This window comes from Streptomyces sp. R35 (genome assembly GCF_041053035.1).
Classification (GTDB): Bacteria; Actinomycetota; Actinomycetes; order Streptomycetales; family Streptomycetaceae; genus Streptomyces; species Streptomyces lutosisoli.
In genome coordinates this window covers 1589371-1703112 of sequence record NZ_CP163440.1, presented here as the reverse complement: position 1 = coordinate 1703112, position 113742 = coordinate 1589371, and the positions used below count along the sequence as shown (strand labels likewise).

101 protein-coding genes and 3 pseudogenes (2 of these 104 cut by a window edge) are annotated in these 113742 nt (G+C 70.7%); 67 read left to right on the top strand and 37 right to left on the bottom strand.

Features of this window, described 5'->3' with window-relative positions; genetic code table 11:
* Nucleotides 1–197, top strand: the final stretch of a protein-coding gene (gene def / locus AB5J50_RS08080; RefSeq protein WP_369256282.1) for a peptide deformylase. The gene continues 343 nt to the left of window position 1, outside the view; 197 of the gene's 540 nt are visible here — the last part of the coding sequence; its start codon lies beyond the left edge, outside the window; it ends in the stop codon at nt 195–197.
* Nucleotides 198–340: 143 nt separating this feature from the next.
* On the opposite strand, the gene AB5J50_RS08075 is transcribed toward def, so the two are convergent.
* Complete coding sequence (locus AB5J50_RS08075; protein ID WP_369256280.1) at nt 341–985, bottom strand: TetR family transcriptional regulator; 645 nt, start codon at nt 983–985, stop codon at nt 341–343.
* Nucleotides 986–1154: 169 nt separating this feature from the next.
* Between AB5J50_RS08075 and AB5J50_RS08070 the strand changes: the two genes are divergently transcribed.
* Complete coding sequence (locus tag AB5J50_RS08070; RefSeq protein ID WP_327426982.1) at nt 1155–2384, top strand: acyl-CoA dehydrogenase family protein; 1230 nt, start codon at nt 1155–1157, stop codon at nt 2382–2384.
* Between the two features lie 73 nt (nt 2385–2457).
* Here AB5J50_RS08070 and AB5J50_RS08065 read toward each other — a convergent pair whose 3' ends face one another.
* Genes AB5J50_RS08065 through AB5J50_RS08055 form a run of 3 tightly spaced genes read right to left on the bottom strand, consistent with a single transcriptional unit; the run spans nt 2458 to nt 5292 of the window.
* Nucleotides 2458–2979: a cupin domain-containing protein gene (locus tag AB5J50_RS08065; RefSeq protein ID WP_369256278.1), complete on the bottom strand. Its 522-nt coding sequence runs from the start codon at nt 2977–2979 to the stop codon at nt 2458–2460.
* A 7-nt stretch (nt 2980–2986) separates the two neighbouring features.
* Nucleotides 2987–4201 (bottom strand): cytochrome P450, encoded by a 1215-nt coding sequence (locus AB5J50_RS08060; RefSeq protein ID WP_369256276.1) that lies wholly within the window; start codon nt 4199–4201, stop codon nt 2987–2989.
* Nucleotides 4198–5292, bottom strand: a complete 1095-nt coding sequence (locus AB5J50_RS08055; RefSeq protein ID WP_369256274.1) for a type III polyketide synthase — start codon at nt 5290–5292, stop codon at nt 4198–4200. The genes AB5J50_RS08060 and AB5J50_RS08055 overlap by 4 nt, the downstream gene beginning before the upstream one ends.
* Nucleotides 5293–5474: 182 nt before the next feature.
* On the opposite strand from AB5J50_RS08055, the gene AB5J50_RS08050 reads away from it, so the two are divergent.
* Nucleotides 5475–6149: a transcriptional regulator gene (locus AB5J50_RS08050; protein ID WP_369256272.1), complete on the top strand. Its 675-nt coding sequence runs from the start codon at nt 5475–5477 to the stop codon at nt 6147–6149.
* Between the two features lie 5 nt (nt 6150–6154).
* Here the strand turns inward: AB5J50_RS08050 and AB5J50_RS08045 are convergent, their stop codons facing one another.
* From AB5J50_RS08045 to AB5J50_RS08025, 5 genes are all read right to left on the bottom strand, one after another.
* A complete protein-coding gene (locus tag AB5J50_RS08045; RefSeq protein WP_327426977.1) occupies nt 6155–6394 on the bottom strand; it encodes a DUF6213 family protein in 240 nt (79 codons plus the stop codon).
* A gap of 25 nt (nt 6395–6419) precedes the next feature.
* On the bottom strand, nt 6420–7814 hold the full coding sequence (locus AB5J50_RS08040) for an NADP-dependent succinic semialdehyde dehydrogenase (protein WP_369256270.1): 1395 nt from the start codon (nt 7812–7814) through the stop codon (nt 6420–6422).
* Nucleotides 7815–7890: 76 nt separating this feature from the next.
* The gene (locus tag AB5J50_RS08035) at nt 7891–8355 is read right to left on the bottom strand and encodes an NUDIX domain-containing protein (RefSeq protein WP_369256268.1); all 465 of its coding nucleotides are present in this window, start codon (nt 8353–8355) and stop codon (nt 7891–7893) included.
* On the bottom strand, nt 8352–9890 hold the full coding sequence (locus AB5J50_RS08030; protein WP_369256266.1) for an ATP-dependent DNA ligase: 1539 nt from the start codon (nt 9888–9890) through the stop codon (nt 8352–8354). The genes AB5J50_RS08035 and AB5J50_RS08030 overlap by 4 nt, the downstream gene beginning before the upstream one ends.
* A gap of 74 nt (nt 9891–9964) precedes the next feature.
* The gene (locus AB5J50_RS08025) at nt 9965–10909 is read right to left on the bottom strand and encodes an NAD(P)/FAD-dependent oxidoreductase (RefSeq protein ID WP_369256264.1); all 945 of its coding nucleotides are present in this window, start codon (nt 10907–10909) and stop codon (nt 9965–9967) included.
* Between the two features lie 77 nt (nt 10910–10986).
* On the opposite strand from AB5J50_RS08025, the gene AB5J50_RS08020 reads away from it, so the two are divergent.
* The 6 genes from AB5J50_RS08020 (at nt 10987) to AB5J50_RS07995 (ending at nt 16363) form a co-directional block, all read left to right on the top strand.
* Nucleotides 10987–11619 (top strand): helix-turn-helix domain-containing protein, encoded by a 633-nt coding sequence (locus tag AB5J50_RS08020; protein ID WP_369256262.1) that lies wholly within the window; start codon nt 10987–10989, stop codon nt 11617–11619.
* 93 nt (nt 11620–11712) lie between these two features.
* Nucleotides 11713–12690, top strand: coding sequence for an NADPH:quinone oxidoreductase family protein (locus AB5J50_RS08015; protein WP_327426971.1), 978 nt, complete (start codon nt 11713–11715; stop codon nt 12688–12690).
* On the top strand, nt 12687–13868 hold the full coding sequence (locus AB5J50_RS08010; protein ID WP_369256259.1) for an acyl-CoA dehydrogenase family protein: 1182 nt from the start codon (nt 12687–12689) through the stop codon (nt 13866–13868). The genes AB5J50_RS08015 and AB5J50_RS08010 overlap by 4 nt, the downstream gene beginning before the upstream one ends.
* On the top strand, nt 13865–14950 hold the full coding sequence (locus tag AB5J50_RS08005) for an acyl-CoA dehydrogenase family protein (RefSeq protein WP_369256257.1): 1086 nt from the start codon (nt 13865–13867) through the stop codon (nt 14948–14950). Before AB5J50_RS08010 ends, AB5J50_RS08005 begins: the two co-directional genes overlap by 4 nt.
* A gap of 230 nt (nt 14951–15180) precedes the next feature.
* On the top strand, nt 15181–16044 hold the full coding sequence (locus AB5J50_RS08000; protein ID WP_369256255.1) for a phosphatidylinositol-specific phospholipase C/glycerophosphodiester phosphodiesterase family protein: 864 nt from the start codon (nt 15181–15183) through the stop codon (nt 16042–16044).
* A 124-nt stretch (nt 16045–16168) separates the two neighbouring features.
* Nucleotides 16169–16363, top strand: a complete 195-nt coding sequence (locus tag AB5J50_RS07995; RefSeq protein ID WP_327426967.1) for a hypothetical protein — start codon at nt 16169–16171, stop codon at nt 16361–16363.
* Between the two features lie 9 nt (nt 16364–16372).
* Here AB5J50_RS07995 and AB5J50_RS07990 read toward each other — a convergent pair whose 3' ends face one another.
* The 3 genes from AB5J50_RS07990 to AB5J50_RS07980 all read right to left on the bottom strand — a co-directional run bounded on the left by AB5J50_RS07990 (nt 16373) and on the right by AB5J50_RS07980 (nt 19345).
* Nucleotides 16373–17608 carry a phosphodiester glycosidase family protein gene (locus AB5J50_RS07990; protein ID WP_369256253.1) on the bottom strand — a complete coding sequence of 412 codons (1236 nt, stop codon included), beginning with the start codon at nt 17606–17608 and terminating at the stop codon, nt 16373–16375.
* Nucleotides 17609–17683: 75 nt separating this feature from the next.
* Nucleotides 17684–18040: a DUF779 domain-containing protein gene (locus tag AB5J50_RS07985; protein ID WP_369256251.1), complete on the bottom strand. Its 357-nt coding sequence runs from the start codon at nt 18038–18040 to the stop codon at nt 17684–17686.
* A gap of 198 nt (nt 18041–18238) precedes the next feature.
* Nucleotides 18239–19345 (bottom strand): serine hydrolase domain-containing protein, encoded by a 1107-nt coding sequence (locus AB5J50_RS07980; RefSeq protein ID WP_369256249.1) that lies wholly within the window; start codon nt 19343–19345, stop codon nt 18239–18241.
* Between AB5J50_RS07980 and AB5J50_RS07975 the strand changes: the two genes are divergently transcribed.
* Nucleotides 19324–21336 carry an FAD-dependent monooxygenase gene (locus tag AB5J50_RS07975; RefSeq protein WP_369256247.1) on the top strand — a complete coding sequence of 671 codons (2013 nt, stop codon included), beginning with the start codon at nt 19324–19326 and terminating at the stop codon, nt 21334–21336. The genes AB5J50_RS07980 and AB5J50_RS07975 overlap by 22 nt on opposite strands.
* Nucleotides 21337–21362: 26 nt before the next feature.
* On the opposite strand, the gene AB5J50_RS07970 is transcribed toward AB5J50_RS07975, so the two are convergent.
* Together AB5J50_RS07970 and AB5J50_RS07965 are read right to left on the bottom strand one after the other, a co-directional pair.
* A complete protein-coding gene (locus AB5J50_RS07970) occupies nt 21363–23036 on the bottom strand; it encodes a dolichyl-phosphate-mannose--protein mannosyltransferase (RefSeq protein WP_369265332.1) in 1674 nt (557 codons plus the stop codon).
* Between the two features lie 445 nt (nt 23037–23481).
* Nucleotides 23482–23667: pseudogene (locus AB5J50_RS07965) on the bottom strand (IS701 family transposase); the annotation flags it as partial.
* Nucleotides 23668–24330: 663 nt separating this feature from the next.
* Between AB5J50_RS07965 and AB5J50_RS07960 the strand changes: the two are divergent.
* The 21 genes from AB5J50_RS07960 to AB5J50_RS07860 all read left to right on the top strand — a co-directional run bounded on the left by AB5J50_RS07960 (nt 24331) and on the right by AB5J50_RS07860 (nt 51834).
* On the top strand, nt 24331–25809 hold the full coding sequence (locus tag AB5J50_RS07960) for a sugar transferase (protein ID WP_369256245.1): 1479 nt from the start codon (nt 24331–24333) through the stop codon (nt 25807–25809).
* Nucleotides 25810–25891: 82 nt separating this feature from the next.
* On the top strand, nt 25892–27208 hold the full coding sequence (locus AB5J50_RS07955) for a nucleotide sugar dehydrogenase (protein ID WP_369256243.1): 1317 nt from the start codon (nt 25892–25894) through the stop codon (nt 27206–27208).
* Nucleotides 27198–28466 carry a glycosyltransferase family 4 protein gene (locus tag AB5J50_RS07950; protein ID WP_369256241.1) on the top strand — a complete coding sequence of 423 codons (1269 nt, stop codon included), beginning with the start codon at nt 27198–27200 and terminating at the stop codon, nt 28464–28466. Before AB5J50_RS07955 ends, AB5J50_RS07950 begins: the two co-directional genes overlap by 11 nt.
* Entirely contained in the window at nt 28463–29833 is a 1371-nt protein-coding gene (locus AB5J50_RS07945; RefSeq protein ID WP_369256239.1) for a Wzz/FepE/Etk N-terminal domain-containing protein, read from the top strand. Before AB5J50_RS07950 ends, AB5J50_RS07945 begins: the two co-directional genes overlap by 4 nt.
* Nucleotides 29830–31350, top strand: a complete 1521-nt coding sequence (locus AB5J50_RS07940) for a Wzz/FepE/Etk N-terminal domain-containing protein (protein WP_369256237.1) — start codon at nt 29830–29832, stop codon at nt 31348–31350. Before AB5J50_RS07945 ends, AB5J50_RS07940 begins: the two co-directional genes overlap by 4 nt.
* A 3-nt stretch (nt 31351–31353) precedes the next feature.
* Nucleotides 31354–33288, top strand: coding sequence for an asparagine synthase (glutamine-hydrolyzing) (asnB, locus tag AB5J50_RS07935; protein WP_369256235.1), 1935 nt, complete (start codon nt 31354–31356; stop codon nt 33286–33288).
* Between the two features lie 16 nt (nt 33289–33304).
* Entirely contained in the window at nt 33305–35485 is a 2181-nt protein-coding gene (locus AB5J50_RS07930; protein ID WP_369256233.1) for a bi-domain-containing oxidoreductase, read from the top strand.
* Nucleotides 35482–37425: an alginate lyase family protein gene (locus AB5J50_RS07925; protein WP_369256231.1), complete on the top strand. Its 1944-nt coding sequence runs from the start codon at nt 35482–35484 to the stop codon at nt 37423–37425. Before AB5J50_RS07930 ends, AB5J50_RS07925 begins: the two co-directional genes overlap by 4 nt.
* Before the next feature lie 8 nt (nt 37426–37433).
* On the top strand, nt 37434–38978 hold the full coding sequence (locus AB5J50_RS07920) for a right-handed parallel beta-helix repeat-containing protein (RefSeq protein WP_369256229.1): 1545 nt from the start codon (nt 37434–37436) through the stop codon (nt 38976–38978).
* Nucleotide 38979: 1 nt separating this feature from the next.
* Nucleotides 38980–40248 (top strand): O-antigen ligase domain-containing protein, encoded by a 1269-nt coding sequence (locus tag AB5J50_RS07915; protein WP_369256227.1) that lies wholly within the window; start codon nt 38980–38982, stop codon nt 40246–40248.
* Nucleotides 40249–40250: 2 nt separating this feature from the next.
* A complete protein-coding gene (locus tag AB5J50_RS07910; protein ID WP_369256225.1) occupies nt 40251–41495 on the top strand; it encodes a glycosyltransferase in 1245 nt (414 codons plus the stop codon).
* A complete protein-coding gene (locus tag AB5J50_RS07905; protein ID WP_369256223.1) occupies nt 41492–42727 on the top strand; it encodes a class I SAM-dependent methyltransferase in 1236 nt (411 codons plus the stop codon). The genes AB5J50_RS07910 and AB5J50_RS07905 overlap by 4 nt, the downstream gene beginning before the upstream one ends.
* Nucleotides 42724–43533: a glucose-1-phosphate cytidylyltransferase gene (locus AB5J50_RS07900; RefSeq protein ID WP_369256221.1), complete on the top strand. Its 810-nt coding sequence runs from the start codon at nt 42724–42726 to the stop codon at nt 43531–43533. The genes AB5J50_RS07905 and AB5J50_RS07900 overlap by 4 nt, the downstream gene beginning before the upstream one ends.
* Entirely contained in the window at nt 43530–44177 is a 648-nt protein-coding gene (locus tag AB5J50_RS07895; RefSeq protein WP_369256219.1) for a PIG-L deacetylase family protein, read from the top strand. Before AB5J50_RS07900 ends, AB5J50_RS07895 begins: the two co-directional genes overlap by 4 nt.
* A gap of 3 nt (nt 44178–44180) precedes the next feature.
* Nucleotides 44181–45206 carry an NAD-dependent epimerase/dehydratase family protein gene (locus AB5J50_RS07890; protein WP_369256217.1) on the top strand — a complete coding sequence of 342 codons (1026 nt, stop codon included), beginning with the start codon at nt 44181–44183 and terminating at the stop codon, nt 45204–45206.
* The gene (locus AB5J50_RS07885) at nt 45203–46477 is read left to right on the top strand and encodes a DUF4910 domain-containing protein (protein ID WP_369256215.1); all 1275 of its coding nucleotides are present in this window, start codon (nt 45203–45205) and stop codon (nt 46475–46477) included. The genes AB5J50_RS07890 and AB5J50_RS07885 overlap by 4 nt, the downstream gene beginning before the upstream one ends.
* A gap of 5 nt (nt 46478–46482) precedes the next feature.
* Nucleotides 46483–47781 carry a hypothetical protein gene (locus tag AB5J50_RS07880; protein ID WP_369265331.1) on the top strand — a complete coding sequence of 433 codons (1299 nt, stop codon included), beginning with the start codon at nt 46483–46485 and terminating at the stop codon, nt 47779–47781.
* On the top strand, nt 47778–48725 hold the full coding sequence (locus AB5J50_RS07875; protein ID WP_369256213.1) for a glycosyltransferase family 2 protein: 948 nt from the start codon (nt 47778–47780) through the stop codon (nt 48723–48725). Before AB5J50_RS07880 ends, AB5J50_RS07875 begins: the two co-directional genes overlap by 4 nt.
* Nucleotides 48722–49954: a polysaccharide pyruvyl transferase family protein gene (locus AB5J50_RS07870; protein ID WP_369256211.1), complete on the top strand. Its 1233-nt coding sequence runs from the start codon at nt 48722–48724 to the stop codon at nt 49952–49954. Before AB5J50_RS07875 ends, AB5J50_RS07870 begins: the two co-directional genes overlap by 4 nt.
* Complete coding sequence (gene rfbC / locus AB5J50_RS07865; RefSeq protein ID WP_369256209.1) at nt 49951–50502, top strand: dTDP-4-dehydrorhamnose 3,5-epimerase; 552 nt, start codon at nt 49951–49953, stop codon at nt 50500–50502. Before AB5J50_RS07870 ends, rfbC begins: the two co-directional genes overlap by 4 nt.
* A gap of 6 nt (nt 50503–50508) precedes the next feature.
* Complete coding sequence (locus AB5J50_RS07860; protein WP_369256207.1) at nt 50509–51834, top strand: glutamate-1-semialdehyde 2,1-aminomutase; 1326 nt, start codon at nt 50509–50511, stop codon at nt 51832–51834.
* Nucleotides 51835–51841: 7 nt separating this feature from the next.
* On the opposite strand, the gene AB5J50_RS07855 is transcribed toward AB5J50_RS07860, so the two are convergent.
* Nucleotides 51842–52552, bottom strand: coding sequence for a phosphatase PAP2 family protein (locus AB5J50_RS07855; RefSeq protein ID WP_369256205.1), 711 nt, complete (start codon nt 52550–52552; stop codon nt 51842–51844).
* Nucleotides 52553–54030: 1478 nt separating this feature from the next.
* Here AB5J50_RS07855 and AB5J50_RS07850 point away from each other — a divergent pair.
* The 16 genes from AB5J50_RS07850 (at nt 54031) to hypE (ending at nt 69755) form a co-directional block, all read left to right on the top strand.
* The gene (locus tag AB5J50_RS07850; protein ID WP_327426938.1) at nt 54031–54345 is read left to right on the top strand and encodes a DUF6400 family protein; all 315 of its coding nucleotides are present in this window, start codon (nt 54031–54033) and stop codon (nt 54343–54345) included.
* Complete coding sequence (locus tag AB5J50_RS07845; RefSeq protein WP_369256203.1) at nt 54332–54589, top strand: hypothetical protein; 258 nt, start codon at nt 54332–54334, stop codon at nt 54587–54589. The genes AB5J50_RS07850 and AB5J50_RS07845 overlap by 14 nt, the downstream gene beginning before the upstream one ends.
* Before the next feature lie 193 nt (nt 54590–54782).
* On the top strand, nt 54783–56564 hold the full coding sequence (locus tag AB5J50_RS07840) for an enoyl-CoA hydratase-related protein (RefSeq protein ID WP_369265330.1): 1782 nt from the start codon (nt 54783–54785) through the stop codon (nt 56562–56564).
* Nucleotides 56565–56627: 63 nt separating this feature from the next.
* Entirely contained in the window at nt 56628–57716 is a 1089-nt protein-coding gene (locus AB5J50_RS07835; protein WP_369256201.1) for a hydrogenase expression protein HypE, read from the top strand.
* An 85-nt stretch (nt 57717–57801) separates the two neighbouring features.
* On the top strand, nt 57802–59586 hold the full coding sequence (locus AB5J50_RS07830) for a nickel-dependent hydrogenase large subunit (protein WP_369256199.1): 1785 nt from the start codon (nt 57802–57804) through the stop codon (nt 59584–59586).
* Nucleotides 59583–60122 carry a hypothetical protein gene (locus AB5J50_RS07825; RefSeq protein WP_369256197.1) on the top strand — a complete coding sequence of 180 codons (540 nt, stop codon included), beginning with the start codon at nt 59583–59585 and terminating at the stop codon, nt 60120–60122. The genes AB5J50_RS07830 and AB5J50_RS07825 overlap by 4 nt, the downstream gene beginning before the upstream one ends.
* Nucleotides 60119–60775, top strand: a complete 657-nt coding sequence (locus tag AB5J50_RS07820) for a DUF5947 family protein (protein WP_369256195.1) — start codon at nt 60119–60121, stop codon at nt 60773–60775. Before AB5J50_RS07825 ends, AB5J50_RS07820 begins: the two co-directional genes overlap by 4 nt.
* On the top strand, nt 60772–61455 hold the full coding sequence (locus AB5J50_RS07815) for a DUF6084 family protein (RefSeq protein WP_369256193.1): 684 nt from the start codon (nt 60772–60774) through the stop codon (nt 61453–61455). Before AB5J50_RS07820 ends, AB5J50_RS07815 begins: the two co-directional genes overlap by 4 nt.
* The gene (locus tag AB5J50_RS07810) at nt 61452–62882 is read left to right on the top strand and encodes a hypothetical protein (protein WP_369256191.1); all 1431 of its coding nucleotides are present in this window, start codon (nt 61452–61454) and stop codon (nt 62880–62882) included. The genes AB5J50_RS07815 and AB5J50_RS07810 overlap by 4 nt, the downstream gene beginning before the upstream one ends.
* A complete protein-coding gene (locus AB5J50_RS07805) occupies nt 62879–63424 on the top strand; it encodes a hydrogenase maturation protease (protein ID WP_369256189.1) in 546 nt (181 codons plus the stop codon). The genes AB5J50_RS07810 and AB5J50_RS07805 overlap by 4 nt, the downstream gene beginning before the upstream one ends.
* Before the next feature lie 259 nt (nt 63425–63683).
* A complete protein-coding gene (gene hypA, locus AB5J50_RS07800; RefSeq protein ID WP_369256187.1) occupies nt 63684–64082 on the top strand; it encodes a hydrogenase maturation nickel metallochaperone HypA in 399 nt (132 codons plus the stop codon).
* Nucleotides 64083–64085: 3 nt separating this feature from the next.
* On the top strand, nt 64086–64841 hold the full coding sequence (hypB, locus tag AB5J50_RS07795) for a hydrogenase nickel incorporation protein HypB (protein ID WP_369256185.1): 756 nt from the start codon (nt 64086–64088) through the stop codon (nt 64839–64841).
* On the top strand, nt 64838–67222 hold the full coding sequence (gene hypF, locus AB5J50_RS07790) for a carbamoyltransferase HypF (RefSeq protein ID WP_369256183.1): 2385 nt from the start codon (nt 64838–64840) through the stop codon (nt 67220–67222). The genes hypB and hypF overlap by 4 nt, the downstream gene beginning before the upstream one ends.
* Nucleotides 67223–67253: 31 nt before the next feature.
* Nucleotides 67254–67556: a HypC/HybG/HupF family hydrogenase formation chaperone gene (locus AB5J50_RS07785; protein ID WP_369256181.1), complete on the top strand. Its 303-nt coding sequence runs from the start codon at nt 67254–67256 to the stop codon at nt 67554–67556.
* A complete protein-coding gene (gene hypD / locus AB5J50_RS07780) occupies nt 67556–68683 on the top strand; it encodes a hydrogenase formation protein HypD (RefSeq protein ID WP_369256179.1) in 1128 nt (375 codons plus the stop codon). The genes AB5J50_RS07785 and hypD overlap by 1 nt, the downstream gene beginning before the upstream one ends.
* Nucleotides 68676–69755: a hydrogenase expression/formation protein HypE gene (gene hypE / locus AB5J50_RS07775; RefSeq protein WP_369256177.1), complete on the top strand. Its 1080-nt coding sequence runs from the start codon at nt 68676–68678 to the stop codon at nt 69753–69755. Before hypD ends, hypE begins: the two co-directional genes overlap by 8 nt.
* Before the next feature lie 231 nt (nt 69756–69986).
* Here hypE and AB5J50_RS07770 read toward each other — a convergent pair whose 3' ends face one another.
* Genes AB5J50_RS07770 through AB5J50_RS07750 form a run of 5 tightly spaced genes read right to left on the bottom strand, consistent with a single transcriptional unit; the run spans nt 69987 to nt 74541 of the window.
* The gene (locus AB5J50_RS07770; protein ID WP_369256175.1) at nt 69987–71840 is read right to left on the bottom strand and encodes an ABC transporter ATP-binding protein; all 1854 of its coding nucleotides are present in this window, start codon (nt 71838–71840) and stop codon (nt 69987–69989) included.
* Complete coding sequence (locus tag AB5J50_RS07765) at nt 71837–72274, bottom strand: lasso peptide biosynthesis B2 protein (protein ID WP_369256173.1); 438 nt, start codon at nt 72272–72274, stop codon at nt 71837–71839. The genes AB5J50_RS07770 and AB5J50_RS07765 overlap by 4 nt, the downstream gene beginning before the upstream one ends.
* Nucleotides 72271–72525 carry a lasso peptide biosynthesis PqqD family chaperone gene (locus AB5J50_RS07760; protein WP_369256171.1) on the bottom strand — a complete coding sequence of 85 codons (255 nt, stop codon included), beginning with the start codon at nt 72523–72525 and terminating at the stop codon, nt 72271–72273. Before AB5J50_RS07760 ends, AB5J50_RS07765 begins: the two co-directional genes overlap by 4 nt.
* A gap of 35 nt (nt 72526–72560) precedes the next feature.
* Nucleotides 72561–74405, bottom strand: a complete 1845-nt coding sequence (locus AB5J50_RS07755; RefSeq protein WP_369256169.1) for a lasso peptide isopeptide bond-forming cyclase — start codon at nt 74403–74405, stop codon at nt 72561–72563.
* Nucleotides 74406–74430: 25 nt separating this feature from the next.
* Complete coding sequence (locus AB5J50_RS07750; protein WP_107407388.1) at nt 74431–74541, bottom strand: keywimysin-related RiPP; 111 nt, start codon at nt 74539–74541, stop codon at nt 74431–74433.
* A 384-nt stretch (nt 74542–74925) separates the two neighbouring features.
* Between AB5J50_RS07750 and AB5J50_RS07745 the strand changes: the two are divergent.
* The 3 genes and pseudogenes from AB5J50_RS07745 to AB5J50_RS07735 all read left to right on the top strand — a co-directional run.
* Nucleotides 74926–75009: pseudogene (locus AB5J50_RS07745) on the top strand (IS5/IS1182 family transposase); the annotation flags it as partial.
* Nucleotides 75010–75395: 386 nt separating this feature from the next.
* Nucleotides 75396–76046, top strand: coding sequence for a hypothetical protein (locus AB5J50_RS07740; protein ID WP_369256167.1), 651 nt, complete (start codon nt 75396–75398; stop codon nt 76044–76046).
* A gap of 25 nt (nt 76047–76071) precedes the next feature.
* On the top strand, nt 76072–77019 hold the full coding sequence (locus AB5J50_RS07735) for an FAD-dependent oxidoreductase (RefSeq protein WP_369256165.1): 948 nt from the start codon (nt 76072–76074) through the stop codon (nt 77017–77019).
* Nucleotides 77020–77044: 25 nt separating this feature from the next.
* Here the strand turns inward: AB5J50_RS07735 and AB5J50_RS07730 are convergent, their stop codons facing one another.
* Nucleotides 77045–78073: an alpha/beta hydrolase gene (locus AB5J50_RS07730; RefSeq protein WP_369256163.1), complete on the bottom strand. Its 1029-nt coding sequence runs from the start codon at nt 78071–78073 to the stop codon at nt 77045–77047.
* 66 nt (nt 78074–78139) lie between these two features.
* Here AB5J50_RS07730 and AB5J50_RS07725 point away from each other — a divergent pair, with 66 nt between their 5' ends.
* Entirely contained in the window at nt 78140–78694 is a 555-nt protein-coding gene (locus AB5J50_RS07725; RefSeq protein WP_369256161.1) for a MarR family winged helix-turn-helix transcriptional regulator, read from the top strand.
* A gap of 108 nt (nt 78695–78802) precedes the next feature.
* Here the strand turns inward: AB5J50_RS07725 and AB5J50_RS07720 are convergent, their stop codons facing one another.
* Complete coding sequence (locus AB5J50_RS07720) at nt 78803–79759, bottom strand: helix-turn-helix transcriptional regulator (protein ID WP_369256159.1); 957 nt, start codon at nt 79757–79759, stop codon at nt 78803–78805.
* 95 nt (nt 79760–79854) lie between these two features.
* On the opposite strand from AB5J50_RS07720, the gene AB5J50_RS07715 reads away from it, so the two are divergent.
* The 3 genes and pseudogenes from AB5J50_RS07715 to AB5J50_RS07705 form a co-directional block, all read left to right on the top strand.
* Nucleotides 79855–80844 (top strand): zinc-binding dehydrogenase, encoded by a 990-nt coding sequence (locus AB5J50_RS07715; protein WP_369256157.1) that lies wholly within the window; start codon nt 79855–79857, stop codon nt 80842–80844.
* The gene (locus AB5J50_RS07710) at nt 80841–81965 is read left to right on the top strand and encodes a winged helix DNA-binding domain-containing protein (protein ID WP_369256155.1); all 1125 of its coding nucleotides are present in this window, start codon (nt 80841–80843) and stop codon (nt 81963–81965) included. The genes AB5J50_RS07715 and AB5J50_RS07710 overlap by 4 nt, the downstream gene beginning before the upstream one ends.
* Before the next feature lie 32 nt (nt 81966–81997).
* Nucleotides 81998–82282 (top strand): annotated as a pseudogene (locus tag AB5J50_RS07705) (MBL fold metallo-hydrolase); the annotation flags it as partial.
* A 638-nt stretch (nt 82283–82920) separates the two neighbouring features.
* On the opposite strand, the gene AB5J50_RS07700 reads toward AB5J50_RS07705, so the two are convergent.
* The 7 genes from AB5J50_RS07700 to xylB form a co-directional block, all read right to left on the bottom strand.
* Nucleotides 82921–84444 (bottom strand): aldehyde dehydrogenase family protein, encoded by a 1524-nt coding sequence (locus AB5J50_RS07700; RefSeq protein WP_369256153.1) that lies wholly within the window; start codon nt 84442–84444, stop codon nt 82921–82923.
* Nucleotides 84445–84725: 281 nt separating this feature from the next.
* Nucleotides 84726–86051 (bottom strand): GAF domain-containing protein, encoded by a 1326-nt coding sequence (locus AB5J50_RS07695; protein ID WP_369256151.1) that lies wholly within the window; start codon nt 86049–86051, stop codon nt 84726–84728.
* Nucleotides 86052–86206: 155 nt separating this feature from the next.
* Entirely contained in the window at nt 86207–86806 is a 600-nt protein-coding gene (locus tag AB5J50_RS07690) for an N-acetylmuramoyl-L-alanine amidase (RefSeq protein WP_369256149.1), read from the bottom strand.
* 57 nt (nt 86807–86863) lie between these two features.
* Nucleotides 86864–87877 carry an acetamidase/formamidase family protein gene (locus AB5J50_RS07685; RefSeq protein ID WP_327426888.1) on the bottom strand — a complete coding sequence of 338 codons (1014 nt, stop codon included), beginning with the start codon at nt 87875–87877 and terminating at the stop codon, nt 86864–86866.
* Entirely contained in the window at nt 87874–89358 is a 1485-nt protein-coding gene (locus AB5J50_RS07680; RefSeq protein WP_369256147.1) for an APC family permease, read from the bottom strand. Before AB5J50_RS07680 ends, AB5J50_RS07685 begins: the two co-directional genes overlap by 4 nt.
* A gap of 310 nt (nt 89359–89668) precedes the next feature.
* A complete protein-coding gene (locus AB5J50_RS07675; RefSeq protein ID WP_369256145.1) occupies nt 89669–90877 on the bottom strand; it encodes an ROK family protein in 1209 nt (402 codons plus the stop codon).
* 89 nt (nt 90878–90966) lie between these two features.
* A complete protein-coding gene (xylB, locus tag AB5J50_RS07670; protein ID WP_369256143.1) occupies nt 90967–92412 on the bottom strand; it encodes a xylulokinase in 1446 nt (481 codons plus the stop codon).
* Between the two features lie 187 nt (nt 92413–92599).
* On the opposite strand from xylB, the gene xylA reads away from it, so the two are divergent.
* Together xylA and AB5J50_RS07660 are read left to right on the top strand one after the other, a co-directional pair.
* Nucleotides 92600–93766, top strand: coding sequence for a xylose isomerase (xylA, locus tag AB5J50_RS07665; RefSeq protein WP_369256141.1), 1167 nt, complete (start codon nt 92600–92602; stop codon nt 93764–93766).
* Nucleotides 93767–94219: 453 nt separating this feature from the next.
* Nucleotides 94220–94834, top strand: coding sequence for a hypothetical protein (locus tag AB5J50_RS07660; protein WP_369256139.1), 615 nt, complete (start codon nt 94220–94222; stop codon nt 94832–94834).
* Between the two features lie 68 nt (nt 94835–94902).
* Here the strand turns inward: AB5J50_RS07660 and AB5J50_RS07655 are convergent, their stop codons facing one another.
* The 3 genes from AB5J50_RS07655 to AB5J50_RS07645 all read right to left on the bottom strand — a co-directional run bounded on the left by AB5J50_RS07655 (nt 94903) and on the right by AB5J50_RS07645 (nt 100464).
* A complete protein-coding gene (locus AB5J50_RS07655) occupies nt 94903–96246 on the bottom strand; it encodes an esterase-like activity of phytase family protein (RefSeq protein WP_369256137.1) in 1344 nt (447 codons plus the stop codon).
* A gap of 88 nt (nt 96247–96334) precedes the next feature.
* Complete coding sequence (locus AB5J50_RS07650; RefSeq protein ID WP_369256135.1) at nt 96335–97615, bottom strand: SWF or SNF family helicase; 1281 nt, start codon at nt 97613–97615, stop codon at nt 96335–96337.
* Entirely contained in the window at nt 97612–100464 is a 2853-nt protein-coding gene (locus AB5J50_RS07645; protein ID WP_369256133.1) for an SNF2-related protein, read from the bottom strand. The genes AB5J50_RS07650 and AB5J50_RS07645 overlap by 4 nt, the downstream gene beginning before the upstream one ends.
* A 243-nt stretch (nt 100465–100707) precedes the next feature.
* Here AB5J50_RS07645 and AB5J50_RS07640 point away from each other — a divergent pair, with 243 nt between their 5' ends.
* The gene (locus AB5J50_RS07640) at nt 100708–101763 is read left to right on the top strand and encodes a fatty acid desaturase (protein ID WP_369256131.1); all 1056 of its coding nucleotides are present in this window, start codon (nt 100708–100710) and stop codon (nt 101761–101763) included.
* 105 nt (nt 101764–101868) lie between these two features.
* Complete coding sequence (locus AB5J50_RS07635; RefSeq protein ID WP_151473737.1) at nt 101869–102051, top strand: hypothetical protein; 183 nt, start codon at nt 101869–101871, stop codon at nt 102049–102051.
* Between the two features lie 206 nt (nt 102052–102257).
* Here AB5J50_RS07635 and AB5J50_RS07630 read toward each other — a convergent pair whose 3' ends face one another.
* Nucleotides 102258–103097, bottom strand: a complete 840-nt coding sequence (locus AB5J50_RS07630; protein WP_369256129.1) for a hypothetical protein — start codon at nt 103095–103097, stop codon at nt 102258–102260.
* A 135-nt stretch (nt 103098–103232) separates the two neighbouring features.
* Nucleotides 103233–103538, bottom strand: coding sequence for a hypothetical protein (locus AB5J50_RS07625; protein WP_369256127.1), 306 nt, complete (start codon nt 103536–103538; stop codon nt 103233–103235).
* Nucleotides 103539–103636: 98 nt separating this feature from the next.
* Between AB5J50_RS07625 and AB5J50_RS07620 the strand changes: the two genes are divergently transcribed.
* Complete coding sequence (locus AB5J50_RS07620; RefSeq protein WP_369256125.1) at nt 103637–104527, top strand: oxygenase MpaB family protein; 891 nt, start codon at nt 103637–103639, stop codon at nt 104525–104527.
* Here the strand turns inward: AB5J50_RS07620 and AB5J50_RS07615 are convergent.
* Nucleotides 104504–105037: a PadR family transcriptional regulator gene (locus tag AB5J50_RS07615; protein WP_369256123.1), complete on the bottom strand. Its 534-nt coding sequence runs from the start codon at nt 105035–105037 to the stop codon at nt 104504–104506. The two genes, AB5J50_RS07620 and AB5J50_RS07615, sit on opposite strands and share 24 nt — an antisense overlap.
* A gap of 108 nt (nt 105038–105145) precedes the next feature.
* Between AB5J50_RS07615 and AB5J50_RS07610 the strand changes: the two genes are divergently transcribed.
* Nucleotides 105146–105904, top strand: coding sequence for an alpha/beta fold hydrolase (locus tag AB5J50_RS07610; RefSeq protein ID WP_369256121.1), 759 nt, complete (start codon nt 105146–105148; stop codon nt 105902–105904).
* Nucleotides 105905–105908: 4 nt separating this feature from the next.
* Here the strand turns inward: AB5J50_RS07610 and AB5J50_RS07605 are convergent, their stop codons facing one another.
* Nucleotides 105909–106508 carry a class I SAM-dependent methyltransferase gene (locus AB5J50_RS07605; protein WP_369256119.1) on the bottom strand — a complete coding sequence of 200 codons (600 nt, stop codon included), beginning with the start codon at nt 106506–106508 and terminating at the stop codon, nt 105909–105911.
* A 152-nt stretch (nt 106509–106660) separates the two neighbouring features.
* On the opposite strand from AB5J50_RS07605, the gene AB5J50_RS07600 reads away from it, so the two are divergent.
* The 5 genes from AB5J50_RS07600 to AB5J50_RS07580 all read left to right on the top strand — a co-directional run bounded on the left by AB5J50_RS07600 (nt 106661) and on the right by AB5J50_RS07580 (nt 111751).
* The gene (locus tag AB5J50_RS07600; protein WP_327426873.1) at nt 106661–107434 is read left to right on the top strand and encodes an MHYT domain-containing protein; all 774 of its coding nucleotides are present in this window, start codon (nt 106661–106663) and stop codon (nt 107432–107434) included.
* A 63-nt stretch (nt 107435–107497) separates the two neighbouring features.
* Nucleotides 107498–110038, top strand: coding sequence for a nitrate- and nitrite sensing domain-containing protein (locus AB5J50_RS07595; protein ID WP_369256117.1), 2541 nt, complete (start codon nt 107498–107500; stop codon nt 110036–110038).
* Nucleotides 110035–110472 carry a roadblock/LC7 domain-containing protein gene (locus AB5J50_RS07590; protein ID WP_327426871.1) on the top strand — a complete coding sequence of 146 codons (438 nt, stop codon included), beginning with the start codon at nt 110035–110037 and terminating at the stop codon, nt 110470–110472. Before AB5J50_RS07595 ends, AB5J50_RS07590 begins: the two co-directional genes overlap by 4 nt.
* Nucleotides 110473–110491: 19 nt before the next feature.
* Nucleotides 110492–110905 (top strand): DUF742 domain-containing protein, encoded by a 414-nt coding sequence (locus tag AB5J50_RS07585; protein WP_369256114.1) that lies wholly within the window; start codon nt 110492–110494, stop codon nt 110903–110905.
* 240 nt (nt 110906–111145) lie between these two features.
* Nucleotides 111146–111751 (top strand): ATP/GTP-binding protein, encoded by a 606-nt coding sequence (locus AB5J50_RS07580; protein ID WP_327426869.1) that lies wholly within the window; start codon nt 111146–111148, stop codon nt 111749–111751.
* Nucleotides 111752–111827: 76 nt separating this feature from the next.
* Here the strand turns inward: AB5J50_RS07580 and AB5J50_RS07575 are convergent, their stop codons facing one another.
* On the bottom strand, nt 111828–112256 hold the full coding sequence (locus tag AB5J50_RS07575) for a PPOX class F420-dependent oxidoreductase (protein WP_369256112.1): 429 nt from the start codon (nt 112254–112256) through the stop codon (nt 111828–111830).
* Nucleotides 112257–112351: 95 nt separating this feature from the next.
* Between AB5J50_RS07575 and AB5J50_RS07570 the strand changes: the two genes are divergently transcribed.
* Both AB5J50_RS07570 and AB5J50_RS07565 read left to right on the top strand, forming a co-directional pair.
* Nucleotides 112352–112765 (top strand): roadblock/LC7 domain-containing protein, encoded by a 414-nt coding sequence (locus AB5J50_RS07570; protein ID WP_327426868.1) that lies wholly within the window; start codon nt 112352–112354, stop codon nt 112763–112765.
* Nucleotides 112766–112892: 127 nt separating this feature from the next.
* Nucleotides 112893–113742, top strand: partial view of a DUF6397 family protein gene (locus AB5J50_RS07565; RefSeq protein WP_369256110.1) — the 5' portion only. It continues 170 nt past the right edge of the window; 850 of the gene's 1020 nt are visible here — the first part of the coding sequence; the start codon lies at nt 112893–112895; its stop codon lies beyond the right edge, outside the window.

The following is a 113742-nucleotide window of genomic DNA, read 5'->3' as shown; positions in this document are numbered from 1 at the left end:
AGCGGTACGACCACGCGGTCGTCGAGGGCTTTACGGTGACCGGTGAACCGGTGCGCGTGCATGGCACCGGCTGGTTCGCGCGGTGCCTTCAGCACGAGTGCGACCACCTCGACGGCGGGGTGTACGTGGACAGGGTTTCCGGGTGGCGCAGGCGCCGGGTGATGAGACAGGTGGCTCGGGCGTCTTGGGGCAGCTGAGGCGGTGCGTCGGCTGCGGGCCGTGTGTGGCTGGTCGCGCAGTTCCCCGCGCCCCTAAAGACCGGGCGCTCAGGTCAGCGCCCCTTCAGGGGCGCGGGGAACTGCGCGACCAGCCACGAACAACCCGCAGTGGACCTACAACCTCAGAACCCCGGACCGCCGACCTTGTCACCCGCCGCAGCGAGCCGACCCCACAAAAGGTCAGCCAAACTACGTACCAACTCGGCCCGCGAACACGGCCGTTCCCCCAGCCACCAGTCCCCGGCGGCATGCATCATGCCGACGATCCCGTGCCCCCACACCCGCGCGAGCTGCTGGCTGCCGGGCCCGAGATCGACCCGCTCCTCGATGACCTCGGCCAGTTCCTCGCCCATGCGGCGCAGCAACGGCGCGGAGTGCTTGCCCACGTCGAAGCCCGGGTCGCCCGGCTGCGCACCCTCCGTGGGGTGCATCAGGAAACGGTAGACCTGAGGGTGCGCCTCGATGGCCGCGAGATAGGTGTCGAGCGTGGCCTCCACCCGCTCCCGGCGCTCGGCCGGAGCGTCCAGCGCGGCCCGCAGCGCCCCCAGCAGCGCATCGGTGTGCCGCTTGGCGAGCGCGGCGTAGAGTCCGCCCTTGTCGCCGAAGTGGCGGTAGAGGATCGGCTTGGTGATGCCCGCCTCGGCGGCGATGGCGTTCATCGAGGCCCCGGGGCCGTCGCGGAGCACTACCCGGTCGGCGGCTTCCAGCAGCTCGCGCCGGCGGCGGTCGGCGGACCTCTGCTGGTCGGTCCGCTGTGTGGTGTTCATGTGCTCTCCCCACCCGTGGTGATTCGGTGACGCCTGCGCAAACTAACACTCATCGGCGTATGGCTATCGAACGGGCTACCGAGCGCGGTTCGGGAGTTGACTTTTCCTACTGGTCAGTAACACACTCCAGTTACCGCAAGTAACAGTTTAGTGCAGCGCTGGAGGGGACATGGCCGAGTTCACCATGGAGCTCAACGACGAACAGAAGGAGGTCCGGGACTGGCTGCACGGCTTCGCCGCCGACGTCATCCGCCCCGCGGCCGCCGAATGGGACGAGCGCGAAGAGACTCCCTGGCCGGTCATCCAGGAGGCCGCGAAGGTCGGCATCTACTCCCTGGACTTCTACGCCCAGCAGTACTTCGACCCCACCGGCCTCGGCATACCGATGGCCATGGAGGAGCTGTTCTGGGGCGACGCGGGCATTGCCCTCTCCATCGTCGGCACCGGCCTCGCCGCCGTGGGCGTCCTCGCCAACGGCACCGAGGAGCAGATCGGCACCTGGATCCCCCAGATGTACGGCGACGCGAACGACGTCAAGGTCGCGGCCTTCTGCTCCTCCGAGCCCGACGCCGGCTCCGACGTCGCTTCCATGCGCACGCGCGCCGTCTATGACGAGGCCAAGGACGAGTGGGTCCTCAACGGCACCAAGACCTGGGCGACCAACGGCGGCATCGCCAACGTCCACGTCGTGGTCGCGGTCGTCGATGCCGAGCTGGGCTCCAAGGGCCACGCCTCCTTCATCGTCCCGCCGAACACGCCGGGCCTCTCCCAGGGCCAGAAGTTCAAGAAGCACGGCATCCGCGCCTCGCACACCGCCGAGGTCGTCCTGGAGAACGTGCGCATCCCCGGCTCCTGTCTCCTCGGCGGCAAGGAGAAGCTCGACGAGCGCCTCGCCCGTGCGCGGGAGCGGGCCAAGGCGGGTGGCGGTGAGCGGGTGAAGAACGCGGCGATGGCCACGTTCGAAGCTTCGCGGCCGGCTGTCGGGGCGATGGCGGTGGGTACCGCCCGGGCCGCGTACGAGGTTGCCCTCGACTACGCGAAGACGCGTGAGCAGTTCGGGCGGCCGATCATCGACAACCAGGGGGTTGCCTTCCAGCTCGCCGATATGCGGACGTCCATCGATGCGGCTCGGCTGCTTGTGTGGCGTGCGTCCTGGATGGCGATCAGCGGTAAGCAGTTCACGGCGGCTGAGGGGTCGATGTCGAAGCTGTTCGCGAGCGAGACGGCGAAGAAGGTGACCGGGCAGGCGATTCAGATCCTCGGTGGCAATGGCTACACGCGGGAGTACCCGGTGGAGCGGATGCACCGTGACGCGGCGATCTACACGATCTTCGAGGGGACGAGTGAGATTCAGCGGCTGGTGATTGCGCGCACCTTGTCCGGGATGCCGATTCGCTAGAGGTGCGATGCGGGCTGCGGGCCGGTTGTGGCTGAGCGCGCAGTTCCCCGCGCCCCTGAAGGGGCGCTCTCGCTCAGCGGTGTTTCAAAGGTGTGAGTTGCTCGATGTCGTACCTTGCCCGCAGCTCCTCGATTGCCGCGACGTCTGGGGGGCCGCCCGTCCCCAGGATTTCCAGCAGCTCCTCGAAGTAGCGCTCGTGGTCCGGGGGCGGGGATGCCTGGAAGAACATCTTGGCCGGGGTCTCCGTGGGGTTGGAGAAGGCGTGGGGGCAGCCCGGGGGTACGACGATGACCGTTCCCGGTGTGGCCCGGACCACGCGGGTGCCCGAACTGGACTCCCACTTCTGCCAGTTGTCGGGGGTCCGTACCCGCGGCTCGAAGGCGAGCACGTCCAGCTCGCCTTCGAGCACGTAGAACAACTCCTCGCTGCGCGTGTGCACATGGGCGCCGACGTCGAAGCCGGGCGGTACCAGCACCTCGAAGGTGGAGGCGGTGCGCGAGTGCGAGCCGGTCACCTTGAACGTCACGTGCTGGGCGGGTGTCTGGACCACGCGGCCCTGACCCGGGGGCACGAGCAGCCCTTCGGTTGCCGTCATCGGCCGCTCACCACGTCACGGGCAGGGCCTCGGGGCCACGGATCAACGCGCCCTTCCTGAAGGGGACTTGATCCGGCGGCACGGCCAGCCGCAGTCCCGGCATCCGGTCGAGCAGCGCGTCGACCATGAGCTCGGACTCCAGCCTGGCCAGCATCCCGCCCGGGCAGTAGTGCGGGCCGAAGCCGAACGCCACATGCGGATTGGGGCTGCGGGAGAAATCGATGGTCTCCGGGTCCGGGAAGACGTCCGGGTCGCGGTTCGCGGCCATGTACGACACGTAGATCGCGTCGCCCGCCCGGATCCGTACGCCCTTGATCTCCACGTCCTCCATCGCGATCCGCGACAGCCCGACCGCGCTGCGGTGCGGGATGTAGCGGATCAGCTCGTCGATGGCCTGGGGACGGATCTCTGGCTCGGCCCGCAGCCGTTCGGCCAGGTCGGGGCGGGTCATCAGGATGTAGAACAGCTGCCCGCTGTTGTTGGTGACCGCCTCGCCGCCGATCTGGAGGAGGACGGCGAGCCCGACTGCCTCCTCCAGCGTGATCTCGTCCTGGCCCACGGCGGCGCCCAGCAGCGAGGTGACGTCCTCGCCGGTGCTGCCGCGCCGGTCGTCGATGAGCTTCGTGAAGTACGCGCCCATCTCTTCCTTGGCCTTCTCGCTGACCTCGGCGCCGTGCGAGGAGGACAGGATCAGCTGCGTCCAGGTGTGCATGCTCTGCCGGTCGACGGCCGGGACGCCCATCAACTCGCAGATGACCGCGATGGGGAAGGGGCTGAGGACCGCCTCGGTGAGGTCCGCGGGCGGGCCGTCCTGGAGCATCTCGTCGACCAGCTCGTCGAGCATGTGCCGGGATTTCTCGCGCACCCGCTCCACACCGCGTGCCGTGAACGCGGCGGCCACCGAGCGGCGCAGCCGGGTGTGGTCGGGCGGGTCGAGGAACCCCACCGCGCCGCGGGCCGGGATGAAGTGCGGGGCGAGCCGGGTGACCGGCCGGTCCATGACCGCCTCACGGCTGAACCGGGGGTCGTTGGTCACCATGCGGACGTCGTCGTACCGCGTCACCAGCCACGCCCAGCCCTCGCCGTTGGGCAGCTGGATCCGGGTGACCGGGCCCTCACGCATCAGCCGGGTGAGGACCGGGTCGAAGTCCACGCCCGTCAGATCGAGGGCGGGCCAGTGGCGGACGGGAGGCAGTGCCTCGGTGATCGTGTCCTCGGTCATGTCCGGCTCGCCTTCCCCTCGTTCGAGTCGTGCCAGCGGCCCAGGGCCATCTCCGCGGTGATGCCGGGGCCGAAGCCCGCGAGCAGTCCGCGTGCGGAGTGCTCGGCGCCGCCCTCGTCGAACAGCCGGCGCAGCGCGTCCAGGACGACGGCGCTGGCGATGTTGCCGTACTCGGTGAGGGTGGCCCGGCTGAACCGGAAGGCGTCCGGCGGGACTTCGAGGAACTTGCTGAGGTCGTCCAGGATCCGGGGACCGCCCGCGTGGATGATGTAGAAGTCCAGGTCGGAGGCGTCCCAGCCGTGCTGACGCGCAAGGGCGTGCAGCGCGGGAGCGAGCGGTTCCATCGTCCCCGGCACCCGCTTGTCCAGCAGGAAGTGGAAGCCGGTGGCCCGGACGTCGTACATGATCCAGTCTTCGGTCTTGGGGACCAGGTACGAGCCGTTGCGCTCCAGGTGGATGCCGGTGCCGCCCTTGCCGCGGACGACGGCCGCGGCGATGCCGTCCCCGAACAGGCCGTTGCACAGGAGCGAGCCGACGCCGAGGTCGGTCGGCTGGTAGCAGAGCGAGCAGAACTCGCAGGCCACGATGAGCGCGTTGGCGTCGGGGTAGGCCGTGCAGAAGTCGTGTGCCCGGTTGATCGCGGCGCCGCCGGCCGCACAGCCCAGCTGGGCTATGGGTATCTGGCGGGTGTCGCTGTTGAAGTCCATCGAGTTGATCAGCCAGGCGGTGAGCGAGGGCATCATGAACCCGGTGCACGACACGTAGATGATCATGTCGATGTCGGTGGTGAGCAGCTCGGCGTCGTCCAGCGCTCGCTGCACGACCGCGGGAATGCGGGCCTTCGCCTCGCTCTCGTAGACCTTGTTGCGTTCCTCGAAGCCCGGGTGTTTCAGCGTCTCCGCGATGGGCTGGACGATGTGCCGTGTCTGCACGCCGGTGTTCTCGATCAGCCGGAGTGCCAACGGCAGCTGGGGGTGGTCTTCGTGACGGGAGCGCGCCAGTTCCAGCGTCTCCTCCATCGTGATCACGTATTCCGGAACCGAGACCGAGGGTCTGCACAAAGTCGCCATGGAGCGCGCCTTCTTTCGCATTCCGGGGAACTCTCGTCCCCCGGCGGAAGGGTGGTTCACCCACGATGCGAACGGGTGGTTCATCCACGATCACCCGGAAGCGTGGGGATATCGCGTCGGGTTACTCCATTCCGGCGAATTTCGGGACAGCGTGGGACCCTCGGGGAAAGGGCCCCGGGACAGCCGAACCGAAGGAGTACGGGATGACGCGGACAGCCAGGGAACTGCTGGTCAGCACTGTCGGGAAGCTCGCCCCCGACCCGCACGCCAACCGGCTGCTGCCCCTGATCGCGCGGGGCGCGGCGCAGCGCTCCACGCTCGCCGCGCTCGCCCTGGAGCAACGTCATGTGATCGCCGCGGACCGCCGGGCGTTCCTGCATCTGGCGGAACGGTCGGCGGCCGAGGCCGAGAGCGCCGCCTTCTTCGCCATGCTCGCGGAGGGTGAGGCCATGGCCCAGGACAGGCTCGGCGTGTACGCCGCCGCGGTCGGGGCCGACGACGCGGGGGCGGCGGCCTACGAGCCGCTCGCGGACTGCCAGACGTATCCCGCGTACGTCGCCTGGCTCGCCCTGAACGGCTCACCGGTGGACGTGATCCTCGCGCTCAGCGCCAACTTCGCGGCGTGGGGCGGCTACTGCGCCACGATCGCCCAGGCCCTGCGCCGCCACTACGGCCTCGACGACGAGGCCTGCGGTTTCTTCGACTTCTTCGCCGAGCCCGCGCCCGAGCTGGAACAACGGGCCCTGGACGGCATCCAGGCCGGGCTCGACGCCGGACGGGTGGACGAGGACGAGGTGTACGGATACGGCCGCCTGCTTCAGGGCTACGAGGCGAAGTTCTGGCACGCCCTGTGGGAGCTGGACCAGCGCGTCCTGTAGGGGCGCTAGCCGGAGGCCGGCCCGCTGCTGTGCGCGATGCACGCCACGTCGATGCGATCGGCGAGCTTGGCGAGCTCGATCGTGAGCGCGGCGACCGTGTCCTCGTCGAGCCCCTCCTGCCCGGCCTCCACCAGATGCAGCCACCGGCCGCCCACCGTGCGCAGCAGCTTGCTGACGTCGGCGGCCGCCACCTGCAACGTACCGCGGTCGTCGACGATCAGAGGCAGGGTCACTTCGCGGTTCACAGAGGGGATCGTAGCTGCGGAACGCTCACGCTCCGTGCCATACGGTGGTGATGTTGCAGAACTCGCGGATTCCGTGCTCCGACAGCTCACGCCCGTAGCCGGACCGCTTGAACCCGCCGAACGGGAACGCCGGGTGGGACGCCGTCATCCCGTTGACGTACACGCCACCCGCCTCCAGATCACGGACGAACCGGTCCACGTCGGTCCCGTCGCGCGTCCAGACGTTCGAACTCAGCCCGAACGGAGTGTCGTTGGCCATGGCCACCGCCTCGTCCAGATCGGCCGCGCGGTAGAGCGTGGCGACGGGCCCGAAGGCCTCCTCGTGGTGGATGCGCATCTCGGGGGTGATGTCGGCGAGGATGGTCGGCGCGTAGAACCAGCCGTGGTCCTTGAAACCCTCGGGGCGCTCGCCGCCGCACAGGACGGTCGCGCCGCTCTCCACCGCGTCGTCGACCAGTTCCTCCAGGTCGCTGCGGCCCTGCTCGGTGGAGAGCGGGCCGACGTCCGTGTCCTCGTCCAGCGGATCGCCCACCTTCAGGGCCTTCATGCCCGCCGTGAACCGCTCCGCGAAGGCATCGAACACGTCGGTGTGCACGATGAACCGCTTGGCGGCGATGCACGACTGCCCGTTGTTCTGCACGCGTGCCGTCACGGCGACCTTCGCGGCCCGGTCGAGGTCCGCCGACGGCATGACGACGAACGGGTCGCTGCCGCCCAGCTCCAGGACCGTCTTCTTGACTTCGTCCCCCGCGACCGAGGCGACGGCCCGGCCCGCGGGTTCACTCCCGGTGAGGGTTGCCGCCTTGACGCGCGGGTCGCGCAGGACGGCCTCGACGGCACCGGAGCCGATGAGCAGCGTCTGGAAGCAGCCCTCGGGGAAGCCCGCCCGGCGGAACAGTTCCTCCAGGTAGAGGGCGGTCTGCGGCACGTTCGAGGCGTGCTTGAGCAGTCCCACGTTGCCCGCCATCAGCGCGGGCGCGGCGAACCGGATCACCTGCCAGAGCGGGAAGTTCCACGGCATGACCGCCAGCACCGGACCCAGCGGCCGGTAGCGCACCAGGACGCGGGAGGCGCCGGAGTCCTTGATGTCGGACTCGGCGGGCTCCTCGTCGGCGAGAAGTCCCTGGGCGTGGTCGGCGTACCAGCGCATCGCCTTCGCGCACTTGGCGGCCTCCGCGCGCGCCTGCTTCACCGGCTTGCCCATCTCCAGGGTCATCACCCGGCCGATGTCCTGCTGCTCCTCGTCGAGCAGGTCGGCGGCCCGGTGGAGCAGCCGCGCCCGCTCGGCGAAGGACGTGGTGCGATGGGTGCGGAACGCGGCCTCGGCGGCCGCGAGCCTGCGCTCGATCTCCTCGGCGCCCAGGGCGTCGTACGTCTTGAGCGTCTCGCCGTTCGCCGGATTCACCGTCGCGATGGGCATGGCCGACCTCCTGAAGAGCGGGCTGTTCCTCGACCCTCCCGCGCGGCGCACGACAGCGCAACGTGGCAGGCGCCGGTCAGCCCAACTGCTCCGCGAGCCGGTCGAGGAACTCCGCCTGGGCCTTCACGATCAGCGCCCGGCCCCGGTCCAGGTCGCACCACTCCACCCGGTCCAGCTCGGGGAACGCCTGCCGCTGCCCCGACTTCGGCGGCCACTCCATCTCGAAGGTGCCGGGGACCACGGCCGCCGGGTCGAGGTCCGCCCCGATCGCCCAGACCGTGACGACCTTGCCGTTGGTCTGGGTGACCTCGCCCAACGGGATGGCCTCGCCGTCGGGCGGCGGCAGCCCCAGCTCCTCCTGGAATTCGCGGCGCGCCGCGTCCCAGGCGGTCTCGTCGGGCTCGTACTCGCCCTTGGGCACCGTCCAGGCCCCAGCGGTCCGGCGGGCGAAGAAGGGGCCGCCCATATGGCCGAGCAACACCTCCAGACCGTGGTCGGTGTGCCGGAACAACAGCAGTCCGGCGCTGCGCTTCCCGCTCACGGAGTCACCTCCGGGTGTGCGGCGAGCAGTGTCGCGACCGTGTCGGCCTCGGCCGGGGTCTTGTCCTCGCGATAGCGCAGCACACGGGCGAAGCGGAGGGTGACGCCGGCCGGGTAGCGGGTGGACCTCTGCAGACCGTCGTACGCGATCTCGACGACGAGTTCCGGTCGTACGGTCACCACGTGGCCGTTGTCCTCGACGGCCAGCTCCTGGAACCGCTCGGTCTGCCAGGTCAGCATCACGTCGGTCATGCCCTTGAACGTTTTGCCGAGCATCGCGAAGGACCCGTCCTCGTTCCGGGCACCGAGGTGCAGGTTGGACAGCTTGCCGGTGCGCCGTCCGTGGCCCCACTCCGCCGCGAGGACCACCAGGTCGAGGGTGTGCACGGGCTTGACCTTCAGCCAGGAGGCGCCGCGCCGGCCCGCGCTGTAGGGGGCGTCGAGGGCCTTGACCACGACGCCTTCGTGGCCGCGTGCCAGGGTGTCGGCGAGGAACCGCTGCGCCGCGGGGATGTCCTGGGGCCCGTCGACGAGCGCGCGCCGCACCCGCATCGGCTCGGGCACCAGCCGGGCCAGCTCCGCGTGCCGCTCGGTGAACGGCAGATCCAACAGGTCCTGGCCGTCGACGGACAGCGCGTCGAAGAAGACGGGGGAGACGGGCACGGTCTTCGCGGCCGCCGCCACGTCCGCGCGCGAGCCGACGCGTCCGGCCGTCTCCTGGAAGGAACGGGGCCGCCCGTCCTCGTCCAGCGCGATCACCTCACCGTCCAGAATGAATCGCTCACCGTTCAACTCCAGCCCCGCAGCAGTGAGTTCGGGCAGGCGGTCGGTGATGTCGTCGAGGGTGCGGGTGTAGACGCGTACGTCGTCGCCGTCGCGGTGAAGCTGTACGCGGATGCCGTCGAGCTTCTCCTCGACGGCACATGCGCCCAGCTTCTCGACGGCTTCCGGCACGGACCCCGCCGTGTGCGCCAGCATCGGCAGCACCGGGCGGCCGACGGTGAGCCGGAAGCCGTCGAGTGCCTCCGGGCCGTGGGACAGCAGTGCCCGCGCCACCGTCTGCAGCGAACCGGCGAGCATCACCGCCCGTCGTACATCCGCGCCGGGCGCGCCGGTGGCCTCGGCCAGCCCCTCCACGGCGACCGCGTCCAGCGCACCCTGCCGGACCTCACCGCTGATCAGCCCGAACAGGAAGCGCTGCTCGTCCTCGGTGGACGCACCCATCAACTCCCCGACCAGCCGTGCCCGTTCGGCCTGCGAGCCGGTGCCGGTGACCGCGCCCAGCTCGGTCAGACGGGCGTCCACCTGCCGCACCGTGAGCGAGGGCTCGGACGCGGGCGGGACCGGCTTGCTGAGAATCTTCCAGCCGATGCCGAGCCGCCCCTGCGGCAGGCGGCCCGCCAGATACGGGATGACGATCGGGACGTCGTCCGCCTCCGCGTCCCGGAACAGCTCCGCGAGCAGAGCGATCTTCCGGGACCGCGCCGAGGTGGCGGCGACCTCCTGGGACACACGCGCCAGCCGGGTCAGCAGCATGCAGCCATGGTGCAACGGAGACGGCGGGTCCACACCCGTACGCCGGCGCTTTCGTTCCGCCCCCGGCGAGGGTCTCAGCTCTGACCGCGTGCGACGGCCGCGTCGAGGTCCGCGAAGAGCAGCTCCCCGTTGAGCGTGGCCGCCGCGCGGTAGCCGCCGCTCGCCGCGTTCACGACCTGCTCCGCAAAACCCATCGCGTTGCCCGCCGCCCAGACACCGGGCACGGTCGTCAGCCCCGTGGCGTCGACCACCGGATACGCGCCGAACGGCGTCTCCAGCAGTTCGGCGCCCAGCCGCTCCAGCAGACCCGTCCGCGGAACCGCGCGGGGCGCGACGAACAGCACCGAGCGGTCGTGCGTCGTGCCGTCCGCGAGACGCACCCCGGTGAGCCGGTCGCCGTCGACCACCAGCCCGGCGACCTCGCTGGGCACCACGACGACTCCGGCCGCGGCGAGCCGGCGCAGGTCCTCGCCGGAGAGCTCGGCCTCGCCGACCGTGTGCAGGAACAGCGTCACGTCCTTCGACCACTGGCTCACCATCAGCGCCTGGTGCACGCTCAACGGCGTACTGGCCAGCACGCCGAAGGCCTGGTCACGCACCTCCCAGCCGTGGCAGTACGGGCAGTGGATCACGTCCCGTCCGAAGCGCTCGGCGATGCCCGGCACCGGCGGCAGCTCGTCGGCCAGGCCGGTGGTGACGACCAGCCGGCGCGCGTGCACCGTGCCCCCGGCGGCCAGCGTGACGTCGAACTCCCCGGCACCGTCGCGGACCACGTCCACCGCACGGTCCCGGACGAGCTCGACCCCGTACCTCTCGATCTCGCGCCGCCCCTCGGCGAGGAACTCGGTGGGCGGCATGCCGTCCCGCGACAGATAGCCCTGCATGCGTGCCGCGGGTGCGTTGCGGGGTTCGCCCGCGTCGACGACCAGGGTGCGGCGCAGGGCGCGGCCGAGGACCAGCGCGGCGGACAGGCCCGCCGTTCCGCCGCCGATGACAACCACGTCGTATGTCTCGGTCATGGTGACCACCTCCACGGAGAAGGTCGCCCGACCGTGGCGGGATTGACAAATGGCTTTGCCGATTCTGCAATAAAGCCATGAGTGGCACGAGCGACATGAGCGGCATGAGCGGCATGAGCGGGAGCGCGCAGACGGATGAGGTGCTGGCCGAAGTCGGACCGCGGCTGCGCCGGATCCGCAAGGAGCGCGGGGCGACCCTGGCCGGGTTGTCCGAGGCGACGGGCATCTCCGTGAGCACGCTCTCGCGCCTGGAGTCCGGGCTGCGCAAACCCAGCCTGGAGCTGCTGCTGCCGATCGCGCGAGCCCATCAGGTACCGCTGGACGAGCTGGTGGGTGCCCCGCCGGTCGGCGACCCCCGGGTGCGCGCCGCGCCGATCGTGCGGCACGGGCGCACCCACTGGCCGCTGACCCGTCAACCTGGCGGACTCCAGGCTTTCAAGGTGCTCGAACCGCAGCGGAGGATGGCACCGGACCCACGCACCCACGAGGGATACGAGTGGCTGTACGTGCTCTCCGGGCGGCTGCGGCTGGTGCTCGGCGAGCACGACGTGGTGCTCGGTGCGGGGGAGGCGGCCGAATTCGACACCCGGGTGCCGCACTGGTTCGGATCGACGGGGGAGGGGCCCGTGGAGTTCCTGAGCCTGTTCGGGCCGCAGGGGGAGCGGATGCACGTACGGGCGCGGCCCGCGCGGCGTGGCGAAGACGACTGACGTCAGCTGTTCCCAGGTGGGCAAGCGACCGCTTAGTATGCGATCGACCCCGGTCAGACGACGCAGTCCGACACAGCCCCCTGGAGGCCCCGCATGCAGGCATGGCAAGTGCACCAGCTCGGCGAGCCGAGTGAGGTGATGCAGCTCCAGGAAGTGGAGCGTCCGCAGCCCGGTGACGGCCAGGTCCTGCTCAAGGTGCGCGCGGCGAACATCAACTTCCCGGACGCGCTGATGTGCCGGGGGCACTACCAGGTCAGGCCCCCGCTGCCGTTCACGCCCGGCGTGGAGATCTGCGGCGAGACCGAGGACGGGCGCCGGGTGCTCGCCAACCCCGCACTGCCGTACGGCGGCTTCGCCGAGTACGTCGTCGCGGACGCCGCCGCCCTGCTGCCCGCGCCCGACGCCCTCGACGACGCCGAGGCGGCCGCACTGCACATCGGCTACCAGACGGGCTGGTTCGGACTGCACCGGCGCGCTCATCTGGAGGCCGGTGAGACCCTGCTCGTCCACGCCGCCGCCGGAGGGGTCGGCAGCGCCGCCGTACAGCTCGGCAAGGCGGCCGGTGCCACCGTCATCGGTGTCGTCGGCGGAGCCGACAAGGCCGCCGTGGCACGGGAGCTGGGCTGCGACGTCGTCATCGACCGGCGTACGCAGGACGTCATCGCCGCCGTGAAGGAGGCCACCGGCGGCCGCGGCGCCGACGTGATCTACGACCCGGTCGGCGGCGAGGCCTACACCCAGTCGACCAAGGTCGTCGCCTTCGAGGGCCGGATCGTCGTCGTGGGCTTCGCGAGCGGGTCGATTCCCAGCCCGGCGCTGAACCACGCCCTGGTGAAGAACTACTCGATCCTCGGCCTGCACTGGGGTCTGTACAACACCAAGAACCCGAAGCTGATCCAGCACTGCCACGAGCAGCTCACCGACCTGGCCGCGCGGGGCGCGATCAAGCCGCTGGTGAGCGAGCGGGTGCCGCTGAGCGGAGCCGCCGCGGCCGTGCAGCGGGTCGCCGACGGTGTCACCACGGGGCGCGTCGCCGTGGTGCCCTCACTTGAGAACGGAGCAGCCGCATGACCGACGCCGCTGAACTGCGCCGCCGTACGCAGGAGTTGCTGGCGGCCCATCCGCCGGCGACGACCGAGCGGGTGGACTTCCTGAAGGCCCGTTTCGACGCGGGCCTCGCCTGGGTGCACTACCCCGAGGGGCTCGGCGGCCTCGGTGCCCCGCGCACCCTCCAGGCGGTCGTGGACGCCGAGCTGGAGGCCGCGGGCGCGCCCGACAACGACCCGCGGCGCATCGGCATCGGCCTCGGCATGGCCGCGCCGACGATCCTCGGCTTCGGCACGGAGGAGCAGAAGCGGAACTTCCTCAGGCCTCTGTGGGTGGGCGAGGAGGTCTGGTGCCAGCTCTTCAGCGAGCCGGGCGCCGGGTCCGACCTCGCGGCGCTCGGTACCCGCGCCGTCCGCCAGGGGGATGAATGGGTGGTCAACGGGCAGAAGGTGTGGACGTCCAGCGCCCACCTCGCCCGCTGGGCGATCCTCATCGCCCGCACCGATCCGGACGTACCCAAGCACCGCGGCATCACGTACTTCATCTGCGACATGACCGACCCGGGCGTCGAGGTGCGGCCGCTGCGCCAGGTCACGGGCGAGGCCGAGTTCAACGAGGTCTTCCTCACCGACGTACGCATCCCCGACGCGCACCGGCTCGGTGAGATCGGCGACGGCTGGCGGGTCGCCCAGACCACACTCATGAACGAGCGTGTGTCCATCGGCGGTATGCGTATCCCGCGCGAGGGCGGCATGATCGGCCCGGTCTCCAAGACCTGGCGCGAGCGCCCCGAACTGCGCACCCACGACCTGCACCAGCGGCTCCTGAAGCTGTGGGTCGAGGCCGAGGTCGCCCGGCTCTCCGGCGAACGGCTGCGCCAGCAGCTCGTGGCGGGCCAGCCCGGCCACGAGGGCTCCGGGATGAAGCTCGGATTCGCCCGCCTCAACCAGGAGATCAGCGGCCTGGAGGTCGAACTCCTCGGCGAGGAAGGCCTGTTGTACGACGACTGGACGATGCGCCGGCCCGAACTGGTCGACTTCACCGGCCGCGACGCGGGATACCGCTACCTCCGCTCCAAGGGCAACAGCATCGAGGGCGGGACCAGCGAGGTCCTGCTCAACATCGTCGCCGAACGCGTCCTGGGACTGCCGTCCGAGCCGCGCACCGACAAGGACGTCGCCTGGAAGGACCTCGCCCGATGACTGACCTTCTGTACTCGGAGGAGGAAGAGGCGCTGCGCGCCGCCGTCCGCGACCTCCTCACGGACCACTGCGACGCGGCGGGCGTCATCGCCCGTACGGAGTCGGACACTCCGTACGACCCCGAGCTGTGGAAGGCGCTCTCGGAGGGCATGGGCCTGGCGGGCCTGCTCGTGCCCGAGTCGCAGGGCGGCCAGGGCGCCACACATCGCGAAGTCGCTGTGGTCCTGGAGGAGTTGGGGCGCGCCGTCGCTCCGCTGCCGTATCTGACGAGTGCCGTCGTCGCGACCGAGGCGCTGCTCGCGTGCGAGGGTGACGAGACCGCCAAGCTGCTGGCCGCGCTGGCCTCCGGCCGGACGGTGGGCGCGCTCGCTGTCGCGCTGTCCGTGGGGCCGGGCGGCCACTACAAGGCCGTACGCAACGAAGACGGCTTCCTGTACGGGGAGTTGACGGGAGTCGCGGATGCGGCGGTCGCCGATGTGCTGCTGGTTCCGGCGGAGGACGGCGGGCTGTACGCGGTGGACGCGGACGCCGTGACGATCACCCCTCAGGTGTCCTTCGACCTCACCCGTCCGGTCGCGACCGTCACCCTCGACGGGGTACGGGCGCACCGGGTGGGCGCCGCCGAACCCGCCGTACGCCGGGCCCTGCGCGCCGGTGCCGGACTCCTCGCCTCCGAGCAACTCGGCCTCGCCGACTGGTCGTTGACGGAGACGGTCCGCTACCTGAAGGAGCGCAAGCAGTTCAACCGGCCCGTCGGCGGCTTCCAGGCGCTCAAGCACCGGCTGGCCCAGCTGTGGCTGGAGGTCGTCAACACGCGCGCCGCGGCCCGGGGCGCGGCCGACGCGCTCGCCACCGGAAGCGACGACACCGACCTGTCGGTCGCCGTCGCCCAGGCGTACGCGGCGCCCGTCGCCGTGCACGCCGCCGAGGAGGCGCTTCAACTGCACGGCGGCCTCGGTATGACGTGGGAGCACCCGGTGCACCTGTACCTGAAGCGGGCCAAGGCGGACTCGATCGCTTACGGCACGGCGGGCGCTCACCGTGAGGCGCTGGCCGGACTGGTGGATCTCCAGGCGCCCTGACCCGTCTCCTTCGTTCGCGAGAAGCCCGCCCCCTCGTGGGGCGGGCTTCTTCGTGTGGGCTGCTCTGTGTGGGCTGCTCCGACGAAGTGAACACAGGGAGGCAGTCCAGCCAACTCCCCGCACGACACTCCTTCTTGGGCCCCTGGCCACGCATACTCTCCCCCAGTCTCGACTTCGCTCGACCGGGGGGACCCCCACGGTTTCCGTAGGCACTTCCAGGGAGGCAGAGCATGGCCCTTACCACCCGCCGCAGAGCCCTCACCACCCTCGGCGCCGCCCTCGCGGGCTCCGTCGCGTTGCCCGCCACTTACGCGCGGGCGAGTGAACGGGGGCACGGGCCGCGTCCGCTGTGGCGCGCCCACGCCCACAACGACTACGAGCACCCGCGTCCCCTGTTCGACGCCCTCGACCACCGTTTCGGCAGCGTCGAGGCCGACATCTACCTCGTGGGTGACCAGCTCCTCGTCGCCCACGACCCGGTCGAGCTCGACCCGACGCGCACCCTCGAATCCCTCTATCTCGAACCCCTCGCCGCCCGGGTCAAGGCCAACCACGGCTCGGTGTACCGGGGTTACCGCACACCCCTGCAACTCCTCATCGACATCAAGACCGAGGGCTCGTCGACGTACCTCGAACTCGACCGCCATCTGCGCCGCTACCGGCACCTGTTCACGACCTACGCGGACGGCCGCGTGCACCCCGGTCCGGTCACGGCCGTGATCTCCGGCGACCGGGCCGCCCGTACGCCCATGGAGGCGCAGAGTGTGCGCCGCGCCTTCTACGACGGGCGGCTCGCCGATCTCGGCAGCGCGGCCCCCGCTTCGTTCATCCCGCTGATCTCGGACAACTGGACGCTCAACTTCACCTGGCTGGGTGACGGCCCGTTCCCCGACGCCGAGCGCGAGAAGCTGCGCGGCATCATCGCGGCGGCCCACGCGCGCCGGCAGAAGGTCCGGTTCTGGGCGACACCCGATCTGGCGGGCCCGGCCCGTGACGCGCTGTGGGGCGAGCTGCTCGCCGCGGACGTCGACTACTTCAACACCGACGACCTCGCGGGCCTCGAAGCGTTCCTCGACGCCCACGAGCGGAGGTAGCGCGGGCGTGGAGCGGGCGTAACACCACTCGTTCGGAGGACACGTCAGCTGCCCGGACGAACCCTCCGCTACGCCACACTTGCGGCCGAACGCCGCGAAGCGGACGTGGCGGAGGAGGTTGACGATGGCCATTTCCATCTCTGTGGTGCTGTTGCTCCTGATCCTGGCGGTGGTCTTCCTGCGCAATGGCGCGTTGAAGCTGTCGCACGCCCTGGTCTGCGTACTGCTCGGCTTCTACCTGGCGAGCACGAGCATGGCGCCGACCATCCACAGCGGGCTCACCGCGACGGCGGACATCGTGAGCAGCCTGAGGCCCTGACGCGTGAGGTCACGGCCGTGAGAACACGCCGATGCCGTTCGGGACGGGGCGTTCGGCGCCTCCGCTGGGGTGGTTGAGGACGCTGACGGCGGCCGCCCCCGGCTCCCGGGCGACCATCGTGGTGGAGCCCCCGCCGTCCAGGCTGAAGGCCTCCTCGGAGCCCAACTGTCGCATGGTCTGCGCCACTTCGGCGATGGTGAGCCCGCTGCGGAACTCGGGCGCGCCGTCGAGCGCGAGGAGCAGCAGGCGGCGTCCGTCGTGCGCGATGCCCACGGCGGTCCGTACGGCCGAGGTGGTGTTGTCCAGGCCGGGAAGCGGCGAGCCGTTCACGACCATCGGGTAGCCGCCGAGTGCGAAGCGGTACGGAATCCTGGTGGCCTCTGCGACCAGACGGTGCCGTACGACGACCGACTCGCCCATGGACAGTTTCCGCAGCTGCTGGGCGCCCGCCTCGCGGCCCACCAGGACCGTGGTGCCGGGAGCGATGGCACCGCTGCCGGGTGTGTTGTCCGCCGACACGACCCGACCGCGCTCGACCGTCACCTCATAGGTGTCCGAACTACATGGCGCGGCCCGGCTGGTGTCCGTACCACAGGTGGCGCGCACCCGGGAGACACTGCCCCAGTCCGCGGTGAACGCGCCGATCGACCCCTCCGGCAGCGCGTACTGATTGAGCCCGCCGAGCGGCCACTGCCCCTCGCGACTGCGTACGGAACCATCGAGAGCCATGCTGTCCAGCCGGGCCCTGCGGTCGACGCCCACGCCGAGCACGTCCTCGGTGGTCGTGCCGGGCGGCAGGGCGGGCCCGAAGCGCTGACCGTTCGGCACCGCCGCCTTGAGCTCGTGCCCGCTCGCGATCGCCGGGCCCACGGTCGCGCCCGTCGCCGCGACCCCCGGATGCTGGGTCTCCGTGATGTTGAAGAAGTCGCCGTTGACACCCGCGACGGCACCCCGGGAGTCGGCCAGCTGGGAGACGGGCGCCCGGGACGCCACGGCTCCGGGGTACAGGAGGTCGACCCGCACGCGTGGATCGCCCAGATCGACGCTCAGTACATGTGCGTGCGCCACACCCTTGGCGGCCGGGATGTCCAACTGCGTGTACTCGACGCCGGGGGCGATCGCCGTGTCCGTGGCGCCCTCCGCGCCGCTGGCCGGTGCCGCCCCCAGCAGGGCGGTACCGGCCAGCGCACTCCATGCCGCGACAACCGTCAGTGCTGTTCTTAACCGTCCGCCTCGACCCGTCACCGTACCCCCTGATGTCTCGTCAACTTTCCCAGGACTCAGGGGGAGTTCACCAGACGGCGGTGACCCTGCCGATGGCTAGGCGCCGACTACGCGCGAACGGATGAGAAAACGCACTCCTTCGGGTGCTTCGAGCGAGAAGCCGCTCCCGCGGCCCGGCACGACATCGACGATCAGCCGGGTGTGACGCCACAGCTCGTACTGGCTCCTCGACATCCAGAACGTCACCGGCTCCTCGACCCCCTGGACCTCCAGCTCGGCGAGCAGCACGTCGGAGCCGCCGGTACGGAACTCGCCGTCCGGGTAACACATGGGCGCGCTGCCGTCGCAGCAGCCGCCGGACTGATGGAACATCAGCGGGCCGTGGGCCTCCCGCAGTCGCCGCAGCAGTTCGGTGGCCGCGGGGGTCAGTTCCACGCGCGGGACGACGTCCATCGGCTCTCCCGTCGGATCTCACGAATGAGGCGCCCCTGCCGGCGGTGAGCCGTCGGCCGAGGTCGCCGTCCAGCCGACCATCCCGCACGTTGCGAGAGCGTTGCACATCCCCGGTGCGGTGCTGCCACGTCAGAGAGCGGTCAGGTGTGAAGCAGCGTGTTCGCCAAGTCGCGTCGACGGGCGGGTCCGACGGGCGGGTCAGGCGCGCAGGGCCGTGAGCCCGTCGTAGGCGGACATCACGACCTCGATTCCCCGGTTGTCGTTCCCGGGCTCGCGCATCTGGTTCGGCACGTACGACACCGCCATACGGGCGTCGGGCTCGATCATGACCATCGAGCCGCCCCAACCGCCCCAGCCGTAGGTGCTGCCGAACAGGCCGTAGCCCAAGCCCCAGCGCATCGGCATGCCCAGGATGCGGTCCTCGCCGCTGAACTGCTCCTCCCACGCCCGGTCGCAGCCCGCCTGCGACAGCAGCCGCACACCCCGCACCGTTCCCCCGCACGCCATGACCGACTGCACGAGCGCGACCGAGCGGGCGTTGCCGAATCCGCTCGCCGCGGGGATCTGCGCGCGGCGCCAGGCGACGCTGTTTCCGTCACGGAGCCGGATCCTGGTCCCGGCGGCAGCAGCCGCGGTGGGGCTGGGCGCGCTCGCGAGGTAGTCCTCGTCCCGCGACGGCGGCGGGACCGCGAGCGCGACCCGGTGGTCGTGCTCTGCGGACAGCCCCATGTGGAAGTCCGCCCCCAGCGGCCCGGCCACCTCGTCGGCGAAGAACTCGCCCACACTGCGACCGGTGATCCGGCGCACGACCTCGCCCACGAGGTATCCCTGGGTGAGCGAGTGGTATCCGGCCGCGGTGCCCGGCTCCCATTGCGGAGCCAGCTCGGCGAGCCGCGCCGTGGCGGACGGCCAGTCGTAGAGCTCCTCGACCGTCCCGTCCCAGTTGGGCAGGCCCGCGGTGTGCGAGAGCAGGTGCCGCACCAGCACCCCGTCCTTGCCCTCCGCGGCGAACTCCGGCCAGTACCGGGCGACCGGCGCGTCCAGATCGAGCTCGCCACGGTCTGCCAGGATGAGTGCGGACAGTGCCGTCATCGTCTTGGTGACGGACCAGACGCCCGCGATCGTGTCACGCTGCCACGGGATCGTGCGGTCCGCGTCGGCGAATCCGCCCCAGACGTCCACCACCGGCTCGCCGTCCACGAAGACCGCCACCGAGGCGCCCACGTCCCCAGCGTCCAGCAGCGCGGCCAGCGCCTCGGGCACTGCGGTGAACAGATCATCATATGAACCCTGAATCTCCGTCATGCCGGGAACCTAGCCCGCACCGCACCGTCGCGGTCAACCGAATTTGCGGCGCGACGCCACGCCGGGTGCGCGTGCGGGGCGCCGTTGTCAGCCATCGTTTTCGTTCCCGCGGAACACATCGGCCCTGGTTCGGTGCCTCTGGCCCGTCTGTCTCGCCGAGGGCTGGAAAGAAGGGGGGCGAGCGGCTCGGCCGCCTGTTCGCCGCGTTCGTTCGCGGTCGTACCGCACTCGCCTGCGCCGCCCGCGTGGAGATTGCGGTCGGTAACCGGGTGGGGATGATTGATCTCATGACGGTTCACGGCATCGTCGACCGACACGGCAAGGGCGGGATCACGGTCGGCCACGTGGTGAGCCACGTCATCGGCTTGGCGTGTCTGCCGCCGGACATGCCCGTAGCAGACGCCGAGGTGGAGGTACTGATCGTCGGTGGCGGGCCGGTCGGGCTCACCGCCCGGGCGCTGCTGGAACGCTGGGGCGTGCGGACACTGCTGGTCGAGAAACACGCAGAACTGTCACCCTTTCCCCGGTCCCGGCTGGTCAACGCGCGCACCATGGAGATCTACCGCCAGCTCGGACTCGCCGACAAGATCTCGGCCGACGCGTTCGCACCGGAATATGGCCGCATTCGCTTCCGCGACACCCTGTACGACCGTGACTTCGCCACAGCGGTGATGGTCGGGATCAACGCGCCGATCCCCGAGAGCCCTGTGATCGGCGTGGTCACCTCACAGGACCGGTTGGAACCCACCCTGCTCGCCGCAGCGGACGCGGAGGTGCGGTACGGGGTTGAGCTCATCGACCTGGTGGAAGAAGCCGAGAGCGTCTTGGCCGTACTCGTCGACCGTCAACAGGGTGAAGAGAACGGTGAACAGAACGGTGAAGGGAGCGGTGAAGAGACTCGCGTCCGTGCTCGTTATCTACTCGCCGCCGACGGTGCGAACTCCACCGTCCGGCAACGGCTGGGAATCGACACCACTGGCCCCGGAGCGATCGCGGACGCCACCACGGTCGTGTTCGACGCCGACCTCAACCGATGGTGCGCCGACCAGCCCGCCGGGGTCTACTTCACCGCGCACGGATCATTCCTCCCGCTCTACCCCGAGGGAGGCTGGGCCTGGATCGTTCCCACACCCGAAGACGCGGCGAGTGCCGACTGGCCCGCCCTCGTCTCACGTGCCCTCGGCTCCAGCGCCGACGTACGAGCCGAGGTGTTGCGGGTTCAGCACTGGGTGGTGAACGCGTTCGTCGCCGAACGCCTGCGTCACGGCCGGATCCTGCTGGCCGGCGATGCCGCGCACGCGATCCCGCCCGCCGGCGGTCTGGGGATGAACGCCGGAGTCGCCGATGTACACAACCTGTGCTGGAAACTGGCGGGCGTTCTGCGCGGCTGGGCCGGACCAGGCCTGTTGGAAACCTACGAGACGGAACGGCAACCCGTCGCCCACCGGACTCTCCGTCAAGCGGTGACCAACGCCCAACTCATGTTCCAAGCGCAGAACCGACGCCACGACCAGCTCCAAACCGGCGAAGCGGCGCCGGCGCAGATCGAACTGCCCTGGTCGGACCAGTACTTCGCTCAACTCGGTCTCGTGCTCGGCGTCATCTATCACTCCGACGCCGTCCTCACCGACGACAGCACCCCTCCTGAGTCATCGGACACGGGTACGGACTACATCCCCACCGCAAAGCCGGGCCACCGCATGCCACACCTCTGGCTCACCCGCGACCGCTCCACGCTCGACACCTTCGGCGAAGGGTTCACTCTGCTCACGGCAGACCCCGCCCACTGGGAGCAACACAGCACCGCACCATGGCCGCTGCACATCGAGACCCTTCCCGACGAGCACACCGACCTCTGCGGCCTCAGCCGGCACGGAGCACTTCTGATCCGACCCGACGGCCACATCGGCGCCCGCTGGCCCGACCGCCCACCCAGCGACTCGACCCTCCGCAACGCCCTCACCACCATCACCCGCTCGACACCTACCTGATGGCCGGACAACCGAGCGGTGGGTGCTCAGATCCAGGTGTCGAGCCACATCCTGGCGCGCCAGCTGGAATACGGAATCGTCTGCCCGGTGTAGAGGGGGAAGAAATAGATGAAGTTCCAGATGATGAGCAGCACAAGAGCGCCTGCCGCCACCGCACCCCGTATGCGTCGTCTTTCATCCGCCCCCGGAGGACCCAGCAGCGCGCCCACCATCATTGCCACGGCCAGGCACAAGTACGGCACGAAGACGACCGCGTAGAAGGAGAAGATCGTACGGTCCTGGTAGTGGAACCAGGGCAGATAACCGGCACCCGCCGCGCACAGGATGGCGCCCGCGCGCCAGTCGCGGCGCAGCGCCCACCGATAGAGCAGATACACGAGCGCGCAGCATGCAGACCACCACAGCAGCGGCGTGCCCAGGGCGAGGATCTCCTGCGAGCAGGCGGACGCCGCGTGGCAACCGTCCTGCCCAGGTTTCGGCGACTGAATGTAGAACGACACAGGACGACCGAGGACGAGCCAGCTCCACGGGTTGGACTGGTACGGGTGTGGAGTGTGCAGCCCCACATTGAACTGGTAGACCCCGTACTCGTAGTGCCACAGGCTGCGGAGAGAGGCCGGTATCCACGACCATGTGCCGCCGCGGCCGTCCGCCCAGTGCCGCCCGTAACCGTTGTCGGACAGGAACCAGCCGGTCCACGTCGCCAGATAAGTCACCGCGGCAACGGGAACGACGGACAACACCGACCAGCCGAGGTCCTTGCGCAGCACCGCCCGGTACGGGCGGCTTGACCCCGCGACGCGGCGGGCGCCGACGTCCCACAGCACGGTGAGGATCATGAAAAAGGCCAGGACGTACAGGCCGTTCCACTTGCTGGCGGCCGCCAGTCCGAGGAAGAAGCCGGCCGTGAGCCGCCATGGACGCACGCCCATCCTGGCGCGGTCGCCGGTGTCCTGATCCGGGCCCGCGCAGCCGTCCCCGCCCACCGGTAGGGCTGCCGCGAGCCGGGCCCGCGCCTTGTCCCGGTCGACCAGCAGGCATCCGAAAGCCGCCAGTACGAAGAACATGACTACCAGGTCGAGCAGAGCGGTGCGGCTCATCACGTAGTGCAGACCGTCCACCGCCATCAGCGTTCCGGCCACGCAGCCCAGCAGCGTCGAACGGAACAGGCGGCGTCCTATTCGGCACAGCATCAGCACCGACAGCGTCCCCAGCACCGCCGTCATGAACCGCCAGCCGAACGGGTTGAGGCCGAACACCCACTCGCCGAGGGCTATCACCCACTTGCCCATCGGCGGATGCGCGACAAAGTGCCCGGTCTCGGACAGGGGGATCACCTGGGGGTGCGCCAGGATCTGCGGGTCGGAAATCTTGGCGTCCGGCCAGGTGCCCTCGTAGCCGAGCCGCAGCAAGGACCAGGCGTCCTTGGCGTAGTAGGTCTCGTCGAACACGACGCCTCGCGGCCGGCCTAGGTGCCAGAAGCGGATCGCTCCGGCGAAGGCGGCGACGAGTACCGGCCCCAGCCAGCCCATCGCCTTCGCTACGCGGTACGCCAGTAACGGGCTGAGGCCCATGAGCTCCCAGACGCGGGTCCCCGGCTCCGGAAAGGGCGGAACCAGCCGTTCACGGATGTCGGTCCTGGGGCGTCCGGCATACCCGTACAGGCGCAGCCGTTCCTTCCAGGCACTGTGCTCCTTCAACGGACGGGGGCTGTCGAGGACATGGGAACGCGTCGCGTTGCTACTCGTCACCGGATGACCCTAGACCGTGTCCTGCACGGCCAGTTGAAGAAGCCGAGCGGCACAGGGCTCCCGTCAGATCGGCAAACGCCACGCGGCACCGGCGCCTGGTAGGAGTATGCCTTTCGGCCGGGACCGAATCTGGCGTCGTGCCGGGGCGGCCGATCCGCCTGGGCGCCCGCAAACGGGCCATGACCCGTGTAGGCCGGGGGTGTCCCCGGTGCTTGGAAGGCGAGCGGGCAGCAACGGCCGTCGGCCAACAGGCGGATCTTCGTGGTTCGTTCGCCGCGGGAGTGTCTTAGGGCGTGGCCATGCGGCGTGCTGGTGAGGGCGCACGATCGTGGAGTCGACGGCGACGACCCAGTCGTCTCGAACGGGACGGTGTCGTCGATGCCGGCCCGCCGGCACCGCTGTGCCCGGCCTCCTCTGCCAAGATCCAGCCATTCTTCCGCTGCTGCGGAGCGATCGGTCCCTGTATGTACGGAAGCGCCGACTGACGCGGTTCCTCCCGGCTGAACCGGTGCACGAACTGCTCGCGCACAGCCCTCAGTTCGCCCGTCCACAGCCTGCCATCAGCAAGGTTCCCGCCCAGAGCCACACTAACGACTGAACTTCCCACACGTCACGGCAAGCATCGTTGCAGTACTGAGCGCGGCCCACCCGGCAGTGCCGGGATGCCTCGGGGGTACCGGTGCAGGCAGCCCGGAGAACTCCCGTTGTCACAGGTCAAGGCATGTCTTCGGCGTCAAGGCACCTGCAGACGGGCACCGTTCCTTGGATGCAGCTTCAAATCTTGAGCACGAATTACACACATCCCTCTCTTCAGACTGGCCCCGATGGTCTAGATTGACCGTGCTTCACATGCTGGGACACGAGGCGACAAATCATGATCTATAGGGCAGGCGCTGCGGACAGCCCGCAGCTGCGTCTCCGCCGCCAGACGTGGGGGTGATCGATTCTTGGAGCCCGAGAGGGGCCTTGGGCGCGGGGAGCACCCGAGGTTTCGACGGGTTCCGGCGCACCTTGAGCGTCTGGCAGGACATGCGAGTCTGCTGCCGCCAGGGTGGGTTGTTGAAGTAGCGCTGAAATAGCCGGGATGTCATGCGCGAGGGGCGAGGGCCTCCCGGGGGAGGAACAGCGCGGCGGGGGGCGGGGGGCCTCCCGAGGGGAGGAACTGTGCGGGAGGCGGGGGCCTCCCGGGGGGAGGGGCAGTGTTGGGCGACCACGTTGAACCATTGGGAACCGGGGGGGTTCTGTGCGTCAGGGGGGACTAGTCGGCCCTTTTCCGTCGGCGCGCGGGCGTCTGGCGAACGGGGCGATCAGCCAGCCGGCGAACGACTGGGAGCAGCGGTACCGCCGTACCGTGATCACCAGCGATACCGTGGCCACCGCCTTCGTGGTGGCTGGAATAGGCAATTTCTTCGGGGCCCGGGACGCGGCCAACTGGCACGAGAAGTGGGGAATTCTCGCATTCGGCACCGAGCTGCTGGTGCTGGGAGCGCTTGCGGTGAGCCGGGCGTGGGCTCCGGCCGTGCTCGGCCAGGGTGCCGAGGAATTCCGCCGGCTCGGACGCTCACTGTTCGCGGCGACCGTCGTACTGGCGCTCGGCGGGATAGCCCTCACCTCGCGCAACATCAAGCTCTGGATATTCGTCGCGATCCCCGCGATCGCGCTCATCACCATGACCGAGCGGTATCTGCTCCGCCTCTGGCTGCACAAACAGCGGAAGGAAGGACGGTGCCTGAGACCGGTGCTCGCTGCCGGGAGCCTGGCCACGGTGCGCGACCTGATCACCCGAACCCGCAAGTTCCCGCACCTCGGCTGGCGAGTGGATGCGGTGTGCACGACGGACGGTCTCGGGCTCGACGATGACCAACTGGACGGAGTGCCGGTCGTCGGCCGGCTGACGGACGTCGCGGGCCACGTCCATCGCGATGGCTACCGTGTCGTCGCGGTCACACCGGACCCGCACTGGTCACCGGACCGGCTGCAGCGGCTGGCCTGGAACCTCGAAGGCAGCGATGCCGAGATGATCGTGGCCCCCGTGCTGATGGAGGTGGCCGGCCCGCGGCTGCACGTCGACGCGGTGCTCGGGATCCCGCTGCTGCGGGTCAGCATGCCGACCTTCACCGGGGGCCGCCGGGCGATCAAAGGCGTCGTCGACCGGATGGGCGCCGCGATCCTGCTGATGCTGTTCGCGCCGCTGATGGTGCTCGTCGGGCTGCTCGTGCTGCTGGACAGCCGAGGTGGGGCGTTCTACCGCCAGCGCAGGGTTGGCAAGAACGGCCGCGAGTTCACCATTCTCAAGTTCCGCACCATGGTCTCCGGGGCCGACCGGGCACGTGCCGAGCTGGCCGACCTCAACGAGGGCGCCGGCCTGCTGTTCAAGCTCCGCCGGGACCCGCGGGTGACCCGGGTGGGAGCAGTGCTGCGCCGGTACTCGCTCGACGAGCTCCCGCAGCTTTTCAACGTACTCGCCGGATCGATGTCGCTCGTCGGTCCGCGGCCTCCGCTACCGGAGGAGTCCGCTGCATACGGCCCGGACATCCGGCGGCGGCTGCTGGTCAAGCCCGGACTCACCGGCCTGTGGCAGATCAGCGGACGCAGCGACCTGTCGTGGGAGGAGGCGGTCCGCCTCGACCTGCGGTACGTGGAGGACTGGTCGCTCGCCCTGGACACAGTGATCTTGTGGAAGACGCTGCGTGCGGTGCTCTATGGGCAGGGGGCCTACTGATGCGCGGGGAACTGCAACTCAACGGTTCCGCCGACGCGCGGACCGCAGGCCGAGAGGGTCTGTCTTGGGGGAGGAACGGGTCATGAGAGTCAGCGTTTTCGGGCTCGGCTACGTGGGCTGCGTGTCGGCCGCGTGCCTGGCCAGCATGGGCCACGAGGTCATCGGGGTGGACGTCAACCAGGTGAAGGTCGACCTGGTCAACGACGGCAAGGCCCCGGTGGTCGAGGAGCGGATCGGCGAGCTCACCGCCGAGGTCGTGCGGACCGGAGCGCTCCGTGCCACCGGCGACGTCCGCGAGGCGATCATGGACAGCGAGGTGTCGCTGGTCTGCGTCGGCACGCCGTCGGAGCCCAACGGCAGCCTGTGCACGACGTACTTGGAGCGGGTGACCGAGGAGATCGGCGCCGCGCTGGCCGAGCGGGGCGGACGGCACACCGTCGTGTTCCGCAGCACCATGCTCCCCGGCACCTGCCTCAACCTGCTGGTACCGATCCTGGAGAAGAACGTCGGCGGCACGGCCGGGGTGGACGTCGGGGTCGCGGTCAACCCGGAGTTCCTGCGCGAGGGCACCAGCGTGCGGGACTTCTTCGACCCGCCCAAGACCGTCATCGGCGAGCTCGACGCGGCGAGCGGCGACGCGGTGGCGGCCCTGTACGAGGGCCTGCCCGGCGAGGTGTTCCGGGTGCCGGTCCCGACGGCCGAGGCGATCAAGTACGCGGACAACGCGTTCCACGGCCTCAAGATCGGCTTCGCGAACGAGCTGGGCGCCGTGTGCCAGGCGCTCGGGGTGGACTCGCACCAGGTGATTGACGTGTTCCTGGCCGACCGCAAGCTGAACATCAGCCCCGCCTATCTGCGCCCCGGCTTCGCCTTCGGCGGCTCCTGCCTGCCCAAGGACCTGCGCAGCCTGGTCCACGCGGCGCAGCGGGCCGACGTGTCGGTGCCCATCCTCTCCCACGTGCTCCCGTCCAACGCCGACCATCTGCAGCGCGCGGTGGAGCTGGTCGAGCGCACCGGCAAACGCCGGGTGGGAATGTTCGGGCTGTCCTTCAAACCCGGCACCGACGACCTCCGCGAGAGCCCGCTCGTCGAACTCGCGGAGCGGCTCCACGGTAAGGGATACGACCTGAAGATCCACGACGCCAACGTGAGCCTCTCCCGGCTGCTCGGCGCGAACCGCGAGTACATCGAGACCCGGCTGCCGCACCTCGCGCAGCTGCTCGCGGACTCCGTCGACGAAGTGCTCGAGCACGCCGAGGTGTGCCTCGTCGGGACCAAAGATCCGGCCGTCCTCTCGGCGCTGCCCCATGGCGGCAGCCAGGTGATCGTCGACCTCATCCGCCTTCCCGACGCGGAGACGCGCCGGACCGAACCGGGATACATGGGCCTTGCTTGGTAATGCAGACAGCGGCGACGGCTCGGGCCGACGCGCGCTGATCCTGGTGGAGAACCTGTCGGTGCCGTTCGACCGGCGGGTGTGGCAGGAGTGCACGACGCTGCGCGACGCGGGCTGGGAGGTGCACGTCATCTGCCCCCGGGGAGAGAAGCGGGACACGGAGCCGGAGGCGTTGATCGACGGGGTGCGGATCCATCGCTACCCGTTGCGCGCCGCCACCGGAGGACCGGCCGGCTATCTGCAGGAGTACGGAACGGCGTTGTGGCACACCGCCCGGTTGGCCCGCAAGGTCGGCCCGGTTCACGTGGTCCACGCCTGCAACCCGCCCGACCTGCTGTTCCTGGCGGCCCGGTGGCTGAAGCGGCGCGGCGCACGGTTCGTCTTCGACCAGCACGACCTGGTGCCCGAGCTGTACCTCTCCCGGTTCGACCGCGGCAAGGACCTGCTCTACCGCGCCGTGTGCGCGCTCGAACGACGGACCTACCGGGCCGCTGACGTCGTGCTCGCCACGAACGAGAGCTACCGGGACGTCGCGGTGAGCCGTGGCGGCAAGCGGCCGGAGGACGTCTTCGTGGTGCGCAGCGCGCCCCAGATCGAACGGTTCCAACCGGTGCCGCCCGAGCCGGAGTTGAAGCGCGGTAAGCCCCATCTGCTGTGCTACCTGGGCGTCATGGGCCCGCAGGACGGCGTCGACTACGCCCTGCGCGCCCTCGCGAAGCTGCGCGACGAGTTCGGGCGGACCGACTGGCACGCGGTGTTCGTCGGCTCCGGCGATGCCTTCGACGCGATGGTGGAGCTGTCCCGGCAGCTCGGTCTCACCGATCAGGTGCAGTTCACCGGGCGCATTCCGGACGCCGACCTGCTGCGCTACCTGTCCACAGCGGACGTGTGCCTTTCCCCGGACCCGCGCAATCCGCTCAACGACGTGTCGACCATGAACAAGGTTCTGGAGTACATGGCGATGGGCCGGCCGATCGTCTCCTTCGACCTGAAGGAGGCGCGCGTCTCCGCCGGTGACGCCTCCGTCTACGCACCCGCCAACGACGAGGCCCAGTTCGCCAAGCTCATCACGGTGTTGCTGGACGACCCGGACAAGCGGACCCGGATGGGCAAGATCGGCCAGGAGCGGATCGGCGGGCACCTTTCCTGGCGCAACTCACAGGCATCGCTGCTCGCCGCCTACGCCGCCGCGTGCCGGGACCGCAGTGCGGTCCCGGCGGGCGGTCCGGTGCGCACAAGGAAGAAGAGGCAGCGCAGTTGAACGAAGACACCATCCGCCTCGTCACGATCGGGCGGATACTCCGTCGGCGGTGGCGGCTCCTCGCCGTCCTCGCCGTGGTGGGCGCACTCGTCGGGTACGGCGCCTCGGTGCTGGTGTTCCCGCCGCGATACACCGCGTCGGCACCGGTACTGCTGCCAGGGGTCTGGGAGGAGCGAGAGCTGCTTACCCAGGTCGACATCGCCACCAGTCTGACCGTGGTCGACCGTGCGGCCGACGCTCTCCACTGGTCCGACGTCAGCCGCACCGAGCTGCGGGACCACGTGAGTGCCACGGCCGGCGACGGGAACATCATCACGATCTCGGGTACGGCCGACACCCCGGAGCGCGCGCAGCGGCTCGCCGACGGGGTGGCCCAGCAGTTCGTGCAGTTCGCCGCGGACGTCGCGGGCAGCGGTGCCGACGCCGGAGTGGCCGCGCAGACCGAGGCGCTGCGGAAGCAGGTGGCGGAGACCAACCGCCGCATCACCGACCTGGCCAAGGCGGCCGATCCGGGACAGACCGTGGAGAGCGTGCAGTCCCGCACGGCGCTCGAGAACCTGCGCACCTCGCTGGAGGCGGCCATGAAGAAGCTGGAAGAGGCCGATCCGGCGACCAGCAAGGCAGGCATGGTCGTCATGGGGTCGGCCACCCGGCCGACCGGCGAGGCACCGCCGACGAGGATTCAGCTCGTCGTCGGCGGGGCGCTGCTGTTCTTCCTGCTCGCGGTCATCGGCCATCTCGTCGCCGCACGGATGAACCGCCGACTGCGCACCGAACCCGAGATCGCAGCCGCGCTGGGCGCGGCTCCGCTGGGCACCGTCGACGTGGCCGGTGAATGGCCCGCGCACCGGCCGCAGGGCGGGGGCCGACGATCCCGGGTCCGCCGACTCCTCGGCATGGACACCCGGTGGGACATACCGGCCCCGCTGAAGTCCGGCGACGAGGCCGGCAGACGGCTCCGCTACCGGCGGGTGTGCGCCCGCCTCCGGGAACAGCTGCCGGCTCCCCGGCGGCTGCTGGTCGTCGTACCGGACGGAGACGAGATCGCCCGCCGGGCCGCGGGGCTGCTCGTCGCCGAGGCCAAGACCGATCCGCTGCTGCGGGTGGTGGAGGTGTCGGTGGACCGGCCGACGGTGCCGGACCGCGAAACCGAGGCCGGTGCCCTGGTGGTCCTCAGCGCGGGCAGCTGGACCGCGGAGGAGCTCGCAGGCATCGCCGAGGCGTGCGCGGACGGCAGGCACGAGGTCCTCGGCGTCGTCGTCGCCGGCACGGTCCAGGCCAGCCCCAGGCGTTCTGCCGCCGATCTTCCGGACGACGCCACTCTGGCGTTCGCGGTTCCGGGCCGGGCGACGGGAGGTTCGGCGTGACCACGAGCACGACTTCGGAGTCCTCGACCGCCACCCCGCTCCTGGACCTGCATGCGCTGGTGGTGTCGGTGCGCAGGCGCCGCCGCCTGTGGTGCACCATGGCGCTCCTGGGCTTTCTGACCGGCGCGGCAGTGGCGGTCCTGATGCCGCCGCCGCCGAGCGCGATGACCAAGGTGCTGGTCGCCCACGCGGAGGATCAGCCGAACGACACCGGAACACTGATCCGCACCGACGTCGCGCTGCTGCAGACCACGCGGATCGCCGACATGGCCTTGAAGTCCCTCAAGTCCTCGGAAAAACCCGGGGACTTCATGAAGGACTACCGGGGAACCGGCCTGACCAACAACCTGCTGCAGATCGATGTGACCGGCGACAGCGACGCGCAGGCGGTGGCCCGGGCCAAGGCGCTGGCCGACGCGTTCGTCGCCGACCACGTCAAGCGGATGCAGGACATCGCGCAGGCCGAGTCCAAGGCCCTGCTCGGCCAGCGTGACCGCACACGGGACGAGCTCGCCACGGTCAACAAGGAGATCAGCGACCGATCCACGGCCGGCGACACGAAGGCGGCGGCGAGCATCGAGTCGCTCTACGCCCGCCGGGCCGAACTCAACTCGCGGATCTCCGACTTCGACCAGCGCGCCGCCGACGCCCGCACCGGCACGCCCCAGGTCATCGCCGGCACGCAGATCGTGGACGCCCCGAGCGCGGTGCGACACTCCCTGCCCAAGGCGGCTGCCACCGACGCCGTGATCGGGCTCGTCCTCGGGCTCTTCCTCGGACTCGCGCTGGCCGCGGTCGGCGTGGTGGTCGCGGACCGCCCCGTACTGCGCCGGGACATCGCGGCGAACCTGGGCGCCTCGGTCATCTCGGAGCTGCCCCACCGGTCGGGCAGGCCCTGGCAGCGCCGACGGACCCGGCTGGCGCGCGAACGGCTCACCACGTCCCTGGCCCGCACCGCGCGCGCCTCCGCGGAACCGTTGTCGCTGCTGGAACTGGGCTGTGCGCGCAGCACGAGCGCGATCGCGCTGAACGTCGCCAGGGCACTGGCGGCCGACGGGCCCGTGGTCGTCGTCGACGGCCTGCCCGGCTCGGAGCTCTCCGGCCGCCGCCCGAAGCCGGGGGACCCCACCGTGGTCAGCGGCGAGCAGGCCGCGACCGTGCCGGACCAGGGGCGCCTGCTCGGCGTCGGCTCGGTCGCTCCCGGCACCGCGTGGACCGACCTCCAGTACCTCGGCACCCAGACCGTGCTCGTCGTACGTGCCGGGCACGGCAGCGCCGCATGGCTGCACACCGTGGCGCGGCAGCTCGCGGACCAGCGCATCGCGGTGGTCGGAGTGGTGCTGATCGACCCGGATCCGCGGGACCGGACCGACGGGACGCTGTGGGACGGGCTGCACATCGCGCTGCGGGGACACAGCGAGCGGACGGCCCGGCAGAACGGGACCGGCCAGGTGAAGAACGAGCGACTGCCGATGTGGGCCGCACGAGTCCCGGACAGCGACCAGGAGGTGCGGTAGGACATGTGTGGCATCGCGGGAACTTACCGATGGCCGGACGGCAAGATCGTGACCGACCGGCTCACCGACACTCTGGCCCACCGCGGCCCGGACGGGGCGGGCCGGTACGGCCACCCCGTAGGTGACGGCGAAGTGCATTTCGGGCACCGTCGGCTTTCCATCATCGACCTGTCCGAGACCGGCGCCCAGCCGATGGTCTCGGACGGTCTCGCCCTGACGTACAACGGCGAGCTGTACAACGCGCCCGAACTGCGGGCCGAGTTGGAGGCCGCCGGGGTGCGCTTCCGCGGGACCTCCGACACGGAGGTGCTCCTGGAGGCCTGGCGGCGCTGGGGCACGGACTGCCTGCCCCGGCTGCGCGGCATGTTCGCGTTCGGGATCTTCGACGAGCGCACCGGTGAACTGGTGCTGGCCCGCGACCAGTTGGGCATCAAGCCGCTGTTCCTGCTCCGGCGCGGCGCGGGCCTGGTGTTCGCCTCCGAGCTGAAGGCCCTCGCCCTCGCGACCGGCGGCAAGCTGGAGGTGGACCATGCGGCGCTGGTGGCCTCGCTCCTCTACTACTGGGTGCCTGACTCGCGGTGCGCGTTCCGCGAGGCGGAGAAGCTGCCGCCGGGGAGCTGGCTTCGGTGCCGGCCCGACGGCCGGGTGGAGCGCGGCCGGTTCTGGAACCTGAAGGACGTCGCCGCCGAGGGCCAGGAGCGGGCCCGGGCCGGCGAACTGCCGGACATCGCCGCCGTCGTCGAGGAGTCGACCCGGCGCCACCTGCTCTCCGACGTACCCGTGGCGACCTTCCTCTCCGGAGGCCTCGACTCCAGCTACCTGACCGCGCTGGCCGCCCGCGAGCAGCCCGGGATCTCCGCCTACACGATCGGGTTCCGCGCCGAGGACGCCAAGTTCGAGGCGATGCCGGACGACCTGCGCTACGCCCGGCAGGTGGCCGAGCGGTTCGGCGTCGACCTGCACGAGATCGAGATCGCCCCGAACGTGCTCGATCTGCTGCCGCAGATGACGTACAGCCTGGACGAGCCGATCGGCGACCCCGCCGCGATCAACACCTTCCTGATCTGCTCGGCCGCCCGGGAGGCCGGGGTCAAGGTGATGCTCTCGGGGATGGGTGCCGACGAGCTGTTCGCCGGGTACCGCAAGCACCTGGCCAACCTGCTTGCGCTGCGCTACCAGCGCGTCCCGCGGCCCCTGCGGCGCGGCCTGTCCAGTGCCGTGGACCGGCTGCCGGTCGCCACGGCCCGCCGGGGGTACCGGTCGGTTCGCTTCGCGAAGCGGTTCCTCTCCTTCGCCGATCTGCCGGAGGAGACCGCGTTCCGGCGCAGCTACACCATGTACGACCAGGAGGAGCTGCTGGCCCTGGTCAATCCGGACTTGGCCGGGACGGTGGAGGACGTGCTGACCGAGCATGCGGACATCTACGAGGACAACGACCTCGACGACTTCGTCAACCGCATGTGCCTGGGCGACGCCCGGATGTTCCTGCCGGGCCTGAACCTCACGTACACCGACCGGTCGAGCATGGCCGCGTCGACCGAGGTGCGGGTGCCGTACGTGGACGTCGAGGTGGTCAAGGCGGCGTTCGCCGTGCCCGGCGATCGCAAGATCGTCGGACGACAGGGCAAGGCCGTCCTCAAGGAGGCGGCCACCTCGATCCTGCCCCGGGAGATCGTGTACCGGCCCAAGGGTCTGTTCAGCGCGCCGCTGCGCGCCTGGATGAGCCGGGATCTGGCACCGCTGGTGCGCGAGGTGGTCAACGACGGTGTGCTCGTCAACTCCGGGCTCCTGCGCCGCGACGCGCTGGCGCGCATGGTCGCCGAGGACGCAGCCGGGCAGCAGGACTTCTCCAAGCATCTGTGGCATGTGCTGACCCTCGAGTACTGGTATCGCGACGCGACCTCCGGGTCCGGCCAGAGCACTCGGTTGACGGCTTAGGAATCAGGGGACTTCGGTGAAACAGGTCGTACAGAACTACAAGAGCGGCGAGCTGGCGGTGCTCGACGTGCCGGTGCCGGGGTGCAAGCCGGGTGGTGTGCTGGTCCGCAGCGCCTTCTCGCTGATCTCCACCGGGACCGAGCTCATGAAGGTGTCCGAGGCCGGCATGTCGATGCTGGGCAAGGCCCGCTCCCGGCCGGACCAGGTGGCCAAGGTCATGCAGAGCGTGGCCACCAACGGGGTGCCCGCCACCTACCGCAAGGTGATGGGCAAGCTGGACTCCTACACGCCGCTGGGCTACTCGCTGTGCGGGGTGGTCGAGCAGGTCGGCGCCGGCATCGACGACGTGAAGGTCGGCGACCTCGTGGCCTGCGCCGGCAACGAGCACGCCTTGCACGCCGAGCTGAACTGGGTGCCGAAGAACCTCTACGCCCCGGTGCCCGACGGCCTCGCGCCCAGGCACGCGGCCTTCGGCACCGTCGGGTCGATCGCGATGCAGGGCGTCCGCCAGGGCGAGCCGCAGCTCGGCGAAGTCGCGCTGGTCATCGGCCTCGGCCTGATCGGGCAGCTCGTGGTGCAGCTCCTCACCGCCTCGGGAGTCCGCGTCGTCGGCGCCGACCCCGACCCGGCGCGCTGCGAACTCGCCGAGCGCCTGGGCGCCGCGGCCTGCGGCGATCCCGCGTCGGCAGGCGTGGAAGCCACCGTCGCCGAACTCACCGACGGCCACGGCGTGGACCAGGTGTACCTGGCGGCCGGCGGCGGCAGCAACCAGCCCGTCGAGCTGGCCGCCCGCCTGTGCCGGGACCGCGGCCGGGTCGTCGACATCGGCAAGTGCCGCCTGGACCTGCCGTGGAACGCGTACTACGAGAAGGAACTCGACGTCCGCTTCTCCCGCAGTTACGGCCCCGGGCGCTACGACCCGGAGTACGAACTCGAGGGGCGCGACTACCCGATCGGCTACGTGCGCTGGACCGAGCGCCGCAACCTGGCGTGCTTCCTCGACCTCCTCGCCCGCGGCAGCGTCGACGTGGAACCCCTGGTCTCCCACATCGCCGACTTCGATGACGCCGTCGAGACCTACCAGCGGCTGAAGGACGGCGACCTGAAGGCCGTGGCCGTGCTGTTCCGGTACCCCGAACAGGCGGCCGAAAAGGCCGAGGCGGAGGCCCCGGCAGTGGCCGTGCCCGCGGTGAACGTGAAGCGCAGTCCGGCCCGGGCCGCCAAGACGCCGGTGCGCCTCGCGTTCGTCGGCGCCGGCAACTACGCGACGTCGATGCTGCTGCCGCATCTCGCACAGCGCGAGGGCGTCGAGCTGTCGACCGTCGTCACCACGACGGCGCTGTCCGCGGCCAACGCGCAGCGCAAGTTCGGCTTCACCGGGGCGACCACCGATCTCGACGCCGTGCTCGGCGACAAGTCCATCGACGCGGTGTTCGTCGTCACCCGGCACAGCTCGCACGCCGAACTGACCCGGCAGGCCCTCCTGGCCGGCAAGACCGTGTTCGTGGAGAAGCCCCTGGCGCTCACCGAGGACGAACTGGCCGGCGTGCTCGCGGCGGTGGAGGAGTCCGGCAACGACCGGCTGCAGGTGGGTTTCAACCGCCGCTTCGCCCCGCTGCTGCAGGAGGCCAAGAACAGGTTCGGCGCCCGGACCGGTCCGGCAAACCTCCGCTACCTGGTCAACGCGGGCCGATTGCAGCACGGCAGCTGGTACCTCCAACAGGGCACCGAGGGCTCCCGGTTCGCCGGCGAGGGCGGACACTTCATCGACACGGCGAGCTGGCTGCTCGACGCCGACCCGGTCTCGGTGTACGCGACCGCCACGTCCGGCAACGAGGACCTCCAGGTCCTGCTGCGCTACCCGGACGGCTCCTCCGCCACCATCAGCTATGTCACCACAGGCCCCTCCGGCTTCCCCAAGGAGACGCTGGACCTGGTCGCGGACGGCCGCGCGCTGCGGCTCGACGACTTCGTGCGTGCCTCGGTGTACGGCCGTAAGAAGTGGGTCAGTTCGCGGCTGCCCAAGGCCCGGGACAAGGGCCAGAACGCCGAACTGGCCGCGTTCATCAAGGCAGTTCGGACCGGTGATCCGATGCCGGTGCCGCTGGAGTCGCTGGTCGCCACCACGGCGGCCACCCTCGCCGTGCAGGCCGGCCTGGCCGGCGGTGCGCCGGTGACGCTGGCGAGGACTCGATGACCATGAGCGCGGGCTGGTACCTCCGGCGGCTGTCCCGGATGGGACCGCAGGAGGTCGCGGGCCGGGTGGGCGACACGGTGCGCAGACGGCGGTGGCGGTCGGCGCCGCCCGACTGCCCGAGCGTGACCGGCGCCCGGTTCACCGCGGTCCTGCCCGCCGGGACCGTCGCCGCCGTACCGCCGGACGCCGCGAAACGTCTCATTGCCGAGGCGGACCGGCTCATGGACGGGCGCGCCGAGTTCTTCGGCGTGGTCCGCGACGACCTGGCCGACCCGGACTGGCGGCGCGACCCGAAGACCGGGCGCCGGGCTCCGTCGGGCTACGCCTTCGACGTGCCGTACCGCAGCGAGGACGCGGTCGGGGACATCAAGCAGATCTGGGAGCCGTCCCGGCACCAGTACCTCACCCAGCTCGCCGCCGCCTACGCGATCAGCGGGAACGAGCGGTACGCCGAGCGCGTGGCCGAGCACCTGCGGTCGTGGTGGGCGGCCAACCCGCCACTGCGCGGCGTCCATTGGATCAGCGGCATCGAGCTGGGCATCCGGCTGCTGTCCTGGGTGTGGATCCGCCGGCTGCTCGACGGCTGGCCGGGCGCGGCCGGGTTGTTCGAGGACAACCCGGTGGCGCTGAACCAGATCTGGCACCACCAGCGCTGGCTGGCCGCCTTCCCCAGCCGGGGCTCTTCGGCGAACAACCACGTCATCGCCGAGACCGCCGGGCAGTTCGCCGCGGCCTGCGCGTTCGGGTGGTTCCCCTCCTCGGCGCGCTGGCGCGCCGACGCGCTGCGGTCGCTGGACCGGCATCTGCGCGGCAACACCTACGGCTCCGGCCTCAATCGCGAGCTGGCCACCGAGTATCACGGTCTGGTGCTGGAGCTCGGCCTGGCCGCGGTGGCCGAGGCGGACGCCGCCGGAGTGCCGGTTCCCACGTCCGTGCGGCTCGTGCTGCTGCGCATGACGGACGCGCTCGCGGCCGTCGTGGACAGCCGGCTACGGCCGCCGCGCCAGGGGGACGCGGACGACGGGCACGGTCTGATCGTGGACGGCGCGGGCACCGACCGCTGGGCCTCGTTGCTGGCCACCGGCGACGCCGTGTTCGGCCGGCTCGCCTGGTGGCCTGCGGTGACGGGCACCGATGTGCGCACACCGCTGCTGGCCGCGCTCGTCAAACCCAGCGAACTGTCCGTGACCCGCCCGGCGAGCCGACCGGCTCACTTCGCCGACGCGGGCATGACGATCCTGCACGGCCCGGAGGAGATCTGGTGCCGCTGCGACGGCGGCCCGCACGGCTTCCTGTCCATCGCCGCGCACGCCCACGCGGACGCGCTGTCCGTGGAGGTCCGGCACGACGGGGTCGACGTGCTCGCCGACCCGGGGACGTACTGCTATCACGGGCAGCCCGAGTGGCGGCAGTACTTCCGGTCGACCCTCGGCCACAACACCCTGCAGCTGGACGGCGGTGACCAGTCCGTCTCCGGTGGCCCGTTCCTGTGGACCCGGCATGCGCAGAGCCGCGTCCTGATCGCGGACGCGTCCGGCGAGGGCGCGGCCCGCTGGAGTGCCGAGCACGACGGCTACCAGGGCTCCGTGCACCGCCGCCGGGTGGAGCTGACGGCCGAGAGCCAGGAGCTGAGGATCGTGGACGAGGTGCGCGGCCCCCGCCGGGAGGCACGCCTGGCGTTCCACCTCGGCCCGGCGATCACCGCGGACCTGGTGGGAAACCGGGCACAGCTCACCTGGACCCGGGACGGCGAGGACCGTTCAGCGGTGCTCGACCTGCCCGGACAGCTGTCCTGGCAGGCACATCGCGGTGAGACCGGCCCGCCGCTGGGCTGGTACTCCGCCGGCTTCGGGCGCAAGGAACCTGCCACCACCCTGGTCGGCACCGGCTTCACCGACGGCACGGAGGGCTTCACCACCCTGCTCAGGTTCCGCGGCTAGGGGGGCGCATGGAGATCAAGAGGTGGCACTGGGCGTTGGTGGCGGCACCGCTGGCGCTGACCCTGGTGACGGCGACCGGCTGTGAGAGCACGTCGGACGCCCGTGCGAACCCGACCGCCACCGCCGTGCCGACCACGTCCGGGGCGCGGTCCACGGCCGTGGCCCGGGTGTGCGCCAACCCCGTGGCCGGGCCGACGAAGGCGCCGGCGGGTGCGGTGACGGTCGACCCCGCGAAGGTCGGTGACCTGGCGGCGAAGACCAAGAGCAGTCCCCCGAACACCACCTTCTGGCTTCGGCCGGGCAAGCACAGGCTCGACCCGGACCGCTACGCCCAGGTCGTGCCCAAGAAGGGGGACCGCTACCTCGGTGCGCCGGGCGCGGTGCTCGACGGCGGGAAGAAGAACCAGTACGCGTTCAGCGGCAGCGCCCGCAACGTCAGCATCCGCTATCTGACAGTGCAGCATTTCGTGGCCCCGATGGACGAAGGTGTGGTCAACCACGACTCGGCCGACGGGTGGGTGATCGAGGACTCGACGATCCAGGACAACTCCGGTGCCGGGCTGATGGCCGGTGCCCGCCAGCAGGTCCGCGCCAACTGCCTGCGCGACAACGGCCAGTACGGCATGAACGCGTACAAGGGCAAGGGCCGTATCACCGGCCTGGTGGTCGAGGGCAACGAGATCGTCGGCAACAACACCGGCGACTGGGAGCGGCGCAGGCCTGGCTGCGGCTGCACCGGAGGCATCAAGTTCTGGGCCGTCGACGGCGCCGACGTGCGCGGCAACTGGGTGCACGACAACCGCGGAACAGGGTTGTGGGCGGACACCAACAACAACGACTTCCTCATCGAGAACAACGTGCTGGAGGTCAACGACGGTGCCGCGCTGATCTACGAGATCAGCTACAACGCGATCATCCGGAACAACACGATCCGGCGGAACAACTGGGTCGAGGGCCGCAAGGCGGCCGACAGCGGCGACAGCTTCCCGTTCGCGACCGTCTACCTGTCCGAGTCGGGCGGCGAACCACGGATCAAGGCCCGCACCGACAAGATCGAGATCTACCGGAACGTGCTGGAGAACAACTGGTCCGGGATCACCCTGTGGGAGAACGCCGACCGGTTCTGCAACAGCCCGGCCAACACCTCCTCCGGTGACTGCACGTTGCTGGTGAAGAAGACCGCCAGCTGCGCGAAGGCGGCGATCGCCAAGGCACCGCTCTACGCCGACTGCCGATGGAAGACCCAGCGGGTGGACATCCACGACAACCGCTTCGTGCTGGACAAGTCCGTCGTCAAGTGCACGGTGAAGTGCGACCGCATGGCGGTGCTGTCCAACTACGGCACCTATCCGGACTGGTCGCCGTACAAGGGCGAGAAGGTGGCCGACGCGATCACCCAGAAGCAGCACAACCGCTGGCACGACAACGTCTACGTCGGACCGTGGAAGTTCGTCGCCCACGACCCGAGCAAGGTGCTCGACTTCGCCCAGTGGCAGGGCATGCCGTACCGGCAGGACGCGGGGAGCATCCTCCGTGCACAGGACGGTGGTTGAGATGGGCGGAGGTCACACACCGAAGATCGTCGGGACGGTCTGGGGGCTGTTGGTCCTCAACACGCTCGGCTCCGCCGGGGCGAAGACCATCGTCCCGCTGCCGCGCTCCCTCATCCAGATGGTCACCATGGGCGCGCTGGTCGCCGCGTTCGCACTGGCGCTCGCGGTCAATCTCCAACTGCGCATCCGAGCAAGTGCGTACATGTTCCTGCTCACCCTGATCCTGGTGGCGAGCGTGATCTCCAGCGCGCACCTGGAGTCCGGGTTCGGCGCGCTGTTCCGCTGCTTCCGGCTGGCTCTCTTCGTCTGCACGCTGTGGCTGCTCAGCCGCTGGTGGGACGGCAGCCTGACGTTTGTCCGGCACCACATCCGGATGTACTTCGCGGTGCTCGGGTCGGTGGCCCTCGGCCTGGTCGTCTCACCGGGCATGGCCCTGCCCGACCTCTACGGCGGGCGACTGGTCGGCGCGTTGTGGCCGCTCACCCCGCCTCAGATCGGACAGTACGCCGCGGTGATCATCGGGCTCACCGTGCTGCTCCTCCTGAGCCGCCGGACCGACAGGACGAGTGCGGCGGTGGTCATCGTGCCGTCACTCGTCCTGCTCGCGCTGACCCATACCCGGACGGCCACGCTCGGCCTGCTGCTCGGGCTGGCGTTGGCGATCGGCTCGCTCCTGCTCACCAGCGCCGCCGCCCGCCGCTTCTTCACCTGGGCGGTGGTGTGCGCCGCGGTGGCCGCGGTGGGGTTCGCCTCCATGCTGCAGGCGTGGTTCCTGCGCGGACAGAGCAAGGAGAACTTCTCCAGTCTCACCGGCCGGGCCAAGGTCTGGGACGCCCTGCTGGCCGCGCCCCGGACGACGGGGGAGAAGCTGTTCGGCGTAGGCCTGGGCGACAAATCGTTCGGCGGGCTGCCGATCGACAACAGCTGGCTGGCCGTCTACAACGAGCAGGGTCTGGTCGGCGTCACCCTGGTCGCGGTGATCATCATCGTCCTTGGCGGCGTCGCGCTGCTGCGGCCACCGTCCTTGCAGCGGGCCTGCGCGATCTTCCTGATCAGCTACTGCGCGATCGCTTCGTACACCGAGGCCGGTCTCGGTGACGCCTCGCCGTATCTGCTGCATCTGGCCCTGGCCGCCTCGCTGTTGGCGGCACCCGCCGCGGCCGCTCCTCTCGGTACGCCCGAGGCCCCTTCGACGCTCGAAGCCCCTACGACGCCTGAAATCCCTCGACCGCGCGTGCCGCGCTGGGCCCGTGGATCGGAGGTGACCTGAGCATGCGCGTCCTCGTGGTGCACAACCGCTACGCCTCGGCGCAGCCGAGCGGCGAGAACAAGGTCGTCGACCAGGAGGTGGAGCTGCTGCGCGTGGGCGGCCACCAGGTCGAGGTGTTCGAGCGGCGCAGCGACGACATCGGCGCCATGTCCCTGCTCGGCAAGGTCGCGGTGCCGCTGCGGGTGCCGTGGAACCCGGCGGTCCGCACGGAGCTCGCCGCCCGGCTGCGCACCGAGCGGCCGGACGTGGTCCACGTCCACAACGTCTTCCCGCTCCTGTCGCCCGCGGTGCTCGCCGCCTGCGCCGACGCCGGCGTCCCCGCCGTCGCCACGCTGCACAACTACACCCAGGTCTGCCCGCCCGGCACGCTCCAGCGGGACGGCCGGCCGTGCACCGAGTGCGTCGGGTCGGCAGCGCCACTGCCCGCGGTCCGGCACGGCTGCTACCGGAACTCCCGCCTCGCGACGGTGCCGCTCGCGGTCAGCATGTCGGTCAACCGGCGGCGGTGGTGGTCCGGTGTGGAGCGGTTCCTCTGCATCTCCGCGGCGCAGCGCGACGTCCTGGTGCGGGCCGGCATGCCGGCCGAACGGCTGGCGGTGAAGCACAACTTCGTGCCCGACCCGGACGCCCGCCGATCGGGCGACGGCGAACATCTGCTCTATCTGGGCCGACTGGCCGAGGCCAAGGGCGTACGGCTGCTCATGGCCGCGTGGGACGAGATCGCGGCGAGCGGCGGTGTGGGCGTACCGCTCGTGATCGCCGGCACCGGACCACTGGAAGCAGAGGTCACCGCCTGGGCGGCGGGCCGGGACGACGTGCAGTACGTCGGCCTGTACGACACGGCGGAGTGCCAGAAGGCCATCGCGCGATCGGTCGCCGTGGTGGCCCCCTCGACATGGCTGGAGGCGTTCGGTCTGGTGGTCGTGGAGGCGATGGCGGCCGGGGTCCCGGCCGTCGCCGCCGGCCACGGCGCCTTCGTCGAACTCGTCGAGGACGGCGTGACCGGGCTGCTGCACCGACCGGGCGAGTCCGCCTCGCTCGCGTCCTGCCTACGCCGGATCGCGGCCGAACCGAACCGCAACCGGGAGCTGGGCCGGGCGGCCCGGCTCCGTTACGAACAGGGTTTCAGCCCGGCCGTCGGGCTGGAGCGCCTGGTGGAGGAGTACCGCACCGCGATCGCGGTCCGGTCAGCACAGACTCGCGGCGGGGACACCCGCGCGAGCAGGGGGGATGGGAACAGCACATGACACGATGCCGACTCTGCGGCTCGGCGACGCTGGCGAGCGTCGTCGATCTCGGGGCGACCCCGCCGTGCGAGAGCTTCCTCGCCGCGGACGAACTGGACCAGCCGGAACCGGCGTACCCGCTGCACCTGCGGGTCTGCACCGACTGCTGGCTCGCGCAGATCCCTCCGCTGATCACGCCGGAGGAGACGTTCAGCGAGTACGCGTACTTCTCCTCCTTCTCGACCTCCTGGGTGGAGCACGCGCGTACGTTCGTCGCAGACGCCGTACAGCGGGTGGGGCTCGGCCCCGACGCCTTCGTGGTCGAGGTCGCGAGCAATGACGGGTACCTGCTGAGGCATGTGGTGGACCGGGGGATCCGCTGCCTCGGCATCGAGCCGTCGGTGAACGTCGGCGCCGCGGCGCGAGACGCGGGTGTGCCCACGCTCACGGAGTTCCTGGACCCGGACACCGGCGCCGCCGTCCGCGAAGAGCACGGCCCGGCCGACCTGGTCGTGGCCAACAACGTGTACGCGCACATCCCCGACGTGGTCGGGTTCACCCAGGGGCTGCGCGCCCTGGTCGCCGACGACGGCTGGGTCTCCATCGAGGTGCAGCACCTGCTGACCCTGATCGAGGAGAACCAGTACGACACGATCTACCACGAGCACTTCCAGTACTACACGGTCGCGTCCGCGACCCGGGCGCTGGCGAGCGGCGGACTCACGCTCGTGGACGTCGAGTTGCTGCCCACGCACGGCGGCTCGATCCGGCTGTGGGCCCGGCCGGCCGAGGTGGCCGGCGAGCCGTCCCAGCGGGTGGCCGACGTGCTGGCCCGTGAGAAGGCCGCCGGGCTGCAGGAGCTGTCCGGGTACGCCGAGTTCTCCGCTCGGGTGGCCAAGGTGCGCCGGGACCTCCTGCGGTTCCTCATTGAGGCGGCCGAGCGCGGCGAGACGGTCGTCGGCTACGGCGCCCCGGGCAAGGGCAACACCCTGCTCAACCACTGCGGTATCCGGCCCGACCTGCTCGCGTACACGGTCGACCGCAACCCGTACAAGCACGGCAGGTTCACCCCGGGCACCCGCATCCCGATCCTGCCGCCCGAGCAGATAGCCGCCGACAAGCCGGACTATGTCCTCGTCCTCCCGTGGAACCTGCGGGCCGAGCTGGTCGAGCAGCTGTCCTTCGTGCACGACTGGGGCGGTCGGCTGGTCTTTCCCATCCCGGAACTGAGCATTGTCGAGGTCAAGTCATGAAGGTCGTTCTGTTCTGCGGCGGTTACGGGATGCGGATGCGGAGCGGCGCCGCAGACGACGTGCCCAAGCCGATGTCGATGGTCGGCCCGCGACCGCTGATCTGGCACGTCATGCGCTACTACGCGCACTTCGGGCACACGGAGTTCATTCTGTGCCTCGGGTACGGGGCGCACCACATCAAGGACTTCTTCCTCAACTACGAGGAGACGACGTCCAACGACTTCGTGCTGCGCAACGGGCAGACCGAGCTGCTGTCCACCGACATCGCCGACTGGACGATCACGTTCGCGCAGACCGGCATCGAGTCACCGATCGGGGAGCGGCTGCGCCGGGTGCGGCACCACCTGGACGGCGACGAGATGTTCCTCGCCAACTACGCCGACGTGCTCACTGACGCCCCGCTGCCGGAGATGATCGACCGGTTCGCCCGGCGCGACGCCGGTGCGTCGATGATGGTGGTGCCGCCGCAGTCCTCGTTCCACTGCGTGGAACTGGGCGAGGACGGCCTGGTGGGGGGCATCACCGCGGTGAGCGACATGCCGCTGTGGGAGAACGGTGGCTACTTCGTGCTCCGCCAGGAGGTCTTCGACCACATCCCGGAGAACGGGGACCTGGTCGCCGACGGATGTGCCCAACTGGCCAAGCGCGGGCGGCTGGTGGCGCATCAGCACCGCGGCTTCTGGAAGCCGACCGACACCGTGAAGGAGCGGGCGGCGCTCGACGCCGCCTACACCCAGGGCGACCGCCCGTGGGCCGTGTGGGAACGGGACGGCGCGGGGGCGAACCCCAAGGTGAGGACCGCATGATCCAGCTCAGCGCCGGACCCCTGGACCGGATCGTCGCGGTAGGCGCGCACTGCGACGACATCGCCATCGGCGCCGGGGGCACGCTGCTCGCGATGTGCCTCGCGCGGCCGGGTATCCGCGTCGACGCGCTGGTGCTCTCCGGCGGTGGCAGCGAGCGGGAGGAGGAGGAGCGGGCCGCGCTCGCCGCCTTCTGCCCGGGTGCCGAACTGCGCCTGACCGTCCTCAAGTTGCCTGATGGCCGACTGCCCGTGCACTGGGACGAGGCCAAGGCCGCGGTCGAGGAACTGCGCGAGCGGACCGAGCCGGACCTGGTCCTCGCTCCGCGTACCGATGACGCGCACCAGGACCACCGCGGCCTGGCGAAGCTGATGACCACCGCGTTCCGCGACCACCTCGTGCTCCGCTACGAGATCGTCAAGTGGGACGGCGATCTCGGCCGTCCGTCGGCGTACCAGCCGCTGTCACCGGAGATCGCCGAACAAAAAGTGCGGCTGCTGCAGGAGCACTACCCCTCGCAACGGCACCGGCCCTGGTACGACCGGGAGGCCTTCCTCGGCCTCGCACGGATCCGCGGCATCGAATGCCACGCCCGCTACGCCGAGGCGTTCACCGTCACCAAACTCACGCTCAATCTGGGGGACTGAACTTTGCGCGTACTGCTCACCGGACACCAGGGCTACCTGGGCACCGTGATGGCCCCGGTACTCACGGCCGCCGGGCACGAGGTCGTCGGTCTTGACGCCGGCCTGTTCGCCGACTGCGTCCTTGGCCCGACGCCCGCGGACCCGTCCGGGCATCGCGTGGACCTGCGCGACGTCACGGCCGAGCACGTGGCCGGGGTGGACGCCGTGATCCACCTGGCCGCGCTGTCCAACGACCCGCTGGGATCGCTGGCACCGGAGCTCACCTACGACATCAACCACCACGCGTCCGTACGCCTTGCCCGGCTGGCCCGCGACGCCGGAGTGCGGCGCTTCCTGTACGCGTCGACCTGCTCGGTCTACGGCGCCGCCGGCGGCGACGACCTGGTGACCGAGGACGCCCCGCTGCGCCCGGTGACGCCGTACGCCGAGTCCAAGGTGCGGGTGGAGGACGACCTGCACGCGCTCTCCGACAGCGACTTCAGCCCGGTGTTCATGCGCAACGCCACCGCCTTCGGCTACTCACCCCGGCTGCGCGCCGACATCGTGCTGAACAACCTGGTGGGCCACGCGCTCCTGTCCGGCGAGGTGCTGGTGCTCTCCGACGGCACCCCCTGGCGCCCGCTGGTGCACGCCGCCGACATCGCACGGGCCTTCACGGCCGCGCTGACCGCGCCGCGCGAAGCGGTGCACGACCGGGCGTTCAACATCGGCAGCGAGATCAACAACGTCACGGTCGCCGAGATCGCCGAGCAGGTCGCCGAGGCGGTGGACGGCTCGAAGGTGGTGATCACCGGGGAGACCGGGGCCGATCCGCGGTCGTACCGGGTGGACTTCTCCCGGTTCCGCGCCGCGATCCCCGGCTTCGACTGCGAGTGGACGGTGAAGCAGGGCGCGCTCGAACTCGCCGACGCCTACCAGAAGCACGGGCTGACCCGGGAGGACTTCGAGCGACGCTTCACCCGCCTTGCCGTGCTGCGCGCTGCGTCCGACGCCGGCGCCGTCGACGACACCCTGCGGTGGCGCCGATGACCAAGGCCGGCGAAGAGATGCACGCGCTGGTGGAGCGGCTGTACCCGCTGTGCCGGAGCATCACGGGGGACGGTGTGCGCGCCACCCTGGACATCGTCGGCGAGTACGTCCCGCTGCAGGTGCACGAGGTGCCGACCGGGACGCAGGTGCTCGACTGGACGGTGCCACAGGAGTGGAACATCCGGGACGCGTACATCGCCGACACCGCCGGCAACCGGGTCGTCGACTTCGCCGCGTCCAGCCTGCACGTGCTCGGCTACAGCGTGCCGGTGTCGACGACCATGCCGCTGGCCGAGCTGCGCGCGCACCTGCACACCCTGCCGGACCACCCGACCTGGGTGCCGTACCGCACCAGCTACTACACGCCGGAATGGGGCTTCTGCCTGGCCCAGGAGACCTTGGACGCGCTGCCGGACGGCGACTACGAGGTACGCATCGACTCCACCCTCGCGGACGGCCACCTCACCTATGCCGAGTACGTGGTCCCCGGGCAGGTCCCCGACGAGGTGATCGTCTCCTGCCACGTCTGCCACCCGTCGCTGGCCAACGACAACCTGGCCGGCATCGCGGTGGCGACGTTCCTGGCCCGGGAACTGGCGGAGCAAACGCCGTACTACACCTACCGGTTCATCTACGCGCCCGGCACCATCGGGGCGATCACCTGGCTCGCGCGCAACGCGGAGCGGGTGGAACGGGTCAAGCACGGGCTCGTGCTGGCCTGCGCCGGCGACTCGGGCCAACTGACGTACAAGCAGAGCAGACGCGGCGACGCGGAGATCGACCGGGTGATGCGGCATGTGCTGGCCGCCTCCGAACGACCGCACCACGTCACCGAGTTCACTCCGTACGGCTACGACGAGCGGCAATACTGCTCGCCCGGGTTCGACCTCGGCGTGGGCTCGCTCAGCCGGACCCCGTACGCCGGCTACCCCGAGTACCACACCTCGGCGGACAACCCGGACTTCGTCTCCCCGGAGGCGATGGCGGACACGCTCGCCGTCTGCCGCGAGGCGTTCGCCGTCCTTGACCGCAACCGGCGGTACGTCAACCTCAGCCCCTACGGCGAACCGCAGCTGGGCAGGCGCGGGTTGTACGACTCGCTCGGCGGCCGCAGCGACGCGAAGCAGGCCCAGATGGCCATGCTCTGGGTGCTCAGCCTCTCCGAGGGCGAGCACAGTCTGCTGGACGTCGCCGAGCGGTCCGGGCTGCCGTTCAGCGCCGTCGCCGCCGCGGCCGACGCCCTGCACGGCGCCGGGCTGATCAAGGCATGACGCCGATGACCACCGAGGGGGAGAATCCGCGGACAACGGCGTCACCGGCCGGATCCGCCAAGCGGGCCCTCGTCGGCCGGCTGTCCTGGGGACTGGCCGACCAGGCGGCCTCCAGCATCAGCAACTTCGTGGTGGGCATCTACGTGGCCCGCTCGCTGGGGGTCACCGCGTTCGGCGTGTTCAGCCTCGCCTGGGTGACCTACGGCGTGGTGCTCAACGTCTCCCGCGGCCTTGCCACCGATCCGCTCGTGGTGCGCTTCAGTGGCGTGCCGGACGCGTCCTGGCGCGGGGCGGTGGCCCGGTCGTCGGGTACCGCACTCGGCGTAGGCGCAGCGATCGGCGCGGTGTGTCTGGTGGCCGGGCTCGGCCTCGGCGGCCGGCTGGGGCCCGCGTTCGCAGCCCTTGGTGTCATGTTGCCGGGGCTGCTGCTCCAGGACGCCTGGCGGTTCTCGTTCTTCGCCGCCGGCGCCGGGCGGAAGGCGTTCGTCAACGACGTCGTGTGGGGTGTCGCGCTCGTCCCGGCCATGGTCGTGGCGGCCCGCGTGGGCAGCGTGGCCGCTTTCGTGCTCGCCTGGGGCGCGTCCGCCACGGTGGCGGCGGGGTACGGCTACCTCCAGTCCGGCATCCGGCCCCGGCTGACCGAGGCGCGCGGTTGGCTTCGCGAGCAGCGCGATCTCGGCTACCGGTATCTGGTCGAGAACGTCAGCCTCAGCGGCGCCAGCCAGCTGCGGGCGTACGGGCTCGGCGCGATCGTCGGGATCGGCGCGGTGGGCGCGGTGCGGGGCGCCGAGCTCCTGATGGGCCCATTCCTCGCCGTGCTGATGGGTCTTTCGCTGGTCACCGTCCCGGAGGCGGCACGGGTGCTGCGGCAGGCCCCGCAGCGGCTGGGGAAGTTCTGCCTCCTCCTTGGCGGCGGGCAGGCCGCCGCCGCGCTGCTCTGGGGCGGGTCCCTGCTGCTGATGCCGGACCGGCTCGGTGAGTTCGTGCTCGGCGACGTCTGGCACTCCGCCTCGCAGCTCATCGTGCCGATCACCTTCAGCGTCGCGGGCGCCGGCCTCGGCACCGGCGCGGCTGCCGGGCTGCGCGCGCTCGGCGCGGCCCGGCGCAGCCTGCGCTCCCAGCTGTTCGCCTCCGCCTGCTATGTCAGCGGCGGGCTCGGCGGGGCGGCCGTCGCCGGCACGGTCGGCTCGGCCTGGGGCGTCGCCGCCGCGACCGTCAGCGGCTCGGCCGTGTGGTGGCTGCAACTGCGGTCCGCCCTGCGCGAGCGCCACCACCACTCCATCCCCGAAGTGAGGACTTCATGACCGCCCAACCCAGGCTGAGCATCGGCCTGCCCGTCTACAACGGCGAGGAGTACCTGGCCGAGTCGCTCGACGCCCTGCTCGGCCAGACCTACGAGGACTTCGAGCTGGTCATCTCCGACAACGCCTCGACCGACGGGACCGAGGACATCTGCCGCCGGTACGCAGCCAAGGACTCGCGCATCCGCTACCTGCGGCTGCCCCGGAACATCGGCGCCACGCCGAACCACAACCGTGTGTTCGACGAATGCCGCGGCGAGCTGTTCAAGTGGGCCTCGCACGACGACCTGTACGGCCGCGACCTGCTACGGCGCTGCGTGGAGGCGCTGGACGAGCGGCCCGACGTGATCCTCGCGCACAGCGGCCAGGCGGTCATCGACGGCGACGGCCAGGTGAAGGTCCCGTACGAGTACGGGCTCGCCACCGACTCGCCGCACCCGCCGGAGCGCTTCCGCAGTCTGCTGTTCGAGCCGGGCGGCGACGACTTCTACGGGGTGATGCGGGCGGACGTGCTGCGCCGGGTGAAGCCGATGGACAGCTACCACCACGCGGACCGCACGTTCGTCGCCGAGATCACCCTGCACGGGCCCTTCCACCAGGTGCCGGAGCTGCTGTACTTCCGCCGAGACCACCCCACCCGCGCCGAGCGGGCGAACCCGTCCAAGCGCTCCCGGTGCGTCAACCTGGATCCGCGCCGGGCAGGCCTGCTGCACCCGACGCCCCGGCTGCTCGCCGAGTACATCTGGGGCTTCGCTTCGGCGATCCGGCGGGCGCCGTTGTCCCCGGCCGACCGGCGTGCGTGCTACCGCCACCTGGCCGGATGGATGACCAGCCGGGTCCGGCCGGGCGCCGGCGAGCGGGTCGAGGACCGCGCCCCGGTCGACCCGGGCCTGCTCACCGTCTCCGTCGACGCCCTCGTCGCCGGCCGTGAGGGGAGGCAGGCATGACGTCAGCGGACAAGGCTCGGGTGCGCGTAGGGCTGTTCGGCCTGCTCGGCTCCGGCAACCTCGGCAACGACGGATCGCTCGAGGCCGTACTCGGGTACCTCCGCGCCGAGCACCCGGACGCGGTCGTGGACGCGCTGTGCGGCGGACCCGAGGTCGTCACGGCCCGGTACGGGATCCCCGCGACGCGGCTGCACTGGAACCGCGGGGAGTACCGGACCGCGTCGCGGGCGGCCGCGATCGCCGCGAAGGGCCTGGGAAAACTCGTCGACGTCTTCCGCACCGCCGCCTGGGTGCGCCGGCACGACGTGGTGATCGTGCCGGGCATGGGCGTCCTGGAGGCCACCCTGCCACTGCGGCCGTGGGGCTTCCCGTACTCGCTGTTCCTGCTCTGCGCGAGCGGCCGGCTGATGCGCACCCGGGTCGCGCTGGTCAGCGTCGGCGCCGCCGAAATCCGCAACCGGCCGACCCGCGCCCTGGTCCGCTGGTCGGGCCGCCTGGCCGCCTACCGGTCCTACCGGGACGCCCAGTCCCGGGACGCGATGCGGGCGATGGGCGTGAACACCGCGCGCGACGAGGTGTATCCGGATCTGGCGTTCTCCTTGCCGACACCGCCCGCGAAAGCGCCCTCGGACGTGCCGGGCACGGTCTGCGTCGGCGTCATGGACTTCCACGGCGGCAACGACGACCGCGCCCGGGCGGACGAGATCTACCGGCGCTATCTCGACGGGACGATCCGGTTCGTCCGCACCCTGGTCGAGGAGGGCAGGCCGGTCCGGCTGCTCACCGGCGACCGGTGCGATGCGACGGTGGTCGCCGCGATCCTCGACGCGGTGGACTCCCCGCTGGTCACCGCCGCCGAACCGGCCTCACTGGCCGACCTGATGAACGAGATGGTGGCCGCAGACACCGTAGTAGCAGTCAGGTACCACAACCTGATCTGCGCGCTGAAGACCGGAACGCCGGTGCTCGCGCTCAGCTACGCGGCGAAGAGCGAAGCGCTCATGGACCGGATGGGTCTAGGCGCGTACTGCCACCCGGCGCGCGAGGTCGACGCCGACCGGCTCCTTGAGCAGTTCCGGGCGCTGGAGAAGCGATCGCCCGAGCTGCGGCAGACCCTCGCCGAGCGGAACCTGGCCGCCGCACGCCAACTGGACGACCAGTTCAGCTCATTGACCACGGCCGTGTTCCCCGCGACCCACCACACCCACGCCCGCCAGGAGTCTCCATGAAAGCGACCGAAGTCCCGGAGATCGCCGGCGCGTATCTCTTCGAGCCGACGCCGTACACCGACGAACGCGGCTTCTTCTGCCGCACCTTCGACGCCGACGTGGTCCGCTCGGTGGGCCTCGACCCGGACGCCTTCGTCCAGGACAGCCTGTCCCGCTCGGTCCAGGGCGTGCTGCGCGGCCTGCACCTGCGCTCCGGCGCCGGCGAGGCCAAGCTGGTGAGGTGCTCGTACGGGCGGATCTTCGACGTCGTAGTGGACCTGCGGCCGGATTCTCCCACCTACCGCAACTGGGCCTCCTTCGAACTCACAGGAGAAACACAACCAACTCTTTACATTCCCGCGGGATGCGCGCACGGTTTTCAAGCACTGACCGACACCGCCGACACCTCGTACCGGATCGACCGCCCGCACGATCCGGCCGAGGACGTGACCATCGCCTTCGACGACCCCGAGCTCGCCATCCCCTGGCCGCTGCCGGTCGCCCTGATGTCCCAACGGGACCGAGAGGCGCCCAGCCTCGCCGAGGTCCTGAAGCACAGAGAAAGTTGAGGTCCCGTGGACACCGAAGTGCTTGACCTGCCCCTGTCGCGGACAGCCAACGAGCGGCTGCACGCCATGATCCCCGGGGGCGCACACACCTACGCCAAGGGCGACGACCAGTACCCCGAGAACCTGGCCCCGGTCATCAGCCACGGCAGCGGTGCCCACGTGTGGGACGTCGACGGCAACCGATACATCGAGTACGGCTCCGGCCTGCGGTCGGTCAGCCTCGGCCACGCCCACCCACGCGTGATCGAGGCGGTGCGGCGGGAACTCGAGCGCGGCAGCAACTTCGTCCGGCCGTCCATCGTGGAGGTCGAGGCCGCGGAACGCTTCCTGGCCACCGTGCCGACCGCCGAGATGGTGAAGTTCGCGAAGAACGGCTCCGACGTCACCACCGCCGCGGTGCGCCTCGCCCGCGCCGTCACCGGGCGCCCGCGGGTGGCCATCTGCGGCGACCATCCGTTCTTTTCCGTCGACGACTGGTTCATCGGCACCACGCCGATGTCCGCAGGTATTCCGGCGGCGATCAACGAGCTCACCGTGGCGTTCCCTTACGGGGACCTGGCCGCCACGGAGGAGCTGCTGACCCGGTATCAGGACGAGGTCGCCTGCCTGATCCTCGAGCCTGCCGGCCACACCGAGCCGCCGCCCGGGTACCTCGCCGGCCTGCGCGAGCTGGCCGACCGGCACGGCTGCGTACTGATCTTCGATGAGATGATCACCGGCTTCCGCTGGTCCGAGGCGGGCGCGCAGGGCCTGTACGGCGTCGTCCCCGACCTCTCCACGTTCGGCAAGGCGCTGGGCAACGGGTTCGCCGTCTCGGCGCTGGCCGGGCGCCGCGAACTGATGGAGCGGGGCGGGCTGCGTCACTCCGGCGACCGGGTGTTCCTGCTGTCCACCACGCACGGTGCGGAAACGCATTCCCTGGCAGCCGCGATGGCAGTGCAGACCACCTACGTCGAGGAGGGCGTCACCGCGCGGCTGCACGCCCTCGGCGAGCGGCTGGCCGCCGGTGTCCGCGACGCGGCGGCCGGCATGGGCGTCGCCGACCACATCGTCGTCCGGGGCCGGGCCAGCAACCTGGTCTTCGCCACCCTCGACGAGAACCGGCAGCCGTCGCAGCAGTACCGCACCCTGTTCCTGCGCAGGCTCCTCGCGGGCGGGGTGCTGGCCCCGTCGTTCGTGGTGAGCAGCGCGGTCACCGACGCCGACATCGACCGCACCGTCGATGTGGTGGCCCAGGCATGTGCGGTGTACCGGAAGGCACTGGACGCCGCCGACCCCACCCCCTGGCTGGCCGGGCGACCGGTGAAGCCCGTATTCCGCCGCTTGGCGTGACGTGACGTCAGTGGTGCTCGCGCCGACCGGCGTCGGCCATCCGATCGACCAGCGGGTCGGCCATCCGGTCGACCCGCCGGTCGGCCATCCGGTCGACCAACCACGCGGTCGCCGGTATCACCGCCAGCGCGGTGCACCAGCCGCCGAGGACGTCGGTCGGGTAGTGCGCGCCCAGGGCGACCTGCGCCCAGCCCATGGCGGCGCCGGCAACCAACGCCGCGGCGAGTACGAGTGACGTGCCGGCCGTCCTGCCGAGGCCGAGCCGGCCGGTCGCGAGCAGCGCCACCACGAGGGCGAGGGCGGTGAGGAAGGCGGTGTGCCCGCTCGGATAGGACAGGTTGCCGGCGCCGTGGATGGTGCGTCCCACCAGGTGCTTGAGCAGCGTCGCCGTTCCCACGGCCATGCCGACGCCGGCAACGAGGAGCACCGCCGCGCGAGGACTCCGAAGCAGCAGGCAGCCCGCCACGGTGACCACGACCAGTGTCGCCGATCCCACGGGCTCCCCCAAGAAGTCCATGACCAGAGCGACTTGCCGCCATGGCGGCCGCACACTGTCCGCCGTCGGCTGGATGATCCACCTGTCCACCCTGCCGGGCTCGCTGTGGCCGGCGTACAGGACCCCTAGCACGACGACCACCAGCGTGGCGAGCGCCGCGACCAGCCCGAGCCACGCGCGCAGCGACGGGGGCAGCATCGCGCGCGCCGGCCGGCCGGTCACACGCCCACCGCGTCCGGTCGACCTGCGGTCGTGACCTTCTTGTCTGCCGTGCGCAGTGTCGGGCGTTGCGGGATCACGTCGCCGCCCTGCCGGCGCCGCGGGACCGCAACAAGACGCTGACCGCATTGGCGGAGCCGGTGACCGCGCCCACGGCGGCGGGGTGTTGTTTCCGGACGGCTCCGGTGCCCTGAAGTCCGGGCACAACACGGCCTATGTTGTCCCGTCAGCACCTCGGCTCCCGCGGGCAGGTCGGAAACGGCGTCGTCGCGGCCACCACCGCCCGGGCCCGCGCCAAGGACATCGTGTTTCGGTCGCCGGTCGCCGACTGAGAGCAAGATGACAAACCCGTCAAACACGAACTGGGCTGGGCCGACTTCCAGGTCCGCTCCGGCCAGGCGATCCAACGCGAGCCCCCTGTCGTGTCCGATCCACCCTCCAGCAACCATAACTGCCCTGCGAGGAGCCGCTCCTGGCCTGTACGACTCCGCGAGAGCCGTCAGCCTGTGCAGCCCCGAACTCGCCAGCCTGGCCATCGCCCTGGCCAAGGGCATCGGGATCAGCCTCTACTTGTCACCACTTGTCACCCTAACCAACAATCCGGTCGCACGAGCAGCGCCAAGACAACTCCGCAGTGAATTGCGTCATACCGTCTTTTGGCAGCCACGGATGATGATTGCGTTCTGAGGTTGCCTGGAGGGTCAAAGTTCCCTCCAGGCAACCGACTTGGCCCCTCCGGATCTTGGTCCGGGTCACCTCGACTACGGGTGGCGACGGGGCTGGATCACCTCCGGTCGCGCGGTGACGCGGGCCGGGGCCCGCGGTGACGAGACAGGCACAGGTGGAGACCCGTTGGAAGGAGTCGCTCAGGCCGGCCCAGGGCTCGGCCTGCGGCGGGGTGCATGTCCAGCTGAGCGACTGCGCTGGAACGTGCCGGCGTGTTCGAGGGATTTGCGGGCTGAGCCGCCCCAGGTGAAAGGGCCGTGGTCGGCGATGAGGGCGGGCGGGACTTCGGCCCGGGAACGCCCCAGGTTCAGCAGCGGTGGGTCTCGGTGTGAACGGAGGCGGAACGGTCCGCGCCATCCCCTGCGGCGGGTGCCGTCACTGACACCCGCCCCGACGGCCCCGGCCCCGATCCGTCGCCACTGCCAGGCCCGGCGGTCCAGCCGGAACAGAGAACAGCGCGGCCCTCGGGGCGACAGGTCGTGCACTTCTTCACCGAGTCGGGCCACACCTTTGAGGCACCATCAGGCGCGGGTGCCGTCCGACGAGGCGCCGACCGCTGCCGTGCGTCGGCCGGGGGGCGCGCCGACGTCCGCGGCGGACCTTCTACCGGGGCGTACCCGTGCGGTGCGAGGAATTCGCCCAGCTCCACCCAGCCGATGTGGGGTCCGCCTCCGGGCCCCCGGCGTCGCGGGCCTGCTGTGACTTCTCCCACCTGCTCTTGCCGGGGCGAGGAAAGGTTACCTACGTTCGGTCGCATGTCCCCCGATGGCCGCGCCCTTCCTGGCGAACCGGACGAACCCGCTGCAGCCAGCAGGCCTGCGGCCGACCGACCTGGCGCGCTCCCGACGGTCGACTTCGCCGTCGACCTGAGCTCGCACGAGCTGCTCCGGCGCGCTCATGTCCTGGCCGCTCTCGGCTCCGACTGGGACCCCGTCGCCGCACTGCGCGGCGAGGAAGCGGCGTATGAGCTGCTCTATTCCGGCCTCAGCGCGGAGCAGCAGCGTGTGTACGACGAGCTGGTCTCGGCCGGTGTGCTTCCGCGGGGAGGGGGCGGCCATGCTGCCGCTTGACCCTCAGGCCGACATCGGGCGTCGCGCCTGGGTGGCCTGCCCGAACTGCGACGACCGTCGCGGGTGCGCCACCTGCGAGCAAGGGCGCACCTGCTCCGAGCACTGGCGCTACCTGCTCTCCAACGTCGGCAGCCTGCTCCACCTGCAGTGCCGGTCGTGCACCCACATCTGGACCCACGAGACCCATTTCGGTGCCACCCGCTCCCCGTGGGAGCGCATTACCAGCGGCTTGCGACGACGGTGATCGTTCACAACGGCTGACTCAGTGAGCCGGGTCGTCGGTGCCGCCGCGGGCCATGGCCGGTGAGGCCGGACGGCGGATCGGCACTCGCTTTCGGATGACCTCACCGTCTGTCGTCGGGGACGGCAGGCAGCCTTGGCCGAGGATCGCGGTCGGCGGCCACCCCTGCCTGCCGTTCGTCCGCCCGGAGGCAGCCGTGCACATCCTGCTCCTAGCCAGCGCGTTCAACAGCCTCACCCAGCGCGTCCACGCCGAACTGCGCGACCGCGGCCACAGTGTGGCGGTGGAACTTGCCCTGCCGGGCAGCTCGTTGCCGGATGCCGTGCGGCGCCACGCACCGCAGCTCATCGTGGCGCCGATGCTGAAGACGGCGATTCCCGAGGAGGTGTGGACAGCGCACACGTGCCTCGTCGTCCATCCGGGGCCCGTGGGCGACCGCGGACCGTCCTCCCTGGACTGGGCGATTCACGAAGGTGTCGACCAGTGGGGCGTCACCGTCCTGCAGGCCGATGGGGAGATGGACGCCGGTGACGTGTGGGCCTCCGTACCGTGTCGGATTCCTCAGGTGTCCAAGAGCGAGCTGTACCGGGGCGAGATCGCCGACGCCGCGCTCAAGGCCGTCATGCTCGCGGTGGAGCGCTTCGCAGGGGGCACCCACGTACCGCGCAAGCAGGACGCGGCATGCACGGCCGACGCTCGCCTGCACCCCCGTCCGTACCTCGACCAGAGCGTCCGGCGGATCGACTGGGCCGAGGACTCCACCCGGACCGTCCTGCGCAAGCTGAGGGCGGCGGACTCGCAGCCCGGTGTGCTGGACGTGCTGCTCGGCGGTGAGTGGTATCTGCACGGCGGTCATCCCGAGAGCGTGCTGCGCGGCCGCCCTGGCGAGCTGCTGGCCACCCGGGCCGGGGCGGTCTGCCGGGCCACCAAGGACGGCGCCGTGTGGATCCCCGAACTGCGGCCCCGGCGCGGGCCCGGGCAGCCGCCCACGTTCAAACTGCCTGCCGTGCGGGCCCTGGGCGACCGGCTGCCGCCGCTGCCCGAGCACGCCCTGCCCCTGTTGCCCGAGGTGCGGCACCGTACCTGGACGGACATCCGCTACCGGGAGGACGGGAACGTCGGCTTCCTCTCGTTCTCCTTCCCCGGCGGCGCCATGAGCACGGAGCAGTGCCGACGTCTGCTGGACGCCTACCGGGAAGCGTGCGCGCGGCCCACGTCGGTGCTGGTGCTGGGCGGCGAACGGGACTTCTTCTCCAACGGGATCCACCTCAACGTCATCGAGGCCGCCGACGACCCCGCTGCCGAGTCCTGGGCGAACATCAACGCCATCGACGATCTGGTCGAGGCGGTCCTGACGACGACGGACCGGCTGGTCATCTCGGCGGTCGCGGGCAACGCCGCGGCGGGCGGGGTGATGCTCGCCCTCGCGGCCGACGAGGTGTGGTGCCGCTCGGGCGCCGTGCTGAACCCTCACTACCGTCTGATGGGTCTCTACGGCTCGGAGTACTGGACGCATACCCTCCCGCGCAGGGTGGGTCCCGCGACGGCCGAACGGCTCATGTGTGAGGCGCTGCCGGTGAGCTCGGCGAGCGCACTGAGCTTCGGCCTCGTAGACCGGGTGGTCGACTGCGGTCCTGATGAGTTCGCGCGGGAGGTCGGCGCTCTGGCGGCGCGTCTGGCGTCACTTCCGGCGACGGCGTCACGGATCACCGCGAAGAAGACGGAGCTGGACCGGCTGGAGAGTGCGACCCCGCTGGCCGGCTTCCGTGAGCAGGAGCTGGCCCGGATGCGCCGGACCTTCGACGACCCGGACGCCCCGTATCACGCTCTGCGTCGTTTCTTCGTCCACAAGGAGCGTCCACCGTGCACCCCGCCGCGCCTCGGTCCCGCCACGGTTGCGCAAACCGGTCCGATCCCCTCTGCCGCCGATGTCACCGGAACGGCCCTCGATGGCGTCTCATCACGGCCGAACGGCTGATACGAAGAAGGTCGACGGTCGAAATGCAGTCTTTCTCCCCTTACCTCCCCAGGAGGCGGTCCCATGACTGAGGCGACGCCGGGCACGGTCGGCACTGCGGACGCAGGCGGCGCGCCCGCCGACGAGACACCCACGATCCACATTCTCTGGATCAACGCGGGGCTGAGCTGCGACGGCGACTCGGTCGCGTTGACGGCGGCCATGCAGCCCAGCATCGAGGAGATCGTGCTCGGTGTGCTGCCGGGTCTTCCGAAGATCGCCGTCCACTGGCCGCTCATCGACTTCGAGTGCGGCCCGGTCGGCGGCTCGGACACGTTCATCGAGTGGTTCTTCAAGGGGGAGCGGGGCGAGATCGACCCGTTCGTACTGGTAGTCGAGGGCTCCGTCCCCAACGAGGCGATCAAGCCCGAGGGCTATTGGTGCGGCTTCGGCGACAACCCGGAGACCGGCCAGCCGATCACCACCAGCGAGTGGATCGACCGGCTCGCCCCTAAGGCACTGGCGGTCGTCGCCATCGGTACCTGCGCCACCTACGGCGGCATCCATGCCATGGCAGGCAACCCGACCGGCGCGATGGGCGTGCCGGACTACCTCGGCTGGGACTGGAAGTCCCATGCGGGCATCCCCATCGTGTGCGTCCCGGGCTGTCCGATCCAGCCCGACAACTTCTCCGAGACGCTCACCTATCTGCTCTACCAGGCAGCCGGCGCCGCCCCGATGATCCCGCTGGACGACAAGCTGCGTCCGACCTGGCTGTTCGGGGCCACCGTGCACGAGGGCTGCGACCGCGCGGGCTACTACGAGCAGGGTGAGTTCGCCCTGTCGTACGACTCGCCGAAGTGCCTGGTCAAGCTCGGCTGCTGGGGCCCGGTCGTCAAGTGCAACGTGCCCAAGCGCGGCTGGATGAACGGGATCGGCGGCTGCCCCAACGTCGGCGGCATCTGCATCGCCTGCACCATGCCCGGGTTCCCCGACAAGTTCATGCCGTTCATGGACGAGCCGCCCGGCGCCAAGGTGTCCAGCGGCACCAGCGCAGCCTATGGCGCCGTGGTCCGCAGGCTGCGGTCGATCACGGCCAGGACGGTGGACAAGGAGCCCAAGTGGCGCCGTACCGGAGAGAAGATCACCACCGGATACCGGCCCCCGTGGTGAGCATCCGCCGCAAGTAATCCGCTCCCTGCTTCGTGCACCCCCCACCCACACGAACCTCCCGCGCAACGAAGGGCACGGCACACAGATGGCACCGAAGACGAAGGCGGCCGGCGACGGCAGCGGCCTGGTGGAGATGGCCTGGGACCCGATCACGCGGATCGTGGGCAGCCTGGGCATCCACACGAAGATCGACTTCAAGCAGAAGCGGGTCGCGGAGTGCTACAGCACCTCGTCGGTCTTCCGTGGTTACAGCGTCTTCATGCGCGGCAAGGACCCCCGCGACGCCCACTTCATCACCAGCCGGATCTGCGGCATCTGCGGGGACAACCACGCCACCTGCTCGGTGTACGCGCAGAACATGGCGTACGGCGTGAAGCCCCCGCACCTCGGCGAGTGGATCATCAACCTCGGCGAGTCCGCGGAGTACATGTTCGACCACAACATCTTCCAGGAGAACCTGGTCGGGGTCGACTACTGCGAGAAGATGGTCAAGGAGACCAACCCCGGCGTCCTCGAACTCGCCGAGCGCACCGAGGCCCCGCACGCCGCGGAGCACGGCTACCGCACGATCGCCGACATCATGCGGTCCCTGAACCCCCTCGAAGGCGAGTTCTACCGCGAGGCCCTCCAGGTGAGCCGCTACACGCGGGAGATGTTCTGCCTGATGGAGGGCCGCCATGTGCACCCCTCCACGCTCTACCCGGGCGGCGTCGGCACCATCGCCTCCGTGCAGCTCTTCACGGACTACCTCAGCCGCCTGATGCGCTACGTGGAGTTCATGAAGCGCGTCGTGCCCCTGCACGACGACCTGTTCGACTTCTTCTACGAGGCGCTGCCCGGCTACGAGGAAGTGGGCCGCCGGCGTGTCCTGCTCGGCTGCTGGGGCGCGCTCAACGACCCCGAGTACTGCGACTTCACCTACGCCAACATGACCGACTGGGGTCGGCGCATGTTCGTCACGCCCGGCATCATCGTCGACGGCAAGCTCGTCACCAACGACCTCACCGAGATCAACCTCGGCATCCGCATCCTGCTGGGCAGTTCCTACTACGAGGACTGGCAGGGCCAGGAACAGTTCGTCACCCACGACCCGCTCGGCAACCCGGTGGACCCGCGCCACCCGTGGAACCAGCACACCATCCCCGCCCCGCAGAAGCGGAACTTCGACGACAAGTACAGCTGGGTCATGTCCCCTCGCTGGTTCGACGGCAAGGACCACCTCGCGCTGGACACCGGCGGCGGCCCCATCGCCCGCCTGTGGTCGACCGCCCTGTCCGGACTCGTCGACACCGGCTACGTGAAGGCCACCGGCCACAGCGTGGTCATCAACCTGCCGCGCACGATGACCAAGCCCGAGACCAGCTTCGAGTGGAAGATCCCGAAGTGGAGCAACGCGCTGGAACGCAACCGCGCGCGCACCTACTTCCAGGCCTACACCGCCGCCGTCGCGCTGCACTTCGCGGAGAAGGGCCTGGAGGAGGTCCGGGCCGGGCGCACCCAGACCTGGGAGAAGTTCGAGGTCCCGGACGAGAGCATCGGCGTCGGCTTCACCGAGGCGGTCCGCGGTGTCCTCTCCCACCACATGGTGATCCGCGACGGCAAGATCGCCAACTACCATCCGTACCCGCCCACCCCCTGGAACGCCAGTACCAGGGACTCCTTCGGCACGCCGGGCCCGTACGAGGACGCCGTGCAGAACACGCCCATCTTCGAGGAGAACACCCCCGAGAACTTCAAGGGCATCGACATCATGCGCGCCGTCCGCAGCTTCGACCCCTGTCTGCCCTGTGGCGTCCACATGTACGTCGGGGGCGGCAAGACGGTGAAGTCGATGCACGTGCCCACCGGACTGAGCGGACTGGGCGGATGAGCGCGGGGACTGCGGCAGTGCCGGTCAACGCGGAGCAGACCGGACGCCGTGTCGAGGAGGTGCTGGACCGACTGGCCGCGAGCGGCGACCCGGCCGCCGCCGCGGCGGCAGAGGAACTCGTGCGGTCGCTCATGGATTTCTACGGTGCCGGCCTGGCCCGCATCCTCCACCTGCTGTCCTCCGCTCCCGGCGAACCGCCGGCGGGTCTGCTCGGTGACGAACTGGTCGCGAGCCTGCTCGTCCTGCACGACTTGCACCCCGAGGACCGCGACACCCGCATCGCCCGGGCCCTCGACAGCGTCCGGGAACACGCCTTGGACGTCGTGGACTTCGACGAGGAGAGCAGCACCCTGACGCTGCGGACCCGGGAGGCCGGCGGCTGCGGTTGCGGCTCCGGCGCGGATGCCCGCCAGGCCGCGGAGGCGGCGCTCGCCTGCTTCGCACCGGAGGTCAGGGCCGTCGACGTACAGACCGCACCCGCCGGGCCCGCGCTCCTCCAGATCGGTACCGGTCCGGCACCGACGAGGACCCGATGAGCGCGTCCCCGGCGCCCGCCCGAAGTGCGCGCACCCCTGGCCTGCGGAGATTCCTCACCGAGCGTCCGCTCCGGCCCGAGCGATGTGAGCTGTGCGCGGTGGCCTTGACCGAAGCGGACCACCGCCACCTGGTCGACACCGAGAAACGCGCCCTCGTCTGCGCCTGCGCCGCCTGCGCGCTGCTGATGGAACAGCCGGGTGCCGCCGCGGGCCGCTTCCGCACGGTCCCGGCCCGCTACCTCACCGACCCCGGGCATCGCCTCGACGAGAGCGCGTGGGAGGCGTTGCAGATCCCGGTCGGCGTCGCCTTCCTCTTCCGCAACGCGGCGCTCGACCGGCTGGTCGCCCTCTACCCGAGCCCGGCCGGAGCCACCGAGAGCGAACTCGAACCGGCCACGTGGACGGACGTCCTCGGCGGCAGCCGGCTCGCCGAACTGCTCGAACCCGACGTGGAGGCGCTGCTGCTGCGCCGCACCGACGGCCGCTGCGAGTGCCACCTCGTACCGATCGACATCTGCTACGAACTCGTCGGCCGCATGCGCCTGTTGTGGCAGGGCTTCGACGGCGGAGCCGAGGCCCGCGCCGCTCTGGACGCGTTCTTCGCGGACGTCTCGCGACGCGCCCGGCCCGTGGGAGAGGCGGTGCGGCCGTGACGGAGTTCTCCTTCGCCTGCACCGGCGTCCGCGCCGACCGGTACGCCGCCGGACCGACCCTCGTCTTCCGGCTGCGCGTCACCGCCGCCGGCAACGCACGCGTGCACGCCCTCGCGCTGCGCTGCCAGATCCGCATCGAACCCGCCCGCCGCGGCTACGAGTCCGCCGAGGCCGGCGGCCTGGCGGACCTCTTCGGCGAGCGCTCACGCTGGGGCAGCACTCTCCAGCCGGTGCAGTTCGCCCAGGTCTCGGTCATGGTCCCCAGCTTCACCGGAGAGACCGAAGCCGACCTCGTCGTGCCCTGCACCTACGACATGGACATCGCCGCGACCCGCTACCTCACCGCTCTCACCGACGGCGAGGTCCCCCTGCTGATGCTCTTCTCCGGTACGGCGTTCACCGGAGCCGGCGGTTTCCGGATCGAGCCGGTGCCGTGGGACCGGGAGGCGGCCTTCCGGATGCCGGTCGCCACCTGGCGGGAGATGGTCGAGCAGCACTTCCCCGGGTGCGGCTGGATCCGGCTGCCCCGCGACACCATGGACGCCCTCCTCGCCTACCGCTCCCGGCACGCCCTGCCCTCTTGGGAGGCGACCGTCCAGGCGCTGCTGGACACTGCCGACCCGCCCGCGCACGACCCGCTGCACGCGCTCACCGGCATCACCGGAAGGACGGACCCGTGACCGTGACCGCGTTCGCCCCTCAGACGGAGGAGCGGTTCGCCCTCGCCCGGCAGGTGGCGGACGCCGTCCTCTTCGAGGGCTATGTGCTCTACCCGTACCGCGCCTCGGCGGCCAAGAACCGGCTGCGCTGGCAGTTCGGGGTGCTCGTGCCGCCCGGCTGGGGCACCGAGTGCGAGGAACACGACTTCCAGCACACCGAATGCCTGATGGAACCGAAGGCGGGCGCGACCCTCTCGGTCGAGGTGCGCTTCCTGCACGCCCGACGGCGCACGGTGCAGCGCGCCCGCCCGGACGGCGGCTTCGACACGGTTGCCGAACTCCACCTCGACGACCGGGTGCTGGTGCCCTGGGACGAGGGGGGCGAGGAGCGCGTCGAAGTGGTCGCGTCGGTGGACGAACTCCTCGGCGACGGCGTCACCCATCCCTTCCGACGCCCCGCCCGCGAGGACACCGCACCGGTCCTGGACGCGGCCGGCCGCACCGTCGGCCGACTGGTCCGGCGGTGCGAGGAGATCAGCGGGACGGTCCGGCTGTCCGCCCGCGAACTCGACGGTCCCTACCGGGCCATGCGGCTTACCGCCGTCGTCGAGAACACCAGCGACTGGACACCGCCCGAGGGCCGCGGCGCCGACCGGGACGCGGCGCTGCCGCACTCCCTGGTGGCCACCCACCTCCTCATGGCCCTCAGCGCCGGATCGTTCCTGTCGATGACCGATCCCCCCGAGTGGGCGAAGGGCGCGGTCGCCGCCTGCCGCAACCTGCACACCTGGCCCGTACTCGCCGGCGAACCCGGCCGCGCCGACCTCGTGCTGTCCTCGCCGATCATCCTGGAGGACCATCCGGCCATCGCACCGGAGAGCCCTGGCGCGCTCTACGACGCCACCGAGATCGACGAGATCCTCGCGCTGCGCACCGCGGCTCTCACCGACGAGGAGAAACGCGAGGCCCGGGGCACCGACGAGCGGGCGGCCGCCGTGATCGAGCTGGCGGACTCGATGCCGGCCGAGGTTCTGGAGCGTCTGCACGGGGCGGTGCGGAGTCTGCGTGAGGTGACCGGCCCCGGCCCTGCCGCCTCGGACGGCGGCTTCCCCGACGAGTACGGGGTGCAGCGGCCGGACACCCCCTGGTGGGACCCCGCCAGCGAGGCGGGCTTCGACCCGGAGGAGGACCGGGTGGTCGTGGACGGCCGGTCGGTGGGCAAGGGCAGCCGCGTCGAGTTGCGCCCGGGCCTGCGGCGCACCGACGCGCAGGACATCTTCCTGCGGGGGCGCACCGCGAAGGTCGAGGCGGTGCTGCACGACGTCGACGGCGGGGTGCACCTGGCGGTCACGGTCGAGGGTGACCCGGGCGCCGACATCCGCCGAGAGCAGGGACGGTTCCTGTACTTCCAGCCCGACGAGGTCACACCGCTGGAGGACGACGGATGAACCTTCCCCCACAGGCAGGTCCAAGGACTCTCGTGGCGGGCATCGGCAACATCTTCCTCGGAGACGACGGCTTCGGCGTGGAGACCGCGCGCCTGCTCGCCGAGCGCGGCCTGCCCGGACACATCGAGGTCGTGGACATCGGGGTGCGCGGGGTGCACCTCGCCTACCAGCTCCTGGACGGCTACGACACGCTCGTCCTCGTGGACGCCGCGGCACGCGGCGAAGCCCCCGGCACGCTGTACGTGATCGAACACGACGTGGGCGGCGGGAGCCCTTCGCCGGACACCCCCGTACTGGACGGCCACCGGATGACCCCCGACACGGTCCTGGCGCTGCTGGGCACCCTCTGCGCCGGGACCGGTGCCGAGCCACCACGCCGCGTCCTGGTCGTCGGATGCGAACCGGTCTCGGTGGACGAGGGCATCGGGCTCAGCGCGCCGGTGTCCGACGCCGTACCCGAGGCCGTCCGGCTGATCGAAGAACTGCTGCGGAACGGAGAGCCGTCCGTGGCGAAGGCCTCAACCGCTGAGGCTTCGACGTGAGGAGAGACGGATGAAGAAGATCGTCATCGGCGGAGCGGCCCTCGCCGCCATGATCGCAGTCTTCGCCGAGATGCTTCCCGACCTCAGGCGCTACCTGCGGATCCGACGGATGTGAACCGTGGGTGCCACCGGTGTGCCGTGCGGTTTGCGTCGAACGGCGTACCTGCCGGCCGGTGACGGCGTGCCGGGCCGTGCGGCCCGGGTACGCGCGCCTCTAATGAAGGCCGACCGGAGGCAGGCCGCGGAAGGACGGAGTCCCATGCACGAGATGTCCGTCGCGATGGCCGTCGTCGACCAGGTGGCAGAGGCCGCCGCACGGGCCGGTGACGTCACGGCGGTGCGATCGGTACGGCTCCAGGTGGGCGAACTGGCCGGCGTCGTACCCGATTCACTGGCCTTCTGCTTCGAACTGGTCTGCGCCGGAACCCTGCTGGAAGGCGCCGAACTGGTCACCGAAGCGGTGCCGGGGCGGGCCCGCTGCACGCCCTGTGCGCACGAATGGGCCGTCGGCATGCCGCCCCGGCTGACCTGCCCCAAGTGCGGCGGGACGCGTACCGACCTGCTCGCGGGCCGGGAACTGCAGATCGTCGACGTGCACTGGGAGGACGGCGGCCCCACGCACGTGCCCACCCGCGAACCGATCTCCGAGGAGCGCTGAACCATGTGTCGTGTCGTCGACCTGCGGCAGGCCGTACTCGCGAAGAACGACGCGAGCGCCCACGAACTGCGCGCTCACCTCGCGGCTCGAGGCACCGCGGTTGTGAACCTGCTGTCCAGTCCGGGCAGCGGAAAGACCGCGCTGCTGGAGCGCGAACTGCTGCGGGCACGGGAGCGGTCCGTTCCCGTCGCGGCGCTGAGCGCCGATCTCGCCACCGAGAACGACGCGGCGCGCCTGGCTCGTTCGGGCGTCCCCGTCAAGCAGGTGCTCACCGACGGACTGTGTCATCTGGAGGCGGGGATGCTCGCCGGGCACCTGGACGGGTGGCTGCCCGACGACACGCGGCTGCTGTTCGTGGAGAACGTCGGCAACCTGGTCTGCCCGGCCTCCTACGACCTGGGGGAGACGCTGAGGGTCACCCTCGCCTCCGTGACGGAGGGCGAGGACAAGCCGCTCAAGTACCCCACCGCCTTCGGCCTCGCCCACCTGGTCGTGGTCACCAAGACCGACATCGCCGAGGCCGTCGAGTTCGACGAGGCCGCGTTCCGCGCGAATGTGGAGCAGGTCAACCCGGGAGTCGAGGTGGTCCTGACCTCGGCGCGCCGGGGGCAGGGAGTCGGCGCGCTGCTCGACAGGGCGATGGCAGCCGCGGACGGCGCACCCGTCCACTCGCCGGTCATGGCCAAGCTGCCCCATCACCACGGTCACGCCCACGCGCAGACGGAGGCCATCGGCACGATGGCCCACACCCACTCGTGAGCGGTCCGCAGGCGCCGGTCGCCGTCGCCGAGGACGCTCCGCGACGACGCCGGGTCACCGTCCGGGGAGTGGTGCAGGGCGTGGGCTTCCGGCCCTACCTGTACGGCCTCGCCACCGAACTCGCCCTGGCCGGGCACGTGACCAACACTCCGGAGGGCGTCGTCGTGGAGGTCGAGGGCACCGCCTCGGCCGTGGCCCGGTTCTGCGACCGGATCGCCGCCCAGGCACCCCCGCTGGCCCGCGTGGAGTCCGTCCACCACCGGGAGATGCCTCCCGTCGGCGGCACCGCGTTCACCATCCTCACCTCCCGAACCGACGGACCGGCCCGCACCCTGGTCTCCCCGGACTCCGCCACCTGCGCCGACTGCCTCGCCGAGTTGGCCGACCCGGCCGACCGGCGGTACCGCCACCCGTTCGTCAACTGCACCCACTGCGGCCCGCGCTTCACGATCGTCACCGGCGTGCCGTACGACCGGGCCAACACCACCATGGCCGGCTTCGCGATGTGCCCCGAATGCGCCCGGGAGTACGCGGACCCGGCCGACCGCCGCTTCCACGCGCAGCCGGTCGCCTGCCCGGCCTGCGGGCCGCGCCTGCGGCTGCTCGTCGCCCGGCGACCGGGGCTCACGCGTGTCGATGCGGCGGACCCGGTCACCGAGGCACGCACGCTGCTGACCCGCGGCGCGATCCTCGCCGTGAAGGGCCTGGGCGGATACCACCTGGCCTGCGATGCCACGAACCAGGCGGCAGTCGCCCTGCTGCGACGGCGCAAGGCGCGCGGGGACAAACCGTTCGCCGTCATGGCCAAGGCCGCGGACGACGTCCGTCACCTCGTCCGGCTGAGCCCCGAGGAACGGAGCCTGCTCGAAGGCCGGGCCAGGCCGGTCGTCCTGGTGAGGCGGCGTCCGCACCCGTCGTACGCAGCCGGGGACCCGCGGCCCGCCGAGGCCGTCGCGCCCGGCAGCCCCGACCTCGGCGTGTTGCTGCCGTACACGCCCCTGCACCATCTGCTGCTCGGCCTGCCCGGCGACGCGGACGGCCCCCGGCTGCTCGTCATGACCAGCGGCAACGTGTCCGGTGAGCCGATCGTCACCGACGACACCGAGGCGCTGGAGCGGCTCGCGCACCTGGCCGACGCCTGGCTCACGCACGACCGGCCGATCCACGTCCCGTGTGATGACTCCGTGGTCCGCGTCTGCGACGGGGAGCCGCTGGTGATCCGCCGCTCGCGTGGCTACGCCCCGTTGCCGGTCTCCCTCCCGCTGCCCGTGCGGCCGGCCCTCGCCGTCGGCGGAGACCTGAAGAACGCCTTCTGTCTGGGGGCGGGCCGTCGCGCCTGGCTGTCGGCGCACATCGGCGACATGGACGACGTCGGTACGCAGCGGGCGTTCGAGCGCGCGGCGGCGCAGTTGGAGTCCATCACGGGGGTGCGGCCCGAGACCCTGGTGTCAGACCGGCATCCCGGCTACCGCTCCGTCCGGTGGGCCGCCCGGAACGCGGCGCACCGGCCCGTCGTGCGCGTCCAGCACCATCACGCGCACGTTGCCGCCGCGATGGCCGAGCACGGGCTGGACGGCACCCGGGCGGTGATCGGCGTCGCCTTCGACGGCACGGGCCACGGCGACGACGGCGCCGTGTGGGGCGGGGAGTTCCTGCTCGCGGACTACGACCGCTTCACCCGGTTCGGGCACCTCGCGTACGTCCCGCTGCCCGGTGGCGACGCCGCGGTGCGCCGGCCGTACCGCATGGCGCTGGCCCATCTGCGGGCGGCCGGGATCGGCTGGTCCGACGACCTCGCCTGTACGGCCGCCTGCCCGCCCGTCGAACTCCACGTCCTGGAACGGCAGTTGGAGCGCGGCCTGAACTGTGTCCCCACCTCCAGCATGGGCCGGCTCTTCGACGCGGTGTCCTCTCTCGCCGGGGTGTGCCACCGGGCCGGATACGAGGCACAGGCCGCCGTCGAGCTGGAGGGCGCGGCTCTGCACGCACCCGCCGAGGACACCACCGCGTACGCCTTCGCCCTTCACGCGTCGGAGGAGAACGGGGGTGGCGTCGTACGGGCGGATCCGGCACCCGTACTCGCGGCGATCGTCGACGACCTGCGTGCGGGCGTCGACGCGGCCGTGGTCGCGGCTCGCTTCCACCGGGCCGTGACCGACCTGGTGCACCGGATCTGCGCGCGGGCGCGAGAGCGGCACGGGCTGGACACGGTCGCCCTGACGGGAGGCGTGTTCGCGAACACGCTGCTCTCCTCGGCCTGTGCCGCCACCCTGCGCGAGGACGGCTTCACGGTCCTGCGGCACCACCTGGTGCCGCCCAATGACGGAGGCCTGGCGCTGGGCCAGCTGATGGTGGCCGCCCGGGCCACTTCCACCGACTGAGCAACGCGCGACCCACAGCGAGGAGAGGCTCATGTGCCTGGCGGTACCCGGCAGAGTGCTGGACATCGAGGAACGGGACGGCACCCGGATGGCCACCGTCGACTTCGGCGGCGTGGTCAAGGAGGTGTGCCTGGAGTACCTGCCCGACCTCCAGGTCGGCGAGTACGCCATCGTCCACGTCGGGTTCGCCCTGCAACGGCTGGACGAGGAGTCGGCGCGGCAGACGCTCGAACTCTTCGCCGAACTCGGCATGTTGCAGGAGGAGTTCGGCGACGCCTGGGAGATGGCGGCGACGGAGGCGGGCGTCGACCCGGTGGAAGAGGTGCGCAACTAGTGAAGTACATCGACGAGTTCCAGGACCCGGAGCTGGCTCGCCGGCTCCTCGACGACATTCACGCCACGGTGACCAGGCCGTGGGCCCTGATGGAGGTGTGTGGAGGGCAGACGCACAGCATCATTCGCCACGGCATCGACCAGCTCCTGCCGGCGGAGGTCGAACTGATCCACGGGCCGGGCTGTCCTGTGTGCGTGACCCCGCTGGAGGTCATCGACAAGGCTCTGGAGATCGCCTCCCGGCCGGAGGTGATCTTCTGCTCCTTCGGTGACATGTTGCGTGTGCCGGGCACGGGGCGGGACCTGTTCCAGGTCCGCGGGGAAGGCGGTGACGTGCGCGTCGTCTACTCGCCGCTCGACGCGCTGCGGGTCGCGCAGCAGAACCCGGACCGCGAGGTGGTGTTCTTCGGCATCGGCTTCGAGACGACGGCACCCCCCAACGCCATGACGGTCCATCAGGCCCGGAAGCTGGGCATCCCCAACTTCAGCATGCTGGTGTCCCATGTCCGCGTACCGCCGGCCATCGAGGCGATCATGTCGTCGCCGAGGTGCCGGGTGCAGGGCTTCCTCGCGGCCGGGCACGTCTGCAGCGTGATGGGAGTGGGGGAGTACCCGGAACTGGCGGAGCGCTTCCGCGTTCCGATCGTCGTGACGGGCTTCGAGCCACTGGACATCCTCGAAGGCGTGCGCCGGGCCGTCCGTCAGCTGGAACGCGGTGAGCACACCGTCGACAACGCCTACGCCCGTGCCGTCCGCCCGGAGGGCAACCCGGCCGCCCGGGCCATGCTGGAGGACGTCTTCGAGGTCACCGACCGTGCCTGGCGCGGCATCGGGGTGATCCCCGACAGCGGCTGGCGGCTGTCGTCGAAGTACCGCGACCACGACGCCGAGCACCGCTTCTCGGTCGGCGGAATTCGGACGGCCGAACCCGCCGAGTGCCGCAGCGGAGAGGTCCTGCAGGGACTGCTCAAGCCGCACGAGTGCGAGGCCTTCGGCACCCTGTGCACCCCTCGCACCCCCCTGGGAGCCACCATGGTCTCCAGCGAGGGCGCCTGCGCCGCGTACTACCTCTACCGGCGGCTGGACCTGCCCGCCACCAAGGCCCGGGAGGCGACCCCCGTTGTCTGACACCACCGATCTCCCCGCCCCCGCCCTGGACATCGAGGCGTGGACGTGTCCGGCGCCGCTGCGCGACCGGCCCCGTGTCGTGATGGGCCACGGCGGCGGTGGAGCCCTCTCCGCCGAACTGGTCCAGCAGATCTTCGCGCCCGCCTTCGGGGGCGAGGTGCTCGCCCAGATGGGCGATGCCGCCGTCCTCTCCCTGGGCGGTGCCCGGCTGGCGTTCTCCACCGACTCCTACGTGGTGCGGCCGCTGTTCTTCCCCGGCGGCAGCATCGGTGACCTGGCGGTCAACGGCACCGTCAACGACCTCGCCATGAGCGGCGCCCGCGCCGCCTACCTCTCCTGCGGCTTCATCCTGGAGGAGGGCGTCGAGCTGGACGTGGTCACGCGGGTGTCCGCGGCGCTGGGGGCGGCCGCGCGCACCGCCTGTGTGGAGGTGGCCACCGGCGACACCAAGGTGGTGGAGGCCGGCCACGGCGACGGGATCTTCATCAACACGGCGGGCATCGGTCTCGTCCCGGCGGGCGTCGATCTGCGTCCTCAGCGGGTCGTCCCCGGCGACGTCGTGATCGTCAGCGGCGCCATCGGTGTCCACGGGGTGGCGGTCATGAGCGTGCGCGAGGGCCTGGAATTCGGAGTGGAGATCAAGAGCGACTGCGCGGCGCTCGGCGGCCTCGTCGACGCCATGCTCGCCGTCACCCCGGATCTGCACGTACTGCGCGATCCCACCCGAGGCGGCCTGGCGGCCGCGCTCAACGAGATCGCGGAGGCCTCCGGCACAGGGGTGGTCATCCGGGAACGCGACGTCCCGGTGCCGCCGGCCGTGGCCAATGCCTGCGCCATTCTCGGACTGGACCCCATGTACATCGCCAACGAGGGCAAGCTGGTGGCCTTCGTCCCGCGCGAGCACGCCGACGCCGTCCTCGAGGCGATGCGAGCCCACCCTCTGGGCGCGGACTCCGTGATCATCGGTGAGGCCGTCGAGACACATCCCGGTATGGTCGTGGCCCGGACCGGCCTGGGGGGAACGCGGGTGGTCGATCTGCCGATCGGGGAGCAACTGCCGCGGATCTGCTGATACGGGCCTCGCGCGTCGAGGAGGCGGCCGTCCAGCACGGATCGGACCGCTGGTCTAGAAGAAGCCCAACTTCTTCGGTGAGTAGCTCACCAGCAGATTCTTGGTCTCATGGTGGTACGGCAGCCGCAAGGCTGTTGACCAGCAGGAACGGGTTTCATGGTCGCGACCGCTGGGCCGATGGCCCGTGCACGGACCGGATCTCGGCCGGCTGGGCCGCGAGGACGGACGGCTTCAATCGTCCGTCCGTCCTCGGTTGCCGCTCCCGGCCTCCCCGCCCGGCCGGAGCATCTGGCTCGCGGCCAGCTTGCGATAGAGGTCGCTGCCGGCCAGCAACTCCTCATGGCGTCCGCCGGCGGTGGTGCGGCCGTCCTGCAGCACCAGGATGTGGTCGGCGTGCTGCACGGTGGAGAGGCGGTGGGCGATGACCAGCAGGGCGCACTCCTGGGCTACGTCCTTCATGACGGTGGCGAGCGCCGATTCATTGATCGCGTCGAGGTGGGAGGTGGGCTCGTCCAGCAGGAGCAGTGAGGGGCGGGCCAGCAACGCGCGGGCGAGGGCGACGCGTTGGCGTTCGCCGCCGGAGAGGGTGCTGCCGCGTTCGCCGATGACAGCGTCCAGGCCGCCGGGCAGCCGGTCGACGACTTCTTCGAGTCGGGTCAGTTCGACGACGCGCCGGATCTCCGATTCCGTGGCGTCGGGCACGGCGTAGGTGATGTTGCCGCGCAGGCTGCCGTGGACGACGTGGGTGTTCTGGTCGACGACGGCGATGCGTCGACGGCATGCGTCACGGGTGAGTTCGGTCGCGGGCCGCCCGTCGAAGAGGACGGTGCCCGCGTCCGGCTCGTAGAACCTCGCCACCAGGGCGAACACCGTGCTCTTGCCGGCTCCGGACCGGCCCACCAGGGCCACGTGGCGGCGGGGCTGGACGGCGAACGAAACGCCGCGGAGGACCGGCCGTTCCGGGTCGTAGCCGAAGTGGACGTCGCGCAGGGCGAGGGCGGGCTGTTCGCGAGTGACGGACGGCCTGGTCGGCCGCGGTGAGGGTGTGCGATCTCTCGGGATCTGGGGCGCGGTGGGTTCGACAGGCAGGCAGAGCGCCTCGTCGATGCGCTGGTAGGCGCCCATTCCACGTTGGACGAGACCCACGGCACGGAAGACGGAGGACAGCGGCAGGACGAGATACGAGGCGTACAGCAGGAAGGCGACGAGGTCGCCGAGGGAGCCGGCGTGGCCGCCTACGCGCAGGCCGCCGACGACCAGGACGATGAGGAAGGAGCCCTGGACGGCGAGTTCGACGGCGGAGCTCATGACGGAGGCGAGCTTCGCGGTGCGTACCCCCGCGCCGTAGGCCGCATCGACGCGCGCACCGATGCCGGCCCCCTCGCGCTCCTCGGCGCGGTGCACGCGGACCATCGGCAGGGCGCCGAGGGCGCGTTCCAGATCGGCGGCGATGGCACCGACCGAGTCCTGCATGTGTTCGGACGCGCATCTGATACCCGTGAGCAGCGACGCGACGACCACGGCCGCCGCTGCCACGGTGACAGCGACCAGGAGCAGCAGCAGGGGGTCCAGCCACGCCATGAGGATGATCGCCCCGGCGGCGACAAGGCTCCCCGTCACCAGATCGACCAGGGCCTGCGACACGACCTCCCGGAGCAGGGTGGTGTCGGCCGTCACCCGGGAGATGAGGTCGCCGCCCCGGTGGCGGTCGTATTCCCTCATCTCCAGCCGGAGCAGCTGTCCCACCAGCCTGTGACGGAGCTGCCGTACGACGCCTTCGCCCGTCCGCTCCAGAATGAAGCGTCCCGCAGCTCCCGTCGCCGCCTCGATGACGAACAGCGCGCCGAGCAGGCCCAGCAGCGGCCAGATGACCTGTCCGCGGCCGCTCGCGTCCACGACGTGCTTGGCGACGAGCGGCTGGGCCAGTCCCAGGGCGGAGCCCATGAGGGTCAGTACGGTGGCCACGGCGATGGCGCTCCGGTGCCCGGTGGTGAGCCGGTACATCGTGGCCACCGCCGCGCGGGTGGACTTGTCACCCTCGGCAGCCGCGGCCCGGTCGCCGTGCAGGACCGTCGCGCCGGTCATCGGTCCGTCGGCCGTGGCAGTGGGTCGACGGCCACCAGCCGGGCGAAGTAGCCCTCCGGCAAACCCTCGCCGACGGGACGGCCTTCCGCCTCGATCCAGGCGTGCGCGGTGAAGGGCGGGACGACGCGTACACCGGTGCACCAGGTCGGCCACGTTCCGCCGAGCCGGCACAGTAGTGCGGCCCCCAAGGAGCGCGGCAGGCACCCCTTCGGCCCGGCGCAGCGCAGGCTGGCGGCGCACATGGCGTCGCGCGCGTTCTGGGCCTGCGCGGTGGTGGCGGGCGCGGCACCGCGCCGCAGGATGCCGAGTACGGTGCGGATGCGGCGGGGCGGCAGCAGGGCGAAGGCGACGGCAGGGAGCAGGACGAGGCGGGCGGCCAGGCGTCGGGCCAGGGGTACACCGGTAGGTCGCTCCAGCGCGCTGGGCGTCGTCATGAGGCGAGCCCCGAGCTCCGCAGCTGCCGTACGAGCGTCTCGACGTCCTGTAGGGCCTGTGCCTGGTCGATGTCGAACTCCTGGACCAGGGCGGCGGCCGCGTCCGCTTCCTCGCCGCCGTCGAGCAGCGTCCGCACCACGAGAGTGGCAGTCGGGTTCAACTCCCAGTAGGCGCCGGCCCGTTCGTCCAGCAGTACTGTGCCGTAGTCGGTCTCGGCCGTGGAGACGTCGTCGCCGAACCGCAGGGGCATATGAGGGCCTTTCTGACATGGGGATGTGGTCAGGGTCATGGGACGCGGGTGTGGCTGCGGGCAAGGCCCCGCAGCCACACCTCGGCGGCGATCGTGGAGTAGAGGATGGCGTCGGACAACCCCGGGGAGGCGGGCCGCCGGGCGAGGCGGCGGAGCTCGGCGCCGTCCACCAAGCCCAACTCTTCCAGCCTTGAGTCCTCCCACAGGGCCAGCAGGTCGGCGCGGTGTTGGCGCAGTCCGTTGGAGGCATCCATGGCGGCCGTGGCCTTGTTGGCCCGCCGCAGGCAGGCGTCAGGTACGATCCCGCGCATCGCGGCGCTCAGGACGGGCTTGTACTGCCAGGGCGTGACGCGCTCGCTCGGGCGTACGGCGAGACACGCCTCGATGACGCGGTCGTCGAGGAAGGGAGAGGCCATCGGCAGGCCGGCGCGGGCTGCCATCCGGTCCCACTGCCGGATGACGCGGGTGCACGAGCGGATCTGCTCCAGGTCGGCGTGCAGTCCACGGTCCGGATGCAGTGGCGAGGCCGTTGCCGCGGCACCGAGCAGTGCCCGGCGGGCCATTCGTTCGGCCTCGGGAGTCACCCAGTCGAACAGGCGCGGGGCCATGCCCCAGCCGAGACCCGTTGCGACGGACGGGGCCAACGGGCCGCGCAGGTGGCCGGCGGCGTCGGCGAGCCACTTGCCGTACGGCCGGGAGTCGGCGAGAGCGCGGACTGTGCCGCCGAGCGGCCACTGCCACAGCGCCCGGAACCCACGCAACTGTCGGAGGGCGAACAGCGGACTGGTGCGCAGCAGTCGGTGGTAGTACGCCTCGGAGCACCATGCCACGTGGTCGCCGCCGATGCCGGTCAGGTGCAACCGGCTGCCGCGTGCGGCGAGGCCGGGCAGATGGTGCAGGACCCGGGAGCGGTCCATGACGCCGATGGTGGGCTCGTCGAGGAGGTCGTCGATGCCGAGCAGGTCCTCGTAGACCAGCGGTGAGGCGTCGGCGTCCCAGACCACGTGCTCGACGTCCGGGAGGTACCCCATCGCCCGCTCGGCCCAGTGCAGGTCGGTGTCCGCCGGATCGCGTCCCGGCCACGTACTGGCCACCACGCGGGCGGGGGAGCGGTCGGCCAGGAAGCAGACGGAGGTCGAGTCCAGGCCGCCGGACAGGTCGCAGCTCACCACACCGCCCTGAAGGGTACGCGCGCCGACGGCCTCCTCCAGTGCCTTCCGGATCAGGGGCGCCGCTTCGGCGAGCGGCCGGACCGGCTCCGGCGGCGTCCACCACCGGGTGTGCCGTACGCCGCGGCCTTCCGCGGCGACGACCACAGCGTCTTGCGGAGGAACGGCGGTGATCGCACGCCACAGGGACGTCTCGGAGAGCGGATACGGAGCGGGCCACAGCAGCCTTACGGCCAGTTCCTCCACGTCGGGGTCGAGGCCCAGGACGGCGGCGAGCGTGTCGGCTCGGGTAGCGGCCACCCGCACGCCGTCGATCTCCGCGTGGAAGACGAGGCGCAGTCCGGAGGCGGTGCCCTGCACTCTGATCTGTCCGTCGAGGGCGGCGACGAGGTGGAAGCTGCCGGGGAGGGAATGGGCCAGTGCGTCGAGCTCCGCGAGATCACGCAGCCGTGCGACGCGGCGCCGCAGGTCGTCGGCTTGGATCGGGCAGCAGCCGACGACGGCGACGGAGGCACCGCCGGCGTTGGCCGTGAGGACCTCGTCCTCGTGCCAGTGGCCGACCAGCCAGGGCCGGCCCGACGCATGCGCGAGGGTCCGGCTTCCGGGGCGGGCGAAGGAGCGGGCCACGGCGGCCGCGTCCGCACGGTCCGTGAAGACCGCGAAGTGCGCGTCGCCGGGGCCCGTCCCCGCACTTTCGTGCAGTTCAGTCATGACGTCGGTCAGCGACCGTCGGTCGTCAGTTCTTGCTCAGGATCAGTCGGTCGTTGCCGTGGCGCTGCAGCAGCCCCGTCTCCTTCCGGAACGTACCGAGCCGGACGAGCGTCGGCGCCTCATAGGCCTTCTTCATGACTACTCCTCACATGAAGCTTTCCCGACCACCTCCCTGACCGACGGGCCAGAGGACTGGCCGATGTGCCGCCGGTCGGTCCAGGGTTCATCGGGAACCCGGGCCAGGAAGTGGGCACAGCACATAGCTAGCTGCAGGGCGTGAGACCAAGGCAAGAGTGTTTGCGAAGCTCGGATAATATGCAAAAGCCGAATTGCTTGGGTTGTGCGCCCCTCTCGTTTTGGCTGTTGTTGGCGCAGCATTGTTTGTGACCCGGATGTGCGCATGTTTGATTGAACGTTTCGACCTGCGCCCTGGCAGCTGCTCGCCGCACTTGCCGGACACGCATGACGGCGGGCGCCGCCGGGGCGCGCGCCACGCCCCTGGACATGCTCCCCTTGAGGGACCACCACGATCGCCGACGGAGGCTACCGGGGCCCCGGCCTGGTGGTCCCGCACCGTAGCCCGCCAGGCGGCGAAGTCACCGACTGACAGAGGGAACACAACCGCCAGCACAAGCAGGTTCGTGCCAAAGATCGTTACGGGACAGCACTTGGAGAGGGCGGAGCGCCCCTCCGACCCGCGCCACGCCGCCGTCTCGTTCTGGCTGCCCTCCACGTCTGCCGCGCGGAGTGCGCGCCCCGAGCCGGGCACAGCAGCCAGGTCCTTCTCCGCTGCCACGCCAAGTTCGTACGGGTGGGATCTGCCGGGCATCTGCCCTGTTCAGACGCCCTTTTCCGCGTTTGGAAGAAGCCCAGCTTCTTCGGCGAGAGCGCCGTCTGGCGATCGCGTGGTCCTTCGGTGGCTTCTACAGTGTCCCGAGGTGAAGCGATCGGGCAGGGATCGGTGGAGATGAGAAGGGTTGGCTCAAGGGCGTGGCGCAGATCGAGCGGCTGGCGGACCTGAAGCCTGTCCACCAGCGTCTGGCTGCCGTCCTGGCCCTGTGGCGGTGGCGTGCGCCAGTACTCGCGTTCGAGCTCGATGCAGAGTGGGGCGTCGACCAGGCCGCGCTGGAGTCGCTGTTCCCTCTGGCAGCATCACCTGCTGGTGAACGGTCGGATCGCGCATACCGGCGAGCAATCGCCAAGCTATGCACCGCCCCCCTCTTCACGTCTGAAGTCGACGCGGACATGGTCCAGCTCTTCCAGTTGGAGACCATCAGCAGCCTGCTGACCTTCGGCGAGTTGCTGGACAAGCCTCGCCTGCACGAAGCAGAGCGAGTGGTCGAAGCCTCGGCCGACCTGGCGAACTACCTCGACGACCTCGTCGAAGGCTCGTTCTACTCTCACCCCTCGGAGGAAACCCACCGCCAGTACCTCGCCGACCTGGCGGACCGGGCGAGCGAGGGCTATTTCGCGTCACGCAACTTCGCCGTCGAGTCCGCCTGCCACGGCGCTCTCCGGGCACTCCCCGATCCCGCAGGGCTGCTCAGCTCGTCCACCGGTCGCGAGTTGCTCGCGCTTTGCGAAGACTTCAGCGAAGAGCTTGTCACAACGATGCAGTGGCTCCGCACGACGGGTCACTGACGATCGCGTACGGCGTCCCGTCCGGGTGGACCTCTCCAAGATCTTCCATGCCACCTCCGACCGGCACGTCGAGGTCAGGCGCGACGACCTGAGCGAGATCTACGACGATGCTGCGCGCGACGACGTCCAGTACATCTTCGGCGACTCGATCACCGGGATCTCGCCCGACGGCGAGGTGCGGTTCGTGAACGCAGCACCGCGCCGCTTCGACCTCGTCGTCGGCGCGGACGGTCTGCACTCCAACGTGCGTCGCATCGTCTTCGGCGACGAGTCCCGCTTCAGCGCCTTCACCGGGGCCTACCTCGGGGTGCTGACCCTGCCGAACCTCTCCGACCTCGACGGCGAGCTCCTCATCCACGTCGGCGTCGGCCGCACTGCCGGCATGTACGGCGCGCGGCACCTCGGCGACGCCCGGGTGTTGTTCCTGTTCCGGAGCGAGCGCGAGCTCGACTTCCACCACCACGACGGGCCCCGGCAGAAGGGGCTGCTGCGCAGCGCGTTCGACGGCATGCACCCTGACGTGGACCGCTGGCTGAACGAGCTCGACCGCACCCCGTCGTTCTCCTTCGACTCCATCACCCAGCTCCGCATGGACACCTGGTCGCGGGGGAGGGTGACGCTCGTCGGCGACGCGGGCTACTGCCTCGGCCCGGCCGTCGGTGGCAGCACCAGCCTGGCCGTCGTCGGCGCATACGTCCTCGCCGGGGCGCTGGCGCGGGCGGGCGGTGACCACGAGCGCGCGTTTCCCGCCAACGAGGGCGCGATGGCGGAGCACGTGCGCGGCAGTCGCGCGGCCGCGCTCAGCGCGGCGAAGACCCTGATCCCCACTTCACGTCTCGGCGTGCGGGGACTGGCCCAGGGGGTGCTCCGACCTGTCGTCCGCCGTGATCGTCGAGCCCGGTCGGGCCGGTCCTCACCATCGGCGGAACAGCGCGGGTGCGGGCCCGTGACCGGGCGCTGTGGAAGGCTCTGACACGGATCCGATGTTCCCCTGGAGGTCAAGGCCGATCGGCGATGCGGTGCGCCAGCCAGGCGAGAGCGGGTGGCATCCGGTACTCGACGGCGTGGTGCCCCCCCTCGAACAGCTCGAAGTGCACGATGTCGTCGGCCACTCCGACTTCGGTGAGCGCATCGCGGAAGGCCAGTGCGCCCAGATCGAGGAACCACTCGTCGCGGGTGCCGGCGTCGATCCAGATGCCGCGCTGGGAGCGGAGGGCGTCGGCGTGCGTGGTGGCCATCCGTACCGGATCCCAGGCCAGCCAGCGCCGCCACTCGTTCTCGCGCAGGGCCCCGGTGCGGGGGTCGAAGGGAAGGGTGGGGGAGCCGTCGGGGTCAGGGGAGAAGCATGCGGAGACGCCGAGGATCTCCAGGAGGTTCAGGTCCTCCTCCTTGGTGAAGGCGACCCGCGAGCGGAAATCGTCCCACCAGCGGAAGATGTCGCCGCCGTAGGGCCGCAGTTGGCGGGCCGCGGTGAGGAAGTGCGGATGGTACTGGGCTTCGGACAGCGAGTCGCCGGAGTGGGTGGCGAAGGCGCCGAACAGATCCGGGCGGAGCATCGAGGTGATCGCTGCACCGAGTCCGCCGCTGGACTTGCCCGCGATGGCCCGGTGGTCGCGCGCGGGGAGTGTGCGGTAGCGGGCATCGACGTACGGCACGACCTCCTCGCACAGGTAGGAGTGGTAGCGGCCGGTGCCGGGTGAGTCGAGGAACTGGCTGCCGCCGTAGGCGGTCCAGGCGTCCACGAACACCAGCAGCATCCCGGGCGCCTCGCCGCGGGCGAAGATGCCGTCGGCGAGTTCGGGGACGGGCTTGCGAAAGGCCGTGCGGTTGCGCCAGACCGGGAGCGTTCCCGCGTAGCCGAGCAGCAGATAGGTGACGGGGTAGCGGCGTTCGGGAGCGTCGTCGTAGCCGGGTGGGGTGTAGACCCACAGCGGACGTTGCGCCGGGTCGTCGAGGGGGTTGCCGCGGAGCAGCGCGCTGTCGATGACGTGTTCGTCGATGCGGCCGGCGAGCGTGAAGGTGGACATGCCCCGGGACAGTACTACGATTTCAAAATATCTCGATACGTAATTTCTGGAGGGTAGAGTGACGCCGTGACATCACGGCATTCAGCGGCGGAATCGGCGCGGCCACGGGACTCGATCGACCGGCACATCGCCCGCTGGGGGCGTGAAGTCCCAGGTCTGGTGCCTGAGTTGGAGGGCGCCGTCACCCGCATGCAGATGCTCGTGCGCCACCTGCAGCAGAAGAAGGAGGCCGCCCTGGCGCGGCACGGCCTGAAGCTGTGGGAGTACGAGATCCTGTGGCGCCTGCGCTCGGCGGGAGAGCCCTATCGCATGGCGCCTACACGCCTCGCTCAGGGACTCGGCGTCCACCCCGCGACCCTCACCAACCGCCTCGACCGCCTGCAGTCGGCGGGCCTGATCACTCGCGAGCACGCACCTGAGGATCGCCGCAGCCTTCTCGTCGGCCTGACTGCCCAGGGGGCCGAGACGTGGTCGGCGGTGATCGACGACCAGCGGGAGGCCGAGGCCACACTGCTCGCGCCCCTGGCCGAGAAGGAGTTGGGGCAGCTGGCCGACCTCCTGCGGGTCGTGGCCCTTGCCGTCGAGGACGGCGGCCCGCCCCTCATGCCGCACGTCGACTGAACCTCCAGCACCACCACCCCACCCATCCGGCCCTGGCGGAACGCCTGCCGCCGCTTCGCCCGCTGCTACGAATGCCGCGCCACCGCCGCGGTGCTACGGCCAGGAAGGTCACTCGGGTGCGCGGGTGGCCCGGAGGAAGCGGGTCCCCCACTCCTGGACGTGTGCGGCGAACTCCGGTGGCCCCAGGACCTCGAACTCGGCGCCCATGTTGCCCAGTGCCTGCGTCGGCCAGTCGAAGGAGGTCGAGGTCATGGTGAGCCGGCAGCTGTCCTGGGTGAGCGGTTCGATCGTGCCCCACTGGCCGACCACCTGCCGCACCCGTGCGGAGGGAGCGTGGACGACGACCTCGACCGTGTACGGAGCCGGGGCCCCGTTCGATGCGTGGACGAAGGCCACGGCGTCCTCGGCCGGGAGCGGGCGGGGCCGGAAGCGGATGTCGGTCGCCGTCGGCCCGGTCAGCCGGTCGAGGCGGAAACTGCGCCAGTCGTGGCGGTCCAGATCGTAGGCGACGAGGTACCAGCGCCCGCCGAGGGCGACGACGCGGTGCGGTTCGACCTCGCGCCCGGTGGGCACGGCGCCCCGGGCCGTGTAGCCGAACCGCAGCCGCTCCTCGTCCCGGCATGCCTGGGCGACCGCGGTGAGCACACCCGCCGCGACGACAGGCCCGGACGCGGAGGCGGAGACGGTCATCGCGCGCAGGGCATCCACCCTGGCCCTGAGCCGGGGCGGCAGGACCCGCACCACCTTGGTCAGTGCGCGCAGGGACGCATCCTCCATCCCCGCGATCCCGCTCTGTGCCGCGTCGCCGATGCCCACCGCGAGCGCCACCGCCTCCTCGTCGTCCAGCAGCAGCGGGGGCAGGACAGCGCCGGGCGTGAGCTGGTAGCCGCCATCCGTGCCCCGGGCCGCGCTGACCGGGTAGCCGAGCTCGCGCAGCCTGTCGACGTCGCGGCGCAGGGTCCGCTCGGACACCCCGAGCCGGTCGGCCAGTTCCAGGCCGGGCCAGTGGCGGTGGGTCTGCAGCAGGGAAAGCAGTCTGAGGGTCCGTGAGCTGGTGTTCGCCATGCCGGAATACTGCCCGAGTTCCGGTCAGGAAGTGGCCGGAAGCCTCCCTAGGGTCGATCTCGAAGGCCGTACCGGACCGATGTGAGGACCAAGAAATGATCACCCGTGAGATCCAGCTGGCCGCGCAGATCACCGGCGTCCCGACGCTCGACCACTTCACCGTCGCCGAGACCGAGGTGGACGGCGAGGTCCTGGTGCGGACCGACCAGGTGGGGCTCGCCGCGACGTACCTGGAGCTGATGCGGGCCGACTGCACCCTCCCGGTGCCGGCCTGGCAGCCGGGCCGGCGGGTGGGATTGGCCGCCATCGGCACGGTCGTCCGGTCCGACAGCCCCGAGCTCGCGGTCGGCGACATGGTCCGGTCGATGGCCGGCTGGAGCGAGTACTCGGCGGGTCCGGCCGCCGGGTACGTCAAGCTCGACCGCGGACTCTTCACCGACCCCGGGTATCACCTGGGCCAGGGGCCGACCGCTTACTACGGGGTGGCCGACGTGGCGGCCGTCGGCGAGGGCGATGTGGTGTTCGTCTCCGGTGCGGCGGGCGGGGTCGGCTCGCTGGCCGGGCAGATCGCCAGGTGTCGCGGCGCGGCGCGGGTGATCGGCAGTGCCGGAAGCCCGGCCAAGGTCACGTACCTGGTGAACGAACTTGGCTACGACGCCGCGTTCGACTACCACGACGGCTCCGCCGCGGACCGGCTCAAGGAGGCCGCGCCCGAGGGCATCTCGGTGTTCTTCGACGTCGTGGGCGGCGAGCAGTACGACGCCGCGCTGCAGGCGGCCCGGCCCGGGGCGCGCTTCGCCCTGTGCGGTTCACTGTCGAGCCAGCTCGGCGACGCGGCGGAACGTTTCCCGAAGCCCGACCGCGCGGCGGCCGAGGCCAAGGGCATCGAGCTGCTGCCGTTCTCCTGTTACCACACGCCCGATCAGATCGCGGCCTGGCGGGAGCACTTCAGCAGGTGGCTGGGCGAGGGCCGCTTCGTCTACCCGCAGATGGTCGTCGAGGGAGGGATCGAGGACGTGCCGCGGGCGTTCCTCTCACTGCTTCAGGGTTCCTACCAGGGCAATGTCTCGGTGCGTCTGTCGTGACCACGCTCTCCCTCCGAGCCCTGAACCGGGCGCTGACGGACCGGCAGTTCCTGCTGGCGCGCACCGATCGCACTCCGCTGGAGGTGATCGGGCGACTGGTCGCACTGCAGGCACAGGAACCCAACTGGGCCTACGTCGGACTGTGGAGCAGGATCCACGGCTTCACACAGTCCCAGCTCACCGCACTACTGGAGGACCGGCAGGTGGTCCGCTCCGGCCTGCTCCGCAGCACCCAGCACCTCGCCGCGGCCGACGACTTCCGTCGGCTGCGGCCGCTGATGCAGCCCGTGCTCGACCGCACCGCCGGCTCGCCGCACTTCACCCGGAACAGCACAGGGCTGGACGCGGTGTCCTTGGTGGCCGAGGGACTCGACCTGCTCGGGGACGGGACGCTGTCGCGGAGGGAGCTGGCCCGACGGCTGGCCGAACGCCACCCGGGACGCGACGGGCGGATCCTGGCCGGGGAGGTTGAACTGCGCACTCCGCTCGTCCACGGCGCGGCCACCGGCGCCTGGGGTTCCTGGGGCAACCGGTCGGCGGTCTCCGTCACGCCCGCCGAGGTCTGGCTGGGACAGCCGATGGGGACGGCGGCGACGGCGACCGGCGTCACGGATTCGGCCAAGGAGCTGATCCGCCGCTATCTGGCCGCCTTCGGCCCGGCCGGGGTGAAGGACGTCCAGGCCTGGTGCGGACTGACTCGCCTGGGCGAAGTCGTCGCGGAGATGCGTGCCGAACTGCGCCGCTACCGCGACCCCGAAGGCAGGGAACTGATCGATCTGGCCGACGCGGAGCTGCCCGACCCCGAGACTCCCGCTCCCGTGCGGCTGCTGCCCGCATTCGACAACGTCCTGCTCGGCCACGTGGACCGGACCCGCGTCATCAGTGACGAGGACCGTAAGCGCGTGATGCCCGGCCAGGCGCGGGTACGGCCCACCTTCCTGGTGGACGGCCGGGTGCACGGAACGTGGTCCCTCGACGCCGGGACGCTGCGCCTCACCCCTTTTCGGCCGCTCTGCGCCACCGATCGGGCGGCCCTGGAACAGGAGGCCGTCCGGCTGCTGCCGTTCGTGGGAGGCACGACGGTGTCCTACGGCACCATGGTCGCAACCCGGTCGTTTTGAGGTTCCACCCCAAGAACCCCACGGACTCTAGGCCGCACGGTGTGTTGCTGCCGATCCACTGAGGGACGTTCCACCTGGCTTTCCATGCGTGGGTGGAGCCGGGGGAGTGGACCAGGGATGCGGCTGGGAAGGTCGGGCAGGCCGTTGCTTCCCCTCAGCCTGGTGAGCCTTTCGAGCCGGCCAGGCAGCTTCCCGCGGACCCGTGGTGGCGCGCCGTGTCCGGCCCGATCGTTCACCCGTGGCGTCGGCCGGAGTCAATGGTGACGGCGGTCGCTGACAAGCGGAGCGAGGATCTCGACTTCGCTGGTGACGTGTGACATCGAGCGAGCATGAGACCGGCCGGATCGTAGAGATGTTGAGCCGGTATCCCGCTGCAGCATATGAGCGCGTGATCCTTGCGTCGGACGGACTGCCTCGCGAGGAACGCTCGTATCCCCCTCGACAGTTCAGACCCCTGCCGACGCTGGGTGGCGCGGCGCGGGTTTCCGTCAGAACGTACTTCGTGAACTGCGGGGGCGATGATCGGTCGGCAACGCCTCTGGGAATGTGAGTCCTGTGCTGGGTGAGGATCTGCTCCGCTTCGCCGACATGGTTCCGATGACGCATCATGTGGAGCGCGTTGCGACACTGGGGGTTTGCCGCGAAGACGTCCTGACCTGCAGGGGCGGAGTCTTGAGGCGTGAGTGACGCATGTGGCCCACGCCCCGTATTCAATCTGATGTGGTGCTAGGAGCCGGTGCTCACTCGCCGGATTCTCGGGCTAGCTGTGGTTCGCATGGACTTGTGACGCTCATTGGAGGCGGCTCGTGGGGGTGATGTCCTTCCGCGACTGGTCCGGGAGAAGCTCCCTGGGATGTCAGACGGTAGGGCGAGAAGCCCAATTGATTACAGACGGTAGCTCCCGTGTCGGGTTGCCTGGAGCGCAACGATGCCTCCAGGCAACCGACTTCAGGCTCTAGAAGAACCCAAGCTTCTTCGGGCTGTATGAAACAAGAATGTTCTTCGTCTGCTGGTAGTGCTCCAGCATCATCTTGTGGGTCTCGCGGCCGATGCCGGACTGCTTGTAGCCGCCGAACGCCGCGTGTGCCGGGTACGCGTGGTAGCAGTTCGTCCAGACGCGGCCCGCCTGGATCGAACGGCCCGCACGGTAGGCGGTGTTGATGTCCCGCGTCCATACGCCGGCCCCGAGCCCGTACAGGGTGTCGTTCGCGATCTTGATGGCGTCGTCGAAGTCGTCGAACGATGTGACGGAGACGACCGGTCCGAAGATCTCCTCCTGGAAGATCCGCATGCGGTTGTCGCCCTCGAAGATCGTCGGCTGGACGTAGTAACCGCCCTTCAACTCCCCGTCGTACTCGATGCGTTCACCACCCGTGAGGACCTTGGCGCCCTCCTGCCGGCCGACGTCCAGGTAGGAGAGGATCTTCTCCAACTGGTCGTTGGAGGCCTGGGCGCCGATCATCGTGTCGGTGTCCAGCGGATGGCCGGGCTTGATGAGTTCGGTGCGGGCGACCGCCGCCTGAAGGAACTCGCGGTAGTGGCCGCGCTGGATCAGTGCGCGCGACGGGCAGGTGCACACCTCGCCCTGATTGAGCGCGAACATCGTGAAGCCTTCGAGCGCCTTGTCGCGGAAGTCGTCGTTCTCGGCCCAGACGTCGTCGAAGAAGATGTTCGGGGACTTGCCGCCGAGCTCCAGCGTCACCGGCTTGATGTTCTCCGAGGCGTACTGCATGATCAGCCGCCCCGTCGTGGTCTCACCCGTGAACGCGACCTTCGCCACCCGCGGGCTGGACGCGAGCGGCTTTCCCGCCTCCACGCCGAAGCCGTTGACGATGTTCACGACGCCCGGCGGCAGCAGGTCCGCGATCAGGCTCATCCAGTAGTGGATGGACGCCGGGGTCTGCTCGGCGGGCTTGATGACGACCGCGTTGCCGGCCGCCAGCGCAGGGGCGAGCTTCCAGACCGCCATCAGGATGGGGAAGTTCCACGGAATGATCTGCGCGACGACGCCGAGCGGCTCGTGGAAGTGGTACGCGACGGTGTCGTCGTCGACCTCGCCGAGCGAACCCTCCTGCGCGCGGATCGCCCCCGCGAAGTAGCGGAAGTGGTCGATCGCGAGCGGGATGTCGGCCGCCAGGGTCTCGCGCACCGGCTTGCCGTTCTCCCAGCTCTCGGCGACCGCCAGCTTCTCCAGGTTCGCCTCCATCCGGTCGGCGATCTTGAGCAGGATGTCACCACGCGCGGTGACGGAGGTGCGGCCCCAGGCGGGCGCCGCCGCGTGCGCCGCGTCCAGCGCGCGCTCCACGTCCTCGGCGGTGCCCCGCGCGACCTCTGTGAACGGCTGCCCGTTCACCGGACTCGGGTTCTCGAAGTACTGCCCGCGAGCCGGCGGCACGTACTCGCCGCCGATGAAGTGGTCGTAACGCGCCTGGTAGGAGACGATCGCGCCCTCGGTGCCAGGCGCCGCGTAACGGGTCATGCTGGTCTGCCTCCCGGAGAAGCGCTGCCCGCCATTGGGCAGCTCTCGCCGCGAGGCTAGGAACGCCGACGTTGCGAAGACGTTGCGTGCCCGGGAATCGGCCTGTGGGGTTACGCCGGTGGCGCGGTGGCGCGGTGGCGCGGTGGCGCGGTGGCGCGGTGGCGCGGTGGCGCGGTGGCGCCGTGCCGGGTTGGCCCAGTGGCCCCGTGCCGGGGTGCCGGGGTGCCGGGGTGCCGGGGGCGCCGCGTGCCCCGGTGGCTGTTGGGTTTGCGGTGTGTTCGTCAGTGGGGTGTCGGGCGCGTCGTCCCCTGGTGTGCCGGTCGCGTCCGTCCGTGGGGTGCGGGGTGCGCCCAGCCCGGTGGCGCCGACAGCTCGGCCTCCAACGCAGCCAGCCGCGCCCGCACCGCCGCCGTCGGGCGCACCGCGGCCAGCGCCCGCCATACGTCGAGGTCGTCCTCGCCCCACGGCGCGCGGGCCCAGTCGGCCAGCAGGTCGGGATCGCGGCGGGCGATGAGCGCCGTACGCAGCCCCTCGGCGAGCCGGTGCCGCAGCCGCACCACCGCCGGTGCCCCTGAACCCGGCAACAGCGGACCGGCGTACACCGCCGCGGCCGCCGTGACCGCGCCGGTGCCGAGCCGTCGCTCCACGACCGCGACATCGGACTCGACCGGCGCCGTGAGCCGATAGGGGCGCGAACCCAGCAGCCCCGGGCCGAGAACTCGGCGCAGCCGTGCCAGTTCGGCGCGCAGCGTCACCGGCGTCACCGACTCGTCCTCGTACAGCGCGCACAACAACTCGTCGCCCGTCAGACCCTCCGGGTGCCGGGCCAGCAGCACCAGGATCTCGCTGTGCCTGCGGCTGAGCCTGATCTTCCGCCCGCCCGCGAGCAGTTGAGCCTCGTCGCGGCCCAGCGCGGTCAGTTCGACCGTGTCGGCCATGGCCTTCGGCGGTGCGAACAACGCCAGTTGGGACTCCGCGGCGCGCGCCACCGCCTGCACGAAACCGAGACTGTGCGGATGCGCGAGCCCGTCCCCGCCGGTGATGTCCACCGCGCCGAGCACCCGCCCGGTGCGCGGATCGTGCACGGGTGCCGCCGCGCACGTCCAGGGCTGGACACGCCGGATGAAGTGCTCGGCCGCGAACACCTGCACCGGCCGGTCGACGGCCACCGCCGTGCCAGGAGCGTTCGTACCGACCGCCGTCTCCGACCACCGCGCACCCGGCACGAAGTTCATCCGCCCCGCCCGCCGCCGCGGCACCGGATGGCCCTCGACCCACAGCAGTCTGCCCTGCGCGTCGCACACCGCCAGGAGGTGCTCCCCGTCCGCCGCGAACGTTCCCATGAGTTCCCGGAACAGCGGCATCACCCGGGCCAGCGGATGCTCGGCCCGATACGAGCCCAGATCCCCGTCCGTGAGCTCCACGCTCGCGGTGCCGTCCGGCACGACGCCAGCCCGTGCCGAACGCCGCCACGAGTCGGCCACCACGGAACGCACCGGCCGTGGCACCGTGCCCGCCTCGGTGAACGCCTCGTGGGCACGACGCAGGATCTGCACCCGCTCGACGGGATCGGTGCCCGGTTCCAGGGCCACCCATGGATCGGTCAACTCGGCCTCCCGGCAGGCGATGCGGCTGGGACCATCGTCACTCCCGGTGCGGGCCCCGACAAGCAGTGTGACCGTCCGGACAGTTGTTGTGGCCGTCCACCGAACCCGTCGCCCGCACCGCCCGTCGCCTTCCGGGCACCCCGAGGGCCCGTCGGTCAGGCGAAGTTGACGAGCCTTATGTAGCGCGTCCAGTCCCAGCTCGGCCCGGGATCGGTGTGGTCGGTGCCGGGTACCTCGAAGTGGCCGATGATGTGGGCGCGATCCTTGGGGATGCCGTATCGCGTGCAGATCGCGGCGGTGAGCTTGGCCGACTCCTCGTACAGCGCGTTGGTGAAGTAGGCGGGCTGGTCCACCCAGCCCTCGTGCTCGATGCCGATGCTGCGCGTGTTGTAGTCCCAGTTTCCCGCGTGCCAGGCGATGTCGTGCTCCCTGACGCACTGCGCGACATGCCCGTCGGCCGATCGCACGAGGTAGTGGGCGGACACCTTCTTCTGAGGATTCTGGAAGATGGACAAGGTGTTGGAGTAGGTCGCCTGCGTGACGTGGATGATCACATAGTCGAGCGGATAGGCCGTCGGCCGGTTGGACGCTGTGTAGTTGGACGTGCTCGCCTGCGTCCATTCGGCGCCCGGGAAGTCGACGACCGCGGCCTGTGCCGCGGCCCGGGTGCCGGGGAGTAACGAGCAGGGGAGAGCGGCGAGGGCTGCGCCCTTCAGCAGCCGCCGCCGGCTGGGGAACGACCTGGCCCGTTCCATGGTGTGTCTGCCTTTCGATGGTGGGGGGTCATTGAGCGAGGGTGAGTGGACGCGCGCTCAGTGCCGCAGTGCCGCGGCCGTCTCGCGCAGCTGTGCGTGCAGCCCGCGATGTGTCTCGCGCGCGGGCAGCCATTCCTTGCGGAGCTTGGCGACGCACGTGTAGTTGGTGTCGCAGACGTTCGCGAGCGGCGACTCGACCGCCTGGGTCGCGAACTGGTACGCGTCCAGCTCACTGAAGCCGTAGTCACGCACCAGCCACTGCACCAGGTCGAGCTGGGATATCCGGAACGCGTCCTCCAAGGGGCGTGCCGAGCCGGTCGAGATGATGTGCGTGTCGGACTCGATACGCGGCCAGGGGGTGGCCACTCCCTTGAGAAGCTCGACGATCACCACCGTGTTCATCGCGCACTCGACGGCGACTCCGCAGGTCTCGCCCTCGCCCTGCCGCGCGTGCCCGTCACCGAGGCTCAACAGGGCGCCCTCGACGTTCACTCCGAGGTAGCAGGTCACGCCGGCCCGCATCTCCGGAGTGTCCATGTTCCCACCGTGCGCGTCGGGCACCAGCGCGGAGCGCACCTCCAGATTCGCGGGCGCCACACCGACGGTTCCATGCATCGGATCCATCGGCAGCTCGATCTGGATGTCGCTGTCCCGCGCGCTGAACAGCGCGGTGCGCCGCTCCCGGTCGAGCTGCCAGATCCACACGGTCTCCGGCAGCGGCGGTTGCAGCGTGGCCGTGGTGTGCGTGGAAGTGAGCGCGCCGAACAGGGGAACGGTCGTCGATGCCGCCCAGTCGCGGGCCGGTTCGATCGACACGAAGTGAACCGCGACCGTGTCACCCGGCTCTGCTCCCTCCACATGGAAGGGGCCGGTCTGCGGATTGAGGAACGGGAACTCGCACACCTGGGACACCAGGTCCTTCTCGGAGCGCACCCGTCCGGCGAAGCAGTCCTCGGTGTAGAGATCGAGGACCGTGCCGGGCGCGATGCGCGCCACCGGCGGCGCGCCGCCGAACGTCCACGCGTACTCGCCCGGTGCGGGCCGCACGGTCAGGATCCGGGGGTCGCTCATCGCTGTACAGCTCCGCTCTGTCGGGGGTCGGGCGTGGAGGTCTCGTCGAGGTGGACACGGGCGGTCTCGGCTATGCGCCCGGGATGGCGGCGCAGCAGGACGATCAATACCACGACCCCCGCCAGCATCCAGACACCGACGACCGGTCCCGCGTACGACACGGGGGCGGTCAGTTCTGACACGAAGTCGAAGACCGGCAGGCCCGCCGCGGTCAGCAGCGCGGGGAGGAAGGCGACGATGCCGAGCAGGGGGAACACCAGATGCCGCACCGGTTTGAACAACTCCCGCCTGCGGCGCAGGAAATAGCCCGCACAGGCGAGGTTCACCACGATGTACACCCCGATCACGACCGTGACGATCACCGTCGCGAGCAGCAGGAACGCGGTCACGGGGTCGTAGGCGAAGCCGAGTCCCAGCATGGCCGCGAGCGCCACGGCGCACTGCACGGCGACTCCGGAGACGGGGGAGCGATGTCTGGGGTGCACGCGCGCGAAGAGCTGCGGGAACACCCGGATCCGGCCCAGGGCGAAGGCGGTTCTGGTGGAGACGTTGGCGCAGGCGTTGGCGTTGGCGATCGTCGAGTTGACCACCGCGAGGAACACGAGCACCCAGAACAGTCCGAACGAAGCGCGTGCCACACCTTCCCAGGAGGCGGCACCGGAGGCCCCGAAGCCTGCGAAGCGGTCGGGGCCGAAGTACACGGACATGGCGTAGGTCGTCAGCACGTACACGAGACCGATCGAGAGTGCCGCGCCGAGGACGGCCCGGTGCATCGTGCGGCGCGGGTCCCTCGTCTCCTCCGCGAGCGGTGCCGCCGCCTCGAAGCCGGCGAAGGCCAACACCGTGTACACCGATCCGGCGAACACGCCGCTGATGCCGTCGTATCCCTCGGCCGTGTGAGAGGTGCCGAACACCGACAGGGTGTTGTCACCGCCCGCCTTGACGATCAGCCATGCCGCGAAGACGAGGAAGACCAGCACCTCGAACACGCCGAGAACGGTTCCGAATCGGGCTGAGGCGCGCACTCCGAAATAGCCCGCGACCGCGATGACGGCAGCGCCCGCGAGCGACCAGGGCCACCACAGGTCGTCCGGGTACGAGGACCACTCCTGGTGCAGCGTGCCCGCGGTGGTGAACCCGAGCTGCAGAAGCAGCAGCGGCGGCACCAGCGCTTCGACGAAGACATAGCCCCAGCCCACGAGGAATCCGACGGCAGGGTGCAGTCCCTGAGCCGCGTACGTGGCCACCGAGCCTGCGGCGGGCAACTGCCGTGCCAGCTCGGCCACGCACGACGCGGTGAGCAGACATGCCGCCAAGGCGATCAGCACGGACAGTGGCAGACTGCCGCCCGCGAAGGCCGCACCCGACGGAATGGACGCGGCGACCGCCGCGGCCGGGGCCATGGCCGTGATGCTCTGGAACAGCACCTCGCGCAGTCCGATGGCCTCACGACGCAGCCCTGGAGCCGATTCCCCCGACATGTGAACCCCCCGATTCGCCCGGACACACAGCCGCCGGCCCGACGGCTGCGCCTCGCGTGAATTACGGTACGGCGCTTGCCGGTTGGGCAGGAAGAGCGAGGCGTGAGTCGGTGGACAACTCCGGGACTGTGGACAACTCGGCCACCCGAAAGGGGGGAGCAGGTGTCCGGCAGCTCGCAAATCTTCGGGCCTGCGGCGCGCGTCTCGACGTACGCCGCCCGTCCGCCGAGACCGACTGCCGACTGAAACCGATGGTCTGCTGGGACGGATCGCCGGCTGAAACCGCCGGTCCGCTATGACTCCCCGCCCGCTACGACCGCCCCGCCACCCCGGCCGGATCGTCGAGCACTCCCCGCACCACCGAGTGCGCAGCGCCCAGCAGCGGACCCTCGGGCCCCAGCCGCGAGACGGATACGGCACAGGCGGGACCCGCCGTGCGCCGCGCCAACTCCCCTTCCAGCGACGGCAGCAGCCAGGGCGCGAGACCGGACAGTGCTCCCCCCAGCACGACTGTTTCGGGGTCCAGCAGATTGACCGCCCCGGTCAGCGCGATGCCGAGCGCGGTTCCGGCTTCGCGCAGGGCACGGCGTACCTCCGTGTCGCCCTGGGCGGCCCGCTCGGCCAGCAGACCGACCCGGTCCTCGCCCAGCTCCAGACCGGCGGCGCGCAGGACGGCTTCCTCACCCGCGTACTGTTCGAGGCAGCCGCGTCCACCGCACGGGCACTCCGGCCCGTCCGGACGGACCGGTACATGCCCCAGCTCGCCCGCGAAGCCGCGCGTTCCGCGCAGCAGCCGCCCGTCCACGAGCACCGCCGCACCGATGCCGATCTCCGCCGACACATGCAGAAAGTCACGCGGAGTCGCGTCGCCGAGCCAGAGTTCCGCGAGACCGCCGAAGTTGGCCTCGTTGTCCACGGTCAGGGGCAGTTCCCCGGGCAGCAGCGCGCCGAGGTCCGTGTCGTGCCAGTCGAGGTTGGGGGCGCGGACCACGGTCCGGGCGTCGCGTGCCACCAGGCCGGGCACGGCGACCGCGAGGCCCGCGGGCCACAGCCCCTCCCGCTCCGCCTCGGCGATGACCTGACGTATCAGCGCCGTCAGCTCCTGGATCACCGGCTCGGGCGGCCGACCGCGGTTCGTGCCGTGCCGCACCGCCCGGGCCCGCACCTCACCGCGCAGATCGACCGCGCACACCGCGAGATGGTCGACGCCCACCTCGGCGCCGATCCCGGCGGGACCGTGCCCGCTGACGGCGAGGGCCGAGCCAGGCCGTCCCACCCGGCCGGGCCGCTCGGGCCCCAGCTCTTCGAGGAGCCCCGAGCGGATCAGCTCGTCCACCAGCGTCGACACGGCCGCCCGCGTCAGGCCGATGTGCGAGGCGACGGCGGCACGTGACAGCGGCCCCTCGGCGCTGACGGTGTGCATGACCCGGGAGAGGTTGCGGCGGCGCATGCCCTGCTGGGTGTCGGGCAGCCGCCGGCCGGAACCGGTCGGGTGGGCCTCGTGCAGCGGTGCGGTCATGCCTCCGTCAGTCCTCGTCCGGCCGGTCCCTGTGCGGGCGGTCCTCGTCTGTGCCGGTCCCCTGGGGGCGGTCTTTCATCAGTACCTGATCAGTTCCGGTCCGGCTCCCGTTCCAGCAGCGGGGCCGCGTCGGAGAGTACCCCGGCGATCCTCGCGAGCGTCTCGTCGTCCCGCTCCACGGCGTCGAGCACGGGCCCGCGGGCGGTGTCCCAGCGCCGGGCGACCGCGGCCGGGTCCTCGCCGGTCAGCAGGCCCGCCGCCTGCGCGGCAGCTCCGAGCGCGACCAGCTCCTTCGCCTCGGGCACCTGAACCGGCCGCCCCGACAGCCGGCGTACCGTCTGCTGCCAGGCCGTGCCCCGGGCTCCACCGCCGATCAGCAGCAGCGGGGCGGAGCGGTCGGCGTCCGCGTCGAGCACCAGGTCCAGGGCGCCCAGCAGCGAGTGGACCGCGCCGTCGTACGCCGCCTGCAGCAGCTGCCCGCCCGTCGTGTCGTGCCGGAGCCCGTGCAGCAGCCCCGAGGCGTGCGGCAGGTTCGGAGTGCGCTCACCGTCCAGGTAGGGGAGCAGTGTCACACCCGCGCCCGGTTCGACGGCCTCGCGGTCGAGGCCCAGCAGCGCCGCGACACGGTCGACGGCGAGGGTGCAGTTCAGGGTGCAGGCCAGCGGGAGCCAGTCGCCGCGTGCGTCGGCGAAGCCCGCCACAGTGCCTGTCGGGTCGGCGGGGCGCCGCGTCGATACGGCGTACACCGTGCCGGAGGTACCGAGGCTCAGCACCGGGGTGCCGGGGCGCAGCCCGAGGCCGAGCGCGGCGGCCGCGTTGTCACCGGTGCCTGCGGCGACCAGGGTGCCCCGGGAGAACGGCAGCCCACTTCCGGCGTGCACGGTTCCGGCGACCTCACCGGGCCGGACGACGTGGGGGAGCAGGGCCGGGTCGAGGCCGACGTGCGCGAGGACCTCTTCGTCGTACGCCTCGGTCCCGGACGCCCACCAGCCCGTACCGGAGACATCTCCGCGGTCGGTCGTGCCCTGTCCGGTGAGGCGTCCGGTGAGGTAGTCGTGCGGCAGGCGGACGGCCGCGGTCGCCCGGACGGCGTCCGGTTCGTTCTCGGCCAGCCAGGCCCATTTCGTGACCGTGAAGGACGGGCCCGGCACACTGCCGATCCGTTCGGCCCACGCCTTCGGGCCGCCCAGCTCCTCGACCAGCCGACGCGCCTGCGGCGCCGAGCGCACGTCGTTCCACAGCAGGGCCGGGCGTACGGGGTCGCCCTGGGCGTCGAGCGTGACGAGCCCGTGCTGCTGGCCGCCGATCGACACCGCCGCGGCCTCGCGTGCCGCGTCGCCGCACTGGTGCAGGGCCTCGCAGAGCGCGTCCCACCACTGTCGGGGGTCGCTCTCGCGGCCCGCCCCCGTGGAGACGGTGTGCGGCGCCTGCCCGCTCGCCACCACCTGACCGGTCGACGCGTCGACGACCAGGGCCTTGGTGGACTGGGTGGACGTGTCCACCCCGACGACGAGCGGACCCTCGGCTGCTGACATCGGGCTCTCCCTCTTCCGCGGCTCCGCGGGATCTGTCCTGGTTTGGAGGGCTTCCCGAACCGGTATGGCCCGGATTGCGCACCCTCGTCTCCATACGGAGACACATCGTCTCTTCCCAGAGATGCGTTCGCATACTAATTTGTAAACTGCCATGACGAAATAGTCGGAGCTAGCAAGGAGCCGCGGCATGAACTACCAGCCCACCCCCGATGACAGGTTCACCTTCGGCCTGTGGACCGTCGGCTGGCAGGGAAGGGACCCGTTCGGCGACGCCACCCGGCGCGCCCTGGACCCGGTCGAATCGGTGCAGCGTCTGGCCGAGCTCGGTGCCTACGGAGTCACCTTCCACGACGACGACCTGATCCCCTTCGGGTCCTCGGACAGTGAGCGCGAGTCGCACATCAAGCGGTTCCGGCAGACCCTGGACGCGACGGGTCTCAAGGTGCCGATGGCCACCACCAACCTGTTCACGCACCCCGTCTTCAAGGACGGCGCGTTCACCGCGAACGACCGTGACGTACGCCGCTACGCGCTGCGCAAGACGATCCGCAACATCGACCTCGCGGTCGAACTGGGCGCCGAGACGTACGTCGCCTGGGGTGGCCGTGAGGGTGCCGAGTCCGGCGCCGCCAAGGACGTACGCGTCGCTCTCGACCGTATGAAGGAGGCCTTCGACCTCCTCGGCGAGTACGTGATCTCTCAGGGCTACGACCTGAAGTTCGCGATCGAGCCGAAGCCGAACGAGCCGCGCGGCGACATCCTGCTGCCCACCGTCGGCCACGCGCTCGCGTTCATCGAGCGCCTGGAGCGCCCGGAGATGTACGGCGTCAACCCCGAGGTGGGCCACGAGCAGATGGCCGGGCTGAACTTCCCGCACGGCATCGCGCAGGCCCTGTGGGCGGGCAAGCTCTTCCACATCGACCTCAACGGCCAGTCGGGCATCAAGTACGACCAGGACCTGCGCTTCGGTGCGGGCGATCTGCGCTCCGCGTTCTGGCTGGTCGACCTCCTGGAGAGTGCCGGCTACGCAGGTCCGAAGCACTTCGACTTCAAGCCGCCGCGGACCGAGGACTTCGACGGTGTGTGGGCGTCGGCGGCCGGCTGCATGCGCAACTACCTGATCCTGCGCGAGCGTGCCGCGGCCTTCCGTGCCGACCCCGAGGTCCAGGAGGCGCTGCGCGCCTCGCGCCTGGACGAGCTGGCTCAGCCCACCGCGGCGGACGGTCTGCAGGCGCTGCTCGCCGACCGTGCGGCCTTCGAGGACTTCGACGTGGAGGCGGCCGCCGCGCGCGGAATGGCCTTCGAGCAGCTGGACCAGCTGGCGATGGACCACCTGCTGGGTGCGCGCGGCTGATCGCGGCACCGTTGGGCTCGGGCCTGTCTCCGGACGGGTCCGGGCCCTACGTTCTCAGTTCGCGGATTTCCATGGATTTCCGCGCGGAATGCTCCGGAATCATGTGATCCATGGCATGAGTCCGTATCAACTTCCGTGCAGGGGTCGCGTCATGACCGGTTCGAGGCGACTCTTGACGGTATGGCCATGCCGCCCGTACCGCCCCAGCCCCCTCGGCCTCCGGGAGATACGCCGCCTCCTGGAGGCGGTGGTTTCGGCCCTCCGTCCGGAGGCTACGGCCCTCCATCCGGCGGCTATGGTCCGCCTCCTGGCGGATACGGTCCGCCCTCGCAGGGAGGTGGTTGGCCTCCCGGCCAGGGTGGCGGGGGCTGGCAGCCGCCACCGCCTCCTGGATCGCCCGGTGGGCCAGGAGGTCATCGCGGTGGTGGACGACGCCGCGGTCCCCTGTTCCTCGTGCTCACCGTGATCGTGGCCGTGGGAGCCATCGTCGCCGTGGCCGTGGTGGCCTTCGGCGGAAACGGCAAGCAGGACAAGAAGTCGCCCACCGAGAGCAGCGGGGCCACGCGGAGCTCTCCCAGCCCCTCGCTGATCATCCCGTCCGAACTGCCGTCCTTTCCCTCCGGAGTGCCCAGCGTCACGCCGACGCTGCCCTCGGAGGTACCCAGCGGAGTGGTGCCGAGCGACCTCCAATCGCTCTTCCCGACCCTCGCGAACGACGAAGTGCCGTACTACATGCTGAAGAAGGGCGACTGTTTCGACACGAGCAACGGCCTGCCCGGGCAGGCCGTCAAGCGCTCGTGCACCAAGCCGCACGACGCCGAGGTCGTGAAGGTGGCCGAGCTCAACGGCAGTTACACGACCGACGCCGCCCTCAAGCGGGCCGCGTCCGCACTGTGCGAGTCGACGCTGGAACGCAAGGCGACCAGCCAGCCCGCGGGCACCGTGCGCGGCACCCTCGTGCAGTACCCGGACTCCAGCGGCTACAAGACAGGCATCGACAACGTCGCCTGCAGTCTGGCGGCGGACGTCGGCGAGGGCACCCCCAAGCTGACCAAGCCACTGAAGTGAGCGGCACGCACGCGTGGCCGTTGTTCACCGCCCACGCGCGCGCGTGCCGTACGGCATGTGTCCCGAGGTCAGATCCCGTCCGGCAGCCGCACGTAGCTGACCGTCGTCTCGATTCCGCTGTCCACCAGCCGGCCCTGCGCGTCGAACGCGCCCGTCCCGTCGGTCATCCCGAAGTCGTTGTCGTTGATCAGGGCGAGCGTGTCGTGGTCCACGCGCGCGACGCCCTCGATCTTGCCGGGCACTCCTTCGACCGTGCCCAGGTCCACGACCAGACGCTTGGGCAGCACAGGGACACCGGCCGCCGCCGGGTCGTCGAGCTGCTCCAGGGAGGGGGACGTCGTGTCGGTGTCCCACGCGCCGCCGAGGATGTTCGCGTCCCGCGTGAGCTTCACCCACTGCAGCCGGGCCGCCTTGTCGGTGCGCTCCTCGACAAGCAGCCGATCACGGCCGACGGCCACCACGGAGGAGATCTTCAGCTCGGATGTGTCGTCCTCGCTCGGGTCGACCACGTTCACCGGGTCGAAGCGGTACGCGTACTCGGCCGTCACCGCGAGCTTCTTGGGTGAGAAGCGCAGCAGCCGCGTCGTGCGCGAGGCGTCACCCGCGGCGCCGTCCGGCAGCGAAAGGGGGCTCTGTACGGCCATCACCAGGTCACCGCCCGGCAGTTGGGCGAGCCCCTCGAAGCCACGGTTGGTCTTCCGGTGCAGCAGGATGGCCGGCAGCGCCTCGACCACCGGATAGTCCGTGCCCGTCAGGTTCAGCCCCTTGGGCACGTAGCGCGTGAGCACCTTCCCGCGCGCGGAGACATGGATCAGCGAAGGACCGTACTCGTCCACGAGCCAGAAGGAGCCGTCTTCGGCCCGCACGATGCCCTCGGTGTCCACACCGTTCGCGTCGTACGCGAACGGGGTCTGCGCGTCATAGGAGTACGGCGCTTCGTCGCGCCCCGCCTGGTTGGGCAGCCCGGTGACGGGCTTCCCGGAGGACGTGGTGATCGGGATCGCGTCAAGCACCTTCACGGCGTCACCGGACACGCGGATCTTCACGATCGCCGGGTCGAAGCCCGGCACCGGGAACGTCCGTCGCTTCTTGCCGTCCACCTTGATCTGGCCGTTGGGCCCCCGGTCGGTGACCGTCCAGAACTCGCCCTTGCGTCCGGCCGGGTAGATGTCACTGCCGATTCCGCCGAGGTCCACGCCGCGGTCGTCGTCCACCGTCCCGGGCAGCAGCGCGTTGCTGAACGCGCCCAGCGGGATGTCGCCGAGCGTCGCGGTGCGTGTCACGCTCGGCTGCGACGGGTCGCTCGCCCCACTCGCGGTACCGGCCACCACGAAGACGGCCAGCACCGCGAGCGGCACGCCCGCGGCGACGGATCGGTGGAGATGGCGCCGGCCGACGGCGTGCGGGAACATCGGGCCTCCTGGGGCACAAGTTCGGTGACAGCGGCCAGAGTTGGCGCTGTCGCCGAACGACATGTGACCCCGAGGTGAACGTGGAGCGTCAACCACTCATCGGGTCGCCGCTGAGGTCCCCCTCGGCCGTGGCGAGGGCCGTGGCCGGGTCCCGTACCGCCGGCCCGGCCGGGACCCATCGGCCCCGCTCCTTGCGATACGGCCACCACCTGCCGTCGCGCCCGAGCCGCAGCTGTGTGGACCCACCGACCGCCGTCCAGCGGTTGTGCGAGGCGCGCAGCCGTGGCCGCTCGTCCTCGTCCCACGCCGACTCCAGAGCGGCACGCGCGCGTGCCAGCGATTCCGTCTCCACGGGCCACTCGTCCTCAAGGACGGACAGCGCGGCCACACCCCCGTACCGCCAGGCGCACACCGCCAGTTGCAGCTCCTCGCGATCGCGCCCCGAACCGACGGCGAGCCGCTGGGCGATCGCCTGCTCCGGGCTGCCGGCAGCCAGCCGCACCGCGTCCTCGGCAAGGGTCGGCTCCGCCTCGACCGCCTGCTGTCCGTGCCCGGAACCGAGCGCCTCGGCGAGCAGTCGGTACGCCTCGCCTGCTGCCGCGGTCGCGAGGAACTCCACGGCGTCCGGGTCGAGTCCGGGCGCGGGCGCGGCCTCGGTGTCCAGGGAGGGCGGCTGCCCGGGCTCCTCGGGCAGCTTCGGGACGGCCGGCAGCGGCGGCAGGATGTCCCCGGCCGCGAACGCCTCGGCGGCGTCCACGCCTGTCTGACGAGCGTCGGGCGTGTCCGGCACTTCCGCGGGCGCGCTGCTGCGCACCTGGAGCTCGTCCAGCAGGGCGCGCTCGCCGCGCCCCCGCATCAGCAGCAGGGCGAACGGATCCTGGTCCAGCAACCGCGCCATCTGGTAGCAGAGCGCGGCCGTGTGCCCGCAGTGGTCCCACGCGCCGCAGCCGCACTCCGCCTCCAGATCGCCCGGTCCCGGCAGGAGTTCGACTCCGGCGGCCGCCGCGTCCTCGACCAGATGCGGCGGCATGTCGCGGTCGAGCAGTGCCGCTATGTGCCCGGCGCGCTCGACGGCCATGTCCAGGAAGCGGTCCCACTGCTCCTCGGACAGTTCCTGAAGCAGGACGTCCGCGCGGTGTGCGGTGCGGTCGCGGTCCTGGACCATGGCCGTGATGCGCCCCGGACGCACCGACACGGCACCCACTGCCCCGGCGCGCGCGAGCCTGCGGCCCGTCTTCACCTGCTCCGAATCCAACGCCGCGTCCTCCAAGGCCTTCAACCAGGCCTGGCCCCACCACGTCTGCGCGAAACCCCGCCCACCCGCGGGCGGCAGGGCCGCGAACGTACGCTCCTCGTTCCGATCCGTCATCGTGCGCCCCCTCGCAGCTCCACCAGGTCGGCCAGTTCCGCATCGGTCAGCTCGGTGAGCGCCGCCTCACCGGCGCCCAGGACGGCGTCGGCCAACCGCTGTTTGCGCCGCAGCATGTCGGCGATACGGTCCTCGATCGTCCCCTCGGCGATGAGCCGGTGCACCTGGACGGGCCTGCTCTGACCGATGCGGTACGCGCGGTCCGTGGCCTGTGCCTCGACGGCCGGGTTCCACCAGCGGTCGTAGTGCACGACATGTTCGGCCCGCGTCAGGTTCAATCCCGTGCCCGCGGCCTTCAACGACAACAAGAAGACGGGGATTTCGCCCTCCTGGAAGCGCTCCACCATCGCCTCGCGTTCGTTGATGGGCGTCCCTCCGTGCAGGAACTGCGTCGACACCCCGCGCGCCGCCAGATGACGCTCGATGAGGCGAGCCATCCGCACGTACTGCGTGAAGACCAGAACGCTCGCTCCCTCGGAGAGGATGGTGTCGAGGAGCTCGTCCAGCAGCTCCAGCTTCCCGGACCTCCCCGGGATCTTCGGCCGTTCCTCCTTGAGGAACTGGGCCGGGTGGTTGCAGATCTGCTTCAGCCCGGTGAGCAGCTTCACGATCAGACCGCGCCGCGCCATGCTGTCCGCGCCCGAGATCTCCGCGAGAGTCTCGCGCACCATGGCCTCGTACAGCCCCGCCTGCTCCTTGGTGAGCGCCACGGCACGATCGGTCTCGGTCTTCGGCGGCAGCTCGGGCGCGATGCCCGGGTCCGACTTGCGGCGGCGCAGCAGGAACGGCCGCACGAGCCGGGCGAGCCGCTCGGCCGCCGCGGGATCCTGGCCGCCCTCGACAACTTGCGCGTACCGCGTACGGAACGTGCCGAGGCTGCCGAGCAGCCCCGGCGTCGTCCAGTCGAGGATCGCCCACAGCTCCGAGAGATTGTTCTCCACCGGGGTGCCGGTGAGCGCCACACGCGCGCGTGCGCCGATCGTGCGCAGCGCCCGAGCCGTCGCCGAATAGGGGTTCTTCACATGCTGGGCCTCGTCCGCGACCACCATGCCCCACGAAACATCGGCCAGCCGCGGCGCGTCGAGCCGCATCGTGCCGTACGTCGTGAGCACGAACCCGCCGTCGGCCAGGCTCTCCAGGCTGCGCTGTGAACCGTGGAAACGGCGTACGGGGGTGCCGGGAGCGAACTTCTCGATCTCGCGCTGCCAGTTGCCCATCAAGGAGGCCGGACAGACCACGAGTGTGGGGCCGGTGGCCGACTCGTCGGTCTGCCGGTGCAGATGCAGGGCGATCAGCGTGATCGTCTTGCCCAGACCCATGTCGTCGGCCAGACAGCTGCCAAGACCCAACGAGGTCATCCGGGCCAGCCAGTTGAGGCCCCGCGCCTGGTAGTCCCGCAGCGTCGCGTGGAGAGCGGTGGGCTGCCCGACCGGCTCCTGCGCCTCAGGGTCCGCGAGCCGCTCTCGCAGGGCCGCCAGCCATCCCGTGGGACGTACGTCGACCCGGTGGCCGTCGACCTCCGCGGAGCCCGTCAGAGCGGCGCTCAGCGCGTCGATGGGCGTGACCTTGCGGTCCTGCTGTGCCTGGGCGCGGCGCACCTCCCGCGGATCGACGAGGACCCACTGGTCGCGCAGCCGCACCATGGGGCGGTTCGCCTCGGCCAGCCGGTCCAGCTCCTGCCGGGTGAGCTGCTGCTCGCCCAGCGCGAACCACCAGTTGAAGGCGAGCAACGCGTCCGCGGACAGGAACGAGGGCGCGTCCGACGCGACCTTGCCCGGGCCGTCGTCCTCGTCCGGCGGTCCGATGACCGCGCGGGCCGTCAGTTTCAGCGCCAGCTCCTTCGGCCAGTGCACGTCGACACCGGCGAACGTCAGCACGCGGGCGCCTTCACCGAGGAGTTCGGAGACCTCCTCGTCGGCGAGCTCGACGGCGTCCGGGACGGCCGCCGAGAGCAGGGGAGTCAGCGGGGCCCAGGCCCGGGCCGCGCGGCGCAGCGCGAGCAAGGCGTCCATCCGCGCGCGAGGGCCGAAGTTCGAGGATCCGGCCCAGACGGCGGAGGCGTCCGCCACGAGTGCCGGATCGCTCACACTGTGCAGTTGCAGCACCGCGCGGAACGTCAGCTGTGTCTCGTCCGACTCGGCCGACGCAAGTCCGGGCACCTCGACGCGCAGGGAGATCCGTACGTCCGCTTCGTGCACCGCGGCGACGTCCGTGGCCCAGGCGCGCTGCTCGGGCATGTGCTGGGACTGAGGCGCCGCGAAGGCCGGACCGCCCGCCGCGAGCGCCGCCGCGGGGGAGCGGGGCAGTGCGTCGGCGACAGCGTCCAGGAAAGCGCGCAGCAGCCCTTCCGGATCGGGCAGCCGCAGCGGTGCGGCGTCGTCCACCGGCACCGCGTGCGCGTCGGGCGGCATCGCGGCGGCCAGCTCGCGGATCCGCTCCAGGTCCTCCGCGCGCAGCGGACCCGCGCGCCATGTGTCGTGGTCGCCGGCTGTCAGCCCTGGCAGCAGCAGTCCGCGTGCGGCGAACTGCAGGGCGAGTACGGCGGCCGCGCCCCAGAACGCGGTCGCCCGGTGTGTCTGCGCGGCCGCACGCGCGCGTGTGAGGACCGGCAGCGCGGCCCGTACGGGAATCAGCACGGCGGGCACGGTCACGAGCTCGACGCCCGCGTCGGTGGGCAGCACGACGGTCAGGTCCTCGGCGTCGCCGGAGGCCACCACTGGAGGGGAGCCGCCTTCGGGGTGCCAGAACGCGACGCTGCCGGTACGGGACGGATCGGCGGGCACGAACACGGCACAGCAGCGGGCCAGTTCGGAGATCTCTGCGGGAGTTGCCGCGGGAATCCTCTGCACAGCGATGGCGCATTCCTCAAATTTGACTACTGGGCCGAGTCGCCGAGGATACACCACTCCGGATGGCCGCCAAGCGTGGCCGAGCCGTGACGTGGGTCACCTCGTTCGGGGTGGTGCCCACACCCCTGCGGTGCGCCGGAAAGCCCCCGGGCGGACACGGGTGGTGGCGCCATGGTCGCCGAAGGTCACTGATTCGTACCTTTCTTCAGGTCACCCCGTTCCCTGAGAGACCGGAGACCCGCCATGCCCCTGACCGCCGCCGCCCTCGCGGAACCGCCCCCAGGGGCAAGCGTGGGGCAGACCCCCGGAAGCGAGTTCGCGCCCCTTCTGCGCACCGTCAAGGGCCAGGGGCTCCTGAAACGGCGCCACGGCTGGTACGCGCGCGAGATCGCCGTGAACGCGCTGGCCCTGGCCGGCGTCATCACCGGTGTCGCCCTGATCGGCAACTCCTGGTGGTCGCTGCTTCTCGCCCCCGTGCTCGCCGTTCTCGCGGCCCGAACGGCGTTCATAGGCCACGACGCGGGTCACTCCCAGATCACCGGCAGCTCATCCGTCAGCCGCTTGATCGGCCTGCTCCACGGCAACCTGCTCCTGGGGATGAGCCACTCCTGGTGGAACGACAAGCACAATCGCCACCACGCCAACCCGAACCACATCGACAAGGATCCCGACGTCGTCGCGGACGTCCTGGTGTTCACCAGTGAGCAGGCCAAGGACCGGGCCGGCTTCCGGCGCTGGCTCACCCGCAACCAGGCCTGGCTCTTCTTTCCGCTCACCCTCCTCGAAGGTGTCGCGCTGAAGGTCCACGGCTTCCAGGACCTTCGCCGGCAGCCGCCGCGTGAGCGGGCCGTGGAGGCACTGCTCCTGGTGGCCCATGTCGTCGCGTACGCGGCCCTGCTGCTCACTTCCATGTCCCTCGGCAAGGCTTTGGCCTTTGCCGCCCTCCACCAGGCACTGTTCGGCCTGCACTTGGGCATGGCCTTCGCGCCCAACCACAAGGGCATGGAGATGCCCGACCCCGACGGCGAGCGCTGGGGTCATCTGCGCCGCCAGGTGCTCACCTCACGCAACGTCCGCGGCGCCGTTCTGACGGACTGGTTCCTGGGCGGCCTGAACTACCAGATCGAGCACCACTTGTTCCCCAGCATGTCCCGCCCCCATCTGCGCCTCGTCCAGCCTCTGGTGCGCGCACACTGCCAGGAGTTGGGTATCCCCTACGCGGAGACCGGGCTCGTCGACTCCTACCGACAGGCCCTGCGCCATATGCATGAGGTCGGGGAGCCTCTCAGGGTTGAGTAGGGGGCGCGGCTCAGGGACGTATCAGGGTCGCGGTCCGGAACCGTGGGAGGCGGGGACCCGTTCTCAGGACAGAGAGCGGCAGCAGCCGCGAAGGAGGCGACACACATGTCGAAGAACGCGAAGATCGCTGCAGGAGGTGTGGCGGTCGGCCTCATCCTGCTGATCTGGCTGCCCTGGTGGGCCGCCTTCTTGATCGTGCTGGGAGTCCCGGCGGCCGCATACCTTGCGCTGGACCCCTCGCAGCGGCGCAGGCTGCGCCGCGTCACGCGCAAGGAACTCGGCCGCTGAGGAGCCACCACCCTGGTGCGGCTCCGTCCCGCATGCGGGAGTCGACCACAGCGCCGCTCGCGGGCCTGCCGCCGGTACGGTCCGCGAACGGGGCCGCATGCCCCGCTCCATGAGGATCTCGATGCCTCGATGGGCACCCTTCTCGGCGCCCCGGACGCGAGCCGCCGGATAGGGCCGCGCCGCCGGGTGCCGTGTGGCGCGGCCGCTCAGCTGGGACGTACGGCCATTTTGTCGAGGGCCTCCAGGAGGCCGGGCAGTTCCGGTCCGCGACCGACGGGCAGGACCTCTCCGGGTTCCTCGTCGAGGAGGACGAAGGCGATGTCGTCGGTTCTGGCGACCAGGGACCAGCCGGGGCCGTCGGCGCGCAGGGTCCGGGCGTCGCCCGTGGCGAAGGATGAGCGGACACGGCCAAGTGGAGGCGGCGTCTCCACGTAGGAGCGTGCCTCCGCGAGGACCCGGCGGATGCCGCTGCGGGCTTCGCCGTCGCCGCTCTCCTCCTGCGGGGTGTCCTTCGCCTGCGCCTCGCCGTCCGACGTCACGAAATCGGCGTCGTCGATCTGCTCCCGCCAGGTCGCCCACTGCAGTGCGATCTCGTCGGCGCCGAGGCGCCGTTGGGCAGGGCCCCAGGTGGCAGTGTCCGGTGGGCTGAGCGGGGGCAGCTCCGTGAGCTCGGGCGCGGGGTCGTGCGGGGCCGGCACCCCGGGGGCCGAAACGGCGACCTCAAGGGGCCAGCCGGGCAGCGCCGCGACGACCGTGCGCTCGTCCGGCGACAGGTCCTGCTCCATCCCGCAGTCCCAGGACGCGATGGCGACGGCGACCAGTGACACGTCGTCGACGACGACCGTCCACCGCGCGCCCTCGCCGTCCTGGCCGAGCACGAGACCGTACCCGTCGGCGAGCGGCGCGAGGCCGAGCGCCGCGCAGGCCTCCGGGTAGTCGTCCCCCAGCACGCTGGGGAACTTGGCGGGTGTCAGCAACACCGCCGTCAGCACATACAGTGCGTCGTCGTCCCCGGTGGCGACGGCGTCATCGTCCGTCCCGGCCATCCCAGCCTCCCCATCGCTACGTTTGTCGGCGCACCATAATGCGACCGGAAGGCGCTTGTCACGGGCCCGAAGCACACCCGGAGCTGCAGTTATCCGGCTGGACAGGGGCGAATCGACCGTCCCGGCCCCCTGGGGTCAGGTCGCGGGCAGCCCGAGCAGCGTACGGGCCACCGTCCTCGGCGATTCGTCGCGTTCCCGCGCCAGGGCGATCACAGCCCGGCAGGCCAGTTCGTTCACCCCGAACGACAGCGCCTCCGGCGACACCCAGGCCGCTGCCTCGTCGATCTGGTCCTGGTCGTCCTCGGCACACGCCGACACATACGCCGCGGCCGCCTCGAACAGGTTGTGCCCACGCTTCTCCGGCCGTGGTGCGACGGGCCGCCGTTCCTCCGGCCGCTCGGCCGTCTTCTTGCGCCATATCTTGCGGAGTCTGTCGAACATCGGGCCACCTTCCCCCTGCGCGATGGACATCGCTGATCGTTCATCTGCTGCTACTCAACGTAGAGTTGGAGCTTCGGCGACAGAAGGGGCACGGCCAGGTGAAGCGTTACGAGCGGCTCGAACAGATCCGGCGGATGGACCCGGAGAAGGAGGCGTCGGAGATCTATCGGCTCACCTCCGCGTACGAATTCCCCTGGGACTTCACCCGGGCCCTGGAACTGGCGCTCTACCGCACATACGCCGTCCCCAGCATCGGTCGGCTGCTCGCCGAGACGGCGGAACTCACGGACCGCACACAGAAGCGCTACGACGACACCGCACTGCTTCTCGACGCCATCGTCGAGCACGGCTTCGACGGGGAGGAGGGCCGTACCGCGATCCGCCGCATCAACCAGATGCACCGCAGCTACGACATCAGCAATGAAGACATGCGTTACGTGCTCTGCACCTTCGTGGTGATGCCCAAACGGTGGATCGAGGCCTATGGGTGGCGCAGGCTGTCGCGCCACGAGATCGTCGCGTCCACCGTGCACTACCGCACGCTCGGGCAGCACATGGGCATCAAGGACATCCCGGAGACCTACGAGGAGTTCGAGGCCTGTCTCGACTCCTACGAAGAGGCCCATTTCGGGTGGGACGTGGGCGCGCGCAGAGTCTCCGACGCGACGCTGGAGCTGATGGCCTCCTGGTACCCGCGTCCGCTCGCCCACCTGCTGCGCACCTCGACCCTGGCCCTGCTCGACGAACCGCTGCTGCGTGCCTTCCGTTACGAGCTCCCGGGCGCCGTCACGCGTGCGCTGGTCCGCCGTGCGGTGCGTGCGCGTGGCCGGCTGGTCCGCCTGATGCCACCGCGCCGTGCCCCGCACTTCGCGCGGCAGAACTGGGAGATCAAGGGTTACCCGGACGGCTATCGCGTCGCCGAGCTGGGCACCTGCCCGGTGCCGGGTGTGCGGGGCTGCCCCGTCTCATCGGCCGCCCGCGTCGAGTGAGTCGATCGTGGCCCGCAGCCAGGCCAGTTCGGCTCGGCTCGTGGCCCGCGCGATGGTGAGGACGCCGCGCCGGAAGGGGTCGTCCAGGTCCTCGGCGCGCAGCGGCTGGTCGCCGTCGTAGAAGAAGCTCGCGGGCTCCTCCAGGAAGGCGAGCCTGCGGCGCAGTACGGCGGCCTGTGCCCCCGGGTCGTCCAGGTGCCTGAGGAAGGCGAGCACCGTGAACCAGCGGTTCTCGTCGGTGATGTCGCGCCCCGCCGGTTCCGCGAGCCGGCGGCGCAGTTCGCGTCTGCCCTCTTCGGTGAGGGTCAGGATGTGACGGGGGGCGGCCACGGAGCCCGGCTGCGTTGCCCTTTCCAGCAGCTCCGCCTTCTCCAGCCGTTTGATCGCGGGATACAGCGTGCTCTCGGCCACGGGCTTCACATGCCCTGTCAGCGCCGTGATGCGCTTGCGCAGCCCGTAGCCGTGCAACGGGGCGTCGTACAGAAATCCGAGGATGGCCAGCTCCAGCATGCCCCTATTCTGCCGCACCCTCGCTGTACATCGCTTCCTAGATACATCGGTTCCGAGGTATTCTCTCGGAGGCGCCAGGAAACGTGAAGCGGCACAGGGGAGCGCGTGATGAAGCAGGCAGAATTCGACGGCAAGGGAAGCCGGATCCGCTGGACGGAGGCGGCGGGCAACGAACCCGCGCGGGTGTACGTGCACGGCCTGGGTTCGGCCTCGACGGTCTACAACGCTCATATCGCGGCCCGGCCCGAGCTGGCCGGCCGCCGCACCCTGTTCGTCGACCTGCCCGGTCACGGCATCAGCGACCGGCCCGCGGACTTCGGCTACACCCTGGAGGACCACGCGGACGCGCTCGCGGCGGCCCTGGACGCGGCCCACGTCACCGGCGCCGAGCTGGTCGCGCACAGCATGGGCGGCGCCGTCGCCATCGTGCTCGCCCACCGGCGGCCCGACCTGGTCTCACGGCTGGTCCTGACGGAGGCCAACCTCGACCCGTACCCTCCGGTCACCGCGGGCAGCAGCGGCATCGCCTCCTACGAAGAGGACGACTACGTCGAAAACGGGGGCCACGCGCGCGTACTGGAGAAGGTCGGCCCCTCCTGGGCGGCCACCATGCGACTCGCCGATCCGCGCGCCCTGCACCGCACGGCGACGGGGCTCAGCCGAGGCACGAACCCCACGATGCGCCACATACTCGAAGAACTGACCATGGACCGCGTCTACCTCCAGGGCGAACTGAGCGGTGAACTCCCGGGCAGGGAAGGCCTGGAGGACGCCGGAGTGCGGGTCGTGACCGTGCCCGGCGCCGGGCACAACGTCATGTTCGACAACCCCGACGTGTTCGCGGCGGAGGTCGCCGGAAAGGGCTGATGGTTCAGCCGTGGTGGACGGCCAGCGCGAGGAAGCGGGTGTCCTCGTCGACGTACGACGTCATGGCCCAGCCGGAGCCGGCCAGCAGGGGCCGGAGATTGGCCTCCGCGCGCAGGTCGTCCGGGGTGATCTGCCGGCCCTGACGGGCAGCGAGCGCCGCCCGGCCGATCGGATGGAAGAGCGCAAGGGCGCCCCCCGGCCGTACCACGCGAGCCAACTCCCTGAGGTTTTCCGCCGGGTTCGGCAGATGCGCGATGAGGCCCGCCCCGAACACCGCGTCCAGCGACGCCGTGCGCAACGGCAGCGCGGAGACGTCGGCGAGCAGCAACTGCCCGTCCCGGTCCCGTCCGGCCCGCACGGCGGCCTCCAGCATGGCCGGGGTCAGATCGGCCCCGAGGGCCACTCCGGAGGCCCCCACGGCCGCTCGCAGCGGCGGCAGGGCGCGCCCTGTGCCGCAGCCTGCGTCGAGTACGCGGTCGCCCTCGCGCAGACCCATTTCGGTGACCGCGGCCGCGTACGCGGGCCCGTCGTCGGGGAACTTGGCGTCCCAGTCGGCGGCGCGTGCGGTGAAGAACTCCTGGACATGTGTGTGGTCATCGCTCATGTTCCGCATGATCCCTCACCGACACGAAGGACGACGCGGCGCACATGTTCGAGCGTGACGCGATCGTTCAGGTACATCTCTTTGTCATATTCCAACAGCTTTCGAAATGCGCCTCCTTTGTGCGCCCCTGCCCGGACTAGCGTCCCTGAGCCATGGGACACCTGGACCACGCCGCCTTCGGCTGGCTGACCCCCGTGCTGTCGTATGTGATGGCCTGCATAGGCGCCGCCCTCGGGCTGCGCTGCACGGTCCGCGCGCTCGGCGCCACCGGGCGGTCGCGCCGCAACTGGCTCCTCACCGCGGCCTCCGCGATCGGCACCGGCATCTGGACAATGCACTTCGTGGCGATGCTGGGCTTCAGCGTCAGCGGCACGGAGATGCGCTACAACGTGCCGTTGACCATCCTCAGTCTGCTCGTCGCCATGGTCGTCGTCGGCGCGGGCGTCTTCGCCGTCGGCTACGGACGCGACCGGGGCCGCGCGCTCGTTCTCGGCGGACTCACCACCGGACTCGGCGTCGCGAGCATGCACTACCTGGGTATGGCCGCGCTGCGGCTGCACGGCCAGGTGCACTACGACCCGGGGCTCGTCGGCCTCTCCGTTGTGATCGCCGTGGTCGCGGCGACCGCGGCCCTGTGGGCGGCGCTCAACATCAAGTCGCCCGTGGCGGTCGCCATCGCCTCCCTCGTCATGGGCGGCGCGGTGAGCAGCATGCACTACACCGGAATGATCGCGGTGAGCGTGCGCGTCACCCCCTCCGGCGAGGCCCTGCCCGGGGCCACGGCGATGCAGTTCATCTTCCCCCTCGCCGTCGGCCTCGGGTCCTATCTCTTCCTGACATCGGCGTTCGTCGCGCTGTCGCCCACGGCCGGCGAGCGCGAGGCATCCGCATCGGCCCAGCGGCCGGTCGAGAGCGTCGCCCGCTAGCGGCGGGCCCGGAGCCACGACGGCCCGGAAGGCACGCCCCGAACCTTTCCGAGCGAGGAGGCCATGCGTACACCCCGTAGGACCCCCATAGCCGGCGCCGAGCCGCCGCCCCAGCCCTTGGCACGCGGTCGCCGCGCGCACGCCGGCCCACCGGCCGACGAGCGCGCGGACACCGACGAGACCGTCGCGGGGACGCCGCAAGAGGCACCCACGCGCGCGGGACGGTGGCGCATCAGGCCCCGCACCGTACGAGCCAAGATCGTCTGCCTGCTCATGGTGCCGGTCATCTCCCTGCTCGCCCTGTGGGCATACGCCACGGTGAGCACCGCCCAGGACGTCTCGCGGCTACGGCAGTTGCAGCGCGTGGACTCGACGGTCCGATCCCCGGTCGACGCAGCCGTCGCCGCGCTCCAGGCCGAACGCACGGCCGCCGTCCGCTACGCGACCGACCCCGCCACCGAGCAGCCGGGAGACCTCAAGGAGCTGGCGCGGCGCACCGACCGCGCGGTGGCCAAACTGCGGCTGGGCGACCACAACACCGTCGCCGACGGTGCCGACCTGCCCGCAGGAGTGGCCGGGCGCCTCAATGTCTTCGTCACCGGAGCCGAGCACCTGCGGTCCCTGCGCACCGCCGTGCTGGACCGCCGTACCGGATGGGACGAGGCGTACGGGCAGTACACCAGGACCATCTCGACGGCCTTCGCGGTGGGCGGCGCGCTCACCGGCATCCAGGACGCCGACCTCGGCTCCGACGCGCGCGTGCTGCTCGAATTCTCCCGGGCCGGGGAAGCGCTCGCTCAGGAGGACGCGGTGCTGTCCAGTGCCCGGCTCGCCGGGAGCCTCGACGGCGAGCGGCTACGGCTGTTCACCGGTGGCGTCGACACCCGCCGCACCCTGATCGACTCCGCCGTCGCGGATCTGAGCGGGTCCGAACGAGCCGCCTGGCACCACCTCGTGGAGGGGAGCGCGTACACCGACGTACGCGCCGTCGAGGACAAGGTGCTCGTCTCCCGCCCCGGCGGCAAGGCGATCGACGCCGCGCCGGAGGCCGACTGGAACACGGCCCACGCGCGCGTGCAGGACGGAATGCGCACGATCGAGGCGAACGCGGGGCGCGGTGTCGCGGACCGCGCCGACCCGTTCACCCGCGGTGTGCTCACCCCCGCCGGTGCCGCCGTCCTGTTCGGACTCGCCGCGGTCGTCGCGTCCCTCGTCATCTCCGTGCGTATCGGACGCGGCCTCGTCATCGAGCTGGTGAGCCTGCGCAACAGCGCCTTGGAGATCGCGCGCCGCAAACTCCCGCAGGCCATGCGCAAACTGCGGGCCGGGGAGGAGATCGACGTCCGCGCCGAGGCCCCGCCGGGGCCGCCCGCGGAGGACGAGACGGGACAGGTCGCTGAGGCCCTCGGCACCGTCCACCGGGCCGCCCTGCGCGCCGCCGTCGAACGCGCGGAACTCGCCAGCGGAATCTCCGGGGTCTTCGTCAATCTCGCCCGTCGCAGTCAGGTCCTCGTGCACCGTCAACTGAGCCTGCTGGACAGCATGGAGCGCAGGTCGGAGGATCCGAACGAGCTGAGCGACCTCTTCCGGCTCGACCACCTCACCACACGCATGCGGCGTCACGCGGAGAGCCTGATCATCCTCTCCGGAGCCGCGCCCGGCCGGGCCTGGCGCATGCCGGTCTCACTGACGAACGTGGTCCGCGCCGCCGTCTCCGAAGTCGAGGACTACGCGCGCGTGGAGGTACGGCAACTCCCCGAGGCGTCCGTGGTCGGTGCCGCGGTGGCCGACCTCACGCACCTCTTGGCAGAGATCGTCGAGAACGCCGCCCAGTTCTCGCCGCCCCACACCCGGGTGCGGATCACCGGCGAGCCGGTCGGCAACGGCTACGTGGTCGAGGTCGAGGACCGGGGGCTCGGCATGGGCGCGGAGACGCTCGCCGAGGCCAACCGGCGTATCGAGCAGTCCGAGGCGCTCGACCTGTTCGACAGCGACCGGCTCGGACTGTTCGTGGTCAGCAGGCTCGCGGCCCGGCACGGCATCAAGGTGCACCTGCGGACCTCGCCCTACGGCGGTACCACCGCGGTCGTTCTCCTCCCCACGGCCCTGCTGCACGGCGGTGCGGAGGAACGTTCCCCCCGCAGGACCGACACCACCGGAAGGCAGCCCACGGAGCGGGAGTACGCGCGCGTGTCGGCCGCCCCGGAACAGGAATCCGTGCAGGCCATCACCGAGCGGCCCGCACTGGTGCCCCCGGTGCAGAGCGTTGCCGAAGCCCCCGTGAACGGCTCGTCGGACAACCCACCACCTGGAGTCACCACGCTGCGGCTGCACCGTCCTCCGGACGACTCCGAAGACTCCGACGACCTCCCACGGCGGGTACGGCAGGCGAGTCTCGCCCCCCAACTGCGCGAACAGCGCTCCGAGGAGCCGGTGGAGACGCCGAGTCCCGAAGGCGCCGACGAGCGAACTCCCGAACTCGTACGGGACCGCATGGCGGCCTACCGCGACGGCTGGGTACGCGGCAGCGGCAGGTCACCCGGCCTCAGAGCCACCCCCGACCCCGAAGCGGGCAGCGACAGCAGCGAAGGAGACCCCGCATGATCCAGGATCCGAGCATGAGGGCCGCCCAGCGGTCCGGCGAACTCGACTGGCTGCTGGACGACTTGGTGCTGCGCGTGGCCGAAGTGCGACACGCCGTGGTGCTCTCCAACGACGGTCTCGCGGTGGGCGCCTCCACCGGTCTGCGCCGCGAGGACGCCGAACACCTCGCCGCCGTCGCCTCCGGCTTCCACAGCTTGGCCAAGGGCGCAGGCCGCCACTTCGGTGCCGGCGGCGTACGTCAGACGATGGTCGAGATGGACGACGGCTTCCTGTTCGTCGCCGCGGCCGGTGACGGTTCCTGCCTTGCCGTCCTCACCGCCGTCACGGCCGACATCGGCCTGGTGGCTTACGAGATGGCGCTGCTGGTAAAGCGCGTGGGCGAGCACCTTTACACGCCGCCGCGGGTCGCCGCACAGCCGCCCGCCGCCGGATGACCGAGGACGGTCGGTGCAGATGACCGAGGACACGCCGGGCGCCCCGCCGCAGCCGGGCAGCCAGTGGTACGACAACGAGGCCGGACCGCTCGTCCGCCCCTACGCGATGACGGGCGGGCGAACCAAACCCGGCCCCACTGGGGTGCGCTTCGACCTGATCGCCCTGGTCACGCTCGACACGGGCGCACCCGGTGTCGACGACGACACCTCACTCGGCCCGGAGCACCGGACGCTGATCGAACTGTGCCGTATCGAGACGCAGTCGGTGGCCGAACTGGCCGCGGGCGCCGACCTGCCGGTGGGCGTGGTCAGGGTGCTCCTCGGCGATCTGCTGGAACTGGGCTGCGTTACCGTCAGCCGCCCCGTGCCGCCCGCGCAACTGCCCGACGAGCGGATCCTCCGCGAGGTGATCGAGGGGCTGAGGGCGCTCTAGATGAACCACGTCGGCTTGTCCTGGACCTCTTTGTGCCCACATTCGAGCACTGAAACGGACGCGAGCGGGTCACAACGGTCAAATTGCGGTCAAATCCCTCGAAGGGGAGCCGCAGTTGTCATGATGCTGACTTCGCACACTCGCGCTGACGCTTCGCACACCCGCACTGATGTACCGACGCACACTCTGCACAGATGTACCGACGTCGACCGTTGTCGGCACTCCCGAGAGAAGTGATCGATGGTCTCCGAGAACTCCGATGCCTCGGGTGGCGAGATGACCGCCCTGGCATTGAAGATACTGGTCGCCGGCGGATTCGGCGTGGGCAAGACCACCCTGGTGGGCGCGGTCAGTGAGATCAGGCCGCTGCGCACCGAGGAACTACTGAGTGAGGCAGGCCAGTCGGTGGACGACACCGACGGTGTGGACCAGAAGGTCACGACGACCGTCGCGATGGACTTCGGACGCATCACCATCAGGTCCGGCCTCTCGCTCTACCTCTTCGGAACCCCGGGCCAGGACCGGTTCTGGTTCCTCTGGGACGAGTTGTCGCAGGGCGCCCTCGGCGCCGTCGTTCTCGCGGACACCCGGCGGCTCGAAGACTGCTTCCCCGCGGTGGACTACTTCGAGCACCGGCACATCCCGTTCGTGGTGGCCGTCAACTGCTTCACGGGCGCCCGCACTTACGGCGCTCAGGACGTGTCCCGCGCCCTCGACCTCGACCGGGGGACGCCCGTGGTGCTCTGCGACGCACGTGACCGTGACTCCGGGAAGGAGGTGCTGATTCGTCTCGTCGAGTACGCCGGGCGGGTACACACCGCCCGGCTGCTCGACTCCGTCGGCTGAGACGTCGGCTGAGACCAGGGGGAGCCGGCCCCGGAGTTCGACCGACCGGGCGCCGACGGTGGCCGGGCCGAAGCTCTCAGTCGGCCACGGAGGCGTAGGCAAGAACCTTCTCGATCCTTACGCGTACGAGGAGTTCACCGGGAACCCCGTTGCGTTTCCCGAACTCCTCGGCGCGCTCTTCGCCCATATAGCGGGAGCCGATGCGGGCGGCCCAGTGCCGCAATTCGACGAGGTCCTCGGAAAGCACGGCCCGCCCCTCCAGCACGACGAAGTCGTAGGGCGGCCGGTCGTCGTCGACGCACAGTGCGACCCGGCTGTCCCGGGCCAGGTTCCGTCCCTTGACGCTCCCCTTCGCGGTGTTGAAGAGCACGTCGTCGCCGTCCAGCAGAAACCAGATCGGCGTCACATGGGGACTGCCGTCGGCCCGGACGGTGGACAGTTTTCCGGTGCGGGTGCCGTGCGAGACGAACGCCCGCCATTGCTCGTCGGTCATCTTCTCTGCCATGCCGACCATCCTCCTTGCTCGGAGGGCAGCTGTGGGGAAGGCTGGCTGGTCAGATCCTCCGGCCAGGGGGAAGGACACCACGGGGAGACCGGATCATGGCGCAGAACACGGGGCTTGGCTGGCTGCTGGACGACCTCACCGGGCGCGTCGAACACATACGGCACGCGTTGGTGCTGTCCAACGACGGGCTGGTGACAGGCGCGAGCACGGGACTGCGGCGCGAGGACGCCGAACACCTCGCCGCGGTCTCGTCGGGCCTGCACAGCCTGGCCAAGGGCTCCGGCCGTCACTTCGGTGCGGGGCAAGTACGCCAGACGATGGTCGAGTTCGACGACGCGGTGCTCTTCGTCACCGCCGCCGGCGCCGGCAGCTGTCTGTGTGTCCTCAGCGCCGCGGAGGCCGACATCGGCCAGATCGCCTATGAGATGACCCTGCTCGTGAACCGCGTCGGCGAACACCTTCGCGTGGACGCGCGGCAGCCAGAAGGCGCACCCACCGTAGACCTCTGACCTGGGCATACGTCGTCGCGGTCAGAGTTATCCACAGGCTCGCCGCGATGTCGGCCGCGCCGGATACGGTTTTTCTCGAAGCAAGCGCACGCCAGCGCGAGCAACTCGCTCCACGGGGAGAACCGCCATGTCCGGCAACACGATGACCCAGTCCGCCACGTCGTCACTCAGCCGCGCCGCACGAGAACTGGAACTCAGGCGCGGCGAGTTCGACCTCGCCCTGCACCTCGGATGCGTCCGGACTGTCCCCGACGAGGGCGGCGGTGGACGTCGCGTCGCACGCACGGAGATCGACCGGGTGCGCTCCGAGGACGGCTTCCCCGAGTCCCTGCGCGAGCGTGTCAAGGTCGTCGGCACCACGGAGGGCGCCGCCCTCATGGAGGTGACCACCGCCAGGTTCACACGCCTGGCGCGCCTGGGGCTCGTGGTGCCGGTGAAGTTCTACTTGAACCGCTATCGAGCCGTGGTCTGGCTGTATCTGGCCGAGGAACTGCGGCAGTTCACGGCCGACAAGGACAACGCCTTGATGCTGAGCGGCCGTACGCCCGAGGGACTCCGCGACCAGCTGGAGGCCGGTCTGGACCTGCGCCCCCGCAACTGGCGGGGACGGAACATGGGCTTCCTGCTGCGGCAGGCCGAGGACCCCTGGGCACGGGCCGCGGTCGTGGCGTCCCTGCTCGACCCCGTTCAGGTGGCGGAGATCGTCAGCGATCCGTACGAGCGGGCCTATCTGAACCGCTTCCGGCCCGAGCAGGCTTCTCACGGTGCGCCGGACTCTCCTGCCGCGCACCTCGCTTCACGGATCATGACGGCTGAGGATCCCGACGAGATCAGCTGGCTCCGCGCCGACCTGGGCCAGGCTCTCGCCGGAGCCCGGGAGCTCCGTGCCGCGCCCCGCCCGACAGCGAAAGTCCCACCATCCGTGGCCGTGTCCCTCGTGGCCTCACCACCAGTGGCCTCGCGACCGGGGCCGACCG

What these genes read in the sequence shown, in the direction of transcription:
- AB5J50_RS07765 (WP_369256173.1), bottom strand. Translation starts at nt 72,274, where the DNA reads ATGACGACGCCCAGCGCGCTGGAGCGACCTACCGGTGTACCCCTGGCC.
- AB5J50_RS08010 (WP_369256259.1), top strand. Translation starts at nt 12,687, where the DNA reads ATGACCGACGCCGCTGAACTGCGCCGCCGTACGCAGGAGTTGCTGGCG.
- AB5J50_RS07610 (WP_369256121.1), top strand. Translation starts at nt 105,146, where the DNA reads ATGAAGCAGGCAGAATTCGACGGCAAGGGAAGCCGGATCCGCTGGACG.
- AB5J50_RS07895 (WP_369256219.1), top strand. Translation starts at nt 43,530, where the DNA reads ATGATCCAGCTCAGCGCCGGACCCCTGGACCGGATCGTCGCGGTAGGC.
- AB5J50_RS07980 (WP_369256249.1), bottom strand. Translation starts at nt 19,345, where the DNA reads ATGACGGAGATTCAGGGTTCATATGATGATCTGTTCACCGCAGTGCCC.
- AB5J50_RS07985 (WP_369256251.1), bottom strand. Translation starts at nt 18,040, where the DNA reads ATGGACGTCGTCCCGCGCGTGGAACTGACCCCCGCGGCCACCGAACTG.
- AB5J50_RS08040 (WP_369256270.1), bottom strand. Translation starts at nt 7,814, where the DNA reads ATGCCCATCGCGACGGTGAATCCGGCGAACGGCGAGACGCTCAAGACG.
- AB5J50_RS08055 (WP_369256274.1), bottom strand. Translation starts at nt 5,292, where the DNA reads ATGCGAAAGAAGGCGCGCTCCATGGCGACTTTGTGCAGACCCTCGGTC.
- AB5J50_RS07805 (WP_369256189.1), top strand. Translation starts at nt 62,879, where the DNA reads ATGAACCTTCCCCCACAGGCAGGTCCAAGGACTCTCGTGGCGGGCATC.
- AB5J50_RS07690 (WP_369256149.1), bottom strand. Translation starts at nt 86,806, where the DNA reads ATGGAACGGGCCAGGTCGTTCCCCAGCCGGCGGCGGCTGCTGAAGGGC.
- AB5J50_RS07820 (WP_369256195.1), top strand. Translation starts at nt 60,119, where the DNA reads ATGAGCGCGTCCCCGGCGCCCGCCCGAAGTGCGCGCACCCCTGGCCTG.
- AB5J50_RS08020 (WP_369256262.1), top strand. Translation starts at nt 10,987, where the DNA reads ATGAGTGGCACGAGCGACATGAGCGGCATGAGCGGCATGAGCGGGAGC.
- AB5J50_RS07955 (WP_369256243.1), top strand. Translation starts at nt 25,892, where the DNA reads ATGAGAGTCAGCGTTTTCGGGCTCGGCTACGTGGGCTGCGTGTCGGCC.
- AB5J50_RS07590 (WP_327426871.1), top strand. Translation starts at nt 110,035, where the DNA reads ATGATCCAGGATCCGAGCATGAGGGCCGCCCAGCGGTCCGGCGAACTC.
- xylA (WP_369256141.1), top strand. Translation starts at nt 92,600, where the DNA reads ATGAACTACCAGCCCACCCCCGATGACAGGTTCACCTTCGGCCTGTGG.
- AB5J50_RS07580 (WP_327426869.1), top strand. Translation starts at nt 111,146, where the DNA reads ATGGTCTCCGAGAACTCCGATGCCTCGGGTGGCGAGATGACCGCCCTG.
- AB5J50_RS07650 (WP_369256135.1), bottom strand. Translation starts at nt 97,615, where the DNA reads ATGACGGATCGGAACGAGGAGCGTACGTTCGCGGCCCTGCCGCCCGCG.
- AB5J50_RS08050 (WP_369256272.1), top strand. Translation starts at nt 5,475, where the DNA reads ATGACGCGGACAGCCAGGGAACTGCTGGTCAGCACTGTCGGGAAGCTC.
- rfbC (WP_369256209.1), top strand. Translation starts at nt 49,951, where the DNA reads ATGAAAGCGACCGAAGTCCCGGAGATCGCCGGCGCGTATCTCTTCGAG.
- AB5J50_RS07720 (WP_369256159.1), bottom strand. Translation starts at nt 79,759, where the DNA reads ATGGCGAACACCAGCTCACGGACCCTCAGACTGCTTTCCCTGCTGCAG.
- AB5J50_RS07685 (WP_327426888.1), bottom strand. Translation starts at nt 87,877, where the DNA reads ATGAGCGACCCCCGGATCCTGACCGTGCGGCCCGCACCGGGCGAGTAC.
- AB5J50_RS07880 (WP_369265331.1), top strand. Translation starts at nt 46,483, where the DNA reads ATGACCACCGAGGGGGAGAATCCGCGGACAACGGCGTCACCGGCCGGA.
- AB5J50_RS07915 (WP_369256227.1), top strand. Translation starts at nt 38,980, where the DNA reads ATGGGCGGAGGTCACACACCGAAGATCGTCGGGACGGTCTGGGGGCTG.
- AB5J50_RS07700 (WP_369256153.1), bottom strand. Translation starts at nt 84,444, where the DNA reads ATGACCCGTTACGCGGCGCCTGGCACCGAGGGCGCGATCGTCTCCTAC.
- AB5J50_RS07995 (WP_327426967.1), top strand. Translation starts at nt 16,169, where the DNA reads ATGGCCATTTCCATCTCTGTGGTGCTGTTGCTCCTGATCCTGGCGGTG.
- AB5J50_RS07715 (WP_369256157.1), top strand. Translation starts at nt 79,855, where the DNA reads ATGATCACCCGTGAGATCCAGCTGGCCGCGCAGATCACCGGCGTCCCG.
- AB5J50_RS07845 (WP_369256203.1), top strand. Translation starts at nt 54,332, where the DNA reads ATGCTGCCGCTTGACCCTCAGGCCGACATCGGGCGTCGCGCCTGGGTG.
- AB5J50_RS07575 (WP_369256112.1), bottom strand. Translation starts at nt 112,256, where the DNA reads ATGGCAGAGAAGATGACCGACGAGCAATGGCGGGCGTTCGTCTCGCAC.
- AB5J50_RS07870 (WP_369256211.1), top strand. Translation starts at nt 48,722, where the DNA reads ATGACGTCAGCGGACAAGGCTCGGGTGCGCGTAGGGCTGTTCGGCCTG.
- AB5J50_RS07605 (WP_369256119.1), bottom strand. Translation starts at nt 106,508, where the DNA reads ATGAGCGATGACCACACACATGTCCAGGAGTTCTTCACCGCACGCGCC.
- AB5J50_RS07835 (WP_369256201.1), top strand. Translation starts at nt 56,628, where the DNA reads ATGACTGAGGCGACGCCGGGCACGGTCGGCACTGCGGACGCAGGCGGC.
- AB5J50_RS07785 (WP_369256181.1), top strand. Translation starts at nt 67,254, where the DNA reads ATGTGCCTGGCGGTACCCGGCAGAGTGCTGGACATCGAGGAACGGGAC.
- AB5J50_RS07875 (WP_369256213.1), top strand. Translation starts at nt 47,778, where the DNA reads ATGACCGCCCAACCCAGGCTGAGCATCGGCCTGCCCGTCTACAACGGC.
- AB5J50_RS07600 (WP_327426873.1), top strand. Translation starts at nt 106,661, where the DNA reads ATGGGACACCTGGACCACGCCGCCTTCGGCTGGCTGACCCCCGTGCTG.
- AB5J50_RS07680 (WP_369256147.1), bottom strand. Translation starts at nt 89,358, where the DNA reads ATGTCGGGGGAATCGGCTCCAGGGCTGCGTCGTGAGGCCATCGGACTG.
- AB5J50_RS07640 (WP_369256131.1), top strand. Translation starts at nt 100,708, where the DNA reads ATGCCCCTGACCGCCGCCGCCCTCGCGGAACCGCCCCCAGGGGCAAGC.
- AB5J50_RS07615 (WP_369256123.1), bottom strand. Translation starts at nt 105,037, where the DNA reads ATGCTGGAGCTGGCCATCCTCGGATTTCTGTACGACGCCCCGTTGCAC.
- AB5J50_RS07760 (WP_369256171.1), bottom strand. Translation starts at nt 72,525, where the DNA reads ATGCCCCTGCGGTTCGGCGACGACGTCTCCACGGCCGAGACCGACTAC.
- AB5J50_RS07655 (WP_369256137.1), bottom strand. Translation starts at nt 96,246, where the DNA reads ATGTTCCCGCACGCCGTCGGCCGGCGCCATCTCCACCGATCCGTCGCC.
- AB5J50_RS08015 (WP_327426971.1), top strand. Translation starts at nt 11,713, where the DNA reads ATGCAGGCATGGCAAGTGCACCAGCTCGGCGAGCCGAGTGAGGTGATG.
- AB5J50_RS07910 (WP_369256225.1), top strand. Translation starts at nt 40,251, where the DNA reads ATGCGCGTCCTCGTGGTGCACAACCGCTACGCCTCGGCGCAGCCGAGC.
- AB5J50_RS08070 (WP_327426982.1), top strand. Translation starts at nt 1,155, where the DNA reads ATGGCCGAGTTCACCATGGAGCTCAACGACGAACAGAAGGAGGTCCGG.
- AB5J50_RS07630 (WP_369256129.1), bottom strand. Translation starts at nt 103,097, where the DNA reads ATGGCCGGGACGGACGATGACGCCGTCGCCACCGGGGACGACGACGCA.
- AB5J50_RS07595 (WP_369256117.1), top strand. Translation starts at nt 107,498, where the DNA reads ATGCGTACACCCCGTAGGACCCCCATAGCCGGCGCCGAGCCGCCGCCC.
- AB5J50_RS07730 (WP_369256163.1), bottom strand. Translation starts at nt 78,073, where the DNA reads ATGTCCACCTTCACGCTCGCCGGCCGCATCGACGAACACGTCATCGAC.
- AB5J50_RS08075 (WP_369256280.1), bottom strand. Translation starts at nt 985, where the DNA reads ATGAACACCACACAGCGGACCGACCAGCAGAGGTCCGCCGACCGCCGC.
- AB5J50_RS08000 (WP_369256255.1), top strand. Translation starts at nt 15,181, where the DNA reads ATGGCCCTTACCACCCGCCGCAGAGCCCTCACCACCCTCGGCGCCGCC.
- AB5J50_RS07920 (WP_369256229.1), top strand. Translation starts at nt 37,434, where the DNA reads ATGGAGATCAAGAGGTGGCACTGGGCGTTGGTGGCGGCACCGCTGGCG.
- AB5J50_RS08005 (WP_369256257.1), top strand. Translation starts at nt 13,865, where the DNA reads ATGACTGACCTTCTGTACTCGGAGGAGGAAGAGGCGCTGCGCGCCGCC.
- AB5J50_RS07755 (WP_369256169.1), bottom strand. Translation starts at nt 74,405, where the DNA reads ATGACTGAACTGCACGAAAGTGCGGGGACGGGCCCCGGCGACGCGCAC.
- AB5J50_RS07770 (WP_369256175.1), bottom strand. Translation starts at nt 71,840, where the DNA reads ATGACCGGCGCGACGGTCCTGCACGGCGACCGGGCCGCGGCTGCCGAG.
- AB5J50_RS07900 (WP_369256221.1), top strand. Translation starts at nt 42,724, where the DNA reads ATGAAGGTCGTTCTGTTCTGCGGCGGTTACGGGATGCGGATGCGGAGC.
- AB5J50_RS07635 (WP_151473737.1), top strand. Translation starts at nt 101,869, where the DNA reads ATGTCGAAGAACGCGAAGATCGCTGCAGGAGGTGTGGCGGTCGGCCTC.
- AB5J50_RS07675 (WP_369256145.1), bottom strand. Translation starts at nt 90,877, where the DNA reads ATGACCGCACCGCTGCACGAGGCCCACCCGACCGGTTCCGGCCGGCGG.
- AB5J50_RS07925 (WP_369256231.1), top strand. Translation starts at nt 35,482, where the DNA reads ATGACCATGAGCGCGGGCTGGTACCTCCGGCGGCTGTCCCGGATGGGA.
- AB5J50_RS07885 (WP_369256215.1), top strand. Translation starts at nt 45,203, where the DNA reads ATGACCAAGGCCGGCGAAGAGATGCACGCGCTGGTGGAGCGGCTGTAC.
- hypA (WP_369256187.1), top strand. Translation starts at nt 63,684, where the DNA reads ATGCACGAGATGTCCGTCGCGATGGCCGTCGTCGACCAGGTGGCAGAG.
- asnB (WP_369256235.1), top strand. Translation starts at nt 31,354, where the DNA reads ATGTGTGGCATCGCGGGAACTTACCGATGGCCGGACGGCAAGATCGTG.
- AB5J50_RS08025 (WP_369256264.1), bottom strand. Translation starts at nt 10,909, where the DNA reads ATGACCGAGACATACGACGTGGTTGTCATCGGCGGCGGAACGGCGGGC.
- AB5J50_RS07750 (WP_107407388.1), bottom strand. Translation starts at nt 74,541, where the DNA reads ATGAAGAAGGCCTATGAGGCGCCGACGCTCGTCCGGCTCGGTACGTTC.
- AB5J50_RS07830 (WP_369256199.1), top strand. Translation starts at nt 57,802, where the DNA reads ATGGCACCGAAGACGAAGGCGGCCGGCGACGGCAGCGGCCTGGTGGAG.
- AB5J50_RS07585 (WP_369256114.1), top strand. Translation starts at nt 110,492, where the DNA reads ATGACCGAGGACACGCCGGGCGCCCCGCCGCAGCCGGGCAGCCAGTGG.
- AB5J50_RS07975 (WP_369256247.1), top strand. Translation starts at nt 19,324, where the DNA reads ATGAACCCTGAATCTCCGTCATGCCGGGAACCTAGCCCGCACCGCACC.
- AB5J50_RS07850 (WP_327426938.1), top strand. Translation starts at nt 54,031, where the DNA reads ATGTCCCCCGATGGCCGCGCCCTTCCTGGCGAACCGGACGAACCCGCT.
- AB5J50_RS07570 (WP_327426868.1), top strand. Translation starts at nt 112,352, where the DNA reads ATGGCGCAGAACACGGGGCTTGGCTGGCTGCTGGACGACCTCACCGGG.
- AB5J50_RS08065 (WP_369256278.1), bottom strand. Translation starts at nt 2,979, where the DNA reads ATGACGGCAACCGAAGGGCTGCTCGTGCCCCCGGGTCAGGGCCGCGTG.
- hypB (WP_369256185.1), top strand. Translation starts at nt 64,086, where the DNA reads ATGTGTCGTGTCGTCGACCTGCGGCAGGCCGTACTCGCGAAGAACGAC.
- AB5J50_RS07825 (WP_369256197.1), top strand. Translation starts at nt 59,583, where the DNA reads ATGAGCGCGGGGACTGCGGCAGTGCCGGTCAACGCGGAGCAGACCGGA.
- AB5J50_RS08060 (WP_369256276.1), bottom strand. Translation starts at nt 4,201, where the DNA reads ATGACCGAGGACACGATCACCGAGGCACTGCCTCCCGTCCGCCACTGG.
- xylB (WP_369256143.1), bottom strand. Translation starts at nt 92,412, where the DNA reads ATGTCAGCAGCCGAGGGTCCGCTCGTCGTCGGGGTGGACACGTCCACC.
- AB5J50_RS07625 (WP_369256127.1), bottom strand. Translation starts at nt 103,538, where the DNA reads ATGTTCGACAGACTCCGCAAGATATGGCGCAAGAAGACGGCCGAGCGG.
- AB5J50_RS07905 (WP_369256223.1), top strand. Translation starts at nt 41,492, where the DNA reads ATGACACGATGCCGACTCTGCGGCTCGGCGACGCTGGCGAGCGTCGTC.
- AB5J50_RS08030 (WP_369256266.1), bottom strand. Translation starts at nt 9,890, where the DNA reads ATGCTGCTGACCCGGCTGGCGCGTGTGTCCCAGGAGGTCGCCGCCACC.